Genomic DNA, 113,429 nt, shown 5'->3' with positions numbered 1-113,429 from the left:
CGACGGAACAGAAGATCAGGAGCCCGGCGCAGGCCGGGACTCGCACCGAAAGGAACACACCATGAAGAGAAAGCTCACGGGCCTCGCCGCTGCGGCCATGGCTTCGACTCTGCTGCTCACCTCCTGCGCACAGGGCGCGCAGGGCGGCGAGGAGGTCGACGGCGAGGGCAAGACGATCACCATGTGGGTGATCGGCGGAGACACCCCCGACACGCTGCGCGACTACCTCGCGGAGGAGTTCGCGGAGCAGACCGGCGCGACGCTCAAGATCGAGGAGCAGGGCTGGGGCGACGTCGTGACCAAGCTGACGACGGCGCTGCCCGACGAGAACAACACCCCCGACGTGACGGAGATCGGCAACACGCAGTCGCCCACCTTCACCAACGTCGGCGCGTTCCTCGACATCAGCGACATGTACGACGAGCTGGGCGGCGATGACCTGCTCCAGTCGTTCGTCGAGGCGGGAGCCGTCGAGAGCAAGAACTACACGCTGCCCTACTACTTCGGCTCGCGCTACGTGTTCTACCGCAAGGACGTCTGGGAGGCGGCCGGCGCTCAGTTGCCGACCACCCTCGAGGAGTTCAACGCGGCGGTCACGAAGATCGCCGAGACGAACCCGAAGGGCATCGACAACTTCTCCGGCTTCTACTTGGGCGGCCAGGACTGGCGCGACGGGATCTCGTGGATCTTCGCGAACGGTGGCGAGATCGCCGAGTTCCAGGACGGCGAGTGGGTCGCGACCCTCGACTCCCCCGAGTCGCTCGCGGGGCTGGAGCAGCTGCAGCAGATCTACCGCACCGCCTCCCACGCGCCGAACGACGCGAAGGACGCGAACCAGTACCAGTTCCTGAACGACTCGGATCAGGTGAAGGACGAGGCGGGCAACGTCACCGAGGATCTCTCGCTGGCGGCTGGCACCATCATGGCCCCGGGCTGGGCCCACTGGTCGATCGGAGACCTCGTCGAGGGAGAGGACGGCGAGCCCGCGCGCGAGTGGAACGACGACGTCTTCGGCACCTTCGTGCTGCCCGGCGTCGACGGCGAGCCAGCCCCGGTCTTCGCCGGCGGATCCAACATCGGCATCTCCGCGAAGTCGAAGGAGCCGGAGCTCGCCAAGGAGCTGCTGCGCATCATCTACTCGGAGGAGTACCAGACGATGCTCGGCGAGAACGGCCTGGGCCCGGCGAACCAGAACTACACCGATTCGCTCGGCGACGACCAGTTCGCGCAGGCGCTCGTGGAGTCGGCGTCGAACTCGAAGCTGACTCCCGCCGCTCCGGGCTGGGCCTCGGTCGAGGCCAAGAACATCATGGAGGAGTTCTTCGCCCAGATCCGCGACGCCGACGACCTCGAGCAGCTGGCGAAGGACACGAACGCCAAGCTCGATCCGCTGCTGAACCAGAAGTAGGCCTGAGGGGGCGGCCCGGCCGCCCCCTCAGCCGACCGCCCGCTCCCCGAACGGCACCCCTCCGCCCCGACGAAACGAGACACCGTGGCCCGCACCGCTCCGAGCGAGCTCACTGCCCCGAGACGGCGCTTCCGCATCACTCCGTACGCGCTGCTGCTGCCCGCGACGCTGATCGTGCTGCTCGCGCTCGGCTACCCGATCTTCTGGCAGCTGATCACGTCGATGCAGTCGTTCGGGCTGGCCCAGCAGTTCGGCCAGCCGCCCGAGTTCGTGTGGTTCGCGAACTACGTCGAGCTCTTCACCTCGCCCACCACCTGGCTGGTGGTCGCCCGCTCGGTGGCGTTCTGCCTGGTGACGGCCGCGGTGACGATGGCGGTCGGCATCGGGATCGCGCTGCTGATGCAGGCGACTCCGCCGGCGATCCGGATCACCATGCAGATCTCGCTGCTGCTCGCCTGGGCGACTCCCGTGGTGGCGGCGATGACGATCTGGAACTGGATCTTCGACTGGCGGCGCGGCCTCGTCAACTGGATGCTGAGCGGCGTCGGCCTGCCGATGCAGGGGCACAACTGGCTGCAGCACCCGCTGTCGTTCTTCGCGGTGGCGCTGATCGTCGTCGTCTGGATGAGCGTGCCGTTCGTGGCGTTCTCGGTCTACGCGGGCCTCACGCAGGTGCCGGGCGAGGTGCTCGAGGCGGCGCAGATGGACGGCGCGAGCCCGTGGCAGCGTCTGCGCCTCATCATCCTGCCGGTGGTGAAGCCGGTGCTCGGGATCGTGATGCTGCTGCAGATCATCTGGGATCTGCGCGTGTTCACCCAGATCAAGCTGCTGCAGGATCGCGGCTCGATCGCGAGCCAGACCGACGTGCTCGGCACGTACATCTACCAGCTCGGCGTCGGCTCGAGCGACTTCGCGATGGCGAGCGCCATGTCGATCTTCGTGCTGCTGCTCACCATCGCCCTGAGCTGGGCCTACGTGCGCAACCTACTCAAGGAGGATGAGGTGCGATGACCGCTCCCTCGATTCCCGCGGCCACCGGTGGCGCCCCGGCGCCCCGCACGGCCCCCGCGACCGAGCAGATGACGGCCCCGATCGGCGTCGTCCGCCGCCGCGGCCGCAGCATCGGCAGACGGCCGGTCAGGATCCTGCTCGGCGCCCTCGGCATCGTCGTGGCGCTCGCCTGGGTCTTCCCGGTCTACTGGATGCTGAACTCATCGCTGCTGCCGAACGTCACGCTCGAGCGCACGACGCCGACGCTGCTGCCCTTCGGCGGATCCCTCAGGAACTTCGCCTCGGTGTTCGCCGACGGCTCCTTCTTCCGCGCCCTCGGCATGAGCGTCGCGGTGGCGGGCATCGCGGTCGTGTGCTGTCTGCTGTTCGCCTTCCTCGCGGCGCTCGCGCTCAGCCGCTTCCGCTTCCGGGGCCGTCGCAGCTTCGTGCTCGCGGTGCTGTTCATCCAGATGCTGCCGGCGGAGGGCATGTTCATCGCGCAGTACAAGCTGATGGGTTCGCTGAACCTGCTGAACTCGGTGGTCGGCGTGAGCATCATCTACATCGCCGCGGTAGTGCCGTTCACGATCTGGATGCTGCGCGGCTTCGTCGCCGGCGTGCCGGCCGACCTCGAGGAGGCGGCGATGGTCGACGGGCTCAGCCGCACGCAGGCGTTCCTCAGGATCACGCTGCCGCTGCTGGCGCCCGGCCTCGTGGCGAGCGGGGTGTACGCCTTCCTGCAGGCCTGGAACGAGTTCACGGTCGCGCTCGTGATCCTGCAGGATTCGGGATCCCAGACCCTGCCCCTGTGGCTGCGGGGCTTCATCCAGCAGTCGGCCTCGCGCTCGATCGACTGGGGCGAGGTGATGGCGGCCTCGACGCTCGTCGCGGTGCCGGTCATCGTGTTCTTCATGTTCGTGCAGGGGCGCATGACGAGCGGGCTCGTGAGCGGGGCGGTGAAGGGGTGAACGCGACGCAGAGGGTTCCGCGCGCCGACGCACCGGGTGAGCCCGAGCGCCTGCATCTCGACATCCGCGCGACCCTGATGCCGGGCTTCACGGGGCACACGGTGCCCGCCTGGATCGAGGGAGCGCTCGGCGAGGGCCTCATCTCGGTGTGCGTGTACGGCGACAACGTGCGCGACGCCCGGCAGCTGCGAGAGCTCGGCGAGGCGCTGCGTCGCACCCGCTCCGACGCCCTGATCGCGATCGACGAGGAGGGCGGCGAGGTCACCCGGCTGCACTACCGCTCGGGAGCGCCGTATCCGGGGGCGGCCGTGCTGGGTCGCATCGACGACGAGGCGTACACGGAGCGGGTCGGCGCCGCCGTCGCGCGAGACGTGCTGGCGTCCGGTTTCAATCTGGTGCTCGGCCCCGATGCGGATGTGAACTCCAACCCGGCGAACCCGGTGATCGGCACGAGAAGCTTCGGCGCGGATCCCGATCTCGCGGCCCGTCACGTGGCGGCGTGGGTGCGCGGCGCGCAGGCCGCGGGTGTCGCGGCCTGCCCCAAGCACTTCCCCGGTCACGGCGACACGGCGCAGGATTCGCATCTGGCGCTGCCCGCCGTCGACGCGCCGTCCGAGCTGATCGAGCGGCGCGACCTGCCACCCTTCCGCGCCGCCGTGGAGGCCGGTGCGCGAGCCGTCATGACCTCGCACATCCTGCTGCCGCAGATCGACGCGGAAGCGCCGGCGACCTTCAGCCCGGCGATCCTGCAGGGAATGCTGCGCGGTGGGCTCGGCTTCTCGGGCGCGATCGTCACCGACGCGCTCGACATGGCGGGGGCGAGCGGAGAGAGCGGCATCCCGGAGGCCGCCGTGCGCGCACTCGCGGCGGGCTGCGATCTGCTGTGCATCGGCATCGGCACGACCCCCGGGCAGCTGCGAGAGATCGAGGATCGCATCGCGGCGGCGGTGTCGGAGGGGAGGCTGCCGGAGACGCGCGTGCGCGAGGCCGCAGCGCGGGTGCGGGAGCTCGCGGCCGCGCTGGCGGGTGCTGCTGCGGCCAACGCGGCTCTGGCGGGCGATGCTCCTGCCGGCGCTGCTCAGCCGGGCCCGGCTGCCGCGAGCACTGCTCCCGTGCCCTCGGCCCCCTGGGGCGGCACCGAGGAGCTCGCCAGGATCGTCGCGAGTTTCGACGGCGTCGAGCCTGCCCGGCGATGGCTGGGCGAGCACCCTCGAGCGGCCGTGCTGCGCGTGGAGGCGGAGGCGAACATGGCCGTCGGAGCGGTGCCGTGGGGGCCGTTCGCCGCGGCAGTGCACGCGAAGACCGGCGAGAGCGGAGCGGCCGCGCGGTTCCTCGCGCGCCCCGGCACCTCGACGGACGAGGTCTCGCCGATGCCGTGGACGCTCGGCCTGCCTGCAGATGCCTCCTCCAGGGGTGTGATCGTGATCGGCCGCGATCTGCATCGGCACGAGTTCGCCCACGACGGCATCGAGAGTCTGCACGACGAGGGCGTGCCGACGCTCGTCGTAGAGATGGGCTGGCCCGACGCCGAAAGGGGCCTCGCGGACGTCGCGACGCACGGCGCCTCGCGCCTCGTCGGGGAGGCGCTGCTCGCGCTGATCGAGGGGCCGGGGCTGTGATCGCGGACCTCGTGGCCGGGCCGCGTTCCGAGGAACCGCTCGGACGGGGGCTCGAGGGGCGCATCGGCATCGACATCGGCGGCACCAAGACGGAGGCCGTGGCCCTCGACGCGGAGGGGCGCATCGAGTCGAGCGTCACGGTGCCGACGGTGCGCGGCGCGGACGCCGTCGTGGCGACGTCCGAGACCGTGGTGGCGGCGCTCGCTGAGCGCACCGGGCGCCGCATCGGCGAGTTCGTCTCGGTGGGCGTCGGCATACCGGGCCAGGTCGACCGCGAGGGCGGGCTGGTGAGTCACGCCGTGAACCTCGGTGTGACGTCGCTGGCGCTCGGCCCCGCGCTCGCCGAGCGCACCGGGCTGCCGGTGTCGATCGACAACGACGTGACGGCGGCTGCGCTCGGCGCCGCCCACCTCATGGGCCTGACCGGCACGATGGCCTACCTGAACCTGGGTACCGGTCTGGCCGCGGGCATCGTCGTCGACGGTCGGCCATGGCGCGGCGCGCGCGGGGTGGCCGGCGAGATCGGGCATCTGCCGGTGGACCCGCTGGGGCGACCGTGCCCCTGCGGGCAGCGCGGGTGCCTCGAGACGGTGGCGAGCGGATCGGCGCTGCGGAGCAGTTGGCCGGCCGGCGGGGATCACCCGGGGCGACGGATCCTCGCGGCGATCGCCGAGGGCGACGACGAGGCGAGGGCGGCGTTCGAGCACCTGGTCGCGGGCGCTGCCGCGTGCGTGCGGCTCCTGGCGCTGTCGGTGGATCCCGAGACGGTGGTGGTCGGCGGTGGGCTGCGCCTGCTGGGTGCGCCGCTGGAGGACGGCCTCAGGTCGAAGCTCGACGGCTGGGCTGCCGGATCGCCGTTCCTGGCCGCACTCGGGCTGAGCGAGCGGGTGCGGATGCTCGCGGCGGACTCGCCGGCCGCCGCCGTGGGTGCCGCCTTCGCCGGCGAGCGGTGAGGGATCCCGGCGGCACCCCTTACCACATACCCCCTCGGGGTGTATCATTATCGCATGACAGACACGCAGCTCCACGTCGAGGATCTCGCCGCACCATCTGCGCACGCGCACGGCTACATCGACCACAAGGACGACCTGCTCAAGCGTCTGCGCCGGGCCGAGGGGCAGGTGCGCGGCGTGCAGCGCATGGTGGAGCAGGACGAGTACTGCATCGACATCCTCACCCAGGTATCGGCGGCGACGAAGGCGCTCGAGCGTGTGGCGCTCGCCCTGCTCGACGACCACCTCAGCCACTGCGTGGCGCAGGCCGCCCGCGACGGCGGCGAGGTGGCGGAGACGAAGCTGAAGGAGGCATCGGACGCGATCGCCCGCCTCGTGCGGTGACGCGAGGCGCTGAGGCGAGGCGTGCGGAGTTGTCCTGATCCTCCGGGCCTCCGCCACCCGATGCGACGATTCCTGCACCCGAGGCGACGTTTTCCGCAGAAGACAAGGGAAGCGAATTCACTACCCCGGTTCCATGCAAGAATATCCTCGGAGATCAACACGCACAGCGAACTGACAGGTCGCGGCGAGACAACTATGGGGGACGGGGGCACTTTTCGTGTGTCGACACCGGCATGAGCGCCCCCACGACCGGATGTGTCTCCCCTTGAGGGCGGTGCCATGGCTGTGAGTGCGCCCGCTTGGGAGCGACGCTATGCCCGAAAGCTGATAGCCACGGACATCGTCGTCGTCGTCGCCTCCGTGGTTGCCTCACAGGTCATGCGATCCGGGCTCGCCACGGAGGAACTGGAGTTCTCTCCCACTGCTGAGAGCAACATCCAGATCAGCTACACGATCCTGTCCGGAGTGCTCATACTCGGCTGGCTGGCTGCTCTCAGCCTCTTCGACACTCGCCATCCGAAGGTATTCGGGAGCGGCCCGGACGAGTACAAGCGCATCATCAACGCCACCTTCGCGACATTCGGGGTCATGGCGATCCTCGCGTTCGCACTCAAGTCGCCGATCGGCAGAGGTTACCTGCTCTTCGCACTTCCCGCAGGCCTCCTGGCCCTTATCGTCGTGAGATGGGCCTGGCGTAAACGTCTGCACCGACGGCGACAGCGTGGATTCAACTCCTATCGCACGCTCGTCATGGGCGAGCGCGTAAAGGTTCAGCACGTGACCGGGCAGATTCTGCGCAGCCGCTACGCCGGCTTTGACCTCGTAGGGGCGGTGACTGAGCACGGTTCCTCACAGGATCTCGCGCAAGGCGTCAAAGTGCTCAGCGACTACGACGGGCTTATCGACTGCATCGACGAACATCAGGTCGACACGCTGATCGTCACCGCCGCAGACACCATCACGCCTGAGCAGCTGAAGCACATCGGCTGGGAACTGGAGTCGCGCGGCATCGACCTCATCGTTGCGGCGTCGCTCACCGACATTGCCGGCCCGCGTATTCATATGCGTCCCGTGGCCGACCTGCCTCTCATTCATGTGGAGTACCCGGCCTTCACCGGCCGCAAGTACTTCGCCAAACGCATGTTCGATCTCATCGGGTCGGCTCTGCTGATTCTGCTGCTCTCCCCCGTCATGTTCGCCGTGGGCATCGCCGTGAAGACCACCAGCAGCGGGCCCGTCTTCTACAGCCAGGAGCGCGTGGGTCTGCGCGGACAACGCTTCCACATGTTCAAGTTCCGTTCGATGGTGCAAAACGCGGATGACCAGCTGCAGTCACTGCTCGATCGACAAGGAACAGCGGACAAGCCGCTGCACAAGATCAACAACGACCCTCGGATCACGCCCGTTGGCAGGTTCATCCGGCGCTACTCGCTCGACGAGCTGCCCCAGTTGTTCAACGTGTTCCTCGGAACCATGAGCCTGGTGGGCCCGCGCCCTCAGAGAGACGCCGAGGTCGATCTCTACAAGCGATACGACCATCGACGTCTCTTCGTGAAACCAGGGATCACCGGCCTGTGGCAGGTGAGCGGGCGCAGCAATCTCGAGTGGGAGGATGCGATCCGACTCGACCTCTACTATGTCGAGAACTGGTCGATGACCGGAGACCTGATCCTCCTCCTCCGGACCGCTCGGGCAGTGATCACCTCCGATGGTGCACACTGATGCCTGCCCCTCTGGATGTGAACAGACGCTGGTAAATTATCTTGAATACACGCCCAGTCAGTGGCTACTCGTTAGCCGTCCTCCATCGAATGAGCAGAAGTTGACGTTGAGCCGCAATCCCCATGACACACACACTGGTTGAGTTCGGCATAGCCGGGCTTTCGTTGATCTCATTCTTCAAGCTCCTACCCCAGCTCACCGCTCTGGTTCGAGATGTGCACAGCCGTTGGCTCTCCCTTGCATTGCTGACGCTCATCGCCGGTGGGATGCTCGGGGACACGAGGGCCCTCACCGATGTGCCCGCCTTCAAGCTGCTCTACGCGGGACTTTTCCTTGCGCTGATCTTCGTCTCGTTGACCGCTCCCCCCTTGAGAAGCAGCACGACAGCCTCCCTGCTCCCCCTGTTCCTCATCCTCGTCTTCTGGGCATGGCTCTTCGCCGTGAACACCGTGCAGAACGCCTCCTCCAGCAGCATGGGGGAGCTGCTCATCAGGCTCGCGCCCGGAGCACTATGGATAGCCCTACTCGCGGTCTGGCGCCGCTCCCCGATCAGCCGTGAGATGCTTGCAGTGGTCGCAGCGTTCGCCCTGACGATTCCGGGCCTCATGCTTCCCTTCATCGGCGAGGCATGGCGGCCCTGCGACGACTTCAAATGTGGAGCTTTCGGAGGCATGCTGACCGGGGCCTACACCTCCGAGAACTATCTGTCTCAACAGGTCGCTCTGGTACTGGTGCTGTACCTGTCGACCTTCGGCATGAAGAATTCTCTGCACTTCTTGGCATTGACCGCGGCATGGCTCCTCGCCACCGAGTCACGCACCGCACAGTATGCTCTGATCGCAGGCCTGGCAGTGGTGATACTTGCTGCCATCGGGAAGAAGCTCTTCAAGTTCCCCCGCCGCAAAGGCCCCTCGCTTCTCGCTCAGACGACTCTCTTCTTCACACCTCTGCTGTTCATCTCCACGGCATCGTACTTTGCTCTCACAGCTTCCCCGGAGGATTTCAGCAACCGTGGAAGCGTCTGGATCAGCGCAATCCGTGTACTCCGAGAAGAGCCGCTGATAGGACAAGGCATCGATCGTTGGAGTTACTTCCAGCAGCTCGGCCTTCTCCCCAGTCACTTCCCTCACAGCCTGTATGTCTTCATCGCATTCTCCGGCGGCATCGTGGGTCTTGTCCTGTTGTTCTTCTGGCTCAGCCAATCACTCATCGTCACCGCCAAGCAGTCGGGAGGTCTCTCCACTCCTCTCGTCCTCGGTATCGTGATCATGACGCTGGGTTTGCTCGAAGTGGTGTGGAACCCCATCGCCGTGGACGGCACCAGCTGGATCCCGCTGATGATCATGTCCGTCAGCCGCCCAGCTCCTTACGAGAACACCCTCGATACGGACACCAGTCGCAACCTAGCCGAGCTCCAAAAATGACCAGTTCCTCACCGTCTTTCCGCAGCCACCCCGGGGTCACCGTGGTGATCCCGACAGTTGGGCGTCCGGAGCTCGCACGCGCGCTCGACTCCGTACGACGTCAGGACTATCAAGGGCAGATAGAGGTCATCGTCGTGGCGGACAGGCCAGAGGGCACAGTAGACGAGGAGCTGTTGGAGGGCGCAGACGTAGTCTTGTACACCGGCGGCGGTAAACGAGCCGGCGCTGCGCGCAATTTAGGAATTGCGCATTCGACTCACCCCTATGTCGCGCTTCTCGACGACGATGACGAGTGGTTGTCCTGGAAGCTCTCGGCTCAGATGCCTGAGTTCGCGGCAACGGGGGCTGAGGTCATCGGCACTCAAGCCGTGTACCGAAACGCCAACACTGGAACGGCGAGCCCCCCGGTCCCGACACGGGTGAAGCAAGCGACACAGACATACGCCGAGTATCTGTTCCGCAAACGAAGCGCTACAGTCGGTCGGCCTGTGATCTTCGGGATCACACTGATCGTCTCCACCGAGTTGGCACGGCGAGTGAAATGGGACGAGACGCTTTCGAGGCACCAGGACTGGGATTGGGTCGACAGGATGGAGCGGCAGGGCGCTACGGTCCTCCAGCTCCCTCAGGCTTCGGCCATCGTGTGGACCGGCTCCGAAGGCTCCATCTCCTCTGCACCCGACTGGCGCGCCTCACTTGCGTGGGCTGAGTCGCGCAGAGGGGCTTGGGCGCCCGAAGTGCTTGTCGATTTCCTAGCCGGACAGGTCCTTCGATACGCGCTTCAGGCTCGGTCTCCCTCCGGGGTCCTCAGGTCTCTCGCCGCCATGGCTCGAGCCCGACGGTTCCCGTCGATCCAATGCCTCACCCTGGGCTTCGTCGGGATCGTTCCGAGAGCATTCATCAACAAACGCATGACCAAGCAACGCTGAAGAGCCGAGGACACCCCGCTTCGAGAAGCCGCGGAGACCCCCGGTAGACGCATCAGATCTCGCGTCTCAACATCGTCGGAACCGAACGGCTAGGACCAATATGAGCCACCGCCCCATCATGATCTTTCACGTTCCATTCGAACTGAACCCACAAGCGGGTAGCGCCAGCGGTATCCGTCCGGTCAAGATGCGGCGCGCTTTCGAGGAGATCGGCTTCGACGTGGTCGAGATCTCCGGTACTCACTCCGCGCGACGAAAACTGATCACAGAGACCAAGCGCAGGATCGGGAATGGTCTGAATGTCGGGTTTGTCTATTCAGAGGCCATGACAGCCCCTACAGGCTTCGGAGAACCGCTGACTTTGGCGACCAGTTTCACTCGAGATGTGAGGTTCTTGCAGTTCTGCCGCGAAGCGGGGATTCCGGTGGGCCTCTTCTATCGGGATATCTACTGGCAGTTCCAGAGCGGTCCTGCCGGCCCATTATCCTTGCTGAAAAGAAGGATTCGTCGTTCACGGTATGTCGCGGACCTGCGCGCTTACGAGACCGCTGTCGACAAACTCTACTTGCCCTCAATGCGAATGGCTGGCTACCTCCCCCGAGCAAATCAACGGCAGGCCGCGCCGCTTCCCCCCGGTTCCGACCAGGTCGACACGCCCTTCCCTTCCACCGGGTTATCGATCTTCTACGTGGGCGGCACAGGCGGCTACTACCGCATGGAGGAGACCGTCAGGGGTGTGGAGGCGGCTCCCGGAGCACGACTCACGATATGTACCCGGGAAAGCGAATGGCGAGAAGACGCTCCGCTCTACAAGGAGGTTCTGGGCGACTCCACAACTGTCGTACACAGATCGGGATCCGAACTCGAGGGTCTCTACGCCGACGCCCATCTCGGTGCGCTTCTCATGGAACCGGCGGAGTACCGCGAGTTCGCAGCTCCTATGAAACTCTACGAGTACCTGGGCCACGGAAAGCCCATTATCGCGACGAAGGGGAGCCTCGCCGGAGATTTCGTCGAGCAGAACGACATCGGCTGGGCCATCCCTTATGACGCGGGCGCGCTGACGGCGCTGTTAGAGAGGCTGACAGCGGAACCGTCCTTGTTGCAGGCCAAGCACCGTCGATGTGAGATCGTGGGCAAGGAGCATACTTGGGAAGCCCGTGCGGGCCAGGTGGCCGAGGAACTGCTGCAACCGGTCGACGAGGAACGCCGGCTCGGGCGTAACACGTAAGCGGACAACCGAAGCACGGGTGTAAGGATTGATGTGAGAAAACACGGCGCCGGACGAGGAATCGTCTATCTGATGACCGGCACTGTGGGCGGACAGTTCATTACCCTGGCCGGCCTGCCAGTCCTGTCACGACTGTACTCTCCTGACGAGTTCGGCCACTACTCCTTCATTGTCGCCTTGGCGGGCGTCGCCATCTCAGTCGCGACCTTCAGGCTGGACGCGGCCGCCATGCTTCCGACGTCCACCCATCAGGTTCGCGCCCTTGTCTGGCTTTCACTCTCCTCCGCCCTTCTTGTCTCCGTCCTCTTCGCGATCAGCTTGCACGTCTTCTCAGAGCTGGAGATGTTCGGCCTGCACGAGTATCCCTTCCTCGCAGTATGGGTCGGAGCCTTCACGTTATCGGGCGCCCTCTTCGGCTTGTTCAGCCAGCTTTCCTTACGCAAGAGACAGTACGGTCTCGTAGCGAGGCGCTCCTTTCTACGCGCCTCAGTCTCTACAGCTTCACAGGCCGCAATGGGCGTCGGCCCCAGCAGGATCTCGGGAGGTCTCCTCTTCGGCGGCCTGATCGGTCAACTCGTGGGTATCGCGAGTATGGTCCGTTCCACACGCGACCTCTCGGCGTTCCCGGATCTGCGTCAGCTCCGCCCCGCTTTGCGACGGTACTGGAGGTTCCCGGCTGTATTCGCCCCCTCCGCACTGCTCAACACTCTCGGGTTGCAGGCTCCACTCATCTTCGTGACCGCGTACTTCGGCGTCGCGGCAGGAGGCCAGCTCGGAATAGCAGAGAGGGCCGTTGCCATCCCCGTCACTCTCGTGGGCACGACTGTGGGACAGGTGATCGAAGCCGAGGTCGCGAAACACACGCGCGAAGGAGGCGGGGGCCTGAGATCGACCTATCTGAGGTTCAGCCTCCTCCTCTCCCTAGCCGGCATAGCTGTAGCAGCAGGGGGATCGGCTCTGGGCGGGGTTCTTGTACCGTGGGCCTTCGGATCGGATTGGGATCTCGCCGGGGTCATGGTTCAGATCATCGCTGTCAACGCTGGGGTGCGCCTGCTCGTCAGCCCCCTCAGTAAATTCCTGGTCGTGCTGCAGCAGTCGCTCGCCGTGACCCTGCTGGACATCCTCCGCGTCTGCGCAATGGGTGCGGCGATCTGGGCCACCGTCTCATACGAGCATGATCTCACAACCGCTCTGTGGCTCATCTACTCGGCCCTGACGTTCACATATATCGTCACCTGGTTATACGGATTCTGGATCGTAGGTAAAAAATGAGAATTGTGGTGGTCACTCCCTGGTTCCCGAGTCTCCTGAAGCCCGCAGCGGGTATCTTCGTCAAACGCGACGTCGACCTGCTGCAAACGAATCACGAGGTCACGGTCCTGCACCTCGCGGAGCACGGAGATCTGGGCGCCGATGAGCCTTTGAGGATGCCACTTGATTCCGGTGCGACGTTGATCAGGCAACGGTTCGATCCTATGAATCCGGTCTCCCTGCTGAAGGCAGTCTCTTCAGTACGAGAGCTGCTTCAGGAGGCAGACGCGGTGCACTCTATGGCTATGCACGCACTCATGCCGGTCCGCCTCGCACGTCCCCGTGTACCCTGGGTGCATACCGAGCACTGGTCGGCTCTGATCCGACGCTCCCTTCCCATAAAGAAGCGCATCGGGCTCGCACTGTATCGTTCCTCACTATCCCGGCCGGACGCCGTGGTAGCGGTCGGGGAGACCCTTGCGAATGCGGCCGAGCGCTATACGGGCGCTCGGGTCGAAGTTATCCCGAATCATGTACCGCTCGGTACTCACGGCCATCTCCCACAGGTGCCGGAGGCGCGAGGGGAAGCGCCTCTGAGACTCGTCGCCGTCGGAAGCATGCTCCACCACAAGGGGCCGTTAGAGTCCATCGACACCCTGAACGAGCTGCGTCGGCTCGGAGTCGCAGCCACCTTGACCTGGATAGGTACGGGACCGTTGGAACATGAGATGCGGCATAAAGCAGAACAGCTGGGTCTACGCGAAGCACTCGTACTTCCTGGGCATGTCGCCCCGGAAGAGATCCCCGAAGCACTTCGCCAAGCGCACGTATTCATTCTCCCGACGAGTTTCGAGACATTCGGCGTTGCGATAGCCGAGGCCCTAGGCCAGGGGCTCCCGGTCGTCACCGCAGGCTATGGAGGACATCTTGATTTCACGCCTCCCGAGGCCTCCCGCATCGTGACCCAGCGCACTGGGGCTGCTCTTGCCTCAGCCGTCGTCTCACTCATCTCAGATGAGAATCGTTGGTCCCCCGAGCAGATACTCGAGTACGCCTTGGAACGGTTCTCAGATCACCAACGCGAGCTGGCATACTCCTCGGTGTATCGCCGCATTACCTGAGCCCTTCACGGAGAACCGTCGCTCAACGGCGTCCTACGGACGCCCCCTCACTTCTTCCGCGCACGAATCCACTTCACCGCTTCGACAAGTCGCGTGAACCAGGCTTTCCAGAAGGCGAGGACGCCAGGCGGAGTCTCGGGTCTCAGTGCGCGCAATTGGCCAGGCCTCAGGGCGGATGCGTCAAGGAAGACGTCCATTTTGGCCCGCAGCGGCGCCTCCTTGAAACGCCACCACCAGCCCTCGACCGAACGCCCTTGTTGGCGCAGCTGCATCTGCCACTCCTTCAATTCCGGGCTCGGCGTCACCTGCTCAGGCTTTACTCCGAGACGCTGCAGAAACGGAGCCGCAGTGTGCACTGCGCTGAGCAGACTCGCCTTGCTGTGAAGCACGGCACCCGCTTCTGCGCCCCATTTGGCCTCGCACCGCGCGGCGAGGGCGTCCAATCGCTCCTCACGGTTGGGGATGCCCGAACTCCTGATATCGTGCAATGCCAGCATCAGCGCACTGACCTCAGCGCCGGTCGTATGCACTGGTGTGCTCTGGATGAAGCCCCTCTCCTTCTCCTCCCACAGCAGGTCGAAGATATGGCCCCTCTCCGCCAAGAAACCCGGCCAGAATCGATGCAGATCGATCATGTTCGGCCAGTACGAGTGAAGCAGCGTATCCGAGTGCTTCTCATGGGCGACGCGCAACTCCGCCGCGTCCTTTCGATACCATCCGTCTGCGCCGAGAACGTCACGCACTCGATCAAAATCGTTCGGGTGCACCAAGAGATCTATGTCCAAGGATGTCTTGGGAGGACGCAGCCCTTGCTTCGCAAGGACCTGACCTTTGATGAAGAGGACACGCAATCCATGTTCGTTCAGTCGCCGCTGAGCGAGCTCCCCTACCAGCGTGTATGCCACGTCGAAATCGACAGCCTCAGCCCGCTCCATAGGCCCAGATTACGCTACACCACGTAGATCTTTGGTCGGGCGGCAGATAGCTCGCGACTCCTCCCTCGCTCCAGTGTTCAGATGATGGCTCCTACTGACATCTGTGCCGCCATCCATCGCAGAGACTCCAGGAGCTCACGTTCTACTCGTTCCTGAGCTTCGCTATCGACGCACGCCTTGCTTTGAGCGACTTGCCCAAGGCACGATTAGGAGTATGAGCACCGTCGAGATCACCTCAGCCAACAGCGCAGCCGCGCATGCAGAGACCGCCGAGGAAATCAGCGTGAACGAGAGCGAGGCCGTGAACGGTTCACCCCAGCACTTCACCCTCTTCGCGGTCTTCCGGGTGAGCTCGAGCCATCCGATCGTGCTCGACGGCCGCGACGTGCCGGGCGTCGTGCGGGAGTTCGAGGACGTCATCGGCCTGATCGGCAATGAGAACGTCACCCTGCGCGGCTGCTACGACATCAGCGGCATGCGCGCCGACGCCGACCTCATGCTCTGGCTTCACGGCTCTGCAGCCGAGGACCTCCAGTGGGCGCTACGAGAGCTGCGTCGCACCGCGCTGCTCCGCCCGCTGATCCGCGTCTGGGGCGCCGTCGGCGTGCATCGCGAAGCCGAGTTCAACCGGGCCCATCAGCCCGGCTTCGTTCGCGGGGTTCCCGCCAAGCAGTGGCTTGCCGTGTACCCCTTCGTGCGGTCGAACGACTGGTACCTGCTCGATCCGGCCGAGCGCAGCCGCATGCTCGCCGACCATGGGCGCACCGGTGCCGCGTTCTCGGGAGTGGTCGCCAACACGGTCGCCGCATTCGCACTGGGCGACTACGAGTGGTTGTTGCCCATGGAGGCCGACGACCTCACCGAGCTGGTCGACATGATGCGCGCCCTGCGCGGCGTCGACGCCCGTCGGCACGTGCGCGAGGAGACGCCTTTCTACACGGGTCGCCGCATCGAGCCGGCGGAGATCATCGAGGTGCTGCAGTAACTCCGCCGAGGGTGGCGTCAGAGCGGCCCCGGAAGCAGATGGTCGCATCACCAGCCGCCACGAGCTAGCGCTCCCGCAGCACCCCGGCCTCGACGAGGCCCGCACCTGCGGCCCGAATGGCCTCGCGCAGGGTTCCGCTCGGCGGATCACCCAGCTCTGCCCGTATGCGCGCTTCGAGATCGTCCCAACCCTCGCCCGCGCAGATCCCGCGCCAGAGCACCGGCCCGACCCCGGCGAGCACCTGCACCCTTCGGTCGGCGGTGAGCACGGCGGTTCCCTCGGCGCACTCGATGGCGTCGACGACGCCCGTCACCGCATAGGGGGCCGCACCGCACTCGGCGTCGAGCGGAAGCACCTGTTCCCAGGCCTCGCACGCACCGCTCTCGAACAGGTGCTCCGCAACCCCTGCGATGCGCTCGGGTGATCCCACCCGGAGTCGTCGCAGCCCGCCGGTCGCATCGGCGATCTCGGCGATGCGACGCAGGGGATCCGACAGTTCGACCAGGTAGCTGGTCTGCTGCACCAGTTCGACCAGGCCCTCGGCGAGCGGCAGCGGTTCGACGCTCGACTCCTCGGTTCCCGCCGCCGCCCGCTCGAGCAGTACGAGGCCCGCGATGCGCAGCTCGGTCTTCGGCAGCGGCGCCAACCCCAATGCCGAGGGCGGGATCTGCAGCTTGTCCGCGTGCCCCTCGGTGATCACGGACAACGGCTTCCGGTAGGGGAACACGCGATCGTCGGGGGTGATGGTGATCGTCTCGTCGCTGACGTAGCCGTACGTCTGCGCCAGCTGACGAACGGTCGTCGTCTTCCCCCGCCCCGAGGGCCCGATGATCGCCACGACCGCCCCCTCGGCGTTTGCGATCCCGGCGGCGTGGAACATCAGGTGCCGGCCGCGGTGGTGCTCCAGCGCGGCCAGCGTGACCCGCGAGCTCAGCAGAGATCCCGTGCGTTCGAGATGGGCACGGCTCAAGCTCCCGAGGTCGACGACCGGGATCGCCTGCCCCGGATCGGCCGGATCGGCCGAGCTCGGCACAGCCGTGCCGCCCTCCGCCCGCGACACCGCACGGAAGCCCGCATCGCTCCAGGGCGCGATCACCTCGGCGAGAAGCGCCTCGGCCCCGTCCTCGGCATGCGCGGTCACGCGCACCGGAGTGCCGAACGCCTGCACGGTCGCCGTGAGCAGCTCGTTCGGGACCGGGTTCATGTCTTCTATCTTGGCAGAGCAAGAGCGGGGCCCGGCGAACCCGGACCCCGCTCTCACCCCGTGGCGCGGAGCGCTCAGATGAAGCTCCACGTACCGGAGCCCGTGAGGCTCGTCGTGCCGTCAATCGTCCCGGGGATATCGAGGGTGTGCTGCCAGCTCACCTGACCGGTGTCGGCGAGCACGGTGAGCGTCCAGCTGCCATCGGGGTTCTCGAACCCCGAGACGCCCACCATGTTGCGCACGCTGATCGTGGCGCCCTCCGGGCTCGGCGTCAGCGTGATGGTCGTGCCCGCAGGCAGATAGCCGGGAACGAGCTCTCCGTTCTCCACGAGCCGCCCCTGGGCGTTGGCCCCGTTCCAGATGCCGGCGGGCGCACCGCTGTCGCCGCCGAGGTACACGTATGTGGCCTCCTCGGTGGGCTCACCGGTGGCTGCGACCGCGGGTACGGCGACCGCGGTGGCGATCACCGGGGCGGCCCAGGCGGCGGCCTTGACGACGGAGCGGCGCTTGATGCCGTCGGGGGTGTTCTGCGTATTCTCGTTCATGTTCGCGCAGAGGTCCTTTCCTCTTGGAGTTCTGCAGCGCTTTGCGCGCCCCTCCATATCACCCCGGCGAAAAGCCGACGCACAGCAGATAGCGAGGATCGGTCGCGTTCGGTATTGGAGATGTCGCGTTGAGTAGCGACCGGCCTGCCCCGGGCCGCTTCACGACGTCAACAGCGCACGGCCGAGGGCGAGGGCATTCCGGTCGCCGACATCGCGCGTGCCAGGCTGGATCCTCCGCTGAAGCCGACGAACTGTGCGATCTGACCGACGCTCAATCCGTCGTAGTCCGGATCCCCGAGCATCCTCCGCGCCTGCTCGACCCGCACTCGTCGCAGTTCCTGCCGGATGGTGGTGCCGTTCTTGCGGAACTCCCGCTCGAGTTGCCGCAGCGAGATGTTCACTTCCTCGGCGACGGCCGCGGCGGTCAACTCGGGATCCGAGTGCTGCGCCTCGATCACCGACATGGCGAGTGGAAACGTCGACTGCGTCTGCGCGCTCGGCATGTGCTCGGGCCGATAGGAGTCGACGAGCAGCCCCTGCAACATCTCCTGCAGAAGCCGCTCGACGTAGTAGCTCGTGAACCCGGAAACGCTACCCACGGCTTCGCTGAGCGCGCGCGCCGCGAACGCAGCCACGGGCAGCAGCAGCATCGATGTCTGGGAGACCGGCTGGATCCCGCTGTGAGGCCAGACACCCCGCGCCTCGCCGACCACCTCGGACGGGACCGCGATGGTCAGCAGCTCGCATCCGGTCTCGCTGCGCAACTCGATCGGCGTGCTCGACAGCAGGAAGACCGCGTCGCCCGCCGTCAGAGCACGGCGGTTTCCATTGCTCTCGATCAGCAGCTCTCCCTGCCGGACGACATGCAGTCGCAGTTGCTCCTGCGAGCGGGAATCGAGGCGATGAGGCGACCCGAGAAGCACGCGATGCCCGGCCGGCAGAAGGCGGAGTTGAATCTCCGACACGCCGAATACCGCGCTCTGCGACTTCGCCTGACGCATTCTCGTTCCCTTCCGCGCACTTCCCCGGCGCCCAGCGCCTCGGACCACCGCTCGAGCGCTCCGCCTCGGTGCAGGTCGAGATGCTGCGCGATCGCAGGAGTCGCCGAGATCATTCTTCGACCGCCGACGCCACTCGCTTCGCCACACCTGCAACTTTCACCCCCTTTTTCACCCTCCGAGGCATCCCTGGAAGCGCTCCGGGCGGAAGCTCCGACTGCCGAAGTCCTCCCGCTCAACGGATACACTCGAGAGCGCGGCACCGACGCAGGTGCGCGCAGTCGCCGGTGAAGGAGTACCCGTATGACCGAGGAGCGCCGCTCCCCCGTACGACGTGCGCTGTCCCACCCCCTGACTCACCTGATCGCGGCCACGCTGATCCTCGCCCTCACGCAGGCCTTCGTCGTGAAGCTCTTCCGCGTGCCCTCGGGTTCCATGGAGCAGACGCTCGAGATCGGGGATCGGATCTTCGTCAATCGTCTCGCCTACGGCGCACCCGTGGTGCACGGCACCCCCGACAACGGCGACATCGTCGTCTTTCACACGCAGGATGACCTGTGGCCGCGATCCTCTGATACCTCCAACGGGAGTTCCGCGCTCGACGGCCTCAAGCACGCAGCTCGATGGGCGCTCGGCGACGTGCTCGGCTTCGGCCCCGGAACGCGGCACATGATCGTGAAGCGCGTGATCGGCACGCCCGGCCAGACGGTGGAGTGCTGCGACGCCGAAGGGCGCCTCATGATCGACGGTGTTCCCCTGGACGAGCCCTACGTCTTCGAGGATCTGCCCTTCGTCGCGCGCGAGCTCGACTGCGAGACGGAGCAGCGATCGAGCCGCTGCTTCCCGCCGATCGAGGTTCCCGCGGACAGGTTGCTGGTGCTCGGCGATCATCGCGGTGCGAGCTCGGACGCGGTGTCGCACTGCCGCGCCGGCACGGAGCCGACGGGCGCGGAGTGCGTACGCTGGGTGCGTACCGAGGACGTGATCGGCGAAGTGCTGGTTCGGGTGTGGCCCCTCGGCAGCCTGGGCGGTGTCGAATGAGCGCCGTGGGATCGGGCCGGCTCTTCTCGCTCGACGCGGCGCGCGGGTTCGCCGTCTTCGCGATGGTGATCGCGCACACGTCGCCGTTCATACGGCCGGCGCCGAAAGCGGTCGAGCTCGTCGAGGACGCCCTCAACGACGTCGCGGCGCCGCTCTTCGCCCTGATCATCGGCGTGACCGTGGCCGTCACGGGGCCGGCGCCCTCGACTGCCGACCCATCGGCGCGACGACGCTATCAGCTGCAGACCGCCGTCAAGGCCGCGGCGCTCATCGGGATCGGGATCCTGCTCGAACTCGCCCCGTCGGGCGTGAACATCGTGCTGCAGACGCTGGGCGTGACGATGCTGCTCGCGATCCCGCTCCTCTTCGCCCGGGTGCGCACGCTGCTCGTCTGGGCCGCTGCGCTGATGGTGGTGGGCCCGGGCATCGTCACCGGCCTGCGCGTGCTCGCCGAGTCGCGCCCCGAGCTCGTCTTCCCCCGGACGCCGCTCACGGTGCTGCTCGACCTGCTCGCGCTCAACCCGGGGTATCAGGTGCTCGCGTTCCTTCCCCTGCTGTTGGCCGGCATCGCGATCGGTCGCACGGTGCTGAGCGATCGCCGTCCGATGACAGTGCTGCTCGCGGTCTCGTTCGCCGCACTTCTCCCGATGCAGCTGTGGAAGTCGCTCGACCTCGCCGGAACCGGTCTTCGGGGCGGGTACGTGGAGGTGTGGCGCGAGGCCCCGCTGGCACTGTGCGCCTTCGCGCTCATCGTTCTGCTCACCGACCTCGCGTCGGATCGGGTCGCCGCGATGCGGCGCGTGTTCGCGCCCTTCTCCGTGCAGGGGCGGCTCGCCCTCAGCGTGTACGCCTTCCACGTGCTGGTGCTGATGTGGCTCTTCGCGGTGCGCGCGACCGCCTCCCCGGAGACGCTGCCCTGGTTCGCGCCCCCGCGAGGGTGGCTGCTCCAGATCGGGCTCGTTACCGCCTGCTGGATGTTCTCCGCCGCGTGGTGGCGGTGGCTCGGCGTCGGCCCCATCGAGCGCGTCATCGGTGCGCTCTCGGGCCGGCACCCCTGGAGCTCGGTCTGGGCGACATCGCGGCGGACACATATCAGTCGCCGTGAGCGCACAGGAGCACCCGTATAGGTCTCTTCTCTGCTACTTCCCGGCCTCGAGAACTCCCCGAACAAGAGCTTCGATCTCTTCGAGACCATACGCAACCGGGGATGCGACCACCGGCTGCTGGAGACCGCCCAAGACGACAGCAGCCGGCCCTCCTTGAACTCCCAGAGCGCGCATAGCGGCTTTTGAAGCATAGCGCGCGTACGGGGCTGCATCGGGAAATCGATGTCTCACGACATCGGGCCGCGAGGAAGTCAGAACACGAATCCTTGCAGGTGCGAGCTGTTCTTGCCACTGGGGCACGCGCGCAGCTGTTTTCACACAGCTGCTGCACTCGGCGGAGAGAAAGAGGAGCAGCACAGGGGCTCCGCGCCCGAGCCTCCTCAAACCTACCGGTATGCCCGTATCACTGACGACTTCGACATCAGGAATGGGATCCCCAATAGACGCACCGCCCGTCATCATGTCAATCGAACCAGGAACGACTTCGTTCTCAGATCCCCCAATGCCCGGCTTCTGGTGGCGTGACCTCTGTCCACCGCGGGCTTTCCACAGCGCCAACAGCAGCAAGAGGATTGCCACAGCTGCCCAGGAAAGAGCCACTCCCAGCACGAACGCGAGATCGGCCACGGCCAGGGTAGAGAACAACGAGCCATGTCCGGCTGCGCCCACGGCGACAGTCAGAGCCAAGGCGGTGAGTATCGAATTCCGCAGAATAGACCAACCGGTAACTCGGTCGCTGGCGGAGAGCGGTCCAAAACAGCCGCAGTCGACTTCTTCGTGCCGACTCAGCACGCCCGCGAGGAAAAGCGTGAATACGAACAGAGTCCCGACCGCCAGCCAAGCCGTCACGGCGCGAACCACGCCGGAGGCGAACAGGAATCCAGCAGCGAGCAGCAGTTCCCAGACGGGCAGTGCAGCCGCGAGAGGACGCCGACGTAACACCGCAGGTACCCGTAGCGCTGCCATCGCAGCGAGTGTGGAGGCGCTCCGCCCCAGCTTCATCGCGCCGGACAAGACGAGTGCGAACGCAACAAGCCCCGTCGACGACGCGATGGCGAAGTCGACGGGGCTTGTTGACACAGAGCTAGACTCTAGCGGTTCACACCGGAGCGGTGCCGCAGAGCTGCACGCGGAGGTTCAGGCCGTCGAGAACGGTAAGGCCGCCCGTGAGGCCGAGAATCGCACGGATCAGACCGCGGGTGACCGAGTTGACCGGGCCCGGGAGCACGGTCTCGAGCACCGCACCCAGGTCGAGCGTGCCGAGGTCGACGCTGGCACCAGCGAGAGTGTTGATCTGCCCGAAGTCGGGTGCCTCGTTGCCGGGGTTCGACGGAGCGTCGTTGCCGAGAAGCGACAGAGAGGTCTGCGTGATGACATCGGCATCGAGCAGCAGAGACTGCAGTTCAACAACGGCAGCGGCAGTCGAGATCGGAGCGGTGGTGGTGAGCACGAAGCCCTCCGGGTTGACGCTCGCCACGAAGAGCGCCTGCACCGAGAGCAGGTCCTGGAGCAGTGAGAGGTCGATGAGCGCCGACGGGCTAGTGGCGAGCAGGAACTCGGTTCCCGCCGGAATGGTTCCCTCGTCGGCAGAGATCTCGAAACGCCTCGTCGCACCCTCGTTGAAGCCCAGCAGCCCAAGAGCAGCCTTCACGAGGTCCGTAAGAATGCTGAGGTCGAGGGGCAGGCCAACGAGGCTCACATTGCTCAGCAGACTTTCGAGCGAGGCGATATCGTACTGGCCGTCGCAGACCGCAGTGACGCGGACATCGGTGCCCGGCTCCAGCGTCGCCGAGACGGCGGGAACAGCCACAGCGGTGGCGAGAACGGGCATCGACCATGCAGCGCCCTTGACGATGGTGCGGCGCGAAAGGCCCTGACCCTTGATCTCTTCAGTCATTTCACTTCTCTCTGTATTCGGAACACACAGGCGAACAGGGCGGAACACCCGCCCGTCGTGCACGAGAGAGCAATTGAGGACCCCCGTGGACAGTTCTCACGCAATGGTCGAACTGTCCACGAGAGGCGCCGTCTCCCCTCGGCTGATACCCAACGTAGAGAAAACGGTCGCAATTGTTGAGGGGCGGATCGCAAATCGTCGCCTTATGGGCGAAGCCTGCGCGAAATGTGCGAAGAGGAATGCGCGGAATAACCGTCCTGCGCGATATGTGCCAAATGTGCGCGAATTGATCTCAATTCAAAAAGCGAGAAAGCGCGGACCACGCGAGAACCGTGCGCGGAACTCGGAGACCCTCGCGCGTCACTGCGCGACGACGGCAGCGGCTCCCCCGCGGCACCTGCGGAGCTCGCGCGGCCCGGATCCGTAGAGCTCAGTCAGCGCGCGCCGCATGCTCATCGTCGTACCGAAGCCCGACCGCTCCGCCAGCTGCTCGATCCCCAGAACGTCGTACCGGCTGTCCATGAGCAGAGACCGTGCCAGCCGCGCGCGCTGACGCCGGATCTCGGCGGCGACCGAGGTGCCCGCGTCGGAGAAGACCACCTGCAGCTGCCGCAGCGAGGACTGGACGGCATGCGCGACCCGCGCCGGGTTCAACTCGGGATCGCTGCACTGCTGCGCGATCACCGCCATCGCCCGGTCGCGCAGCACCGCCTTGGGGCTGCCCTGCGACCAGCCTCCGCCCATCCGATCCAGCAGTAGGGCGCCGCCCATCTCGAGCACGAGCTGCTCGACGGCGTAGCTCTCGATCGATGACGCCCGCTGCGCCGACTCCAGCACCGTGGAGACGAACTCCTGCATGGAGCAGTCGAGCAACGAGCGTTTCGCGAAGGTTCCGATCGACGAGGGGAGCTCGGGAACGAACGCCTCCATCGCCTCTCGCGGCACCCGTGCGGCGACGAAGCTCCACTCGCCCGTCAGCCGCAGGTGCCTGCTGATCCCGTTCGGCGCCACCACCAGGGTGGCTTCGAGCGGCACCCAGACGCCCTCGTTCCGGTACGCGAAATCACCGCCGCCGATGAAGATGAAGTCGATGAGGGGAACCTCGCCGGCCTCGGGCTCCAGCATGATCTCCAGCGGCTGGCCGCTCACCGACAGCAGCGAGAGCCCGCCGAATGACCGCTCCTTGGCCCGCACCTGGACTCTGCCGTTGAGCCCGCGGGCACCCGCCGCTATGAAGTCGCTAGGCCCGTACTCACGGGTCCCTACGTCACTGGCCATGTGTCTCCCCAACCCACGACGTGAGAAAGATATTCGTGTCCTTGACATTAGCGTGTCCGACGGATGCAGCGCAGCCGCTCGCGCAGAGGTAGCATCGTATGGATTGTCCTGCCTACTTGATGCCAGAGGGAGACCCCGCGCGTGGAGCTGACCGACTACTGGAAGATCCTGCGTGCGCACTGGATCTCGCTCATCGTCATCACGCTCGTCGGCGGCCTGCTCGGCTTCGGCTGGGCCTTTCTGCAGCCGAAGGTCTACACGGCGGATGCCAGCGGTCTCGTCTCGGCAGGGGTGAGCAGCGATCTCGGATCGGCGATGGCCGGTGAGAACTATGCGAAGTCCCGCGTGAAGTCCTACCTCGATCTCGCGAAGTCGCGCTCGGTCGCCGAAGACGTCATCCAGTCCCTGGGGCTCGACGCGGACCCCGACGACCTCGTCGGTCAGATCGAGGTGGCGAACCCGCTCGACACCGCCACGCTCAGGGTCTCCGCGAGCGCGGGATCGCCTGAGGCGGCACGGGATCTCGCAGAGGCCTGGGTCGGCGCAGTGGGCGAGCAGGTCGCGGAGATCGAGAACGCCAACGCGGATCCCGCGCTCGGCCAGCAGTCGATCGTCGCCTTCCGCTCGCTCGACGCCGCGCAGATGCCCGAGGCGCCCTCCTCCCCCAACACCAAGCTCGCCGTCGCGATCGGCCTCATCGTCGGCCTGGCGCTCGCCGTGGGCTACGCGCTGCTGCGCAACATCTTCGATCGGCGCATCCACTCGATCGCCGAGGTCGAGCGCGAGACCGGGCAGGCCGTCGTCGGCACGATCCCGCTGCACAGCGGTTTCGACCAGGACACCCGCATGATCACGAGCACCGGCGGCAACGACCAGGGGCAGAAGAGCAACGAGGAGTACGCCGTCGCAGAGGCGTTGCGCGAGCTGCGCACGAACCTGCAGTTCATGAACATCGACAACCCGCCGCGCTCGATCGTCATCACGAGCGCGCTGCCGGGCGAGGGCAAGTCGACCATCACCGCGAACCTCGCGAACACCATCGCGGCCATGGGTCGCCGCGTCGTCGTGATCGACGGCGACCTGCGCCGCCCCATGGTGGCGAAGACCTTCGGGCTGCTGCCCGGCGTGGGCCTCACCGACGTGCTCATCGGCAACGCGCAGCTCAGCGACGTGCTGCAGCCCTGGGGCAACACCGGCAAGCTCTACGTGCTGGGCGCCGGCAAGATCCCGCCGAACCCCAGCGAGCTGCTCGGCTCGAACGCCCTGCACGACGTCATCGAGGAGCTCTCGCATCACGCGATCGTGCTCATCGACGCGCCCCCGCTGCTGCCCGTCACCGACGCGGCGATCCTCACCGCTCGCACCGATGGTGCGCTCATCGTCAGCCGCGCGCGCCGCACCACTTACGACGCCCTCAAGGCGGCCCTCAACAACCTCGAGCGGGTCAAGGGGCACGCGCTCGGCATCATCCTCAACGGCGTGCCCAGCAAGGGCGCCAAGGCCGATGGCTACGGCTACCGCTACCGGGCCTACTACGGGCGGACCGAGAAGCAGGAGCAGGCCCCGGTCGTGCAGCAGGACGACGCCGACGAGTTCGCCGCCCTCATCGCGGGCACGTCGGCCCCCGCAGACACCACGGCGGCTCCGCGGCCTGCGGCGCCTGCACAGCCTGCAGCGCCGGCCCAGCCCGCTTCCCCGGCGCCGGCTGCGACGGCGACGCGTCAGGCGCCCGCAGCCCCTCCCACTCCGACCGCGGCACGACCTGCGGCGGATGCGCCGCCCGCCGCGGGCCCCGGTCAGGGGTCGGCGCCCGCAGCCGATGAGGGACCGCGCCGGCGCAGGCGCGCGCAGACCCGATGAGTCGTCGCAGCAGACGCAGTGTTCCGCCGGTCGCCGTACTCACGGTCTGCACCGGCAACATCTGCCGGTCTCCGCTGGCGGAGCAGATGCTGCGGATGCGCCTGCGCGACGACCCCAGGTTCGAGATCGGGAGCGCCGGCCTGCACGCCGTCGTCGGCGCACCGATGGATCCCGACGCCGCGACCCAGCTGCGGGCACACGGAGGGGATCCGGCCGGCCTCATCGGCGAGCAGCTCGCCGATGAGCACGCGGACGCCGCCGATCTGATCCTCACCATGACGCGCGGACAGCGCGACGAGGTCGTGCGGCGGCATCCGAGAGCCGCGCGACGCACGTTCACCCTCGCCGAGTTCGCGGCGCTCGCCGGCTCGGGTGACATCGATCGCGCAGCGGATCCTCGCGCCGTCATCGACCAGGCGGGCCGGTCCAGGTCCACCGTGCGGCTCACGGAAGACCAGGACGTTCCCGACCCGATCGACGCGACGGCCGAGGTGCACGCCGTCGTCGCCTCGCAGATCGTCGGTCTCGTCGACACCATCGTGCGGACGCTGCGATGAGCGACGCGCGCTGGGCCGTGCCCGACGACGTGATCTGGGTGGACGCAGAGGGCGCCACCTTCGTGCTCGACACCCGAGTGCGAGATCCCCGCCCCCAGCGGCTCGACGGAGGCGGGATCCTGATCTGGGACCTCCTCACCGCTCGACCGCGCACGATCGATGAGCTCGTCGACGAGATCGCGGCGGCCACGGGAGCGCCCGAGTCCGAGATCCGCGGCGGAACCGCGCCCTTTCTCGAGCGGATGGCCCACCTGGGCTACGTCGAGCGGCGGTAACGCCGGCGGTGCTCGGTGCGCCGTCCTCGCGATTCACATGCCGCGGCCGCTCCGCACCCGCTCCGCCGCGATCCGGCCCATCCCCGCCAGTCGCCGGCGCTCCCGTTCCTCCCGCCTCCAGGCCTGCACCAGCGCGATCAGCAGCACTCCGCAGAGCGTGCCCAGCGTGTTCGCGATCACGTCGAGCACCGAGGTCACGCGACCGGGAATGAAGAGCTGGATCGTCTCGATCGCCGTCGACACCGCGGCGCCCAGCACCACCGTCCCCACGAGCCCCCAGGGGCGAAGCCAGCCGAGGGCGGGCGGCACGAGCAGGCCGAAAGGCACGAACAGCACGATGTTCGCCCCGAACTCGATCACTCGGGCGGCGAGCCCGACGGGGACGCCGAAACGACCGGCGAAGTCGGCGAGCACCCAGACGAGATCGAGGGCCTGATGGTCCTCGGGCGGCAGGAACACGATGAGCACCAGCAGCACGGCGTTCACCGCGAGCAGCAGGAGGGCGACCGCCCTGCCCAGTCCCGCTCGATTCCGCATCACCCCAGTATGCCCGTCGGCTCCTGAGCGGATTCGGATGATACGGTGCACGAAGGGTGGCAGGGGATCCGGTTCGCTCGCTCCTTGCATCCGCTTCCCCACGTTCTCCCCGGCTCGTCTGCGCTACGCTGAGCTGGAAAGAGCGTCGGGCGACGCTCGTTGCGGTAGCCGGCGCCGAACTCCCCGTTCCTCGCGCCGGCGCACACTTCAAGGAGACGACACCCGATGGCCGATTCGCGTTCCGCTCTGGACCAGCTCTTCGACGAGGCGCCCTCCGGGACCTCGGGCGGCAGCGGGTCGGGCGGAGGCTCCGGTCGGAGAGGCGAGGGCCGAGGGGGCGACGGCCGGCGGGGCGAGCCGCGCAAGCGCCGCGGGCTGCGCAACACCGTCATCGTGCTCGTCTCGCTCATCGCGCTGCTCGGGATCGCGGCGGGCGTCGCCTACCTGCTGATCGCGAACACCTACAACGAGGTGAAGCGGGTCAGCATCGAGCAGGATCCCTCGCTCGAGCGCCCCGCAGAGACCGTCGTCGATGACGGCGCGAAGGCGCCGATCAACATCCTGCTGCTGGGCTCCGACTCGCGAGAGGCCACCGATCGGAACGCCTCCGTCGAGGATCTCACGGGTTTCCGCAGCGACGCGATCATGGTGGCGCAGATCTCTCCCGACCGCCAGCACGCGACCATCATGTCGATCATGCGCGACAACTGGGTGCCGATCCAGGGCGTGGGCGAGGCGAAGATCAACGCCGCGTTCTCCTACGGCGGCCTGCCCCTCGCCGTGAACACGGTCGAGAACTACATCGGCGCGCGCATTGACCACGTGGCGGTCATCGACTTCGAGTCGTTCAAGGGCCTCACCGACGCGGTCGGCGGGGTCACGGTGAACAACACGGTGCCCTTCACGGCGCAGAACGGCGGCGGGGGCTTCACCTTCGAGGGCGGCGAGATCACCCTCGACGGCGAGCACGCGCTCTCCTTCGTGCGCGAGCGCTACGCGTTCAGCGACGGCGACTACCAGCGGGCCCGCAACCAGCAGGCCTACATGAAGGGGCTGCTGCAGAAGACCATCAGCTCCGAGACCATGAGCGATCCCTCGCGCATGGTGTCCATGTTCCAGTCGCTCAAGCCCTACCTGATCCTCGACGAGGGTCTCGACCTGAACCGCTTCGTCAACCTCGGGCTCGAGTCGCGCAAGCTGCGCTCCGACGACATCGCCTTCTTCACGAGCCCCACCCTCGGCACCGGAACCTCCGCCGACGGGCAGTCGATCGTGATCCCGGACGAGGCGGGCATGGAAGCGATCCGCACAGCTTTCCACGACGGCACGATCCACGAGCTCGCGCCCACCCTCGCCGCGGGGTAGGGCGTCGCCCGGGAGACGCCCACGCCCTCGTGGCCGCAACCCAGCTGTTCAGAGAGGAACACCGATGATCGAGATCGACTCGGGCGCGGACGTCGCGCTCCCCGCCTACGATCGCACCGGCGTGACGGTCGGGATCGCGCACTTCGGCGTCGGCAACTTCCACCGAGCCCACCAGGCGCTCTTCATCGACCGCTGCCTGCACCGGCCCGGGCAGCAGGACTGGGGGATCTTCGGGATCGGAGCCGGAGACTCCCCCGCCTCCCGCATCAAGGCCGACGCCTTCGAGCGGCAGGGCGGGCTCTACACGCTCACCGAGTTCGCGCCCGACGGCGGCCACTCCTCCCGCGTGATCGGCTCCATCCTCGAGTACGCCCACGCGCCCGCGGACTACGACCGCGTCGTGCGCGCGCTCGGCGACCCGCGGCTCAGGATCGTCACGCTCACCATCACGGAGGGCGGCTACCTCGTCGACCCGGCCACCGGCCGCGTGCCCGAGGACCACCCCGCGGTGCTCGCCGACGCGCAGGGAGACCGGCCGACCGTGTTCGGTCTGCTCGCCCGGGCCCTCGCCGGGCGGCGCGGCGCCGGCATCGCGCCGTTCACGGTGGTCTCCTGCGACAACCTGCGGCACAACGGCGACGTGGCGCGGGCGGCCCTCACCGGGGTGGCAGCGGCGATCGATCCGGAGCTGGCGCGCTGGATCGGGGAGCACGTCGCGTTTCCCAACTCGATGGTCGACCGCATCGTGCCCGCCGTCGGCGACGCCGAGCGCCAGCGCCTGAACGAGCTCACCGGCGTCGATGACGCGATGCCGGTCATGGCGGAGTCCTACCTGCAGTGGGTGCTCGAGGACGACTTCCCCGCCGGGCGGCCCGAGCTCGAGGCCGTCGGCGTCGAGTTCGTGGAGGACATCACGACGCACGAGACGATGAAGGGGCGGATCCTCAACGCCTCGCACGTGCTGCTCTCCTTCCCCTCGTTGCTCGCCGGATACCGCCACGTGCACGAAGCCCTCGCCGATCCGCTGCTGCGCGGCTTCGCCGAGCGGTTCCTCCTCGACGACGTCATCCCCGTGCTCGACGCTCCCGCCGGCGTCTCGCTGCCCGACTACGCCGCGTCTGTGCTCGAGCGCTTCGCGAACCCCGCCGTCGGCGATCAGTGGGTGCGGATCGCCACGGACGGCGCGACGAAGATCGGCGTCTTCCACACCGCGACCCTCGAGGCGCTGCTGCGGGCAGACGGCGACACGCGTCGCCAGGCGCTCATGATCGCCTGCTACGAGCGGTTCCTCGGCGGAGTCGACGAGCGGGGCGTCTCGTTCGAGGTGGGCGAGCCGACCCTGTCGGACGCCGATCGCGATCGGCTGCGCGATGCGGACGGGCTCGGGATCCTGCGCATCGCGCCGCTGGCTCCGCTCGGACTCGACCGCGATGCGGCGTTCGCCGCCGACTACGCGCGGGCCCGCGATGAGCTCGCCGCGCGGGGCGTGCTCGGCGCGATCGAGGCGCTCGGCCTCGCCTGAGCGCCGGACGGCGTCCGTCGGCGCCGCGACCGATCGCGGCGGGCGCCGAACCCGCGCCTCAGAGGCCCGAGTAGGCGTGCAGGCCCTTGAAGAACACGTTGACGATCGTGAAGTTGAAGATGACCGCGGTGTAGGCGATGATCGACAGCCAGGCGGAGCGGATGCCGCGCCAGCCGCGCGTGGCGCGGGCGTGGATGAAGCCCGCGTAGAGCACCCAGATGACGAAGGTCCAGACCTCCTTGGTATCCCAGCCCCAGTAGCGGCTCCAGGCGCGCTCGGCCCAGATGGCGCCGGCGATGAGGGTGAAGGTCCAGAACGCGAAGCCGATGATCGCCATGCGATAGGCCAGATCCTCCAGCCGCACCGCGTCGGGCATGCTGCGCAGCCAGGGCATGCCGGCCTGGCCGCCGTCCTTCAGCTGGTTCTCGCGCCGCGTCTGCAGCAGCTGCAGCACCGAGAGCCCGAACGACAGCGTGAGGAATGCGACCGCGAGCACGGCCACGAGGATGTGGATCACGAGCCAGTACGAGTCGAGCGCGGGCTGCAGCGGCACGATCTCGACGTAGAAGTTGATCTTGGTGACGCCGAGGAACAGCACCGAGAGGCCCGTGATGAGGGCGCCGAGGAAGCGCAGATCGACGAAGACCTGCACGACGAGGAAGACGAGCACGATCGCGCAGGTGGCGGTCAGCGCGAACTCGTACATGTTGGCCCACGGCACGCGCTCGGCGCCGATGCCGCGCAGGATCGTGGCGCCCATGTGCAGCAGGAAGCCGAGCACGGTCAGCGAGAAGCCGACGCGCAGCGATCGGGAGCGCGAGCGCGCAGGCGCGGCGTCGACCGCCGACGCCCCACCGCGCGCTCCGCCGATCGCGCTTCCGCTCGGGATCCGGCCGGGGGCCGGATCGGCGGCGGGGGCGGGCGCCAGAGTCGCGGTGGCGGTCGCTCCGCCGCTCGCGCCCTCCGCGGACGCGGAACGCACGGTCGCGGCCCGCGTCGCGCCGATGCTCCCGGCGGCCTCGTTGAGGGCGGCGGCCCGGTCACCGCTGCGGTTGGCCAGATCGACCACGTAGAACACGAACGCGATCGAATAGACGATCATCGCCGAGTAGAGGGCAATCGTTGAGTATTCTTCCAGCGCCACGATCCCTCAGCTTAATCGCTCCCCGTCCTATTCGGCTGGGAGCGCGGCGCGTACCTGCCCGAGTAGAAACGCCTCGGCTCGTCAGTTGTGTACCCGAAATCGCGATTTCGGTTACACAACTGACGAGCTGAGGAGGTCGGCGTGCAGAAGAGGCGCCTACACCCGCTCGCGGTGGCGATCCCGCAGTTCGGTCACCGCGCGCTCGAGCGCTGGGTCGTCGCCGCGGGCGAGCGCGGCGTACTGCAGCACCACGCCGTCGTCGGCGGGCACGGCCTTCACCCACATGCGCCGGCGCGGCACGAACAGCGACCAGAGCAGGCCGCCGAGCGCCGCGAGCGCGAACACGAGCACCCACACCTGGGTGGGGTCGCGCATCACGTCGAACGACGCGTAGCGGGGGGCCGCCGAGAAGGTGATCGTGCCGAGCCCGTCCGGCAGCTCGGCGGTCTCGCCCGGCCTCAGCTCGATCGAGTCGACGTCGACGGCGCGCCCCGTCAGCTGCTCCATCTTCGACGTGTCGAGGGCGTAGACGGACTGGGGGACGCCGTCGTCGATCCCGAGATCGCCCGCGAACACGTCGAGCGTGAGCACCGGGTTCTCGAGATCGGGGTACACCGAGGTGTACGCGCCGGTGTCGAGGTCGGCCTTCGTGGGGTAGAAGAAGCCGCGCAGGCCGAGCTGCACGTCGGCGCCCGAGTCGTCCACGATCCCATGCGGCACCTTCACGACGCCGAGCGAGGTCATGTTGAGGTTGTCCTGCGGGATGAAGGGCATCGACTCCTCGTAGACGACCGTGCCCTCGGAGTTCGCGATGGTGAGCGTCGGGGCGTAGCCGTTCGCGATGAGGTAGATCGGCGATCCGTGCACGCGCAGCGGGTCGTTCACGCGGATCACCTCCTGCGAGGTGCCGTCGTCGCCGGGGCCCATGAGCGTCATGTTCGCGACGTACTCCTTGACGAGCCCGATCGCGTCGACGTTGCCGTCGTCGGGGGTGTTGTACGAGACGTCGAGCGAGTCGAGCCGCAGGCCGAACGACTCGAGGCTCGCGTCGTCGAAGGATCGCCCGGAGTTCACGGTGTCGTAGTCGATCAGCTGGTTGATGAGGGTGTCGCCCTCGACGAGCACCTTCTGCCCGTTGAACTTCACGGCGCCCCCGATCCCGACGCTCACCAGCACGCCGAGCAGCGCGACGTGGAAGATGAGGTTGCCGGTCTCGCGCAGGTAGCCGCGCTCCGCCGACACCGAGATCTCGGTCGTCCCGCGGCGCGTGACCCGCTGGATCTCGGTGCGGTACCGCTGGCGCCTCAGCAGCGCGGCGGCCTCCGACACCGCGCGCTCCGCGAACTCCTCGCGCTCCTCCGACGTGGCCGAGGGGTTCGAGATCCGCAGCTCCTGGTACCCGGCCATGCGGGCGAGGCGCGCCGGCGTCTTCGGGGGCGTGCCCCGCCACGCCTTCCAGTGGTGGGCGATGCGCGGCAGCACGCAGCCGATCAGCGAGATGAACAGCAGCAGGTAGATCGCCGAGAACCACACCGATCCGTAGACGTCGAACGCCTGGATCGGGAACGCGTCGAGGATCGGGAACAGCTCGGGGTGATCCTGCTCGTACTGCACGACGCCGTTCGGGTCGGCGCCGCGCTGCGGCAGCAGGGAGCCCGGGATCGCCGCCACCGCGAGCAGCAGCAGCAGGATCAGGGCCACGCGCATGCTCGTGAGCTGCCGCCAGAACCAGCGCAGCCAGCCCTTCAGGCCGAGCTCGGGCGACTCGGCGACCACCCGGCCGCCGGCCCCGCTTCCGTCGTCGTAATCAGAGGGGCGTGACATATCCGCCGATCACCGCCTGCAGTGCGTACATCATCCGGCTCCAGAGTCCGGTCACCATGAGGAGACCGATGAGGATCAGCAGCCCGCCGCCGATCAGGTTCACGGCACGTATATGCCGTTTGAAGAATGTCATGGTCTGCGTCATCCAGCCGAAGCCGAACGCGGCCAGCACGAAGGGGATGCCGAGCCCCAGGCAGTAGAAGATCGCCAGGATCACGGCGCGGGAGACGGAGCCCTGCTGCAGGCTGAGCCCCATGATCACGGTGAGCGTGGGGCCGAGGCAGGGGGTCCACCCGATCGCGAAGACCGCTCCGAGCACGGGAGCGCCGGCGATCCCGAGCCGCGGCTTGACGCGCAGCTTCCTCGTGGTCTGCATCCTCCCGAGGAACCCCATGAACACGAGCCCCATGAGGATCACGACGACGCCCATCACCCGGGTGATGACGCCCTCCCACTCGAGCAGCCACACCCCGACGGTGCCGGCGGCGGCGAGGAACGCGACCAGCACGGCGCTGAATCCGCCGACGAAGAGCAGCGAGCCGAGGATCAGGCGCCTGCGCGCGGGCGTCTCCCCCGGCGTCGACTCGGCGGCCGAGCCGACGTAGGCGAGGTAGCCGGGCACGAGCGGCAGTACGCAGGGCGAGAGGAAGGAGAGCAGCCCCGCCGCGAGAGCGATCGCCGACGCGACGAGCAGTTGCCCGTCGGCGACGAGGTGCTGCACGTCCACGTCTAGTTCTCGCCCGCGGTCTCTTCGAGGGTCTCGGTGATCAGGGTGCGCAGCTGGGAGGCGTCGGCCAGCTGGCCGAGCACGCGGTGCGCGACCCGCCCCTCGGCGTCGAGCACGAGCGTCGTCGGCACCGCGTTCAGCGGCACCTGCCCCGCGAAGGCGCGCTGCACGGCGCGATCGCCGGCGTTGTCCATGATCGAGGGGTACTCCACCCCGAACTGCTCGGCGAACTGCACCGCCTGGGCCGACTGGTCGCGGGTGTTGACGCCGACGAACTGCACGCCCTCGGGCGAGAACTCGTCGTACGCCGCCACGAGGTCGGGGGCCTCGGCGCGGCAGGGGGCGCAGCCCGCGTACCAGAAGTTGACGACCGTGACGCTGCCCGCCGTGTCCTCGGAGCTCAGCCGCCCGCCGTGCTCCGTCTCGCCCGAGAACTCGACGGGCTCGGTGCGCTCCGAGGGCGGGATGCTGATCGAGGATCCGTCGCCGGCCACGTAGCCCTTGTCGCTGCCCTCCTCCCACTGCTGGGAGAGGTTGTCGTTGCCGCCGCTGCAGCCGGTGAGCACGAGCGCCGCGATGAGCGGAACGGCGAGCGCCCCCGTGATCCGGGACCGGCGCGCCCTGTCGGTCGCTCCCACTACACGGCCCCCACGTCGACCGCGCCCTCGACGAGCCCCGAGGCGGGCGTGCGGTAGTCGACCTCGAACCAGCGCTCGCCGCGCTTCTCGAAGCTGGTGATGCTCGACAGCTCGCACCGCCGTTTCGCCGGGTTGTGGAAGAGCGGCCTGCCCGCGATATCGAGGTGCGCGATCCAGATCGGCGACTGGTGGCTGACCATCACGATGTCGCCTCCGCGCACCTGCTCCCACGCCTCGTTCATCGCCCGGCGCATGCGCCCGGCGATCTGCCGGTAGGGCTCGCCCCAGCTGGGGACGAGGGGGTTCCAGAGCCGGTACCAGTAGCGGGGGTTCCTGAACGCGGAGTCGCCCCCTGAGTTCACCTTGCCCTCGAAGAAGTTGGCGGGCTCGATGATCCGCTCCTCGGTGCCGATCTCGAGGCCGAGAGCGCTGGCGATGGGCCGCGCGGACTGCTGCGCCCGCTCGAGCGGCGAGGCGAGCAGCCGGGCGACGATCCGATCGCTGCCGGCCAGCTCGAGCGCCGCGGCCTCGGCCATCTGGTGCCCGCGCTCGGAGAGGCGGTAGCCGGGGAGGCGGCCGTACAGCACCCTGTCGGGGTTGTGCACCTCGCCGTGGCGCACCAGATGCAGGAGTTTATCGCTCACGCCACCATTCTACGTTCGCGCCCGGAGCGGACTCTGGGAGTTGACGGTTCAAGCAGATCGACCGCCGGCGGCGGGACGGCTCAGCCGGCGGGGAGCTCGATGCCCATCGCCCCGAGCGCCCGCATCGCCGAGTCGACCTCGCCGAACTCCTTCTCCTCGAAGTCGATCCGCGAGCGGAAGAAGGGCAGCACGCGGTCGCCCTCGATCTCGTAGGAGACGACGCCGAGCTGGTTCATCCCGGGCCCCGTGACGCGCGCCATCTCGGCGCTGCGGTGCACGAACGCCGTCGGAGGGGCGGAGACGGCGACGGCGCTCGGCCGCGACGGCGCCGCGGTGAGCGCGTAGTGGTGCAGGTGGCCCGACCCGAAGCCCCGCGCGTCGATCCGCGAGAGGATCGCCTCCAGGCGGGGAAGGACGGCGGCGTCGAGCGAGACCTTCGGCGTCTGGTACTCCGGCGCGTGCGCCCAGACGGGCTTGTGGCTGAAGATCAGCGTCGGCCGGCCCCCGAGCCGCTCCGGCAGCGACTCGAGCCACGCCCACTGGTCCTCCTCCTCGGGCAGCCCCGAGCCGAAGAGCTCGCTGTTGAAGCCGACGACCGTCCACTCGCCCACCTCGTCGACGAAGCGGTCCTCGCCGAAGTGCGCGCGGAAGGCGGCGACGCGCTCGCTCGTGACGGATTTGCCCCCGAACGGATCGGCGCCGGGCTCGCCGATGTCGTGGTTGCCCGGCAGCACGCGCAGCGGCGCCTCGATCCGGGAGAGGATCGCCTTCGCGGCGACCCGGTCGTCGTCCTCGTCGGGGTCGAGGATCGTGACGTCGCCGGTGTGCACCACGAGGTCGGGCTCGAGCTCGCTCACGAGCTCGATCGCCTTCTCGGCGTTCTCGTTGGTCGTGCCGCCCAGCTGCGAGATGTGGGTGTCGGAGATCTGGATGATGCGCATGATGTGATCCTTGTCGATGTCGCGGCCGATGTCACCGGCCGAGCGGGTGCGGCGGAGCGCCGGGTGGTTCGTCATTTGATCCCGGAGCGCACGAAGGCGTCGACCACGTAGCGCTGCAGGAAGATGTAGATGAGGAAGATGGGCAGGCAGGCGAGCGCGCTCGCGGCCATGACGGCGCCCCAGTTGTTGCCCTCGGCGCCCAGGAACCCGCGGATGCCGACCTGGATGAGCGCCCCCGACTGCTGCATGATCAGCGACGGCCACAGGTACTCGTTCCACGCGCTGATGAACAGCATGATGCCGAGCGCCGCGAGCGCGGGCCTGAGGTTCGGCACGACGACCTCCCACAGCGTGCGCCAGGATCCGCGCCCGTCCATGTCGGCGGCCTCCAGCAGCTCGCGCGGGAAGGAGTCGAGGTGCTGCTTCAGCAGCATGACGGCGAAGGCGGCGGCCAGCTGCGGCACCATCACGCCGAGCACGGTGTTCAGCAGCCCCAGCTTCGCGACGAGCAGGTAGTTCGGGATCATCGTGACCTGGAAGGGCACGAGCCAGGAGCCCACGAACAGCAGGAACAGGATCTTCTGCCCGCGGAACGACCACCGGGCGAAGCCGTACGCCGCGAGGATCGCGATGAGCAGCTGCCCGATCGCGAGGCCGAGCGCCATGGCGAACGTGTTGCCGAGCATCCCGAGGATCGGGATCGTCTCCCAGACGTAGGCGAAGTTCTCGATGCTGAACGGGCCCGGGACCGGGTTGGTCGAGAGCATCTGGTCCGCGGGCCGGAACGCGGTGACGAACATCCAGTAGATCGGGAAGATCGAGATCACCGCGAGCACCGTGAGGATGAGGAAGGCCGGGATCAGACCGAGGCGGCGGCTCCGGCGGGCCCGGGCGAGGGTCTGGGCGCTCCGGGCGTCCGCCGCGATCGGCGCCTCGGGGGCGGTCGACGCGACCAGGCCGGAGTGCTGCGGGGCGACGAGGGTGAAGGTCATGGCGGGTCCTTAGTTGTCGTGGAAGCTCAGGCGCTCGGACAGCTCGACGAAGACGAGCGCGACCAGACCGAAGGCGATGAAGAACAGCGTGCCCGCGGCGGCCGAGACGCCCGCGTCGAAGTTGCGGAAGGCGAACTCGTAGAGCAGGTGGTAGATGTTCGTCGAGCTGCCGCTCGGGCCGCCCTGCGTCACGAGGTCGATGATCGGGAACGTCCACTGCGCCGAGAGCAGGATCGTCATGAGCGAGAGGAACACGAGCGACGGCGAGAGCAGCGGCAGCGTGATCCGCCACGTGACCTGCCGTTCGCTCGCCCCGTCCACGCCGGCCGCGTGCGCGTAGTCCGGGCTGATGCCCGAGAGCCCCGCGGCGACGACCAGCACGCCGAAGCCGAGCATCTGCCAGCCCACGATCACGATGACGGCGATCATCGAGGAGCCGGGCTCGCGGAGCACGTTCCCCATCTCGACGCCGAAGAGCGTGCGCGCGACCACGGGGATCGTGCCGCCCTCCGGGGCGAAGAGCCAGCGCCAGATCGCGCTGGTCGCGACCGGGGTGACGAGGAAGGGCACGAAGATCAGCGCCTGGTAGATCGTCTTCGCCCGCCCGGCGACGCGGCGGGAGATCAGCGCGAAGACCACGGGCAGCGCGACCGAGAGCACGAGGAACGCGAGGATGTAGAGCACCGTGTTCCACAGCGCCTGATGCAGCTCGGGAAGGGTGAGCACGGTCGCGTAGTTCTCGAAGCCCACGGGGGTCTTCGGCTGGGTCGGGATCAGGTTCCAGTCGACGAAGGAGAGCTCGACCGTCTGCACGAGCGGCGCGTACGTCCAGACGACGAGCAGCGCCACCGCGGGCAGTACGTAGAGGTAGGGGGCCAGCGTGAAGCGCCTCGGGCCGCGAGCCTCTCGGACCCGGGCGGCATGGGCCCGCCCCGCGCCGGGTCGGCGAGCACGGGCCCGCCCGGCACCGGGCTCTCCGCCGGCCCGTCCGTCACCGGGGCGTCGGGTGATCGTGGGCTCGGATGCATCTGCTCCGGTGTCGGCTGCGGCCTGCGGGGCCGCCGGCGGGAGTACCTCCGTGAACATCAGGCCGGCACCGGCTCTGCGGTCTTGGCCATCTCGGAGCCGACCTCCTCGAGGGACAGCCCGGTCCACGAGCGCAGCTGCTCGGCGGTGACCTCGTACACGGTCGAGAACTCTCCGATCGGCACGACCGTGTGCATCACGCGGTCGCCGTAGAGGTGCACGAGGTTGAAGCCCTGCGCGCCGTCCCGCCCGCGCATGCTGCCCGGCTTCACGTTGAGATCCTGCGTGTAGCAGGTGGCAGACGCGACCGACACCGGCACGCCCCCGATCTCGCTGAAGGTGTTGAAGTGCAGGTGGCCGCCGAGCACGGCGCGCACGTCGGTGCCGCGGATCGCCTCGGCGAACCGATCCTGGCCCCGCAGCTCCACGAACGAGAAGGCGGGCAGCAGCGAGGGCACGGGCGGGTGGTGCAGCGCGATGAGGGTGCCGTGCGGGGCGGGTGTCGCGAGCACGTCGGCGAGCCAGGCGTACTGCTCCTCGCTGATCTCGCCGTGGTGCTCGCCCGGCACCGTCGAGTCGAGCGCGATGATGCGCAGGCCGTTGACGTCGTGGACCAGGTCGACGCTCTGCTCGCCGGCGTCCGAGTCGAGGAGCTCCCTGCGGAAGGGCGTGCGGGTGTCGTGGTTGCCCATCACCCAGATCACCTGCGCGCCGATGGCCGCGGCCGCGGGCTCGACGATCGCGCGGAGGCGCTGATAGGCATCGGCGTCTCCCGTGTCGGCGAGGTCTCCGGTGAAGACGATCGCCTCGGGTCGCGCCTGGGTCTCGGCGAAGTCCTCGAAGAGGCGCTTCAGGTTGGCGTCGCTGTCGACCCTGCCGTGCAGCAGGTCTCCGCCGCCGACGAAGTGGGTGTCGCTGATGTGCAGGATGAAGTGCTCGGGCGCGGGGTGCTGTGCGTCGGTCATGGAGTGATCCTTTCGAGAGGACGAGAACAGAGAGGCCAGGGAGGACGGTGGAGACGAGAGGTGAAGGGGAGGAGCGGGGCCCGGCCGGGCCCCGCTCGGGGTGCTCAGGCGACGAGACGCGTCCGGAGGCGCGCCAGCGCGTCGTCGTCGAAGCCGGCGGCGATCAGCATCCGCTCGGCGCTTCCGTAGCGGTCGTCGATCACGTCGAGGGCCTCGTCGAGCGCCTCCGCGGGACTGGCCGCGATGAGCTCGCGCACGGCGTCGTCGATCGGGCCGGGGAAACGCTCGGCCGCGGCCGCGATCATGCGCTCCACCCAGGCCCCCGCGAGGTTCGCGGCGCTCGCCGCGTAGTCGGCGAGCACATCGTCGCGGGAGACGCCCACGGAGGCGAGCGCGACGGCCACGACCATGCCGGTGCGGTCCTTGCCGGCGGTGCAGTGCACGAGCACGCCGCCCTCCGGGGCGTCGGCGATGAGCCGCACGGCGCCCGAGAGCGCGTGCACCCGGTCCGTCGCGATCGTGCGATAGACCTCGCGCAGGGTCGGCGCCGGCCCGGTCGTCGGGATCGCCGCCCCCTCGAAGATGGGGTGGTGGATCGTCTCGACCGCGCCGGCGGCGAGCGCGCTCGGCGCCTGGAGCCGCTCTCGGCCGTCCCGCAGGTCGATCACCCGGGCGATGCCCTGGGCGCCGAACTGCTCGACGCCCAGGGGGCTGAGCAAGTGCAGGGCGTCGGAGCGGAACAGGCTGCCCGTCCGGATCGCGCCGCCGGCCGCGGCGTACCCCCCGGGGCTGCGGAAGTTGTAGGTGCCCTCGACGGGGATCGGCGCTCCGATCCGGGGCGCTGCGCCGGACGCGGCGACCGCGAGGGATCCCGCGCCGGATGCCGTGGCGGCCGCGGGCGCGGCGCCCGCGGCGACCGGCGCGGATGCGGGAGAGAACGTCAGGGAGGATGCGATGGGGTTCACGGCCGGCCTCAGTCGATCAGCGCCTGGGCGCGGTCGGCGGCCTCGCTCATCGTCTCCTCGGCGGGCTTGCCGTAGTAGACGACCTCCTCGGCCGCGGTCGTGAAGAGATCCGAGACCTGCGTGTAGCTGTTCCCGGGGAAGGATCGCCAGGCCTCCAGGCGGTCGAGCTGGTCGAGGTTCGGCTGCACCGTCGGGATGCTCTGCGCCCACTCGTGCAGCGCGCCGCCCTCGTCGGTCAGGCCCGTGCGCAGCGGCAGGTATCCGATCTGGCTCGTGATGAGCTCGAAGGCGCGGTCGCTCGTGAGGAAGGAGACGAGCTCCCACGCGGCGCGCTGCTTCGCCTCGTCGTCGCTCAGGATGTAGAGCGCCGAACCGGAGTTCACCGGCACCGACTGATCCTGCCCCTCGAACGCGGGCAGTCCGACGCCGCCGAGCTCCCAACCGCCGGCCTCGGCGGCCTCCAGCAGCATGCCCTGCACCGCGGCGCTGTTGAGCAGGAAGGCGGTGTCGCCCTTCGCGAGCCCCTCGAGCTGAGCGGCGGAGTCGGCGTTGCGCAGCACGCCGGCCTCGTACATCTCCGCCATGCGCTCGGCGGCGCCGGCGGCCTCGGGGGAGCCGAACTCGATCGTCGTACGATCCTCGGAGATCACGCTGCCGCCGTTCGAGTTGACGAGGGCCTGCAGGCACCACTCGCCGCTCGCGTAGAAGCAGGCGACGTCGACGGACGGCTTCCCGGTCATCGCGGTGACCTTCGCGCCGGCCTCCTGCACCTCGTCCCAGGTCGAGAGGTCGGCGTCGGCGGGCACGCCCGCCTCCTCCAGCAGGGTCTTGTTGACGAACAGCATCGGGGTCGAGAAGACGTAGGGCATGCCGTAGGTCTTCTCGTTCCAGTCGCCGAGCGTCTTAGCGCGCGGGTGGTACGGGTTCTCGCCGCCGAAGTGCTCCTCCACCGCCTCGTCGCCGACCAGGTCGTTCATGGCCTTCGCGCCGAGCTGCGACGCGGCGAAGTCGAGCGAGTTGAAGCCCAGCTGCACGACGTCGGGCGGGTCGCCGGCGAGCAGCTGGGTCTGCACGCTGCTCACGACGTCGTCGACGGTGCCGCCCTGCGGGGGCTGGGCCTTCACGGTGATGTTCGGGTGCTCGGCGTGGAACTCCTCGAGCAGCTGGTTCACGGTGTCGGTCCAGGGGCCGGCCTGCGTCAGGTTGTAGCTCTCGAAGACGATCTCGACCTGCTGGTCGGCCTCGAGCTCGGGGACGACGGAGGCCGCCGACTCGGGGGCGGCCCCCGAGGAGCAGGCGGCGAGGGCGGTGGCCGCGACCAGGGCGGCAGCGGCGGCGACGGTGCGTCGGAGTCGCATGGGATGGATCCTTTCAGGATGCGAGGGGTGAGTGTCGAAGCGGACGGGGTCTCGGGGTGGGGTTCTCGGGGTCTCGGAGTGGGTCAGGCCGACTGGAGCTCGACGCCGAGCACCGCCGGAGCCGGGAGGGGATCCGGCCGCCACTCGAGGCGACGGCCGCTCTCGCGGTCGAAGAGGTGCACGCGCGAGGCCGGGGCCGTGAGCACGACGAGGTCGCCCGCCGCCCACACCGACTCCCGCTCGCACGCCACGGTCACGCGACCCTCGTCGACGCGGCAGTGCACGAGCTGCTCGCGACCGAGGTTCTCGACGAGCTCGACGGCGCCGCGCATGGCGACGCCGGCCGTCGGCACCGCTTCCGGGGCCCCGCCGGCGTAGACGGAAAGGTGCTCGGGCCGCACGCCGATGACGATCTCCCGCTCGGGCGTGGCCCCCTCCCACAGCACGGCCTCCAGGCCCGGCGCGAGCACGGTGATCTTGCCGTCGCCGGTCTGCAGCGTGGCGTTCACGAGGTTCATCGCGGGCGAGCCGAGGAACCCGGCGGCGAAGACCGAGCTCGGGGTGTCGTAGAGCTCCTCCGGGGTGCCGTACTGCTCGAGCCGGCCCTCGTTGAGCAAGGCGATCTTCGTCGCCATCGTCATCGCCTCGACCTGGTCGTGAGTCACGTAGACGAAGGTCGCGCCGAGTTCCCGGTGCAGCGCCGCGAGCTCCTGTCGCGTGGCGGTGCGCAGCTTGGCGTCGAGGTTCGACAGCGGCTCGTCCATGAGGAACGCCCGGGGCTCCCTCACCAGGGCGCGGGCCACGGCGACGCGCTGCCGCTGCCCGCCCGAGAGCTCCTTGGGCTTGCGGTCCAGCAGGTGGGCGATGTCGACGGCCTCGGCGGCGACCCGCACGCGCTCGTCGATCTCGCTCCTCGCCATCTTGCGCACCCTGAGGGGGAACGCCAGGTTCTTCGCAACGCTGAGGTGCGGGTAGAGGGCGTAGCTCTGGAAGACCATCGCCAGATCCCGCTTGCGCGCGGGGAGCGCCGTGATGTCCTCCCCGTCGACCTCGATGCTGCCCGAGGTGGGTTCGAGCAGGCCGGCGATCATCCTCAGCAGCGTCGTCTTGCCGCAGCCGGAGGGGCCCAGCAGCACGAGGAAGTCGCCGTCCTCCACGTCGAGGGAGATCCGGTCCGTCGCGGTGACGTCGCCGAACGCCCGGGTGATCTGGTTGAGTACGAGCCGAGCCATCGGCCACCTCCCGTGGAATCGGGTTTCCTGAATCTCGGTTCTCAGGAAACGATTGATTCCAGAGTGGGCGCCGCAGGTGAACCCTCCGCGACGCTCAGGCGAACACGCGGAACCGGGATCGCGAATTCGAGGTGCACCGGGTGAACGGCGGGCCCGTTCGGGGTCGGGGCGCGGTTGGGCCGGTGCCGTGTCCGGCTCCCAGGGTGTTCATCGGTCACCGAAGTGCGCGGTCGCGCGGGATCCGGATCCCTCGACCATGGTGCGCACCTCGTCGAGCACCTCGGCACGGGCCCGTTCCGACCCGGGCAGCACCCCGAGCGACGCGGCGTGCAGCGCGGAGAGCAGCAGCATCTGCACGATGTTCCCGATCACGGTGCTGTCGTTCCAGCTGTGGAAATCGGCGCCGGCGACGAGGGCGTGGGTCGCGACGCCCGCGAGGTCGGATCTCGCGTAGCTCGTGATGGCGACCACGGTGGCGCCGTTCTCCGCCGCCAGTCGGGCGGCCCGCAGCGTGAAGTGGTTCATGCCGCTGTCGCTCACCGCGAGGCAGACGTCGCCCGGCCGCAGCAGCTTCGCCGCGATGTGCTGGGTGACGATGTCGACCGGGTTCTCGCACACCTTGCCGCTGCTGAGGAAGTGCAGCGCCACCGACTGGGCGGCCGCGAGCGACGCGCCGTTGCCGACGACGAGCAGTCGCGCGCAGCCGCGGATCGCCGCCGCCGCCGCATCGAACTCGGAGAAGTCGAGCGCGCCGAGCGCGCCGTGGATGCCGGCCATCGCACGGTCGAAGACCTGGGCGACCGGGTGGGAGGAGGGCTCCCCTGCCGCGACGCTCAGGGCGTCGTCCGGTACGGCCGACCCCGATCCCGATCCCGCCGACGAGCCCGCCCGTCCGGTCGATCCCGCGCTGCCCGCCCATCCCGCGGGATCGACGATGCCGCGTCCGGCACCGGATCCCGCGAACGACCGCGCGCCCTGATCCCGGATCAGGAGCTCGCGGAGCCGCTGGAACCCGCCGAACCCCATCCGCTGGCACGCGCGCACCACCGTGGCGGGCGAGACCTCGGCCCGCCGGGCGAGATCGGCGACCGACATGTCGACCACCGAGGCGGTGTCGTCGATGCAGACCTGCACCACCCGGCGCTCGCTCGGCACCAGCGAGGGAGCGAGAGACAGCAGGAGGGAGCGGGTACCGCCGAGCGGAGGGGATGCCACCGAGTTCATACCCCGTTGGTAGCAGGCCCCGATGACCGGCGGGTAGCCGGCGGGTGTCGGCTCGGCAGCACCGCCTCGCGCCATCGGGCCGGAAGCGCCCCCGCATCGACCGCGCCCGGCGTCCGCTCGTGCCGCGGGGCGGGCCTCACGCCGCGGAGGCGGGCGCGATCCCCGAGAAGCTCGATCCCGCGAAGACCAGGGGCCGCTCGGGGCGGTGCAGCGCACCGAAGCCGAGCACGTCGGCGATGACGACGCGATGGTCGCCGCCGTCGAGCACCTCCCGGATGGCGCACTCGAACCAGGCGCTGCCGCCGCGGACGATCGGGTGCCCCAGGCGGGGCGAAGGCGTCGTCCGGATCCCCGCGAACTTGTCGGCCGCCCCGGATCGCGCGAGCTGCCTCGCGATCGGGCCCTGGTGCTCCGCGAGCACGGTCGCGGCGAAGGATCCGCCCGCCGAGATCCTCGGCCACGTCGTCGATCCCCGACCGACCGAGAGCAGCACGCGCGGCGGGTCGATCGAGAGCGAGACGAAGGACTGCACCGCGAGGCCGACCGGCTCCCCCGACGCGTCGGCCGCCGTGATCGCGACGACCCCCGAGGGGAAGCGTCCGAGCACGCTGCGCGCCGCGGCGGGATCGTCGACGCCGACCTCGGGGACCCCCGCCAGCGGGTAGGCGTAGGCGAAGAGCTCGAGCACGCGCTCGCCGCCGATCCACAGCCCGTCGCGCTCCGGCACCCGCGTGAAGCCGAGCGCGTCGTAGAGTCGGTGCGCGCCGCTCATGTGCGGTCTCGTCTTGAGCACGACGGCGCCGAACCCCTCCGCCTCGGCGTGCGCCACGACATGCCGCATGAGCGCCGCCGCGACGCCGCGACGCCGGGCGAGGGGGGACACCCCGAGCAGACGCAGATCGAGTTCGCCGTCGACGGCGTCCTCGTGCAGCGACGGCCCTCCGCGCCTGCGGGTCGTCGCACTGCCGAGCAGCCTGCCGCCGGCGTCGACCGCGACCCACACGTCGTGCGCCTCGGCGCGCCTCCTCGCGCTGCGCATCGGGTCGGGGCCCTCGTCGGAGTCGCCGTAGTCGTGGGCGTACGCGGCGGCGATCAGGCGATCCACCTCGGCGTACTCCTCCGGCCGCGCCAGCCTGACGAGGTATCCGGCGTGTGCCGTCTCGGTGCTCGTCTTCGCGTTCGTCGCCTCGGTACTCGTCTTCGCATTCGCCGTGAGTGTCTCGGTCGCCACGTTCCCGTCCGCCTCTCCTGTCATGTCTGCCCCGCGCTACGCCGCTGCGCGCTCGGTCCGTCTGTGCGCCGGCTCCCACCCGAGTGCGGGCCCGATGCTGGTGGCGAGCTGGTGCAGGATCTGCTTCCAGTCGTCGAGCTCGAACTCGAACGGCAGCTCGAAGAGGTAGTCGTCCGCGGCCTGGAAGGCGATGTCGTTCGAGATGAACTCGACGATCTCGTCGAGGGACCCGAGGACGTCGCGCGCGATGATGGTGTTCTTGCCGTGCACCTTCTTCGTGCGGGGCGTGCGGGCGTCGGCGTACTCCCGGTACTTGCGCACCTGCTCGGGCGTCGCCCCGTCGGTCGGCACGATCACCCGGGCGACGGTCGCCCGCGCGTCATCGCCCTCCGGGTGCTGGGCGCGGAAGGCATCGATCTGAGCCCGCTGCACCTCCGAGAACTCGGTCAGCCCGTTCTCCGCCGAGCTGATGTTGCTGACGAGCCAGTTGAAGCCCGCCCGGCCGGCCCACTCGGCCGACCTCAGCGATCCGCCCCCGTACCAGAGCCGCTCCGAGAGGCCCGGGCTGTGCGGCTCGACCCGCTCGGAGTCGAAGTCTCCGCCGATGCCGTTGTACTCGGGCACCTCGCGCACCCGATCCCCCGCGAGCAGGCTGCGCAGGCGCTCGATGCGGCCGTAGCCGTAGTCCTCGTCGCGCCAGCCCGTGTCGTGCACGAGGTCGTTGACCTCGTCGGGGTATCCCGGCGGGTGCACGCTCAGACCGGGCAGCACACGGCCGCCCGAGAGCGCGTCTGCGGTTCCGAGATCCTCCGCCAACCGGAACGGGTTCTCGAACCCCACCGGGATCACGGCGCTGCCGAGCCCGATCCGATCGGTGCGCTGCGCTGCCGCGGCGAAGAACGAGGCCGGCGAGGGCAGCCCGTACTGCAGGTGGCGGGTGCGCACCCAGCCGCTGTCGAGGCCGAGCTCCTCGGCGTATGCGAACAGCTCGAGGCCCTCGTTCAGCCCCTTGGCGGGGTTCTCCCGGTCGAAGGGCACGAGATGGATGAAGCCGAGGTGGCGCAGAGGGCGCGGCGCGGTGCTGGTCATGGTTTCTCCTGGTGGGTGCACGGCGCCGTCCGAGTGCGCCTCGGCCAGGATAGGAACACACAACGCATCACTTCAATTGATGTGTCACATTATTACTCGTTATGACCCGTGGCGGTGCTCCCCGCCGTCCGAGGCACCGCAGGGCGAGAGCCGGTGCCGGGGGCGCACTTCGGCTTCCTCGTGCAGAGCCTCCTTCGCGCAGAGCCCGGGATCTCGCGAGCGCTTCGCAGCACGGAGGGGATCGCGGCGCCAGCTAGACTGTCCGGGTGACTGAGCGTGTATTGATCAAGGATCTGGCCGCCCGCGAAGACGGCCCCGTGCGTGTTTCCGGCTGGGTCGAGAAGGTGCGCGACCAGCGCTACGTGCAGTTCGTCGTGCTGCGCGACGAGTCGGGTGCGGTGCAGCTCGTCAACGGCGGCGTGCTGCGCGAGGCGGATCCGGAGAACCCGCGCTCCGACATCCTGCTCGCCCGCACCACCACCATCGCGGAGCTCTCGCACGGCAGCTTCATCACCGTGACCGGCGAGCTGCAGCACAACGAGCGCGTGAAGCTCGGCGGCGTCGAGATCCAGATCGACACGATCGACGTGGTCACCCAGGCACTGCCCGAGACGCCCATCGCCAAGGATTCGAGCATCGATCACCGCCTCGACTGGCGCTTCCTCGATCTGCGCCGACCCGAGCAGAACCTCGTCTTCCGCATCCAGACCACGTTCCTGCACGCGCTCCGTCAGGTCTGGATCGACCGGGACTTCATCGAGGTGCAGACGCCGAAGCTCATGGCCAGCGCCTCCGAGTCGCGCGCCGAGCTGTTCGAGGTCGACTACTTCGAGGGCAAGGCCTACCTCGCGCAGAGCCCCCAGTTCTTCAAGCAGATGGCGCAGGCCGCGGGCTTCGGCGGCATCTTCGAGGTCGGCCCGGCGTTCCGCGCGGATCCCTCGTTCACCTCGCGCCACGCGACCGAGTTCACCTCGGTCGACGCCGAGCTGAGCTGGATCGACTCGCACGAGGACGTGATGGAGCTGCACGAGGAGCTCATCGTCGCCGGCCTCACCGCGGTCAAGGAGAAGCACGGCGAGCAGATCCAGAAGCTGTTCGGAATCGAGATCGAGGTGCCCGAGCGCCCGTTCCCGCGCATCCCCCTCGCCGAGGCGAAGGAGATCGTGAAGGCCGAGGGCTACGAGGTGCCCCGCGCCGACGACGACATGGACCCCGAGGGCGAGCGCCGCATCGCGGCCCACGTCAAGAAGAAGTACGGCCACGACTTCGTGTTCCTCACCGACTACGCCTCGTCGATCCGCCCGTTCTACCACATGCGCCACGAGGGCGACGAGTCGCTCACGAAGAGCTACGACCTCATCTACAACGGCACCGAGATCTCGACCGGTGCTCAGCGCGAGCACCGCATCGACGTGCTCGAGGCGCAGGCCCGCGAGAAGGGCATGGATCCCGCCGAGCTCGGCTTCTACCTCGACTTCTTCCGCTACGGCGTCCCGCCTCACGGCGGCTTCGGCATGGGCCTCGCCCGCGTGCTGATGCTGATGCTGCAGCAGTCGTCGATCCGCGAGGTCACCTACCTGTTCCGCGGCCCCACGCGCCTGCTCCCGTAGTCCGGGATCCGCAGACCGCTCGAAGACGGCTCCGCTCCTCCCCCGGAGAGCGGAGCCGCCTCGTATGCGCGATGACTCGATGCGGGCCGGCCTACCGCGACCGGCGGCGGGCGACGATGACGGTGTCCTCGAGCTCGGCCCGCTCCCCGTCTGGGCCCGTCGCCTCGCGCGAGCGCACCTCCGCGACCTCGACCTCCCAGGCATCCGGATCGAGCTCGAGCGAGGCCAGCTCGGCCGAGGGCGACGGGAACAGCGAACGGTGCGCCGCGTGAGCCCTCGCCCAGGGCGGCGGCGCCGCGTGCGAGACGACGACGAGGCGGCCTCCGGGGGCGACGCGAGCGGCGGCGGATCGCAGGATCTCCTCCCGTGGCAGCTCGACGGGCGACTGCAGAAAGCTCGCCGTCACCAGGTCGAACTCGCCCGGCTCATCCCACTCGGCCAGATCGGCGGCCACGAAGCGGGCGCGTCCCTCCGGGATCCCCCGGGCCTTCGCCGCGTCGCGCGCCCGGTCGACCGCCGTGGCCGAGAGGTCGATCCCGGTCGCGACCCATCCGTGCTCGGCCAGCCAGATCGCGTCTCCACCCTCGCCGCACCCGAGGTCGAGGGACCGACCGGGCGCCCACGTCTCGGCGAGATCCGCGAGCGCGCGATTCACCTTCCCCGACCAGATCCGCTCGGACTCACCGTAGCGGCGTTCCCAGAACTCCGCCGGATCCTCGGCGGCGGGATCCGGCTCCGGATCGCCAGACCGACCGGCGGCATCAGTCGCACCCGCGAGCGCCGTCTCGAAGTCCTCCTCCACGAGGGCGGCGTTCACGGCAGCGCCCGCGAAGCTGCCGGCGCCCACCACCATCGGCACGCTCGCGGGCGGGTTGACGACGTTTCCCGCGGCCCAGATCCGAGGGTGGCTGGTGCGACCGAACAGGTCGACGGCGATGACGCTGCCCATCGGCCCGTCGGCGCGCTCGAGGCCGAGCCCGTCGAGGAACGCGTCCTGCGGCACCATCCGTCCCATCGAGAAGACCGCGTCGACCTCGATCTCCCGCCCCGAGGCGGTGCGGACGACGATGCTGCGACCCCTGCCTTCGCCCGCGCCCTCCCCGACCGTCGAACCCGGATCGCCGGACGCCGAGGCCCGCTCCGCGGTGTCGGCGACCTCGACGGCCGGGGCGTCGGCGATTCCGACGACCGGGTCGTCCTCGAGGGCGATCCCGCGCGCACGCAGCGCCCCGCGATCGCCCTCGGCGAGGTCGCCGAGCCCCGCGGTGAAGACCGTCAGCCGGTCGCTCCACTGCCGCACGAGCCTCGCCTGATGCATGCCGAGCGGAGAGGTCGGGATCACGGCGAGTCGCAGCCCGCGCACCTCCCAGCCGTGGCAGTAGGGACAGTGCAGCACCCGGTCGCCCCACCGCTCGGCGAGGCCCGGGATCTCGGGGAGCGCGTCCGCGACACCCGTGGCGACGACGAGTGCGCGGGCGAGCAGCTCGCGCCCGTCGTCGAGCCTCACGACGAGCCGGGCGCCCGCGGCTGCCGGCCCCGCGGCGGTCTCGTCCTCCCCTCCGCTCGCCTCGCGCACCTCGGCGATGACGCCGTCCGCGAACTCCACTCCGTAGGCCTCCGCCTCGGCGCGCCCGCGCTCCGCCAGCTCCGAGGGGGGCGCCCCGTCGAAGCCGAGCACGTTGTGCATGTGCGCCGCGAACCGGTTGCGCGGCGAGCCCGCATCGACCACCAGCACCCGCCGCAGCGCGCGCCCGAGGGACTGCGCAGCACTCAGACCGGCGGGCCCGCCGCCGATCACGATCGCATCGAATAGTTCTTCTCGCATGCCACCAGTCTCGAAAGAACGTGCGATAATTGCAATCGGATTTGCCGAATATGCAACAACGAGGGATGGGGAGGAGCTCGTGCAGGAACTCGAGCAGGTCGGGCCGCGCTTGCGCGCCGCGAGGCAGGCGCGGGGGTGGACCCTCGAAGATCTCGCCGCCCGCGCCAACATGTCGGTCAGCACGCTGTCGCGTCTCGAATCCGGCAAGCGCCAGGCGAGCCTCGAGCTGCTCCTCCCGCTCACCCGCCGGCTCGGCATCCGGGTCGACGATCTGCTCGAGGAGCAGGATCGGGATCCGCGCGTGCGCCGCCACGAGGTGCAGCGCGACGGGATGACCATCGCACCGCTCACCCTCGAGGAGTCGAGCGTTCGGGCCTACCGGATCACCTACCATCCGGGCTCCCCCGAGCACGAGCCGAAGACCCACGACGGCCACGAGTGGCTCTACGTGCTCAGCGGGCGACTGCATCTGCATCTCGGCGGTGAGGATCTGGTGCTGAAGCGCGGCGAGGCCGCCGAGTTCGACACGCGGACGCCGCACACGATGCGCGCCGAGGGATCGCGGCCGGCTCAGATCATCAGCATCTTCAGCGCGACGGGCGAGCGCATGCACCTCTACGGGGCCGAGAGCGAGTAGCCGCTCAGGATCGGCGCGAGCAGGCGAGCGGTCGCCAGAAGACGCCGATCGTCTCCCCGCGCCCCCTCGAGCGAGATGCCTGCGGCGGATGAATCGCCGTCCCGATTCCCTCGAGCGCCCGGAAGCGTCACGACGGGTTGCCCGGAGACAGACCCAGGGTTGACGTTACGGGTGCCGACCTCGAAGATATCCTCATCCGTCCCGAGCGCCGAGGTCCGATCCTCTCCGACCATGGGCGCAGTGATCGGAACGGTGGGATACAGCAGTCCAGCGATACCATGCGTTGCGAACAGCGCATCGTACCGAGCCTGCAGGGCAACCCGCATCGCGAGCGCTTCCGCGTACTGATCGGAGCGCGCTTGTGCCCGCCCCGACTCGCGCAGCGCTTCGCGGACGTCATCGCGCGCGACCCGTTCCACAAGCTCTGCGAATGGCAGTGGGCGCGGCAGCCCCGCCAGATATGCGCCGAGGCACCGAGCCATCTCGAAGAACTCGATCTCGTGCCCACAACGCCGCTCGAGCTGGTGCACCTCCTCGGTGTCGACCCGCACGAGCTCGACGGCACCCGCTCCGCGAAGGCGCTCGAGACTCTCCTCCCAGCTGTCGCGCACCGGATCGGCGAGGCGGGCCGTGAACGTCGTACCGGGCTCGGGAATGCCGATCCGGATCGGCCCGACGGGTGCGGTCGCCCTGCCGGTCGTGGGCGCGTCGACCACTGCGCTGTCTACCGCGGCGAGAATCTCGACCGATTCCCCGATAACGCCGACAGTATCCCGGCTCCGCGACAGGGGGACGACGCCGCCTACCGGCCATCTGCCGGTCGTCGGCCGCAGGCCGAAGACACCGCACCACGCCGCCGGGATCGAGATGGAGCCGCCCGTGTCGGTTCCGAGCGCGAACGGAACGATGCCCGCGGCCACCGCTGCGCCTGAGCCACCCGAGGAACCCCCGGGAGAGCGGGCGGGCTCGAGTGGGTTTCTCGACGCCGGGAAGGCACCGGCGCTCGTCGTGATTCCGAGCGCGAGCTCGTGCGTATTCGTCTTACCGATGAGCCGCGCGCCAGCGACCGCGAGTCGAGTCAGCACCGGGTTGTCGCGCTCCCGCGTGGTCCCCAGGAGAGCCGGCGTGTTGGCGCTCGTCGGGAACTCCCGTGTGTCGATGTTGTCCTTCGCCGCAAAGGGGAGGCCCCCGAGCGGCCGTCCATCTGGGGGCTCGGGGGCGATCTCCTTCGACAACGCGACGAAGCTGCCGTGGTCGTCGGCATGAGCCCGCTCCAGCGCCTCGCGGGTGCTCCATCCGTCCACAGTCATGCTCCGTCCCGTCGCCCCGTCCGTCATGCCACGGCGGCCGGCATCTTCCCCCGTTCGACGGCGCGCTGGAGGAAGAAGTACACCGGACAGATCACCACGAGGCCGATGATCCAGGAGACGTCGACGCCGCCCAGCGCCTCGCCCACGGGACCGGTGTAGAGCGCAGTCACCATGAACGGGATCTGGATGATCGCACCTAGGACGTAGCAGATGATCGCGACCCAGTTGAAGCGGCCGTACATGCCTCCGTCCTGGCGGAAGAAGTCCTCGACCCGATAGTCTCCGTGCTTCACGAGGTAGTAGTCGACGAGATTGATCGCTGTCCAGGGCACGAGCACGTACAGCAGCAGCGCCAGGAAGTTGGAGTAGTACACCAGGAAGTTGTCGGCGCCGACGAGCGCGAGCGCGAGAGACAGCGCGAAGATGATGATCGCGGTCACCGCGCGCGTCCCGGCGCGTGGCTTCCATGCGGGGTAGAAGGTCTGCACCACGGTGAGCGTCGAGAGCACGCCGCAGTAGAGGTTCATGGAGTTCGTGGCGGCGACGCCGAGCGAGAAGATGCCGACGATGACGATGGTGAGCGGCTGCAGCAGCGTCCCCATCCCGCCGACCACGTCGTCGGGGTTCATGTTCCCTGCGATCAGCTTCGCACCGACGAGTGCGCCGAGGAACATCGGCAGAGAGGCCCCGAGCACGCAACCCCAGTACGACGACCAGAAGGCCTGTTTCGACCCCGTGCCCTTGGGGAGATAGCGCGAGTAGTCCGAGACGTACGGGGCGTAGGCGATCTGCCACAGTGCGGCCACCGATACGGTGCCCATGAAGCCGCTCCAGTTGAAGCCGCCGACGGCTCCGGCGTCACCGCCCTGCGAATTGACGATCAGCAGGATGAAGGCCACGACGAGCGCGAGGCCCGAGACGACGCTGAGGATCTTCGTGTAGGCGTGGATCAGTCGATAGCCGTAGATCGTGGCGATGACGCTCACGATGCCGATGATCACGATGCCCGCGCTGACCGACAGCCCTGGGACGATGGTGGCGAGGGCCTGACCGCCGAGCACGAGATTGGCTGCGAAGAAGCCGATGTACATCAGCACCGTCACGATGACCACGAGCAGGGCGCCGTACGAGCCGAACTGGCCCCGGGTCTGCACCATCTGGGGTACGCCCAGTTGCGGACCCTGGGCTGAGTGCAGCGCCATGAAGACGGCGCCTGCCAGCTGGCCGATGGCGATCGCGAGAACACCGCTCCAGAAGTCGAGGCCGAAGATGGTCGTGGCCAGTGCGCCGGTCACGATGGTCAGCACCATGATGTTGGAGCCGAACCAGATGGTGAATAGGTCGCGAGCCTTGCCGTGGCGCTCGTCGAGCGGGATCGGCTGGATCGTCTTGTCCTCGATCGTCGGGACCTGCTGTTGCGTCGTTGCACTCATGGGATCTTCTTTCGAGAAGGGGCGGGCGCTGCTACTTGGTGAGGAAGCCGCCGTCGATGGGGAGGGAGACGCCGGTGATGAACCCCGCGTCGTCGGAGAGCAGGAAGGCGATGCCCGCGGCGATCTCCTCCGGCTGGGCGAGCCGGCCGAACGGGATCGGTGCCGCGAGCTCGGCCTTCGCCGTCTCGAGCTCGGCGCCTTCGACGCCGAGAAGGCCTGCGATGAGCGGGGTGTCGCAGTCGGAGGGGAGCACGGCGTTGACACGCACCCGGTCCGCCGCGTGCTGCACCGCCATCTGACGGGTCAGGTTGATGACTGCGCCCTTCGAGGCCGCGTAGCCGCACTCGTCCGGATTGGCGACCATGCCGAACACCGAGGCGATGTTGACGATGGATCCGCCGCCGGCGGCGATGATCCGGGGGATCGCGTACTTCCCGGTGAGGAAGATGCTCTTCACGTTGATGGCCATCGTCTTGTCCCAGGCCGTCTCACTGCACTCCACGACCCCGCCCTCGCCGAGGGCGACACCGGCGCAGTTCACCACGAAGTGGACCGCTCCGAACTCCGTCGCGAGCTTCTCCACGCCCGACTCGACCTGCTCGGCCGAGGTGACGTCTGCGACGATCGTCGCAGCTGCGCCGCCTGTGGCGCGGATCTCATCCACCACCGCCTGCGCGGCTTCCTCACGGAGGTCGACGACGCCGACTCTGGCGCCCTCACGGGCAAGGCGCAGGGACACCTGCCGCCCGATCCCGGAACCGCCACCGGTGACGAATGCGACTTTCTCTGCCAGACCGTTCATGTTCGCTTTCGCGTCCTCTCTTGTTGCGTTGCACCTCACCGGTTCTCCGGCGGGTGCTCGGTCTCGCGTCGGAACGCGAGCGATGGGAATACGGATAATGACTGGGCGTGTCCTGAGGATCGGATCGGTTTCGACATCTGATCAGGGACCCGAGGGCTCCTCCGCCCGAGAACGGAAGAACACCCCGTGCAGCTGTGCCCGATCAGCCCCACTGCATCCAGGTGGTCTTGTAGTCGGTGTAGTTCTCGAGTGCGTGCACCGAGAGGTCGCGCCCGAACCCCGACTGCTTGAAGCCGCCGAACGGCGTCGTGAAGCCGAGCGCGTCGACGGTGTTCACGGAAACCGTGCCGGCGACGAGCCGCTCCGAGACGCGGTGGGCGCGGGCGAGCGACCCCGTCCACAGCGACGCCGCAAGACCGTAGGGCGTCTCGTTCGCTCGTGTGATCGCCTCCTCCTCGGTGTCGAAGGGCGTCACGACCGCGACGGGGCCGAATATCTCGCGGGTGTGCACCTCGTGGTCGGAGGGCACGTCGGCCACGATGGTCGGCTCGATGAACGCCTTCGAACCGTTGATCTCGGGGCGGGCCCCGCCCGCGACGATCGTGCCGTCGCGACGCGCGTTCTCGATGGCGGCCCAGACGGTGTCGGCGTGAGCCTCAGAGACGAGGGAGCCCGTCCCCACCGCGGGATCGAGCGGGTCGCCCGGAGCGTAGGCTCGGGCTGCCGCGGACAGGAGTTGCAGGAACTCATCGTAGACCGATCGCTCGACGAAGATGCGCGAATTCGCGGAGCAGACCTCCCCCTGGTTGTAGAAGCTGCCGAAGGCGGCCTTCTCAGCGGCCAGCCGCAGGTCGTCGCAGTCCGCGAAGACCAGGTTGGAGCTCTTGCCCCCTGCCTCGAGTGCGAGGCGCTTCATGTTCGACTGCCCCGCATACTGCTGCAACTGCTTCGCCACCTCGGTCGATCCTGTGAACGCGAGCATGTCGACATCCTCGTGCAGTGCGAGCGCTCTGCCGACCACCGATCCGCGGCCGGGTACGACGTTCAGGACGCCCGCGGGGATACCCGCCTCGATTGCGAGCTCGGCGAGCAGCAGCGCGGAGTGCGATGCTTCGACCGGTGGCTTCACGACCACGGCGTTGCCCGCGGCGAGCGCCGGAGCGAGCTTCCATGTGGCGATCTCGAGCGGATAGTTCCAGGCGACGATGACCCCCACGACGCCAAGCGCCTCACGGGTGACGAGCGCAGTCGAGCCGGGCGGCGTCACGGGGATCAGATCCTCCGTCTTCTCGATGGCCTCGCCGTAGAAACGGTAGAGCGCGGCGGACCCCGGCGCGTCGATCGTCGACGACTCGCGGATCGGCTTGCCCATGTCGAGGGTGTCGTAGAGCGCGAACTCCTCAGCGCGGGCCTCGATGAGACGGGCGAGCTCGAGCAGTCGCTCGCGTCGGAAGCCGGCGCCCGAACGCGACCACACCCCGGACTCGTAGGCGGCGCGCGCCGCCGCGACGGCCGCGTCGACATCGGCCTCGACGCAATCGTGGATGTGCGAGATGATCTCGCCGGTGGCAGGGTTCCGTTTCTCGATGGTCCGGCCGGAACTCGCGTCCGCTCGCACACCGCCGATCACCGGACGGCCGTCGAAGTCGAGTGCCGCCGCTGCGGCCTGCCACTCCTCGTAGCTGCGGGTCATGTGGTTCTCCTTACGTTTCTGCTTGTTCGAGCGCCAGGTCCTCGCGGCTTCCGGCGTCAGGACGCCGACCGGACCAGCGCAACGTCGAGCGCGGTCCACGCGAGCCCCGTCGCGCCGTCGCGCAGGGCCTGCTCCGCCCGATCGCCGACGCAGGCCGCCGCGAACTCGGGCTGATGGTTGCTGGCGTCTCCGCCGACGCCGATGTAGGGATGGATGGCGTTCACGACCTGGGAGACATTGCCCATGTCGGTCGAGGCTCGGTTCATGGTCGCGGCGATCGGATCGACGTCGAAATCGCGGCCGAGCGCGATGGCGTTGGCCCGGTACAGATCGAGCGCTTCCTCATCGGTCCGCATCTCGGCATAGCGCTGGCTCTCCGGTGTCACGGTCAGCCTCGCACCGGTCGCCAGCTCGCCCGCTTCGAAGCATTTGAGTACGCGCTGCTCGAGCTCAAGCAGCTGCGCCATACTCTCGGCGCGCACATACCAGCGCCCCTCGGTGCGCTCGGGTATCGCATTCGGGGCCTCGCCGCCGAGAGTCTGCACGCCGTGCACACGCACACCTGCCGGCAGCTGCTGACGAAGCAGCGCGATCGCGAGCTGCGCGACGAGGAATGCGTCGTTTGCGTTGGTTCCGCGCTCGGGGTAGGCCGCCGCATGCGCGGCCCTGCCGTCATACCGAACGTGCCAGTGCGCCACCGCGAACGGACGCGCCTCAGCCACATCGACGGGAGCCGGGTGCGCCATGAGAGCGAAGTCGAGTTCACGGAACGCCCCGCGCTCGAGCAGCTCGATCTTGCCGCCGCCGCCCTCCTCCGCCGGGGTGCCGATCACCTCGACGCCGATCCCCAGATCCCCGGCAACCTCGGCCAGGCCGATCGCACCACCCACGGACATCGCCGAGATGAGATTGTGGCCGCACGCATGGCCCAGTCCGGGCAGCGCATCGTACTCGGCGAGGAAGCCCGCCGTGAACCGCGGGTGCGCGGCCCCGCCGGTCGCGCGAAACGCGGTGTCGAGTCCGAGATAGGGGTGCTCGACCGCGAAACCATGTTCCGCGAGCACTCCGGCGACCGCCGCCGAGGAGCGGTGCTCCTGCCAACCGGTCTCGGGATCCTCATGCAGACGGTTCGAGAGCGCGACCAGCGCGTCGTCCACCGCCGCCAGGCGTGACGAGATCCGTTGCTTGCGCGCCTCATTCATCGCCGGGGACCCCGTACGAGGGCGCAACCGCAGGGTTGATGCCGCGGTGGATGTAGTCGTCCCGCTGCGGCAACCACTCCTCGAGCACGCGTCCCAGCTCTCCGATGGGATCATCGTCGACCCAGTCGACCCTCAGGTCGGTGACGCGCCAGCCAGCCTCTCCGACGACCGAGATGCCCGCGGAGTGCACCGGTCCCTCCTCACCGCCGGCAGCCAGCGCGGCCCGCAGGGCCGCATACAGCCGTTCCTCGATGCGGCCGCTCGTCGTCAGTGCGGTGTCGACGAGGGCGTCGAGCACGTCGAGGCTCGCGAGCATGTTCCCACCCGCGACCGCGTTCTCACGGGTCTCCGCCCCGAATGTGCCGAGCGCACGTGCTCCCGAGAAGGCCGCGGAGCCTCCGGCGCTGTCGAGCACGAGCAGCTGGCGGTACTCGATCGTCTCGGGATCGGCTCCGGCGATGACGGCGTCGAGCGCCTCCTGCGCGGCGTCGCCCGCGCGCAGACGGTCGATGAGCTGCGCGCCGAGGCGGGGATCGGTGACGTTCTGCGAGTTGGCGGCCCCGATGCCGTCGGCCAGGTTCAGGCAGCGCGCCGCGACCGCGGGCGATGAGGAGGAGATCGCCGAGCCGAACTCACCGCTTTCCGGATCGCGGAGGATGAGCGAGAAGGTCATCACGCACCCCGCTCGCTGATGACCGCGGTCGCATCGATCTCGACGAGCCATTCCGGCCGTGCGAGAGCCTGCACGACGATGCCCGTGGAGACGGGGAAGACTCCCTTCAGCCATGCGCCCATGGTGCGGTAGACGTCTTCGCGGTAACGGGGATCGATGATGTACACCGTGACCTTGACGATGTCCTCGAGCCTGCTCCCCGCTTCCTCGAGGAGCATCTTGATGTTCGACATCGCCTGCTCCGTCTGCGCCACGACGTCGCCGATGCCGACCGATTCGCGCGTCTCGAGATCCTGTCCGATCTGGCCGCGGAGGTAGACGACGCCGTTCGCCACAACGGCCTGGCACAGGTCGTTGTCGAGGTTCTGCTCCGGGTAGGTGTCCTTCGTGTTGAACATCCTCAGTCGCCGATGCGTCGGTTCCGTCACGGTGTCCTCCTCTTCGAGTGCGCGATGCACGAATGGCCCTTCTGCTCCATTGTTCGCAGAATGCGTCTCATCCGTAAAATAGGCATAATTTAGTCAGTCGATCGGATAAGAAGATGGACGATCGTCGCTCCGATGCACTCAGGAGGCCCCGTTGGCGCAGCGCTTTCCGATCACCCTGACGCAGCTCGGATACTTCGCCGAGTGCGCGAAGACTCTCAACATGACCGTGGCGAGCCAGGAGCTGCATGTCGCGCAATCGGCGGTCTCGACCGCGATCTCCCACCTGGAACGCTCCCTCGGAACCACACTCTTCATCCGCCAGCATTCGAAGGGACTCATCTTGACTCCCGCCGGCGAGGGATTGCTCCGCGATACCCAGCTGCTCTTCGGGTTCTTGGGAGACATGATCGAGAACATCCGAGCCGATCAGCAGGAGCTCCGGGGCTCGATCACGGTCGCCTGCTTCAACACGCTCTCCCCCTTCCTGCTGCCGAAGCTGCTGAGCAGGCTGCACGTCCAGCATCCCGAGCTGAACGTCGAGATCCTCGAGGGCGACTACGAGGAGAACCTCGCGGCCCTGAGGGGAGGTCGGGCGGAGCTCTCCATCGGTTACGACCTGACGTCTCCCGAGGGTATCGCCCGCGAGTCGGTCGGCCGCGCGCGCCCCTACGTGCTGCTCTCCACGCACCATCCGCTCGCCGAACAGGACGAGCTCTCCCTCATCGAGCTCGCCGCCGAGCCGTTCGTACTGCTCGACCTCCCCGACAGCCGGGACTACTTCCTCGGTATTCTCGCGAGCGCCGGTATCGTCACGCACCCGCGCTATCGCGCGTCCGGCTACGAAACCGTGCGCTCGATGGTCTCGGCCGGCCTCGGCTTCTCCCTCCTCAATCAACGCCCGCACACCCGAGAGACCTACAGCGGGAACGAGGCGGTCGCCGTCGAGATCGCGGACGACGTGCAGGAACTCGGTGTCGTCGTCTCCTCGCTCGCTCAGATCGACCGCTCGGCTCGGGCAGAGGCGGTGGTCGCGACGGTGCGCGAGATCCTCTCCGAGCCGCACCCGGGCTGACACCGGTCCGCCGTGCCTTCGCCTCCGAGCCCGGGTCGGCTCAGAAGCAGCGCACTCAGATGCAATCGACTGATACTCAAACGACTTTCCATCTTGAGAACAGATGGAATGGACCGCGAAAGTGTATTGGCGCCCCCGCACGGGAGTGCGGTTTGCTGGTGGAACCCGGGCGGCGCGGAGCCGCATCCGAGACGCCACTCGGGTGGACCGTCCCGCGCATCCGGGCGGATCACGACCAGCGAGCGGAGAAGATATGTCGAGCGAAGAAGCCGAGGTCACCGAGGTCCTTGTCGTCGGCGCGGGCCAGGCGGGAATCGCGATGAGCGAGCACCTCACCAGGAGGGGGATCCCCCACATCGTGCTCGAGCGCAGCCGCATCGCCGAGCGCTGGCGCTCCGAGCGCTGGGACTCGCTGGTCGCGAATGGGCCGGCCTGGCACGACCGCTTCCCCGGGCTCGAGTTCGACGACGTGGACCCCGATGCCTTCGCCTCCAAGGATCGCGTCGCACGGTATTTCGAGGACTACGCCGCGATGATCGAGGCGCCGATCCGGTGCGGCGTCGAGGTGACTTCCGTGCATCGGAGCACCGGCTCGCCCGGCTTCTCGGTCGAGACCACCGCGGGCCCCTTCTCAGCTCGCTACGTCGTCGCGGCCACCGGTGCCTTCCAGACCCCCTCTTTCCCGAGGATCGTTCCCGAGAGCGCGCCCATCGAGCAGATCCACTCCAGCCGATACCGCAACCCTCGACAGCTCCCCCCCGGCGGTGTGCTCGTCGTCGGAGCCGGGTCCTCCGGAGTGCAGATCGCGGACGAGCTGAAGCAGTCGGGGCGCGACGTCTACCTGGCGGTAGGCGCGCACGACCGCCCTCCGCAGCGCTACCGGGGCCGCAGCTTCGTGTGGTGGCTCGGCACACTCGGCCTCTGGGAGCGATCGACCCCGCCGGAGGGAGCCGAGCACACCACCATCGCCGTCAGCGGCGCAGGCGGCGGCCGCACCATCGACTTCCGCGACCTCGCGAACGACGGCATCGTGCTCGTCGGCCGCGCGGAATCCTACGAAGACGGAGTGCTGACCTTCGGCGGCGACCTCGAGCGCGACGTGCGCCGCGGCGATGAGAACTATCTCTCGGTGCTCGAGCAGGCCGACGCGTACATCGCCCGCACCGGCATCGACCTGCCCGAGGAGCCCGAGGCGCACGTGCTCGGCCCGCTCCCCGCATCGGTGACCGACCCGCTGCGCTCGCTGAACCTCGCGGAGGCCGGCATCACCTCCATCGTGTGGGCCACGGGCTTCCGCGCCGACTACGGCTGGCTGCCCCCCGAGGCGACCGACGAGCGGGGCCTGCCGAAGCACGAACGGGGCGTCTCCGCCGAGCCGGGCGTCTACTACCTCGGACTGCCCTGGCAGTCGCGTCGCGGTTCAAGCTTCATCTGGGGGGTCTGGCACGACGCGCAGTACCTCGCGGATCAGATCGACATCCAGCGCGGTTACCTCACCTACGAGGGCAACGCCGAACCGGCGGGCGGGCTGCCCTCCCGCAGCACCTCCCTCGCGGGCGCACCGGCACCCGGTCCCTCTCTCCTGCATCGAGACCGCGGTATCGACGCGCGCGCGAGGACCCGCGCCTCCTGAGCGACGCGACATCCGGCCGATCGCGGCGCTCACCCCTCGAAGGACTTCGCCCACTCCCGCACCCGGCGGGCGCTCTCCTCCTCCGAGAGATCCTCGACGCGGGTCATGATCGACCATCGCACGCCGAACGGATCCCGGACGCTCGCGTAGCGGTCCCCCGACACGAAATCGGTCGCCGGCTCCCGCACCGTCGCCCCGGCGGCGACGGCGCGCTCCACGACCGCGTCGACGTCCGAGCAGTAGAGCGCCAGCGAGTAGCAGTCGTCCTCGCCCTCGGGTGCGGCGACGAGGTGGTAATCGGGCATCGGCTCGCCGAGCTGCAGGTGCCCGTCGCCGAAGTCGAGATCTGCGTGGGCGACCACGCCGCCCATCTCGGTCACGTCGACCACCCGGGCGCCGAAGACGTCGCGGTAGAACTCGACGGCCTCCTTCGCCCGGGGCAGCGCGAGGAAGGGTGTGAGGCTGGTGGATCCGTGGGGGATCCCGCGATCGGTGTGGGCGCCGTCAGCGGCGCGTGACTCGTGTGCGTTCATACCGGCAGAATAGGACCGGGGCGGGGCTCCGGGCTTGCAGATTCGCGCCAGCCCGCGCCCACCGCTTTCCGGGATCGGGGGACGACATGCACGAGGAGCGACGCGGCATCCTCTACCCCGGGCGGCTTCCGGAGTTCCACCGCATCCCCGCGCCTCCGGGGCTCGCCCACGCCGTGCGCTGGTTCTGGATCCCCGTGTGGGATCTCCCCGACGGGGAGGAGTCGCGCCAGACCGTGCTCCCCTTCCCCGCCTGCAACCTCGTCGTGGAACCGGGCGGGATCACGGCGGTGGGACCACCGACGCGCTGCTCCGAGCGGATCCTCGTCGGTCGCGGGTGGGCCGTCGGCGCGCTGCTGCGCCCGGCAGCCGTCCCGCCGCTGATCCCGTGCCCCGCCGAACTGCGGGATACCGCCGCATCGATCGACGATCGTGCCCTGCACGCCGCCGTGGCCGGGGCGATGGACGATCCCTCGGCCCCGTCTCCTGCGCGTCGCGAGAGCGCCGTCGCGGCGCTGGGGGCCTGGATCCAGAGCCGCGTCCCGTCCCCGGAGGACGGATCCGACGCCGCGCTCGCCAATCGTCTCGCCGACCTCCTCGCCGACCCGACCGTGCTGCGGGTGGACCAGCTGGCCGAGCGCGCCCACCTGTCCGTCCGCAGCGCGCAGCGCCTCGCCGAGCGGTTCTTCGGGCTCTCGCCGCACGCGATGATCAGGCGCCGTCGGCTGCAGGAGGCGGCCGAGCGGCTGCGCGAGGATCCCCGGGCGACGATCGCGGCGCTCGCGGCGGAGCTCGGCTACTCAGACCACCCGCACTTCACGACCGATTTCAAGGCCGTGCTCGGCGTGACCCCGAGCGCGTACCGGGCTCTCGCCTCGCCGGGCTCTGCCGGGTAGGGACACGGGCTCCCCGAGAGGACCGAGAGGACCGAGAGGATGCAGCAGGCCGCACTCCTCGGCGCCGGATCCTCACGAGGAGATGCTCCAGAACAGGATCAGGATCAGGGTGACGAGAAAACCGGAGCAGTAGTTCAGCCAGATGAATCTGCGCCAGGCCCCGTTCGTACGAGCGGACTCGGCATCCGAGATCCGCACGTAGGGGGCGCAGTTCGCGAGGTACGGCACGGCGAGACCGGCCGCCAGCGGCCCGGGCCACGGGGTGAGGAGCATCAGAGCTCCCGCTGTGAGCCACAGCGCGAGCGCGATCCGCACAGTGCGGGCCGCCCCGAGCGCCGTCGCGATCGAGCCGATTCCCGCCTCGCGATCCGGAACGATGTCCTGCACCGCGCCGAACGCGTGCGCCGCGACTCCCCAGACGAAGAACGCCGCCAGCAGCAGCACCAGCGCGGTGTCGACGTCGGCGCCCGCCAGAGCGAGGCCCACGATGGCGGGCGTCACGAAGTGGGCGCTCGAGGTGATGGAGTCCAGCACCGGCTGCTCCTTGAAGCGGAGCCCCGGAGCGGAGTATGCGACGAGCGCGAAGGAGCTGACGGCGAGGGCGAGAGCGGACGCCGGGGTCCCAGCCGCGAGCAGCAGCGCCAGGAACGGAAGATTCGCGCCGAAGGCGAGCCAGAGCATGGGCCGGTGGAGCGCGGGCGGCAGCAGCGCGCCCTCGATGCCGCCCTTGCGGGGGTTCTTGACGTCGGAGGCGTAGTCGAAGACGTCGTTGACGCCGTACAGCGCGAGGTTGTAGGGAACGAGGTAGTAGATCGTGCCGACGACCAGGAGCCAGTCGACCTCCCGGGTCGTCAGCAGCGTCGCGGCGGCGAACGGGAACGCCGTGTTCACCCAGCTCACCGGCCGCGAGGCGACCCAGGCGTGACGCAGCAGCGCCGCCGCGGAGCCCGTTCCGGAGCGGCTGAGCAGCACCCACAGGGGAGGCAACGCGAGCACCGCCGCGAGCGGGTAGGCGAAGTCCTCGACGGGGGCGAGGCCCACCCGGAGGCCCGAGATGAGCCCCTCCTCGTAGGTGAACAGACCCGCGGCGATCATGAGGCTGTCGAAGAGGGCGGTGAGCACGAGCAGCGCGACCCCGGCCCCGGCGATGGCGCCCCAGGAGAGGGCGCTCCCGGCACACCGCGCGAGCACCGCGCCCCCGATCACGGCGACGGCGAGGAACGCTGTGGAGAGCAGCGCGTAGGTCACCGCAACCTCCTCCGCGTCCGATTCCGCCTCCGGCGCTGGAGCAGGCGCGCGAGGCCCGTGTACAGCACCATGGTGCAGAGCACGAGGAAGACGAGGAAGACCGGCTCCTCCAGCGGGAGCTCGGGGGCGAGGACGACGCCGGACGCGATCCCGGCTCCTCCCCGCAGGAAGATCCCGCCGGCGATCCCCGCGGCGTCCCAGAGCAGCAGGAACGCCGTTCCCGCCAGCGTCACCATCGACGCAGCCGCGGCATCCCTCCAGAAGAACAGGCGGAACCGACGGTCGATGAGCAGCATGCACGCGATTCCGAGCAGCAGGAACGCCAGGTAGACGAGTGGGATCATCCGCGGACCTCGGTCGAAGCAGCGGCGGGACGCGGTGCGGTCGGGCCGGCGGAGTGATCCTGTCGGATCCTCTTGAGTACCAGCTCCGCGCTGATCAGGCACATCGGCACCCCGACGCCCGGCGCCGTCGTCGCGCCGGCGTAGTAGAGGCCCGCCACCCGCTTGGACGCGTTCTGCGGGCGGAACATGGCGCTCTGCCGCAGGATGTGCGAGGGGCCCAGCATGCCGCCCCTCCACGAGTGGTACTGACTCGCGAAATCGGCCGGTCCGATGGTGCGACGTACCACGATCCGGCGACGGAGATCGGGGATGCCGGCCCACTCCTGGATCTGCCGGATCGCCGCGTCGGCGGCCCGCTCGACGCGGGGGTCCCCGGAGCCGTCGGCGCCTCCGGAGCCGATGGCGACGTCGGCGGGCACCGGGATCAGCACGAAGAGGTTCTCGTGCCCGGCGGGCGCCACCGAGTCGTCGGTGGCGCTCGGGCGGCAGACGTAGATCGAGGCCGGGTCGGGCACGTGGCCGTCCTCGCCGAAGATCGCCCGGAAGTTGGCGCCCCAATCCCGCGTGAAGAAGAGCGAGTGGTGCTCGAGTTGCGGCAGCTCGCCCTCGACGCCGAGCAGCACGACGATCGCTCCGGGCCCGCTCTCCCGCCGTTCCCACCAGGCCTCGGGGTAGCTCCGGGCGCCGGCGGGCAGCAGTACCGTCTCGGTGTGGTGGAGATCCGCGCCCGAGACCACGAGGTTCGCGTGCTCGACGTGCTGAGCGCCCGCGGCATCGGACCATCGGACGCCGCTGACGCTGACGCCCTCCCGAGCTCGGCGCGTCAGGATGTCGGTGACGCGGGCCTCCGTGACGATCTCGGCCCCGGCATCGCGCGCCAACGCCTCGAGACGCTCCACCACCCGGTGGAAGCCGCCCATCGGATACCGGACGCCCTCGTCGAGGTCGAGCGCGCTCATCAGGTGGTACATCGCGGGGGCGCGATGCGGGTCGGTGCCGAGAAAGACCGCGGGATAGCCCAGCACCTGCCGCAGCAGCGGGTCGGAGAACCGTCGGGCGGCGAACCCGGCGAGCGAGGTGCCCAGCAGCGTGAGGAGCCGGGGCGCAGCCCGCACGACCTCGGGAGTCGCCAGCGATCCCCATCGGGTGAAGGCGTTGTAGAGGAAGTAGCGCTCCGCCATCTCCGAGGCCCGGTTCGCCGACCTGAGGTAGCGGCGCAGCGCTGCTCCGCTCCCCGGCTCCCGGAGCTCGAAGGCTTCGATGACGCGCTCTCGCCCGCGAGGGATCGTCATCGCTTGCTCGGGTCCGTCCCCCGGCTCTCCGAACACCCGGTAGCCGGGATCCAGGGTGCGCAGATCCAGCTGCTCCTCGGTGCTGGTGCCGAGCAGGTCGAAGAAGTGGTCGAACACCCGGGGCATGAGATACCAGGACGGACCGGTGTCGAAGCGGAACCCCTCGATCTCGAGGCTGCCGGCGCGCCCGCCCACCTGCGGGTGCTGCTCCAGCACCCGCACGCGATGCCCTTCGCGCGCCAGGAGCGCGGCCGTGGCGAGCCCGGCGATGCCTCCTCCGATCACGATGGTGCGTGTCATCCGATATCCGCCTTCCGGGAGGGCAGCGACGCCGGCGACGCCAGCATCGAGCGCACGGCGAGCCAGGCCTTGACCGGATTCGAGACCCGGACCCGGCCGCGGCGCAGAGCCGGGGCCGGAGTTCTCGCGATCCGCTCCGTGAGCCGTTCGAAGAGGCGGAGCGCGCATCCCACGGCGCCGCGAGCGTCTCGCGGCAGCAGGGGAAGAACGGCTTCGGCATCGGCGAGCTGCCCGCGGATCGTGTCGACCCACCGCTGCTGCAGCTGCGGAGTCATCTCGACCTCGCCTCCCAGGTAGGCGCGCCCCAGCCGCTCGGTGTCGTCCCCGATGTCGCGGAGGAAGTTGACGTTCTGGAAGGCGGCCCCGAGCTGCCTCGCCCCGTGCTCGAGGCGCCGGACGGTCTCCGGCCCGACTGCCTCATCGCGCATGAAGACGCGCAGGCACATGATCCCGACGACCTCCGCCGAGCCGTGCACGTAGGCGGCGTGCTCATCCGGACCGAATGCTCGCGTTCGGGTGAGGGCCTGCTCCGGCCGCGCTCCCCGGGCATCCGGGTCGGGCGGCAGGTCCATGCGCATCGACGCGAAGAACGGGCGGGTGAGGGCCGCGTCGATCGCGGCGCCTCCGGCCGTGCGGGCGAAGGCGTGCACGATCGGGTTGGCGCTGTACCCGGTGCGCATGGCCAGTTCGGTCTCGACCTCGAGGTCGTCGAGCTCGCGGCGCTGCTCAGCGGGCCCGAGGCCCGCCTCCGCGGCGACGCCGTCGACGAGTTCGTCGGCGACTCGGACCAGCGCGTAGATGTTGCGGATGTGCCTGCGATGCCTCCGACCCAGGAGCCTGGTGGCGAGCCCGAACGAGGTCGAGTACGCCGCGATGATCCTGGCCGACGCGGATTCGGCCGCGGCCGTGTAGTGATCGAGCGGCTCGAGCCGGCGAGTCCGGAGCATCACCCGCGCCTCCCGTCGAGCGCCTCGACGACGCCCAGGAGGAACCGCATGAGCGCGCGCGGGATCGCGGGCTCCTCCTGGCAGACGATCCCCACCGCCGCCCGGATCCGCTCGTCGACCATGGAGCGGATGGCCCGCTCGGCGCCGCACTCCCGCAGCAGCGACCGCAGGGCTCGTCCGTCCTCATCGCCGAAATCGCCCGCGCCGAGCTTGGGGTCGATGCGCGACCAGGCGCTGGTCGTGCGCGCATAGGCGATGATCGCCGTCTCCTTGCCCTCGCGAAAGTCCGAGAAGGGATCCTTGCCGTGCTCCCGGCTGTCGCCGAAGGCGCAGAGCAGATCGTCCTGCAGTTGGAAGGCGACCCCGAGGTGCCGCGCGATCGCCCCCAGCTCTTCCTCGAGCCGGGCGTCCGCTCCGGCGAGGATCGCCGCGGCTCTGAGCGGCAGCTCGAAGGTGTAGGTCGCCGTCTTCAACCGGCTCATCTCGAGCACCTCGTCCAGGTCGGATGCGATGACCCCGTCGCTCAGTCCGATGTCGTGCTGCTCGCCCGCCACCGACTCGGTGATGGTGCGATCGAGCAGATCGAGGAGCCGGACGCGCATCGCCTCGGGAACCGCCTCCCTGGCGAAGACCTGGTGCACGGCGGCGAGCATGAGGTCGCCCAGCAGGATCGCGTTGCTTCGGGCCCAGTGGAGCCGACGGCCCTCGGACCTCCGCGCCTCGGAAGCAGCGGGAGACTCCGCACCTGTTCCACCGAGGAGCCTCCCGATCGCATTCGGGGCCCCGCGCCGAATGAGGTCCTCGTCGATCACGTCGTCGTGGAGCAGGAAGGAGAAGTGGAGGAGTTCGACGGCTGCGGAGATGCGGAGAGCCGAGCGACGCCGGCTCGCCTCGGCCGCGGGTCCCGCGGCGAGTGCATCGAACGCGCCGATCAGCAGCCGGGGCCTGAGGAGCTTGCCGCCGAGCAGGCACTCCGATGCGATGTCCCAGAGATGGGCGAAGCGGGGTCCGTGGGCCCGCGCTCTCGGCTCCCGCGCTCCGAGCAGCAGCCGCACCTGCTCCTCGATCTCCTCGACCGCATCGCCGACCGCGCGACGTTCCCGCACGGCCTCGATCACCCGTCGCTCCCTGCGGCGAACGCCCCCGCCGTGAACAGCCTCGGCAGCTGCGCTCGGAGCCAGGGGCTGAAGGCGAACGGAACGCTCTCGACCGATCGGAGCAGCGCTTCGGGATCGACCCACACCCACTCGACGACCTCGGCGGCGTCAGGTGCGACCGGACCGCTCGCACGCGCCGTGAACACGGGGCAGACCTCGTTCTCGACGACCCCGCCGGCGTCCACCGCGCGGTACCTGAAGTCGGGGAGACGCTCCTCCACCGCGCCCACGACGGTGCGGAGCTCTTCGCGGCCGCGTCGACGCACGGCCTGTTCGAGCGTCTCGCCCGGTGCCGGATGTCCGCAGAAGCTGTTGGTCCACACGCCGGGCCAGGTCGGCTTCGAGAGCGCTCGACGGGTGACGAGCAGCCTCCCGTCCTGATCGGTGAGGTAGCACGAGAAGGCGAGATGCAGAGGCGTCGCGTCGGTGTGCACCGAGATCTTCGGACTGGTTCCGACGGGGGAGCCGCCCTCGTCCAGGAGCACCACGAGTTCCGGGTCTTCCACGCCACCTCCTTCGCTACAAGATAACTTTCAATATAGCATATTATTTCTCATAACATATATTAACTAAGCAGATACTTTATTCTCGATACGGAGAAAGAATCGTAGGATTGTGCCATGGAGAATCGTGCGGCCGACGAGACCGGCGACCCGATCTCCGAGAACCTCTACCGGGTCGGACTCACAGCCGGCAGCAGCGATCTCCTCGACGCCTCCGGGGTATCCGAGGAGGCCATCGACGAGATCGCCGAACTCATGAACGCCCTCGCCCGTCTGCGCGAAGCCGAGTCGCGGCTCTCCGAGGCCTCGCGCAAGTACATGCGACTGAGCGAGCAGGACATGCGCGCCCTGCACTACCTCATCGTCGCGAAGCGGCAGGGGGAGATCGTGACCCCGGGCATGCTCGCGACGCACCTCCGCATCTCGGCGGCTTCCACGACGAAGCTCTTGAACCGGCTCGAGCGCGATCATCACATCGTCCGCCACGTGCACCCCCGCGACAGGCGGGCGTTCATGATCGAGATCACCCCCGAGACGGAGGCGTCGGCGAAGCAGACGGTCGGCCGCCAGCAGGCCAGGCGGTTCTACGCCGCCGCGCGGCTGACGAGCAGCGAGCGCGCCGCCGTGACCCGGTTCCTCACGGACATGACGAACGAGATATCGCTCAGGGGCGCCGACTGGGCGGACGACCCGTCGGCACCGCGGGCGGCACCGCCGGAGGAGTGACCGTTCGGGCGCCGCAGCCGCCGCATCGCCTAGATCGTGAAGTCGTTGCCCGCGCGCGCCACCGCGTGCCGCTTGATCACGGCGGCCGCGGCGACGTGCTCGGGGTGCACGGCGTAGGCGGCGAGGCCGTCGGCATCGGCGAACGTCGAGACGAGCGTCACGTCCCAGTTCTCGTCGTGGTTGATCTCGTTGCGGTGAACGCTCAGCGAGCGCACGCTCGGCACCGTCTCGGCGAGCGGCGCGAGGGCCGCGATGATCTCGGCGGCCTGTGCGTCGCGGTCGGAGACGGTCTCGCCGCTGAGCTTCCAGGTGACGATGTGGTGCAGGGTCATGTTCTCTCTTCTCTCAGCCCTCGCGGCGGAACTGCAGGAGCGGTCTCTTCGCGGCCTTCTCGAGCGCCCGGGAGAGCTTCCCGGCGTCGACTCTCCAGATGGCGTGACGGCGCCCGTTCACGAGCACGACCGGGATGTCCTCCGAGTGCCGCCTCGCGAGCGCGGGATCGTCGAGGATGCTGAGCTCCTCGACCTCGGTCCGGATGCCGCGCTGCTCGGCCTCGACGCGCACCGCGGCCACCACCTCGCGGGCGGCGTCGCAGAGGTGGCATCCGGGTCTGCCGATCAGGGTGAGGCTCACGGTGGGCACATCTACAGATCCTAGCCTCCGAGCGACCGCCGCCGTCGGTCCGGATCGGGTACGAAAAAGGCGCCGAGCCGAAACCCGACGCCCGCGTCGCGAGAGCCCGCGACTACTTCTTGTTGCGACGCTGGTGGCGCGTCTTGCGAAGCAGCTTGCGGTGCTTCTTCTTGGACATACGCTTGCGGCGCTTCTTGATGACTGAACCCACAGTTACCTCACAACGTCTCGGGGAAGGCCGCACATTGGCCCACAAAACACTTATCTTACCGCCACTCGTGCGCCGGCGCGAACTCGAGTACCCTGCGCACCGCCGACGGCTGCGTCCCCGACGACCTCACCCGCGAAGCCGGAAGCGCGCGACGAGCTCCTTGACGCGATGCTCCGCGCGCGCGGCCGCCCGGCCGATGCGCTCCGCCGCAGCCGCCGCCTCCTCGGGCAGCACCTCCCCGTCGTCCGTCGCGGTGCGGCCGACATCGTCGGGCCCGGCGTCCGGATCGGGCAGCCGCTCGCCCGTGTCGGAGAGGTACTCGACCGTGACCTCGGTCTCGACGCCCGCGGTGAGGAAGGGGATCACGAAATCCTCCACCATCTCGAGCGGCTCGGGGTCGAGGGAGTAGAAGCGGTGCTGCCCCTCCTCCCGCACCGTGACCAGTTCGGCGTCGCGCAGCACCTTGAGGTGCTTCGAGACGGTGGGCTGGCTGATCTCCAGCTGCGTGACGATCTCGGACACGCTCGCCTCGGCCTCCCGCGTGTGGCGCTCGAGCAGAACCCGCAGGATATCGCGCCGTGTGGCATCCGCGATGACTCCGAAAATGTCTGGCATACCCAACAGGGTAGCCCGCGGTGTGTGTAGCATGACAACCGCGGGTGCCGGCTTCGGTCAGTGGGCACCCGTTGTGTTCTCGGGAAGAAGGAGACGTGGGGGCAGACACCGCGACGGGGAGGGTCTCCGCACCGCTGGCGAGGAAGGGCTGGATGCACTCGGTGTTCCAGTCGTCCCCGGCACGGGTGGCCCTGCTCATCTTCACCGGGTTGATCCTCATCTGGACCGCGCTGCTCTCGCTGCCGATCGCGAGCGCCGACCGCTCCGTCACGCCGCTCGCCGACGCGTTCTTCACGGCGGTCTCCGCGATCTGCGTCACCGGCCTCTCGACGGTCGACATGAGCACGCACTGGTCGCTGTTCGGCGACATCGTCATCCTCGTGGGGTTCCAGGCGGGCGGCATCGGCGTGCTGACCCTCGCGAGCATCCTCGGGCTCACCGTGACGAGGCGTCTCGGACTGCGGCAGCGCCTGCTCGCCGCCAGCGACACCAACCCGATGCGCGCGAGCCGCGGCGTCAGCGAGAGCCAGGCGGTCGGCCTCGGCGACATCGGCGGCCTGCTGCGCGCGGTCGCCGTCAGCCTGCTCGTCATCGAGTTCGCGCTCACCGTGCTCATCACGCCGCGGCTCATGGTCGCGGGCTACGATCTGCCGCACTCGCTGTGGTACGGCTTCTACCTCGGCGCCTCGGCCTTCACCAACACCGGGTTCGTCCCCATTCCCGACGGCCTCGCACCCTTCGCCACCGACCCGTACATGCTCGGGGTGCTCGCCGTCGGAGTCTTCCTCGGCAGCATCGGCTTCCCCGTCATCTTCGCCCTGTACCGCTACGTCTCCAACGGGTGGAAGCCCCACCGGAAGAAGATGGGCCTGCACAAGAAGATCGGCCTGCACGCGAAGCTCACCCTCACCACGACGATCATCTTCGTGATCTTCGGCTGGCTCGCCATCGCCGGCCTCGAGTGGGACAACGCCGCCACCCTCGGATCGCAGAACGTCTGGGACACCCTGCTGAGCTCGGGCTACACCTCCGTCATGACGAGATCCGGCGGGCTCGGGATCATGGACCCGCTCGACATGAACGGCTCGACGCTGCTCGTCATCGACATGCTCATGTTCGTGGGCGGAGGATCCGCGTCGACCGCCGGCGGCATCAAGGTGACCACCATCGCGGTGCTCTTCCTCGCCGCGTACGCCGAGGCGCGCGGCTACCAGGACATGCAGGCCTTCGGCCGCCGGATCCCGGTCGAGGTGCTGCGCGTGGCGGTCTCGATCCTGATCTGGGGCGCCACGATCGTGCTCGCCGCCTCGGTCGCCATCATGCACATGACCGGGGAGCCCCTGCACATCGTGCTCTTCGAGGTCATCTCCGCGTTCGGCACCTGCGGCCTCTCCAACGGCCTCTCCGGCGAACTGCCCGACGCGGGTAAGTACGTGCTCGCCGCCACGATGTGGGCGGGGCGCGTCGGCACGGTGACGCTCGCCGCCGCGGTCGCGGCCACCAGCCGCTCCCGCATGTTCCGATTCCCCGAAGAAAGGCCGATCGTTGGTTGATATTCGCAGTGACGCCCCCGTACTCGTGATCGGGCTCGGGCGCTTCGGCGCCGCCACCGCCGGGCAGCTCGACCGGCAGGATCGCGAGGTGCTCGTCGTCGACACCGATCCCCTGCTCGTGCAGAAGTGGTCCGATCGGGTGACGCACGCCGTGCAGGCGGACGCGCGCTCCATGGAGGCCCTCGAGCAGATCGGCGCCGCCGAGTTCCAGATCGCCGTCGTCGCCGTCGGCTCGTCGATCGAGGCCAGCGTGCTCGTCGCGGCGAACCTCGTCGACCTGGGCGTGCCCCAGATCTGGGCGAAGGCCATCTCCGCCTCGCACGGCAAGATCCTCGAGCGCATCGGCGTGAACCACGTCATCTACCCCGAGCGAGAGGCCGGCGAGCGCGTCGCGCACCTGCTCTCGGGCAGCATGCTCGACTTCATCCAGTTCGACGACAACTACGTGATCGTGAAGATGTACCCGCCGCGCTCCATCCGCGGCCTCGCGCTCAAGGAGAGCGGCGTGCGATCCCGCTACCGCATCACCGTGGTCGGCGTGAAGACGCCGGGGCAGCCGTTCACGCACGCGACGCAGGACACCGTGATCTCGCCGCACGACCTCATCATCGTGTCGGGCACGGCCGAGAACGTGGAGCGCTTCGCCACGATCGCGTAGGGCCGGCGTCGCGCCGGGTGCGCGTCACGGGCGCCCGGCCGGCTCCGCTACTCGGCCGCGAGCTCCTCCGAGCGGCGGATGTTGGCGGCGAGCGCCCGGTCGAACAGCTCGCCCCAGCCGCCCGTCTGCAGCACCTCGACGGCGCGCTCCGTCGTGCCCTTCGGGCTCGTCACGTTGCGGCGCAGCTGGGCGGGATCCTCCTCGCTGCGCGCCATGAGCTCGGCGGCGCCGGCAACGGTCCCCTCGACCAGCAGCTTCGCCTCGGCGGCGTCGAAGCCGAGGCGCCTCGCGGCGGCGGTGAACTCCTCGGCGAAGAGGAACAGGTAGGCCGGGCCCGATCCGGAGACGGCGGCGCGCGCGTTGATGCGCCCCTCCTCCCGCACGAGCACGGCGCCGAGGGTCTCGACGCGCCGGCGGACGACGTCGACGTCGTCCGCCGAGGCCGTGCTTCCGCCCGCCACCCCGGTGACCCCGCGCCCGAGGTGCGAGGGCGTGTTCGGCATCGCCCGCACCGCGGCGACGTCGCTCGGCAGCAGGGCCTCCATGCTGCCGGTCGTGACGCCCGCGGCGACGCTCACGACGACCGCGCCCGGTTCGAGGTCGTCGGCGATCTCGCGCAGCACGTCGAGGATCATCCACGGCTTCACCGCGAGGATCACCACGCGCGCACCGCGCACCGCGATCCGGTTCGCCCCCGGCTCGGTCTCCGAGGCGCGGGCGACCACGTCGTCGGCGTCGGCGAAGGGCGCCGCGCTCGCGGCGGAGCGCGTGGTGATGGAGATGGGACCGTCGACCGAGACGCCCGGGGAGCGCAGCCCCGCGAGGATCGCGCCGCCCATGGAGCCGACGCCGATCATCGCGGTGCGGGGCAAGGACGCAGCGGCTCCTCGCGGGTCGTGGGGGGCGTTCGAATCGCGTGCTTCTATGCTGTCGGTCACAGCTCCCCATCCTAGGATGGTGCCGTTACCAACAACAGCGCTGGGCAAGAAATCGGAGGGTTCCCGACATGAGTGCTTCAGGCGGCGGCAAGGCTATCGTGGCGGCGTTCCTCGCCAACCTCGGTATCGCGATCACGAAGTTCGTCGCGTGGTTCTTCTCGGGGTCGTCGTCGATGCTCGCGGAGGGCGTCCACTCGCTCGCCGACTCGGGCAACCAGCTCCTCCTCCTGCTCGGGGGCAAGCGCGCGAAGCAGCGCGCCGACAAGGAGCACCCCTTCGGCTACGGTCGGGTGCGGTACGTCTACGCCTTCGTCGTCGCCATCGTGCTGTTCTCGATCGGCGGCGTCTTCTCGGTGTACGAGGGCATCTCGAAGATCCAGAATCCGCACCCGCTCGAGGTCTGGTGGCTGCCGCTGCTGGTGCTCGGCATCGCGATCGTGCTCGAGGGATTCTCGCTGCGTACCGCGATCGTCGAGAGCCGCCCGCACAAGGGCGACGGCAGTTGGATCTCCTTCATCCGCCGCTCCAAGGCTCCCGAGCTGCCCGTGGTGCTGCTGGAGGATCTCGCCGCGATCACCGGCCTGCTGCTCGCGTTCTTCGGCGTCGGGCTCACGGTGCTGACCGGCGACGGTCTGTTCGACGGCATCGCGACGATCTGCATCGGCGTGCTGCTGATCGGCGTCGCCGTGATCATCGGCGTCGAGGTCAAGAGCCTCCTGGTGGGCGAGGGCGCCAACGAAGACGACGTGGCGAGGATCGAGGCCGCGATCCTGGACAGCAGCGATATCGAGCGCATCATCCACATGAAGACCCTCTACCTCGGCCCCGACGAGTTCATGGTCGGCGCGAAGATCGCCCTCGCCGCCGAGCGCACCATGAACGAGGTCTCCGTGATCGTGAACCTCGCCGAGCGCCGGGTGCGCGAAGCGGTGCCCGCGGCGCGGGTCATCTACCTCGAGCCCGACGTCTATCTCGACCCGAACGCGAAGACCCCGACCACGAGCTCGATCGTCACGCTCTCCTACGACTGAGCGGCGCCCCTCGGCGGGGCGGCACGGGCGCTCACCGTCGCTCATCGGCGCTCACCGCCTCCGGAGGGTCCGCAGGAGCATCTGCGCCAGGATGCCGGCGAGCAGCAGCGAGAACGCGATGTTCGACCAGAGCGGCGGCAGGTGCGCCGCGATCACCGAGCCGAGCGGTGAGAGGATGCTCGCCGAGACGCCCAGGACGAGCGCTGCGCGCAGATCCACGTTCCGTCTGCGAGCGTTGCCGATCGTTCCCGACAGCGACCCGGGGACGAGCATGATGAGTGAGGTGCCCTTCGCGACCAGGTCGCTCGCGCCGAAGAAGAACATGAGGATCGGCACCACGACGACCCCGCCGCCCACGCCGAGGAGGCCGGAGAGCACGCCGGTGACGAGGCCGGTGAGCACGAGCATCGAGATCGTGAGCGCGTCGAGCTCGATCGTGGCGTCGCGCTGAGGGATCGCGAACCAGAGCCCCACGACCACGGCCGCGAGGAAGACCATGAACATCCAGCGGAGGAGAGCGGTGGGGGCCCGGGAGAGCAGATAGCTGCCGAGCTGAGCGCCGACCACCGCGCCTCCGGCGAGGGCGAGGGCCGCGATCCAGTCGACGTTGCCCTGCACGGCGTACCCGGCACCCCCGATGGCCGCGGCGGGCAGGATCGCGGCCACCGAGGTTCCCGCGGCGACGCGCTGCTCGTAGCGGAGCAGCGCGACGAGCGCCGGGACGAGGACGACTCCCCCGCCGATGCCGAACACCCCCGAGAGCAGCCCCGTGACCGCGCCCAGCAGGGCGAGCGGGAGCAGGCCGGGCCTGACGGCGCCGCTCACGGGCGGGAACGGGATTCGGCGAGCGCCTCGGGGTGGGGCGAGATGTAGATCTTCTCCCGTCCCTCCCGCTGAGCCGCGAACGCCTGCTCGTACGCCTCGAGGGGGAAGACGCGCGCGGGGATGCGCTCGAGAGGCAGCCGTTCGAGCAGCGCCACCGACCTGCCGTGCGTGTAGGGGTTGATGACCGAGCCCACGATCGTCAGCTCCCGCTCGAACACGTCCCGCGGCGAGAGCGCGAAGCGGTCTTCGCGGTCCGCGACCCCGAAGATGAGGAGCGTGCCGCCCTTCTTCGCGACGCCGAGCAGATCACGGGCGATGCTTCCGCGGCCGACGGCGTCGACGACGTATCGGAAGCCCTCGCCGTCGGCGAGCCCGGCGACGGCCTCGCCGTGGAGCTCGTCGGGATGGAATGCGGCGTCGGCGCCCATGTCGAGGGCGAGCCGGCGCCGCTCCTCCGAGGGTTCGAGCACCACGATCGGCGCGAGCCCGTGGCTGCGCGCCAGGGCCACCAGCATCGCGCCGGCGGGCCCGCACCCCGCGACGAGGATCGACTCCCCCGATACGGGCGAGAGGCGGTCCATCGCGTGGAGGCAGCAGGCGAGCGGCTCGGCCATCGCGCCGATGAGGGGATCGATGCCGTCCGGGACCCGGTACAGCACGCGTCTGGGCACCACCATGTCGGTCGTCATCCCTCCGTCGAGTCGCACGCCGTAGCCGCGCTTCTCGACGCAGAGATGCTCCTTGCCGATGCGGCAGAAGGAGCATTCCGCGCAGTACCGGTGCGGCTCGAGCGCGACGAGATCGCCGACGCTCAGCGGAGACCGCTCCTCGGAGCCGAGTTCGGTGACGACGCCGCAGACCTCGTGCCCGAGGACGATGCCGTCCTCGGAGGGGAACTGCCCCGCCAGGATGTGCGCGTCGGTTCCGCAGAGCCCGACCGCGAGCACCCGCACTCGAGCCTCGTGGGGCTCCAGCTCCGGGACGGGCTCCTCGCCCAGCGCGAGCCCGTCAGCCCGCCGATGCCTGAGGGAGAGGCGGGTCCCCCGCTTCCTGTTCCGGTCCTTCAAGGATCCTCCTGAGTCTGACGATGTGTGCCCGGGCCACCCGCTCGGCGGCGTCCGGATCCTGCTGCACGAGCGCTTCCAGGATCGCTCGGTGCTCGGCGGTCGCCCTGCCGACTCCCCCGCTGAGGTTCGTGGATCGCATGGCGACGATGACCTGTCCCTGGATCTCCTCGAGCATCCTCGACAGCACCGGGCTCCCCGCGAGATCCCGCACCCGCCGGTGGAACCGCGCGTCGAGGTCGATGTGGCGGGCGAAGTCGCCGGGATCGATCGCCTCGTGCTCGTCGAGGATGAGCGACAGCTCGGAGACCGCCTCCGGCGTCGTCCGCGCCGCCGCGAGGCGCGCGGCCATCCCCTCGAGCGCCTCTCGGGCGTGGTAGAGGCTCACGAGCGAGGCCCGGGAGGGGATGAACACGGTCGCGCCCCGGTTGAACTCCTCGATCGCGAGTCCCTCCCGCACGAGCTGCAGCACCGCGTCGCGCACGGGGCTCCGGCTGACGTTGAGCTGCTTCGCGATGGCGGGGACCGTGAGTCGCGCCCCCGACGAGAGCTCGCCGGTGAGGATCCTGGCGCGCAGCTCCTCGTAGACGCTCGTCCCGACTCGCACGGGAGGTTCCCAATCCACGCTCATGCATCCCTCCTAGCTCTGCGCGTCGACGAACGCCTCCGCGAACTCAGTGTAGGTTCGGGCGATCGCTGCGCAGGCAGCAGTCCGGACGTCATCGTCTGCGGGGTCGGCGACGAGCTGCTGCACCGACTTCCACCAGATACTACGCCCGATGGCGAATCCCGAGTATCCCGCCTCGGCAGCGATCGCGAGCCACCGGCGGACCGTCTCCTCATCGGCGCCGGCCCCGAGGATGATGCACTCTCCGCCGTGCTGCCGGGCGAGCTCGACGGTCCGGCGCGAGGACTCCAAGTCGCCCTGGTGCTCGAGCTTCCAGAGGTCCACGCCGACCTCCTCGAGGATCTCCCGCATGGCCTGACGCGTGAGCTCCGGGCGGAGCTCGTGGTCGAAGCGCTCCTCGTCGCCGTCGACCTCCGCGAGCTGCTCCGCGGTCGGGGGGACGAGGAGCTCGAAGAGGAACCGGGTCCCGGCCTGCCGGGAGACGTGCGACGCCTCCGCGAGACGGCTGCGCTGCAGGGCGCGCTCCTCCGGGTCGTCCGCGGGGTTGTAGCGCACGAGCACCTTCGAGAACTCCGGCGCGTAGTGCCGGAGGTACCCGCCGAGATCCTTCGGCTCCGTCTCGTACACGCGCAGGCCCGCGCGCTCGATGGGGAGCGCGAGGCGGACTCCGCGAGCCTTGGCCCGCTCCGGTACCCCGGGGCCGAGTTCGGGATCCACGAGGATCGCACCGCCGCGCGGCACGGATTCGGCGACGGCCCGCAGGAGCCCGTCGAGCACCAGGTGCTTGGCCTCGGTCGTCAGGCTGCGTTCGTCGGGGGACGCCTCCCCGGCGTGGCCGAAGAGCGCGTTCAGCAGCCAGGGGCGCTGGTCGACGGCGAGAATGAACAGGTTGTCGGTGGTCATGAGCTCTCCTCGGAGGTGATGTAGGGCTTCACGTATTCCCCGTCGAGGAAACGCTGGAAGGTGTCGGGCAGGTCGGACAGGGCCGTGGCCGACATGATCGTGTCGCGGAGCAGGGCTCCGTGGCTCCGCAGCAGATCCCAGTTCTGCGGGACCTCGGAGATCGGGAAGTAGAACGAGCGCACCGTGAAGCAGTCGGTGCGGCGCCAGCGCGGCGTCGCGGGCATCGTGTACGGCTCGTTCGACTCCCCGAGCGCGAGGATCGCGCCCCCGGGCTCGACGAGGTTCTGCGCAAGATCGCGCGCGGGCTTCGCACCGCTCACCTCGGCGACGACCTGATACCGGTTGATCGACTCGAGATCCTCGGCCCGCGTCGCGCCGAGGCGCTCCGCGAGCGCGAGCCTGCTCTCGATCGGATCCCAGGCGTGCACCTCGGGGATCCCCATCGCCAGCGCGACGGCGACGACGCCCAGGCCGAGCGGGCCGCAGCCCACCACGAGTAGCGCCTGGATGCCCTCCGGCTGCGTGAGCGCCCCCAGTCGGAGCGCGTGCGCCGCGGTGCCGAAGGTGTCGAGCGCGAGCACCGCGACGTCCGCCGGGATGTCGTCCGGCACCGGCAGCACGCACTGCCGGGGCACGTCCATGTAGTCGGCGAAGCCGCCGTCGAACTGCCAGCCCATCAGGCCCTCGAGCCGGTAGCAGCGGTTGTTCTGGTTCGCGCGGCAGGCCTTGCACTCCCCGCAGCTCACGGGGATGTAGACGACGACCCTGCCGCCCTCGGGGTGCTCGTCCGAGCGCGATTCGACGATCGTGCCGACCACCTCGTGCCCGGGGACGACGTCGCTGCCGCTCTCGAGCAGGCGCTTGTCGGAGCCGCAGAGCGCGCAGACGTCGACGCGCAGCCTGACCCATCCCTCGCGCAGGTGCCCCATGGGCGCCTCCGCGAACGAGATCCGGCCCTGCCCCTCGAACCGTGCGCTCCGATTCACGATCGTGTCCGTCACTTGACCGCCCCTCCCGTGAGGCCCCGGACGAGCCACCGCTGGGCGACGATCGTCAGGATGATGGCGGGCAGGGAGATGAGCGTGCTCGCGGCCATCAGCCCGCCGTAGTCGCTCGAGCCCTGCCCGATGAAGTTGAACGCGATGACCGGGAGCGGCATCGTGTTGGAGTTCGCGAGGGCGAGGGCGAACAGGAAGTAGTTCCACGAGAAGATGAAGCTCAGCGTGATCGCCACCGAGATGCCGGGCGTCACGAGCGGGAGCACCACCTGCATGAACCGGCGACCCGGGCTGCACCCGTCGATCATCGCCGCCTCCTCGAGGCTCTTCGGGATCTCCTCGAAGAAGGGCACCAGCAGCCAGATGCACAGCGGCAGGGTGATGATGAGGTGGGCCGCGATGAGCAGCGCGAAGTTCAGGAAGTCGTTCGAGGGGGCGCCGATGTTGATCGACATCACGAACAGCGGCACGACGAACAGCACGCCGGGCGCCATGCGCGCGAGCAGCGTCAGGAAGCCCACCGAGGGCAGGTCCCTCCGCACGATCACGTAGGCCGCCGGCACGCCGAGCAGCAGCGCGAGCACCGTCGATCCGCCGGCGATGATGAAGCTGTTGCGGACGTAGTAGATGAAGTCGAAGCGCTCGAACAGCGTCGTGAAGTTCTCGAACGTCAGCGGAGTGAAGACGTTGAAGATGCTTCCGGTGATGTCGACGTTCTGGCGGAAGGCCGACCAGAGCATGAAGAGCACCGGAACGAAGAAGATGAGCGCGGCGATGACGTACCCGAGGTACGTCAGGGCGTATGAGCGCCGCCGCTGCGCAGCTCTACTCGGCATTGGGAACTCGCTTTCGGACGATGGTGAAGATGGCCGCGATGAGGATCACCAGGACGAGCAGGCTCAGCTGCAGCGCAGCGGCGTAGCTCGGATCCTGATCGATGAACGCGGCTCGGTACCCGTAGACGTTGAGGGTGTTCGTCGCGTTCACGGGCCCGCCCTGGGTCATGATGTAGACGGTGTCGAAGAATCTCACCAGGTCGACGGTGCGCAGGAGCATCGCGACCAGGAGGACCGAGCGGAGGAGCGGCAGCCCCACGTAGAGCGCCTGCTTGATCGGGCCGGCCCCGTCGATCGCGGCGGCCTCGAACGGGTCGGTGGGAAGCGACCGGATGCCCGCCGAGATGATGAGCGCCATGAAGGGCGTCCACTGCCAGATGTCGACGATCGCGATCGACCAGGGCGCCATCTCGCGGCTTCCGAGCCAGACGACCGGATCGAGCCCGATGGCCTCGAGGATCTGGTTCGCGGCCCCCAGAGCCGGGTCGAAGATGAGCAGCCACACCAGGGCGACGGCGACCGAGGCGGTGATCGCGGGGATGAGGAGCATGCCCTGGAAGATCGCGCGCCCCGGCACGTCGCGGCTGAGGAGGTACCCGAGCGCGAGCCCCAGCACCGTCTCGACGAAGAGGCAGAGGACGAAGAGGAAGATCGTGACCCGCAGGGAGTTCCAGAACTCGGGGTTCTGGAACATCGCCGCGAAGTTCTCGAAGCCCACGAAGCCCTGGTTGTTGCCCGCGATGTCCTGCTGCGTCAGGGAGAGCCAGACCGTGTAGAGCACCGGGAACAGCACCAGGAGGGCCGTCACGATGAGCGCCGGGACGAGGAACGGGAACGTGCCCCGGGCGACGGGGTCGATGTTTCTCCCCCGTCGCCCGCGTCCCGACGTGTCGGCAAGCGCGATGGCGCGCGTCGTCGAATCGGACATGGTCGCGCCTCTGCTACTGCTGATCGAGCAGATCGTTCAGGCCGTCCTGGATCTCGGCTGCGGCCTCCTCGGCCGTCGCCTCTCCGAGGATCGCCTTGCCGATCGCGTTGCCGATGACCTCGCGCATCGCCGGGGCCTTGGTGCCCACCGGGCCGACCTCGGTGTGGCCGTTCGCCTGGATGTCGGCCACGGCCTCGAGCCACTGCTGCTGCGCGGGCGTGCTGAGGCTCTCGAGGTAGCTCGGGTCGCTCGCCACCGAATCCCGCGGCGGGGCGATGTCGGCCTCGGTCAGCTGCAGCTGCACCTCGGGCGAGGTCGCCCACTGCATGAACTCCCAGGCGGCATCCTTGTTCTTCGAGAACGGCGACATCGCGAGGCCCCACGAGAGGGCCGTGGGGGCCGCCTCGACGGATCCGGCGGGCATCTTGGCGACGCCCACGTGATCGACCACCGTGCTGTTGTCGGGGTCGATGAGCGAGTTCAGCTCGTTGCTCGACTCCAGCGACATCGCCACCTGGCCCTGCGCGAAGAGGTTCGACGACTCGGTGAAGCTGTAGTTGATTACCCCGTCGGGCCCGTACTCGCGGGCGAGCGTCGCGTACTCGTCGATCGCCTTGACGGCTCCGGGGTCGTCGAAGTTCGCGGTGCCGTCGGGCTTCGTCCACTCGACGCCCTCGCCGTGCAGGAAGGGGCCGAAGTCGAACGCGACGGCCGCTGCCGCTCCCCGCAGCGTGATCGGGGTGATCTCGCCGGCCGCCTCGATCTTCTCCGCGGCCTCGATCACCTCCTCGATGGTCGTGGGAACCTCGATGCCGAGATCCTCGAACACGTCGGTCCGGTAGAAGAGCACCGGGCCCTCGATGTTCAGGGGCACGGCGATGGTCTCCTCGTCGACGCTCTGCATCCCGGCGATGGCCGAGGGCGAGAAGTCGTCGGCCGCGTACTCGCTCGGCGCACCGTCGAGGTACTCGTCGAGCGGCTCGTAGTAGCCGGCGTTCGAGAACTGCGGCCCCTCGCGCGACGGGAGCGTCATGTACACGTCGGTCGCATCGCTCTTCGACTGCAGATTCAGCAGGATCCGGTCGCGGGCCTGCTGCTCGGCGAAGGTCTGCACGTTCACCTTGATGCCGGTCTCCTCCTCGAAGTCCGCGACCAGCGGCTCGATGCCCCGCTGCCACGGGTGGTTCGACAGCACGACGTTGACGGTGCCCGACTCGGCCCCGCCCCCGGATCCTCCGCCCGGCGAGCCGCACGCCGTCAGCGCCAGCAGACCCGCCAGCGCCGCGGCCACGCCGCCCGCACCGGCCTTCCGAGATGTTCTCATCATCGTTCCTCCTTGATCGATTTCTGCGTTGTAGTGAATTGGCGGCGCGGAGCCTCAGACGAGTTCGACGAGCGGCGTCAGCCACTCCTGGAACCCGTCGAGGGATCGTGGATCCGATCGCCTCCACCGCTCGGGGACGTGGCGGACGCGGCCAGCGACCTCCCGGAGCGGCACCGCCCGCGGCGCGCCCTCCGACGTGAGCGAAGCCATGACCCCGCTGGGCCCGGCCGGGTCTCCCAGCCAGCGCGCCGCGATGCGCCCCAGCTCCTCCGCCTCGCGCTGATCCCGCTCGCTCACCAGCGCCGAGCTGCAGCGCTGGGCCGTGCCGATCACCTCGCCCCGGGCCGTCACCCCCAGGCGCTCGCTCACCTCTCGGGCGAGCACCCGGGAGACGCCGCCCTGGATGAGCCGGGTGTGGTTCTGAGATTTCACCGGCGAGTCCGTGAGCTCGGGGGCCACGCCCTCGCTCACGACGACGAACGCCCGCCCGCGCTCCGAGAGGCGCGCGGAGACGTCGGCGATGAACGCGTCGAGCGAGAAGGCGCGCTCGGGGATGAGCACGAGGTCGGCGGCGTACCGCGGGTCGTGCAGGTGGTAGCTCGCAGCGAGACCGAGCCAGCCCGTGTCCCGCCCCATGGTCTCCACGATCCTGACCTTCTCGATCCCGGCCATCGCGACGTGGTCGCGGACCATGTCGGTGACGGTGCTGGCGAGATACCGCGCCGCCGATGCGAAGCCGGGAGAGTGGTCGATCCCCTCGAGATCGTTGTCGATCGTCTTCGGGATCCCGACCACGCGCAGACCGTATCCGCGGAGCGACGCCCGCTCGTCGATCGCGTGCAGGAACGCCATCGTCCCGTTGCCGCCGATGAGCGAGAGGCCCGTCGCGCCGTGCTCGGCGAGGCGATCGACGATGCGGTCGAGGTCGGCGGAGGCGATCGCCCGGCGCCCGCTTCCGAGATACGACCCCGCGGCGTCGAGATCGCCGTCGTGCGGGAGCTCCGGCACGAGCGTTCCCGTGACGAGCGCATCCGGGCCGCCGTGCCCCAGCAGCACGCGCCGCTCACGCGCTCCCGTGAGGAACCCGCGGACGCTGCGGTTCACGACCGCGGTAGGAGCCCCGGTCTGGGCGAGGACGAGCGCCATCTCACACCGCCATCGCCGTCATCCGGAAGTGCTGGTGCGCTTCGAGGCCCAGTCGCCCTCCCTCGTAGCCCAGCCCGGAGAGCCCGACGCCGCCGAAGGGACCGCCGGGGTAGTTCGGGGTGCCGGTGTTGATGCCGACGATCCCCGCCCGGAAGCGCGCGGCGACGGCGCCGGCGCGCTCCTCGTCGCCGCCGCACACGTAGCTCGCGAGGCCGTAGCCGGAACTGCGCTGCAGCGCAATGGCGTCCTCGACGTCGTCATAGGCCACGACCCCGGCTGCGGGGCCGAACACCTCGTGCGCGACGAGGTCCGATCCCGCAGGGGCTCCGAAGACGAACTGGGGAGCGGCGTAGTGCCCGCCGGCCGGCACCTCGCGCTCGTCGAGGAGCCGTTCGCCCCCTGCCGCCACGGCGGCCTCGACGAGCGCCGAGACGCGCGGGCCGTCCCCGGCCGGGGCCAGCGGACCGAGGCCCGTTCCCGCCTCGCGCGGATCGCCGACGACGAGGCCCTCCACCGCCTCCCGCAGTGCGTCCCTGAAATCCGACTCCAACCGCTTCGGCACGAGCACGTTGTTGGCCGCGATGCAGGACTGGCCGTTGTTCCTGAACTTCGCGATCATCAGCGTGTCGACGGTCCGGGCGACATCGGCGTCGTCGAGCACCACCAGCGAGCCGTTCCCGCCGAGTTCCATCACGGCGGGCAGGAAGCGCCCGGCGATCTGCTCGTTGAGGATCCGTCCGACCCGGGTCGAGCCCGTGAAGGACACGCAGTCCGCGCGCTCGAGCCAGGGATCCACGACATCCGCTGGCGCGCCCAGCACCGTGTTCACCACTCCGGAGGGCACGAATCTCTCGACGATCTCGATCAGGCGCAGCGACGAGAGCGCACCGATCTCGGACGAGCGGAAGACCACGGTGCAGCCGGCGGCGAGCGCGGCGGCGATCTTCCGCGCCGGAATCGACACGGGGAAGTTCCACGGAGTGAGCGCCGCGACGACGCCCATCGCGACCGGGGCGACACGATGCGAGATCCCGGGCACGGCCGAGAACTGCTCGGCCTCCTGCTCGAGCACGAGGCGTGCGAACGTCTCGAAGTACAGGGCCGAGAAGTTGAGCTCGCCCTGCGCCTCGCCGAGCCGCTTGCCGGTCTCGGTGCTGAGCAACCAGGCCCAGCCGTCCGCCGCCCCCGATTCGGCCTCGGCGCGCAGCTCCCGCGCGATGCCGCGGAGCGCGACGGCGCGCTCCTCCGCGGAGGTCGCCGACCATGACGGGAAGGCCCGCTCGGCGCTGTCGAGCGCCGCCGCCGCGTCCTCCGACGTGCCCCGCACCACCTCTCCGACGGCCGCGCCGTCGATGGGGCTCGTGACGGTCCTGATCGTGCGGTTCCCCGCCTGTTCGTGGGCGGTGCCGTCGATGCGGACGCCGGACATGCGCGTGGTCATGCTGTCTCCTTGATGTCTACGAGATGGGGGGCGAGTGGCTCGAGATCGATGTGCAGGCCGATACCGGGACCGTCGGGAACGGTGACGAAGCCGTCGGGGCCGAGGAGGTGGTCGACGGGCTCGCGGACCGGGTTCTGCCGGATGTCCCACTCGAGCCACGGCGTCGTGGGGTTCGCGGCCGCGAGCTGCAGGGATACCGCCGTCGAGTAGGCGCCGTTGTACTGGTGCGGCGCGACGAGCGCCGACGAGCCCCTCGCGGCCGCCACGACGCCCAGGTAGTCGCTCACGCCCCCGACCTTGCCGACGTCCGGCTGCAGCACCGTCACGCCCTCGGCGGAGAGGTAGGGCAGGAAGGAGTCGGCGCCGTAGAGGTTCTCCCCCGTGGCGACGGGGATCCCCGTGCGCGCGGCGAACTCCTCGAGGTCGCGCGGAGCGTCGCCCCGGATCGGCTCCTCCATCCAGCCGAGGTCGAACTCCTCGAGACGCTTCGCCATGCGCACCGCCTCCTCGAGATCCCACCCCTGGTTGGCGTCCGCCAGCAGGGTGTAGTCGTCTCCGAGCACCCGTCTCGCCGTGCGGAGGTTCTCGCGGTCCCGCTCCTCGCCGAACCCCAGCTTCACCTTCGCCGCACGCAGGCCGAGGGCGAGGCAGCGCTCGGCGCTCTCCGCGACGTCGTCCGGGCCGAGACTCGATCCGTAGGCCGGGATGCGACCGCGCGGCGAGTCGGCGATGAGCGCGGCGAGCGGCACGCCGCGCGCCTCGGCCGCGCGCAGCCAGAGGATCTGGTCGATCGCGCTGATCGTCTGGAAGACCGGGCCGATGGCGCCGGCCTGCCGCCCCACGGGGGTCAGCGCCGACAGCAGCAGCTCGCGGACCTCGGCCGTGTCGGAGAACGTCCTGCCGACGAGCAGCGGCGCGACGCCCTCGAGCACCGTGGCGACGCGCTCGCGCCAGCCCCACACCGGGAAGTTGACCCAGGACTCGGCGAGGCCGGTCGACCCGTCTGCGAACGACAGCTCCACCAGGAACATGACGCGGTGCGAGAGGGGGGCGAACGACATCGCCACCCCCTGCGAGATGGGTGCGCGGTACACCCGGCACCTCACCGCGGCGATGCGGGATGCCGGGAACGCGACGCTCGGCAGCGACGCCGAATTTTGATTGTTTTCAAACATTGCATGCAGTTTGACACGACAGGCGGGATCGGGTCAAGGAGCATTCCGATTCAGCGGGGGAGCACGAACTCGACGCCCTGGGCCTCGATGACGGCGGCGAGTCCGGCCTCCCACGGCGCGTCGGTGACGATCGTCGAGATCCGCCGCAGGTCGCACACGCGCACCGCTCCGCTGGCCTGCGCCTTCGACGAGTCGACGACGAGCACGACCTCCTCCGAGGCGTCGATGAGCGCGCGCTTCGTCGCGAGCTCGACCGAGCCGTGCACGTAGATGCCGTCGCCGTCGACCGCGCTGGCCCCGAGCAGCAGGACGTCGATGCGCAGATCCCGCAGGGCCGCGATGGAGTCGGGCCCCACCATCGCCTGGTTCTCGTGCAGCAGATCGCCCCCGACGCCGATCACCCTCGACTCGGGCCGCTCCAGCATGCTCGCCAGCACGGGGATCGAGTGCGTCACGATGCACCCGGTGAACTCCGCGGCGATCTCGAGCACGCACGCGTGGGTCGTGGTTCCCGCGTCGACCCCGAGCACGCTCTTGAGTGGAACGATCCGCTTCGCCGCCTCGGCGACGCGCTGCTTCGCCGCGGGGTTGCTCTGCCGCCGCCCGGCGAAGTCGATCGGCCCCTGCCGCCCGGCGACCAGCCGCGCGCCGCCGTGCACGAGCTCCAGCTCCCCCTCGTCGGCCAGCCGCCTGAGGTCGCGGCGGATGGTCATGTCGGTCACCGCGAACTCATCGCTCAGCCCCCTGACCGACACGTGCCCCACGCGGTAGAGACGTTCGAGTATCAGGATTCTCCGCCGTTCGGCGCCGCCGTGACGGAGCGATTCAGATTCCCGATCCACGTCTTGCATCCTATCCGCCCGATGGGTAGAGTTCGACGCAGAATGTTCGATTTCTAACAAATACTCAGGGAGCTCCGTGTCCGATCTTTCCGCACTCACCCGCCCCTCCGGCGGATACGCCATGCTCGCCGTCGACCAGCGCGAGGCGCTCCGCGACATGATGGCCACCGCACGGGGCACCGCCATCGCCGATGCGGACCTCACCGACTTCAAGGTGCGGGCCGCGCAGATCCTCACCCCCTTCGCCTCGGCGGTGCTCGTCGACCAGGAGTTCGGCTGGGACGCGATCGTCGATCAGGGCGCGATCGCCCCGGGCTGCGCCGCCATTGCGGCAGCCGACCGATTCACTCCCGGCAACGGGGAGTTCGTGCGCACCGCCGAGTTCGACACGACGCTCGACTACGCGCGGATGAAGGAGCAGGGGGCGAAGGCGCTCAAGCTCCTGGTGCTCTGGCGAGAGGACCGGGATCCGCAGGAGCGCATCGACGAGGTCCGATCCTTCGTCGAGACGTGCCGCTCGCTCGACCTCGTCTCGATCATCGAACCGGTCTCGCGCGGGCGGTGGGACGGGGCGCCCTGCGACACCGAGGCGGGCGTGCTCGCCGCAGCCCGGGAGCTCGGCGGCCTCGGCGCCGATGTCTACAAGGCGGAGGTCCCCTTCAAGGGACGGGCGACGGACTCCGAGATCTCCGAGGCCTCGCGGGCGCTGACCGACAGCATCGACGGCCCGTGGGTCGTGCTCTCCTCGGGCGTCGACGCCGAACGGTTCCCCGAGGCCGTGCGCATCGCCTGCACCGCCGGCGCCTCGGGCTTCCTCGCGGGGCGGGCGGTCTGGGCCTCCGTGCTCGGCGCCGCATCGATCGAGCAGGAGCTCAAGGACGTCTCGGTCGCACGCCTCCAGCGCCTCGCCCGGGTGGTCGACGACGCCGTCTCGGCCTGATCCCGGGCCATGACCTGGCTGTTCGCCCTGCTGTTCGTCACGGTCGGGGCGGCGCTGCAACGCGTGACGGGGCTCGGATTCACCCTGGTGTCCGGGCCCCTGCTCGTCCTCGTCCTCGACCCTTTCAACGGCATCGCGCTCGCCAACATCCTCTCGGCGGTGATCGCGGCGCTGGTGCTCGCCCGGACGTTCAGGAACGCCGATTGGCGAGCCGTCGGCACACTCCTCGCGGGGATCGCCGTCGGGCTTCCCCTGGGCGCTCTCGTGGTGCACTCCCTCCCGCCCGAGATCCTGCTCATCGTCGTCGGCTCGCTGACCGGCCTGGCCGTGCTGCTCGCGCTTCTCCGGCGCTCGACGCGCATCTTCGCAGGACGGCTGGGCACGATCTCCGCCGGCGCGCTCTCGGGCTTCAGCAACGTGACCGCCGGCGTGGGAGGGCCCGCGCTCGCCCTCTACGGGGTCGCCGCCGCCATGCCGATGCAGGTGTTCATCCCGACGGTGCAGGCGGTCGGCCTCGCGACCAACCTCCTCTCCGTCGCCGCCAAGCCCCAGATGGCCGTCCCGCTCCCGCTCCTCCTCGGCTCCCTCGGGTGCATCGCGGCCGGCCTCGCGATCGGTTCCCTGCTCCAGGGGCGCATCCCGGCGCGGAGAGCGCAGGTGCTCGCGCTGGCTCTGGCGCTGCTCGGATCCGCTGCCGCCACGGCCCGCGGCGTCATCGCGCTGCTCGCCTGAGCGGCGCCGGCCCCGCCCGGCGACTCAGCGCCGGTCCTCGAAGAAGTCCCGCAGCAGCGCGGCGCACTCGTCGGCCCGCACTCCGCCGACGACCTCCGGCACCGGGTGCGGGAGCCGCCCGTCGCGCAGCAGGTCGTAGACGCTGCCCGCCGCGCCCGCCTTCTCGTCCCAGGCGCCGAACACGACCCGGGGCACGCGCGCGGCGAGGATCACCCCCGCGCACATCGCGCACGGCTCGAGCGTGACGACGAGCGTGCAGCCGTCGAGGAAGCGGTCGCCCAGCGCCTCGGCGGCCCCGCGGATCGCGACGACCTCGGCGTGGGCCGTCGGATCCGGCCGGGCCTCGCGCTCATTGCGACCCGCGCCGATCACCTCGCCCGTAGGCCCCAGCACCACCGCGCCCACCGGGATCTCCCCCGCATCCGCCGCGCGGCACGCCTCGGCGAGCGCGAGCCCCATCGCGCGGAGCTCCTCCGGCGCGGGCGGGATCGTGGGCTGGGTCGTCGTCACGGCAATAGACTAGTGACCATGCGAGTCTTCGTTGCGGATCACCCCCTGATCACCCACAAGCTGACGGTTCTGCGCGACGCGAAGACCTCGCAGCCGACGTTCCGGCTGCTCATCGAGGAGCTCATGACGCTTCTCGCCTACGAGGCGACCCGCGAGGTCCGCGTCGAGGCGGTCGAGATCGAGACCCCCGTCACGAGGACCACGGGCGTGCGGCTCAGCGAGCCCCTGCCGCTGATCGTCCCGATCCTGCGGGCGGGCCTCGGCATGCTCGAGGGCATGGTCAAGCTCGTGCCGACCGCCGAGGTCGGCTTCCTCGGCATGGTGCGCGACGAGCAGACCCTGCAGCCCACGACCTACGCCGAGCGGCTGCCCGACTCGCTCGCCGGGCGCCAGTGCTTCGTGCTGGATCCGATGCTCGCGACCGGCGGCTCGCTCGCGGCGGCCATCGAGTTCCTCTTCGATCGCGGCGCCGACGACATCACCGCGATCTGCGTGCTCGGCACCCCCGAGGGCGTCGAGGCGATCCGCGCCGCCGCGGGAGATCGGAACGTCACCCTCGTGCTCGGCGCTCTCGACGAGGGCCTGAACGACCAGGCCTACATCGTGCCGGGGCTCGGGGACGCGGGCGACCGCCTCTACGGCACGGCCGACTGAGCCGCCGAATTCCGGCTTGACACACGACGAAATCTTCTATTAACTGTCCCTCATGAGTGACATCCATCGTACCCAGTCCGCCTTCGAGGTGAACTTTGGGCAGACCGGCATGATGATGGCCGGCAACGATGTCATGCGCTGTCGAATGTGCGCGTAGCGAGCACCCGAACCAGGTAGTCCGCACCCTCCCGGCGCTTCAGGCAGAGTCCCTTCTGCGCGCCGGTGCCACCCGCCGCTCCCGGCGGACAGGCTCCCCGAACGGTCGATTCGGACCGTTCGCCTCACGCACCCGCGGCCCGAGCCGCACCCGCCGCCTCTGCGCGCGGCGAACCAGCACAAGGACAGCATCATCATGACCACCACCGCCTTCCCCCGCACCGAGAACCCCGCCGCGAGCACCGACGCCCTGCGCGCCGCCCGCCCCGACCTCGCCGCCGAGCTCCCGCAGCAGAGCGCCCCCGAGCGTCGCGTGCCCGAGGGCACCGAGGTTCGCGGCTTCGCCCTCTACGTGGGGCTCGCCGACGACAAGATCGCCGAGGGCGACCCGAAGCTCGGCGAGATCGTGGCCCAGATCAAGGATCTGGTCGCGCAGCTCGCCCCCGCCTCCGAGACCTACGCCGCCGTGGCCCTCGCCCCCGAGGGCGCGGGCGGCCGCGACGTCGACGTGGTGCGGCTCGCGCTTGGCGATCCCGCGGCCCACGCGCGCCAGAGGCAGGACACGACTCCCGATCAGGACCGCGCGAAGAGCGGCGTGACGATCGACCTCTCCCGCAAGCGCGTGCTGCTCGACAACGTCTCCGCGGCGCTGACCTTCCGCGAGTTCGAGCTGCTGCAGTACCTCGTGCTGCGCGAGGGCCGCACCGTGAGCCGCGAGGAGCTGCTCACCTCGCTGTGGAGCGGGTCCACCGAGGGCGAGGCGCCGAACGAGCGCACGATCGACGTGCACGTGCGCCGCCTGCGCGTGAAGCTCGCCCAGTACCAGGACATCGTGCGCACGGTGCGCGGCACGGGCTACCGCTTCGACCGCCACGCCGACGTCGCGATCCTGCACTCGCAGACCCCGAGCCCCGATCTCTTCTAGGCCTCCGCTCCCCGCCTGCGGGGCGCGGGCCCTCCGTTCGGACCGCTCCCCTGTATAGACTCGCTGCGGAGAAGCGGTCGCACCGCTTCCCCACCTGCCCCTGGCTGGGGTAATTTGGGCTCAACAGACGCGAAGGAGACTCTCATGAGCACGCTGCCCCCTGATGCCAACGGCGACGGTCAGCACCCCGGACAGGTGCCTCCCGGCGCCGGCGGATACGAGGCCCCTCCGGCGGGCGCCTACCAGCAGTCCGCCCCCGGCTACCAGCAGCCGGCCCCGGGTTACCAGGCGCCCCAGCCGCAGTACCCGGCGGCCGACCCCGTGAGCAACATCACCCTGAACTACTGGCTCTCGGTGTTCTTCACGTGGATCCCGGCGCTGATCTTCTTCCTCATCGAGAAGGAGAAGGGCAACGGGCTGGCGACGGCGTTCCACCGCGAGAACCTCAACTTCTCGCTCGTACGCACCGGCCTCTACATCGTGCTGCTGATCCTCACGCCGATCCCCGTCCTCGGATGGATCCTCGGCCTCCTCGGCGGTATCGCGGCCATCGTGCTGTTCGTCTTCCACATCATCGCAGCGGCGAAGGCCCCCGCGGCCTACCGGGCGGGTCGGGGGCCGGAGTTCATCCTCAACATCCCCTTCATCAAGTAGCGCCGCCGCTCACCGAGTAGCGCCACCGCGAAACGGGGTCTGAGCAGTTGCTCAGGCCCCGTTCTCGCTGTCGGCTCTTCGCTATCCGCTCTCGCCCCGGCGGTACCGGCCGTCCTCTCGGTCCCCGGCGTCCTGCCTGGCGCGCCTGCGTGCCCGACGCTCCCGCCACCAGGTCCAGAAACGGGCGAGCACCATCCGCAGCCAGCTCGTGACCCGCCTGGCCCAGTGGAACTCGGACCCCAGGATCGTGAGTCCGAGGAACACGATCAGCCAGCCCGGGCCGGGCAGGGGCACCAGGATGAGCCCCAGCACCACGACGAGCAGCCCGAGCACCGTGATGATGATCCGGTACACGGTGTTCAGCCAGGGGCGGCGCCGGATCATCCTCCGCCAGCGGGCCATGAAGCGCCCGATGGGGCGACCGATGCGGTTCGCCCGCGCCAGGTCGTCGGCGGAGGGATCTGTCATGCTCCGATCGTAGACAGCGCGCCTGACTGTTCCCTCGCGGCGTGCGACCTTCGTCGGTGCGCCTCTCTTGCCCGCTCCACCGCCCCTGCGGTGTATGTGCCTTCCGAGGATTCGAATCCCCGATCTCGGTTCCTCCGACGGCAGATCCACCGCTGGGGGACGCGAGGAGCCTGCGGAAGGGGGCGGGAAGGCGAGTAGCCCGCTGAGCGGAGGGGGATCGCCCTAGACTTGAGGCCATGACTTCTCGATGGCGCGCCGTCGCGCAGGCGACCGGTCTCACCGCCCCCGATGGATCCACCCGCCCCACGATCTTCGCCGAGATGTCGGCGCTCGCGGCGCGATACGAGGCCGCGAACCTCGGCCAGGGGTTCCCCGACGCCGACGGGCCCGAGTGGATCAGGGAGCTCGCCGTCGAGGCGATCCGGGGCGGCGCCAACCAGTACCCGCCCGGGCGCGGGATCCTGCCCCTTCGCACAGCGATCGCGGAGCATCAGCGCAGCCGCTACGGCATCGACCTCGACCCGGAGACCGAGGTGCTCGTCACGGCGGGCGCCACCGAGGCGCTCGCGGCGAGCATCCTCGCGCTCGCCGGGCCCGGCGATGAGGTGGTCACACTCGAGCCCTTCTACGACTCGCACGCCGCGTGCATCGCGATGGCCGGCGCCGAGCACGTCACCGTGCCGCTCGCGCCGACCGCCGACGGGTTCCGGCTCGATCCCGAGGCCCTGCGGGCGGCCGTCGGCCCCCGCACGCGCCTCATCCTGGTGAACACCCCGCACAACCCGACGGGTACGGTGCTCTCCGCCGAGGAGCTGCGGCTCATCGCCGAGGCGGCGGTCGAGGTCGACGCCGTGGTCGTCACCGACGAGGTGTACGAGCACCTCACCTTCGACGGCCTGAGCCACACGCCCCTCGCCACGCTGCCGGGCATGGCCGAGCGCACGCTCACGATCTCCTCGGCGGGCAAGACCTTCTCGCTGACCGGCTGGAAGATCGGTTGGGTCTCGGGCCCCGCCGCGCTCATCGAGGCGGTGATCGCGATCAAGCAGTTCCTCACCTACTCCGGGGGCGCGCCGTTCCAGCCCGCCGTCGCCCGCGCGCTCACCGAGGGGCGGGCCGACGTCGACGAGCTGCGGGACTCCCTCGCACGGCGCCGCGATCTGCTCGTGGCCGGTCTGCGCGAGGCGGGGTTCGAGGTGAACGTGCCGGGGGGCACGTACTTCGTGTGCGCCGATGCGACGCCGTTCCTCACGTCCGAGATGCCGGACGGCGCCGCCTTCGCCCGCGCTCTGCCCGAGCTCGCGGGCGTCGCCTGCGTCCCACTCTCGGCGTTCTGCGCCGAGGGTTCCGCGACGGCCCGGGCGCTCGCGCCCTGGGTGCGGTTCACCTTCGTCAAGGACGAGGCGACGCTCCGCACCGCCGTCGAGCGACTGCACGCGCTGCGCACCTCCTGACTCGAGCGCCTCGCGGCGGGGTCTCTCCGTGTACGGGGCCGCTCCGCCCGGACCCCGTACACGGAGAAGAGCCGGGCCCCGCATCGCGGGACCCGGCTCTTTCGGCGGAGATAGGGGGATTTGAACCCCCGGTCGAGTTGTAGCCCGACCCTTCATTAGCAGTGAAGTCCGTTCGGCCGCTCCGGCATATCTCCGTAGAACATCCTACGCGACGATACTCGGCTCACGAAATCGGTGCCGAGTTCTCCGACGACTATCAGACTAGAAGACCGTCCTGCCCGCGGAGCACGTCTGGTTCGCCGCGCTCTGGCCAGTGACGCCAGGCGGCAGCTGCACCGGGCCGTCGCTCGCCCCCTCGGTCGGAGGCGTCTCGCCCTCGGTCGGGGGCGCCTCCCCCTCGGTCGGAGGGGTCTCGCCCTCGGTGGGCGGCGTCTCACCCTCGGTCGGCGGGGCCGCCGGATCCTGCCCCTCGGCCTGCACGCCCTCGCCCGTCGCGGTGACCTCGAAGGCCTGTCCGCTCGCGATGATCTCCATCAGGAGGTCGCCCGCCTCGCTGTCGGGGGTGAGCCGGCCGGCCTGGTAGGGGTGCGTCTGCGTGGGGTACTGCACGAAGTTGATGCGCTCGAGGTCGATGTCCTTCACCGTGCTGGCCACCCGCTGCATGAACGATACGTCCGCCATGTTGCTCGAGAGGGTCATGTTCTCGACGCCGGCCTTCGCGAGCGAGTACACCTTCGCCGGGTTGCCGAGCGTGTCCGCGCTCCTCAGCTGGCGCACCATGCTCGACATGAACACCTGCTGGTTGCTGATGCGGCTCGTGTCGCCGCCGTTGCCGACGCCGTAGCGGGTGCGCAGGAACTGCAGCGCATCGCCCCCGACGAGGGTGTTGTCGCCGGCGGGCAGCGACAGGCCGGTCATCGGATCCTCGATCGGCTGGGTGAGGCACACGTCGACGCCGCCGATCGCATTGGACATGGCGATGACGCCGTCGAACGTGATGAGGCCCGCATACGGGATATCGAGGCCCGTGAGCTCCTGCAGGGTGCGCGCCACGCAAGGCAGGCCGCCCTCGCTGAGGGTGGAGTTGAGCTGCTGCTCGCTCATCGCCGGGAAGTAGTCGGGTTCCCCGTTCGGGCCGGGGCAGCTCGGGATCGGCAGCATGAGGTCGCGGGGGAAGCTGATGACGGTCGCGTTCTGATGGTCCGCGGAGACGTGCAGCAGCAGGTTCACGTCGTTGAGCTCGCCGGTCTCGCCGTCGTCGAGGCTCTGACCCTCGCGCGAGTCCGAGCCCACGAGGAGGATCGTGAGCGGCCCGTCCACGGCCTCCGAGCCGGCGCCGACCGCATCGGGGGTGTCGGGGTTCAGGTCGACGGTCTTCACGTCGGACCACAGCCCCCACGCCGCGTACGCGACCACGGAGGCGCCGCTGAGCGCCATGACGAGCACGGCCGTGAGCAGCACGCGGCCGGCGTTCAACCAGCCGCTCGAGCGGCGAAGCCTGCCGTGGCGAGCGCTCGCCATGCGGTCCACCTCTTCGCTGTGTCTACGCGCCATTCCGTCCCCGTTCACGTGGCGGGCCCGAGGTCGGGCCCACGAATACCTGAACGAATGTACCCGAAGCCGCTGGAAGCGCCCTTGGAGCGGTGCCGCGCACGATCGCAGACGACCCGACGACACCTGCATGCCCGGCCAGAAACAGGATCTGACCGGGCATTCGTGGCGGAGGGTAGGGGATTTGAACCCCTGAGACGGGGTTACCGCCTGCTTGTTTTCAAGACAAGTTCCTTCGGCCGCTCGGACAACCCTCCGCAGACGAGCCTACAACACGGCTTTACCGGACGCGGCCCGGAGAGGCACGGAGTATCCCCGCTCGGGGAGCGAGTTCCAGAGGCCGGTTTCGGGCACGCTCCCCCGAGGAGCCGGAGCGCGCACCCGGCGTGACCGACGCCGGTTACAGGAGCCCGGCGAAGCGGTCCCGCAGCGCGGCGAGCAGGCCGATCTCCTCGACGGTGCCGGTGACGCGGGAGGCGACCGCCTTCACCTCGGCCGTCGCCTGCCCCATCGCGACCGCGTCGCCGTGCCGGGCCACCCACCGCAGCATGTCGATGTCGTTCTGCCCGTCGCCCGCCGCGAAGACCCTGGAGCGGTCGATCCCGAGCCGGGCCGCGACCACCTCGAGCGCGCTCGCCTTGTTCACGCCCTCGGGGGCGATGTCGAGCCACGCTGTCCACCCGACTGCGTACGCCACGTTCACGAGCCCCATCGACTCGACCACCTGGAGGAAGTCCTCGAGGTGATGGTCGGGCGAGACCACCACGACGCGGGTCGCCTGGACGCCGAGCAGCTCGTCGAACGAGACCTGTCGCTGCGCCGCGGGCAGCGTGCCCGCCGGGATCGGCTCGGTGTAGAGGAAGGTGCCGTCCGTCACCTCGACGGCGAAGCGGGCCGTGACGAGGTGCGATCGGATGCGCTGCAGCACGTCGGTCGCGTCGAACGCCTCGACGTACTCGCGGCGGTAGGAGCGCTCGGCGAGGGGATCGCGTCTCAGCGTCACCGCGCCGTTGGAGCAGATCACCCACTCCGGTCGGATCCGCAGCTGCTCGACCACGGGGAGCGTGGCGTCGACCGAGCGCCCGGTCGAGACGACGACCTCGTGGCCGGCCTCGTGCAGGGCGCGGATCGCGGCTCCGAGCTCGGGTTCGAAGGTGCTGTCGTGGAACAGCACCGTGCCGTCGAGGTCGAGGGCGACGATGTGCCGATCCGCCTGCGCGACTCGCGTGGCCGCCATGCTCACGCCCTGCCGAGCGGCTCGAGCACCTCGAGGCCGCCGAGGTAGGGGCGCAGCGCCTCGGGCACCGTCACGCTGCCGTCGGCGCGCTGGTGCGTCTCGAGGATCGCCACGATCCAGCGCGTGGTCGCGAGTGTGCCGTTGAGCGTCGCGACGGGGGCCGTCTTGCCGCTCTCGGTGCGGAAGCGGGTCGCCAGCCGGCGCGCCTGGTACGTGGTGCAGTTCGACGTCGAGGTCAGCTCGCGGTACGTGCCCTGCGTCGGCACCCAGGCCTCGATGTCGAACTTGCGCGCGGCGCTCGAGCCGAGATCGCCCGCCGCGACGTCGATCACGCGGTAGCCGAGACCGAGCGACTGCAGCATCTCCTCCTGCCACGCGACCAGGCGGTCGTGCTCCGCCTCCGCCTCAGCGGGATCGGCGTAGACGAACATCTCGAGCTTGTTGAACTGATGCACGCGCAGGATTCCGCGGGTGTCCTTGCCGTGAGAGCCGGCCTCGCGCCGGTAGCAGGTCGACCAGCCGGCGTAGCGCAGCGGACCCTCCGCCAGGTCGAGGATCTCGTCGGCGTGGTAGCCGGCGAGGGCGACCTCGCTCGTGCCGGTCAGGAAGAGGTCGTCCTCGGGCAGGTGGTAGACCTCGCTCGCATGGTCGCCGAGGAAGCCCGTTCCCCGCATCACCTCGGGGCGCACCAGCGTGGGCGTGATGAGCGGGGTGAAGCCGTTCGCGAGCGCCCGGTCGAGGGCCATGTTCATGAGCGCGAGCTCGAGCCGCGCCCCGACGCCGCGCAGGAAGTAGAACCGGGCGCCCGAGACCTTGGCGCCGCGCTCCATGTCGATCGCGCCGAGCAGCTCGCCGAGCTCGAGGTGGTCGCGCGGCTCGAAGTCGAAGCCCGGGATCTCGCCGACCTCGCGCAGCGTGACGAAGTTCTCCTCCCCGCCCGCGGGCACCCCGTCGATGACGATGTTCTCGACCCGCATCGCGATCTCTCCGAAGAGCGCCTCGGCCTCCTTGGCGCGGGCCTCGGCGTCCTTCACGCGGGCGGCGAGCGCCTGCGCCTGCGAGATGAGCGCCGGCTTCTCCTCCTTCGAGGCGGCCTTCACCTGCTTGCCGAACTGGTTCTGCTCGGCGCGCAGGCTCTCGAACTCGGCGAGCGCGGCTCGGCGCGCCTCGTCGGCGGCGAGCGCCTGATCCACCACCGCCTCGTCGTTGCCTCGTGCGCGCTGCGAACGCTTGACGGCCTCGGGGTCGGTGCGGAGCAGAACGGGATCTATCACACCGGCAAGTCTAGCCGCGACGCCCCTTCGGGTCGCCAGGGCGCCACCGATGCGAGCGGTACCCTGGTGCTCATGGTCGATACCGTCGCACGCCCGCAGCCAGGCGCGGCCGTCGTGTATCAGCCCTTCAAGACGGATCTGCCCGCTCTGCGGGCGGCGGTGCGCCGGGAGGAGGCCGGGGCGGGCTGGGCTCCGACCCGCTGGTACGAGACCGCTGAGCACGATGCCGGCGTCGCGGCGACGGAGCAGGCGATCGCCGACGGTGCGAGCGTGGTGCTCGCCTCGGGCGGCGACGGCACGGTGCGCGCGGTCGCGGAGGCGCTGCGCGGCACCGGGATCCCGCTCGCGGTCGTGCCGCAGGGCACGGGCAATCTGCTCGCCCGCAACCTCGGCATCCCGCTCACCGGCATGGGCGAGATCGTCCGCGCAGCCTTCCGCGGGCACAACCGCCCCATCGACCTCGGCGTCGTGCGCATCGTGCGGCAGGACGACTCCGAGGACGAGCACGTCTTCCTCGTACTGGCGGGGATGGGGCTCGACGCCCGCACCATCATGGCGACCCGGGCGACCCTCAAGAAGCGGCTCGGCTGGCTGGCGTACGTCGACGCCGGCCTGCGCACGATCGTCAAGGACGCTCCGCTGCGCATCCACTACTCCGTCGACGGCTCCGAGCCGAGGGCCCTCACGGTGTACACGGTGATGATCGGCAACTGCGGGCTCATGCCGGGCGGCGTGCTGCTGATCCCCGACGCCGCCGTCGACGACGGGCAGCTCGACGTGGTGGCGCTCCGGCCGCTCGGCGCGTTCTCCTGGCTGCGCATCTGGAACAAGATCGGCTGGGAGAACGGGGTGCTGCGCAAGACGAAGACGGGTCGCAAGATCATCGACCTCGCCAACGACACCCGCAACGTCACCTACGTGCGCGCCACCCGCTATGCGCTGTCGGTTCCCGAGCCCGAGCCGGTGCAGCTCGACGGGGACGACTTCGGTCTCGCGCTCGCGGTGAACGGGAAGGTCGACCCCGGCGCGCTCCTCGTGCGGACCCTTCCGCATTGGCGCGGCCGGTAGCCGGACGCGGAGCGTTCGGATACCAGCCGCGCTGGCGCTACCGCGCCAGACCCACGGAGCGAAGCGAGGGGTGGCGGCCCCGATATGTGAACGCGGAGCGTTCACCGGGGCCGCGGTGCCGCTTCGCGGCAGCCCACGGAGCGAAGCGAGGGGTGGCGGCCGGTAGCCGGACGCGGAGCGTTCACCGGGCGTCAGGCGTCGCCGTCGGGGGTCCCCTCGATCACGCCGCGCAGCCAGTCGCGGGCGTCCCGGAAGGTCTCGTCGTCGTGCACCCTGCGCGTGGTCGCGGCGACGCGGTCCGCCCGGGGATAGGAGCCCAGGAAGACGACGCGCGGGCTGTATCGCTTCACCCCGAGCAGCGCGTCGGCGACGCGCTCGTCCATGACGTGCCCCTCGGCGTCGATGACGAAGCGGTACCGCCCCATCCGATCCCCGATCGGGCGCGAGGCGAGCAGCGTGAGGTTCACCCCGCGGGCCGCGAACTGCTCGAGCAGTTCGAGCAGGGCGCCGGATCGATCCTCGGGCAGCTCGACGATGAGGCTCGTCTTGTCGGCGCCCGTGGGCGGCGCCACGGGCGCCGTGCGGCCGACCAGCACGAAGCGCGTCACGGCGTCGGGGTTCTCGGCGATGCCCTCCGCGAGCACCTCGACGTCGTAGTGCTCCTCGATGCCGGGCGGAGCGATGGCCGCGTCGACGCTCGAGTCGGCCGCCACGAGGTCGACCGCGGCCTGCACGTTCGAGGTCGCCGGCAGGTGGCGGTGGCGCGGGATCTGATCGTCGAGCCAGGCGCGGCACTGGCCGTAGGCGACCGGATGCGCCGCGACCACGCCCACGTCCTCGAGCTTCGTGCCGGGGCGCGCCACCAGCACGAAGCGCACCGGCACCAGGTACTCGCCGATGATGCGCAGACCCGAGATCGTCGCGAGCGCGTCCTGCGCGACCGTGACGCCGCCGTCGATCGAGTTCTCGATCGCGATCATGGCGGCGTCGCTGCAGCCCGTGATCACGTCGTCGAGGGCCTCGCCGAGGTTCGCGACGGGGCACCACTCCTGGCCCGCGGCCTCGGGCACCTGCTTCAGCGCCGCCTCGGTGAACGTGCCGGCCGGGCCCAGGTAGGAGTAGCGGCGGCGTGCGTCGTGCGAGGCGTCTGACATGGGATCAAGCGTACCGCTCGCGGGGCCGCCCGCCCCGCCGCACGGGGCCTCGTTGCGGGGCGAAGGGCGCGAGAGACTCCGGCCCCCGCGCCTGGCTCGCGCCGGTGCGGAACGCCGGCGCGAGCCGGTCAGCCGAGCACGCGGGCGACGAGCGCCCGCGCCGCCGCCTGCACCTCGGCGAGGTGCTCGGGCCCGCGGAACGACTCCGAGTAGATCTTCATGACGTCTTCGGTGCCGGAGGGGCGCGCCGCGAACCATGCGTGGTCGGTCTGCACCTTGAGCCCGCCGATCGGCGCATCGTTGCCGGGCGCCGAGGTGAGGATTCCGGTGATCGGGTCGCCGGCCAGCTCGGTGTCGGTGACATCGTCGGGCGAGAGCGCTCCCAGGCGGGCCTTCTGATCGGGGGTGGCGGCCGCGTCGACGCGCGCGTACGCCGGCTCGCCGAAGCGATCGACCAGCTCGCGGTACCGCTCGGACGGCGACTGCCCCGTGACGGCCTGGATCTCGGCCGCGAGGAGGGCGAGCAGGATCCCGTCCTTGTCCGTGCTCCACGCGGAGCCGTCGAAGCGCTGGAACGAGGCGCCCGCGCTCTCCTCGCCGCCGAACACGACGTCGCCCGAGGAGAGACCCGGCACGAACCACTTGAAGCCGACCGGCACCTCGAGCAGCCGGCGCCCGTGCGAGGCGACCACGCGGTCGATCAGCCCCGAGGAGACGAGCGTCTTGCCGATCCCGGCCTCCACCGGCCAGTCGGGGCGGTGCGACAGCAGGTAGTCGATCGCGACGGCGAGGTAGTGGTTCGGGTTCATCAGGCCGCCGTCGGCGGTCACGATGCCGTGCCGGTCGGCGTCGGCGTCGTTGCCCGTGACGATCGGGAAGTCGTCGCGGTACGCGTCGACGGTGGCCATGACGGACGCCGAGGAGGGATCCATGCGGATCTTGCCGTCCCAGTCGAGGTGCATGAACGCCCACTGCGGGTCGACACCGGGGCCGAGCACCGTGATGTCGAGGTCGTAGCGATCGCGGATCGCAGCCCAGTAGGCGACGCTCGCGCCGCCCAGCGGGTGGGCCCCCAGACGGATCCCCGCCTTGCGGATGGCGGCGATGTCGATCACGTTCTCGAGATCCTCGACGTAGTTGCCGAGGAAGTCGTAGCGGCCGACAGGGGTGCCACCGATGCCGTCCTCGGTGGCGCGCGGGATCGCCGAGACTCCGCTCTTGAGCAGCTCGTTGGCGCGTTCCGCGATCCACCCGGTCGCGTCGGAGTCCGCGGGCCCGCCGTGCGGAGGGTTGTACTTGAATCCCCCGTCCTTCGGCGGGTTGTGGCTCGGGGTGACCACGATGCCGTCGGCGCGATCGGGATCGTCGGCCGCCCGCCCGCGGTTGTGGGTGAGGATCGCGTGGCTCACGGCCGGGGTCGGCACGTAGACCTCGTCGCCGCTGCCCGAGCGGGCGAGCACCCGGACGCCCGCCGCCGACAGCACCTCGCGCGCCGTGTGCTCGGCCGGGGCCGAGAGGGGGTGCGTGTCGGCGCCGATGAACAGGGGACCCGCGATGCCCTGGGCCGCGCGATACTCGGCGATCGCCGCGCTGATCGCGACGATGTGCGCCTCGTTGAACGAGCCGTTCAGCGAGGAGCCGCGATGCCCCGAGGTGCCGAAGACGACCCGCTGCGCGGGATCCGCCGGGTCGGGCGCGACCTCGGCGTACGCGGTGAGCAGTTCGTCGACGTCGACGAGATCCTCGGGTTGGGCCAGTCGGCCTGCGCGCTCGTGCATATCCATAGTGTGCCAGTGACCACCGACTTCTGCACCCGCCACACTCGCGAGAGCCGCGCACCTCGTTTCCCGGATCCGGCGGAAGCACGCCCACACAGCGGGAGCACTGGCTGCGGAGCAAGGCGCAAACCGCGAACAACCTTCCCGGGAACCCGCGCAGGGGCTACAGTTGCGCCATGGATTTCCGGCAGCTGGAGTATTTCGAAGCAGTGGTAAAAGCCGGATCGGTGTCTCAGGCGGCGAAAGCGCTGAACATGACCCAACCTCCGCTCAGCTCCGCCATCTCCCGTCTTGAGCAGGAGGTAGGAGTGCAGTTGCTCGTGCGTTCGCCCCATGGCGTGCGCCCCACCAGCGCCGGAAGATACCTGCTTTCGCAGGGCGGGATGATGCTCGCCGCGCGGAACCGCGTCGAGCGAGTGCTGAAGCTCATGGGTACGGGCCTCCTGGGGGAGCTGCGCATCGGCGCCGAACCCATGGTGATCCACGAAGTGATCGCCGACGTGCTCTCGAGCTTCGCGGCGCTGGCTCCTGACGTGCGAGTCGCACTGACCGATACCAACCCTCGAGCCGTCCTTGAGGGGCTCGGCACCGGCGAGTTTGATATCGGCTGCATTCCGTGGGCGCCAGAGGACATCGCGACTCCCATCCGGGAGCGATTCGACTGGCTGCCACTCAGGAAGATCGACCTGCGGTTGGCCGTGCCGGCTGCAAGAGCCGCGGAGCGGCACCCAGAAGGCCGGGACTGGGGCCGCTGGATCCTGCCCCACCGAGTGCCCGGCATGCCGGGCATGCTCGAAGCAGTGGAGTCGGAACTCGCCGGCACACCGTCGTTCGATTCGATCCTGGTCTCGAATCCGCAGACCGCCATCCCCCTCGTCGCTGCCGGCATAGGGGTGTCTCCGAGCACCGAGAGGATCTGCGCGCACGACCCGAGGGTGGGGGCGGCTCCTCCTCCGCGCTGGCTCAAGCCGATGCAGGTCACACTTGCACTCCGCAAAGGCACCGAGCGGACGCCCCTCATCACCCGTTGGCTCGACCTTGCCACGTCGATGGCGGGTTCGGACCGCGCCACTAAGAGGCTGGTGAGGGCGACCGCTCCCAGTTGACGGATCGTGCGGCGGCACCGGGCGTATGCTGCACCATTGTCTAGCGTATACCCGGGAGCCTTCACGACGCTCCCCGATAAAACTCCTGTTCATTAGGTCTTTTAAGCGCTCTCACCTCGAACTCCTCCCGGCTCCTGATGCGTGCGAGCGCCCTGTGAGAGCACCGTTTCGCATGCCCCCCGTTGACACTTCGTATACCCCTCGCACAAGATCTTCCCCAGATGCACCGCCCGAGGCGCGCAGTCAGGATCGCGACCGGGTATCGGCGTCTTTCTGAGCCTGCGGCGACCTTCCGCCGAAGGCCGTAGTTTGCGATTTCCAATGTCGGAGAGGACAGCGATCGACGATGACGCAAGAGCATGATTTCGGTGGCGTTGAACAAGCCCACCGGCCGTTCACGGGCCAGGAGTATCTCGACAGTCTGAATGACGGCCGTGAGGTGTGGATCTACGGCGAGCGCGTCGAGAACATCGCCAAGCACCCGGCATTCCGCAACTCGGCCCGCATGATCGCCAGAATGTACGACGCGATGCACGACCCGGCTCGCAAGGACGTGCTGACGACCCCCACCGAGTGGGGCGGCTACACGCACCCCTTCTACCGCGCCGCAACGACGGTCGAGGAGCAGGTGAAGTCGCGCGACGCGATCGCCGAGTGGCAGAAGATCGCCTGGGGCTGGATGGGCCGCTCCCCCGACTACAAGGGCTGCTTCCTCGGCACGCTCGGCGCGAACGCCGAGTTCTACCGCGGCTTCGAGGAGAACGCGCGCAACTGGTACCGCAAGGCCCAGGAGAAGACCTACTACATCAACCACGCCATCATGAATCCGCCGGTCGATCGAGCCTCCGGCGAGGATGCCGGCAAGGACGTCTTCATCCGGGTGACCCGCGAGACAGAAGAGGGCATCTACGTCTCGGGTGCGAAGGTCGTCGCGACGGGATCGGCGCTCACCCACTACACCTTCATCGGTCACGTCGGCCAGGTCGCCATCCAGGACCCGGCGTACTCGCCGGTGTTCATCATGCCGACGAACTCTCCTGGAGTGAAGCTGCTCTGTCGTGTCTCGAACGAGTACCGCGCCGGTGTGCTCGGCAGCCCCTTTGATTACCCGCTCTCGAGCCGCCTGGACGAGAACGATGCGATCCTCGTGCTCGACGACGTGTTCGTGCCCTGGGAGAACGTATTCATCCACAACGACCTCGAGCAGGCGAACCGCTACAACGTGCACTCGGGCTACCTCGAACGCGCCTCGCTGCACGGATGCACCCGCTTCGCCGTCAAGATGGACTTCCTCGTCGGTCTGCTCTCCCGTGCGCTCGATGTCACCGGTGCCGGCGGCTTCCACGGCGTGAAGTCACAGCTCGGGGAAGTCATCGCCTGGCGCAACACCTTCTGGGCGCTCTCGGATGCCATGGCCAAGAGCGAGGTGCCGTGGAAGAACGGCATGATCCAGCCCGACTCGCACTTCGCAGGTGCCTATCGAGTCATGAACCAGCTGGCCATGCCGAAGATCAAGAACATCATCGAGCAGATCGTAGCGAGCGGCCTCATCTATCTGAACTCGCACGCGATCGACTTCGACACCCCTGAGATCAAGGGATACCTCGACACCTACCTGCGCGGCACCGGCGGCATCACCGCCGAGGAGCGCGTGAAGGTCATGAAGATGCTCTGGGATTCGATCGGCACCGAGTTCGGTGCTCGCCACGAGCTCTACGAGATCAACTACATCGGCAGCAACGACGTCACGCGCCAGACCAATCTCTTCGGCGCGATGAACACCGGCACCCTCGAGTACTGCCGCGGCTTCGCGCAGTCGGCGATGGACGAGTACGACCGCGACGGCTGGACCGTGCCTGATCTCGTGAACCCCGACGACATCAGCATTCTCTCGAGAGCCTGATCCGACCGGCCTCGCCACGAGCGAGACCGACATCCCGGTGGCTGCACCGGAACCCGGGGCGGAGAGATCCTCCCCGCCCCGCACCAACAACTGTTTTCAAGGAGGAGAACATGGCAACCGCAGTGGACCTCGCCCAGGTCACCTACATGGCGCCCGACCTCGATGCCATGGAGGGTTTTCTCACAGCCTTCGGCATGACGAAGGCCGAGGGCAGCGACGCTGAGACGCTGTACATGCGCGGCACCGGCCCGCAGCGCCACATCCACGTGACGCGTAAGGCCGAGAAGCAGCGCTTCATCGGAGCTTCGTTCGAGATGGCTGCATTGGCCGACCTCGAGGAGCTCGCCACTTTCGAGGGATCGGGCCCGGTCCAGGAGAGCACCGAGCCCGGTGGCGGCTACGAGGTCATCATGCACACCCCCGACGGCATCGAGATCAAGGCGATCTGGGGTCGCGAGAAGGCCGAACCGATCTTCGATCGCGAGCCGAACCTCTTCAACAACATCCGCGACAAGAATCGCGTATACGATCCGGTGCGTGCGCCCGTCGCACCTGCCACCATCGCGCGGCTCGGCCACTTCGTGCTCCACGTCAGGGATCACGATGAGACGATGGCCTGGTTCAAGGCGCGCTTCAACTGGCTCGATTCCGACTACTTCCTGCCCCCGGGCCAGGACGGTCCGATCGTCGGCACCTTCGTACGCCTCGACCTCGGCAAGCAACTCGTCGACCATCACTTCGCCCTGATCCTGCAGTCCGACTGGGTAGGGGTGCACCACTCCGCGTTCGAGGTCATCGATCTCGACGCGGTCATGGCCTCGCACGACTACCTGGTCGAGCAGGGCTACGCTTCCGACGTGGGCGTCGGCCGTCACCTGCTCGGCAGTCAGGTCTTCGACTACTGGAAAGATCCGTTCGGGTTCCGCATCGAGCACTACACCGATGGCGATGTGGTCGACGCCGACTTCAAGCCGGGTAAGTTCAACGGAACCGCCAGCGAGACGACGCAGTGGGGCAACCGCCCGCCACTGGAGTTCTTCCAATGAGCGCCAAGACCGCAGCCGAGTCACGGGACGGGGTCTGCTTCTCGCTCGATGCTGAGACCCGTGTGAAGCTCGAGCGCGTCGGGTCGGCGAATGTAGCGAACGTGCTGCTCGGCCACGGTTTCCGGAACATCATGATGCCGGGGCTGAAGCCGTTGAATGGCTCGCAACGGCAACTCGTCGGGCCGGCGTACACGCTGCGCTTCATCCCCGCCAGAGAAGACATCGATTCGATGGGCGACTACTCCCGCGACGACAACCTGCACCGCATCGCGATCGAGCAGTGCCCGAGCGGCGCCGTGCTCGTCGTCGACGCGTTCGGCTGTCTCGGAGGCGCGTCCATGGGCGACATGATGGCTGCCCGCCTCGTGCATCGCGGCGTCGCCGGCGCCGTGACCGACGGCGGCTTCCGCGATATCGACGCGATCGCGCAGACCGGACTCCCCTGCTATCAGCGGGAAGCCGCGCCCGCGGCGACACCGATCCGCATGCATCCCATCGCTCTCAACGAACCCATCGGCTGTGCGGGCGTGGCCGTCTACCCCGGAGACGTGCTCGTCGGTGACGGCGACGGCGTTGCCGTGATCCCCCGCGAGCTCGTCACGGAAGTCGCGGAGGCGGCACTCGCCGCGGTCGAGTACGAGCAGTTCGCGGCCCGCGAGATCGCCCGGGGCAGGTCGATCCTCGGCCTCTTCCCTGCCACTCCCGAGAGCCGCGTCGAATACGACGAATGGGTCGCCGCCGGGCGCCCCGAGCAACACTGACCCAGAACCCCAGGAGCACAACCATGAACATCTCCCCCGAAAGCCTCGAGAAGCTCGTACACGAGACCGACCTCGTCGAGGACGAATGGATCGACTACCCCGAGTACGGTTTCCGCCAGTACTTCCTCTTCAAGAACCCCGAGACCGGCGCTTCGATCGCTCTGCTCGACTACGAGCAGGGCGGGCGGATCCCGACCAAGCACACCCACGCCTCGAACCAGTTCATGTACTGCGTGAGCGGGGATTACGAGTACGTCGATTCCGGCCTGCGCCTCAGGCCCGGCTCGTTCTACATGAACCCGAAGGACCATCCCCATGGCCCGACCATCGCCCACGAGAAGAGCGTGCTAGTCGAGATCTACGACGGCCCGCACTACTACGAGAAGCCCGAGTATCACACCGATGAGACCATCGGCGATTTCCTCGCCAAGGACTGATGGCCGACTCGGCAGCGGTCTCGCGACCCGCTCCGACGGCCGGCCTCCCACCCACCAACCGAAAGAGACGCACATGTCCACCACCACACTCTTCGATGCCGACGAGGCGCTGGCCGCCGCGGGCATCGAGGACATCAATTCCGGCGCCTACTCCTCTTCGGCCGGCTGGGCTCCGACCGAAGGTCGCGAGCTGATCGACGCCGTCTGCCCCGCCGACGGCGAGGTCTACGCCAGGGTCGCATCGGCGACCGCCGACGACTACGAACGGATCATCGTGGAAGCCGAGGAGGCGCAGCGCCGCTGGCGCATGGTGCCGGCGCCTCGTCGCGGCGAGTTCGTGCGCCGCATCGGCGAAGCCGTCGAAGACAACATGGACGCACTCGCCGCCATCGTGGCAATCGATACGGGCAAGTCGATCATGGAGGCCAAGGGCGAGCTGCGCGAGACCGTCGACATGGCGATGCTCGCAGCTGGTCAGTCGCGCATGATGTACGGCTTCTCGCAGCAGTCGCAACGGGTCGAGCACCGCATGTACGATCAGTGGCTGCCGATCGGGGTCGTCGGCATCATCAGCGCCTACAACTTCCCCGCCGCCGTCTGGGCGCAGAATGGGTTCCTCTCCGCGATCACCGGCAACACCGTCATCTGGAAGCCGAGCCCCAAAGTGCCCCTCACCGCGCTCGCGATCCAGCGCGTCGTGAACCGAGTCGCCGAGGAGATGGGCCACCAGGGCGTCTTCTCGCTCTTCATTCCCGGTGACAACGCCGTGGGCGAACTGATGGTGCGCGACACCCGTGTCGCGATGATCTCGTTCACCGGCTCCACCGGTGTCGGCAAGCTCGTCGCCGACATCGTGAGCAGCACGCTCGGTCGCCGATACCAGCTCGAGTGCTCGGGCAATAACGGCTGCATCGTCGACGAGACCGCCGATCTCGCCCTCGCGGCGAAGGCGATCGCGTTCGGCGCGGTCGGGACGACAGGCCAGCGCTGCACCAGCACCCGTCGCGTCATCGCGCACTCGAGCATCGCCGACGAACTGGTCGAACTCATGGGCCGGGCATTCGCTCAGGTGAGGATCGGCGACCCGCGCGACCCAGGCACGCTCGTTGGCCCGCTCATCGACGACGGCGCCGTCGCCGACTACCGTGTGGTGATCGATCGGGCCGTCGCCGACGGCGCCACCCTCGCCTACGGCGGGCAGACGATCGATCGTCCGGGCAGCTACGTGGAGGCGGCGATCCTCACCGGAGTGCGGCCCGACTCGCACGCGGCGCAGGAGGAGACCTTCGTGCCGATCGTCTCCGTGCTCACCTACGAGACGCTCGACGAGGCGATCCGGATCCACAACGACGTCGCCCAGGGCCTCGCCTCGGGAATGCACAGCACCAACATGATGAACATCGAGGCCTTCCTCTCGGCTCGCGGCAGCGACTGCGGCATCGTGCGCATCAACATGGGGACCACGGGCGCCGATGTCGGCGCAGCTTTCGGCGGGGAGAAGGAGACCGGCGGCGGTCGCACCGCGGGCTCTGACGCTTGGAAGGGCTTCGCGCGCCGCCAGAGCGTGTGCATCAACTGGAGCGGGACGAGCGCCTGGGACGACAGGATCTCGCTCTGAGCCAGATGGACCGCTCCACCCACATCACGACAGACAAGGAATAGCAAGCAATGCAGAAAACACGCGTCACCACCGAACAGGTGCCCGAGCCCGCACCGGGCACCTGGTCGAACTGCCTCGCCATCGGCGAGCTGATCTTCGTCTCGGGCATGACCGCCCGGGGAAAGGACCGCGAGACCGTGCTCGGAGACAACGAGTACGAGCAGGCGAAGGTTGTCTTCGAGAAGATCAAGCACCTCGTCGAAGCCTCCGGCGCGGCGATGGACGACATCGTCAAGATGACGATCTTCGTTACGAACATCGCCAACAACCTCCAGGTATGGGAAGCCCGCAAGGAGTTCTTCTCCGGCGACTTCCCCGCCTGCACGCTCGTCGAGGTCTCGAACCTCGCGAAGCCCGAGATCCTGCTCGAGATCGAGGCGATCGCGATCGCCGGCTCCTCTCGCGGAGAGTAGCACCCGGGCTGCTGCACGAATACATCGTGCAGCAGCCCCCTCATCCCCTCCCACGAGTCCGGCCGGTCCTCGAAGATGAGCGGCGATCCGGACCTTCAGAAATGAGCACTTCCCATGAATAGCAATGCTGACAGCGGCGTCAAGCAACAATCCAACCTCGCGCGTGCCGCGGAAGACCACTCTCTCCAGCGTGTCCCCGACGGCGAGCGGCAGAGCGGCTGGAAACTGGCGCTGAGCCCGATCTCGGTCGCCACCGCCCTCGTCCTCTTCGCCGTCGGCGGCTTCTCCATCATGCTCGCGGGCTTCAGCATCGGCATGGTCTCAGGCGTGGTCGTCGCGATCATCGGTGTCTTCCTCGGCAAGGCGCTGGGCACGATCGGTTTCCGCACCGGCGTCTCGAGCACCGTCACCTCGCGCATCTTCGGATTCGGCCAGAAGGGCTCGGTCCTCGGATCCGCGATCTTCGCCTTCATGATCCTCGGCTTCCTGGCGCTCGAGTCGGCGCTGCTCTACGAGGGCACGCTCGTCATGTTCTCGCTCGAGGACACCCTGATGACGAAGGTCTGCATCTACGGCGTCCTGACGCTCGCGTGGATCCTGCTCGCGATCTTCGGGTTGAAGCTCGCGCTCCGAGCGAGCGCGATCATGACCACCATCACTCTGCTCGTCACCGTCTGGCTCATCATTCAGATCTATGTGGTCCAGGGGACGAACCCGCTCGACTTCTTCACCTACGAGGGTATGGTCCCCGGAAACGGCTGGGCGAAGTTCCAAGCCGCATTCGGCGTCATGGGAGCCACCGCGGGCACGATCGCACTCGTGACGATGGACTTCTCGCGCTATGCGCGGTCCGACAAGGACGTGTCGATCCTCGCCGCAGCGGGTCCCATCACGCAGAACATCATCATGACGGTCCTCGGCGGCATGGTCACGGTGGGCGCCGTTCCGCAGGTCGTCGACTACCTCCTCGCCCGCAACGCGGGCATGAGCCCGGAGGAGGCCGGCGCGGTGGCCGGCGGCTATGTCATGGGCAACACCGGGGCCTTCTTCGTCATCTTCGCGGGCTGGCTCGGGTTCCTCACCATCTACGCGGCGCAGGCCAAGGCCCAGGCCATCAACGCGTACTCGGGGTCGCTCACTCTCGTGAACATCGTCGACGCGCTCACCGGCCGCCGGCCGGGCCGCCCGCTGATGGTCGTCGTCGGCAACGTCATCGCGCTCATCATGATCGCAGGCGGCATCCTCGGGAAGTTCACCGAGTGGCTCTCCTATCTCGGCGCCATGACGTTCTCGATGGCCGCCATCATGATCGTCGACTTCTACATCGTACGAAGGGGCAAGTACGACCCGAGCAGCGCGAAGGTCGAGAACTGGAACTGGGCCGGCCTCATCACGATGGCGATCGCCGCCTCCGTCGGCATCGCGCTCATGGTCACCGGGACCTTCTCGATCGGCTTCATCATCTCGCCGTTCGTCGTGCTCATCGTCTATCCCATCCTGCGCAAGCTCCTTCCCGAGGGCACGGCATCGTCGTACGCCGAGGCGAACGACGTCTTCGAGGAAGCGCGGTAAAGGTCGTACGACCTCAGGAACTCCGGGCCCGACGGACCCGCAGCAGAACAACCGAAAGGCAGTACCGTGTCCGATTTGATGTGGAACACTGAGATCTTCACCTCCGCCGAGCGGGCGAAGGCCGTTGCGACCGAACACGCAGTCCCGACCATGCAGTCGGACCAGCGCCTCCTCCGCAACACGCTCGGCAACTTCGCCACCGGCGTCGCGGTGGTCACCTACGAGTCGAAGGGCGAGTATCACGGCGTGACGGTGAACTCCTTCACCTCGGTGTCGATGGATCCGCCCCTCGTGCTCATCTCCCTGATGCGCTCGTCCCGTGCGCTCAACTACTTGATGGAGCGGCCGTTCGCCGTCAACATCCTCGGCAACGAACAGCTGGCCACGGCGCTCCAGTTCGCCGGCAAACCACAGGAGGGCCACGAGATCGAGTGGGTCACCGAAGAGCAGGCGCCGCGCATCAACGACTCGCTCGCCTTCTTCCAGTGCCAGCCCTGGGCCGGCCATGACGGCGGCGACCACGTGCTGCTGCTCGGCGAAGTGCAGTCGTTCGGCCAGCGCGATGAGAGCAAGCCCCTGCTGTTCTACCGCGGCCGCTGGAGCGAGCTCGCTGCAGCCGAGAACACCGCCTGAGCTTCGCGGCAGCCCGCTGACCCCATCGACACGGAACACACGAAACGGAAATCATCATGACCACGTCACCCGAACGGAGCGTCCGGATCGCGCAGCTGATCACCGCGATCGACGGTCTCCGCGACCTCGTCGAGCGCGAGGCCCCCGCTTCCGAGCGCCTGAACCGTCCCACCCCAGCCGTGCAGGCAGCGCTGAAGGACACCGGCGTGTTCGACATGCTGGTCGACGAGGATCGCGGCGGCTACGGAGCCCGGCCGACCGACATGCTCGAGATCATCGAGCACGTCTCCTACCTCGACCCGTCGCTCGGCTGGCTCGTACGCGTCATCACGAGCGAGACCGCGAATGCCACCGAGCATCTCCCCGCCGACGTGCGCGAGGAGCTCAGCGCCGCGAACGGGGAGTTCCTCGTCGCGGGGCAGTCCACGCAGCACGGCGGCAGCGCCGTGCGCGAAGAGGAGGGCTACCGCATCTCGGGAACCTGGAAGTACGCCCCCGGCCTCGCGATGGCCACGCACGTGGCGCTGTGCGTCGAGCTCGAAGGGTCGGATCAGATGCTCATCGCGATCGTCGCCCGCGAGCAGGTCTCGATCCTCGACGAATGGAACGCTCTGGGCCTCCGCGCCTCCGCGAGCTTCGACTACACGGCGAAAGACCTGCTGGTGCCGGAGCGCTTCGTCTTCCGACCCGAAGCCGACCAGCAGCACGCGACCGAATTCGGGTCGAAGCTCGGCCCCGCCCTGGTATCGGGCCTCAACCAGGGCGCGTGGGCGCAGGGAGTCGGCCGCCGGATGATCGACGAGCTGCGGGACCTCACCCGCGACCGGCTGGACACCGGTGATGAGGAGCTCGTGAGCGACGAATTCTACGCCGAGTTCGCCCGCCACTACTCGCATGTCAAGGGCACGATGGAGCTGCTCCGTTCGACGTGGCGAAACAACGAGGATACGCTGCTCGCAGACAGCCCGCTCTCGGACGAGCAGGAGACCATGACCCGTCTCGCCTCGTCACTCTCGACTCGGACCGTGCTCGAGATATCCCAGCTGATGCATCGCTTCGCCGGTGCGCACGTCATGCGCAACGGCACCATGCAGCGCCTCTTCCGGGATGCTCACGCAGGCACCCAGCATCGTGCCACGGGGCAGGTGGTCGCACAAAACTGCGGCCGCATGCTGGTGGGCGCGCTGCCCCAGGGTTCGCACTGGGGTTACTTCGACCTGGTGATCCCCGAATGAGAATCGCGACGATCGAGCACGGCGGCAGCACCACCGCCGTCAGAGTGGACGAGGGCCGACTGACGCCGATCGATGGTTACGCCGACGCCGGTGAACTGCTCGCAACGGGCCGATGGGAACAACTCGCGGCCGAGGCTTCCGGGCCCAGCATCACCGCATCGGACGCGGTCTTCCTGCCCCCGGTTCTCGAACCGGGCAAGATCCTCTGCATCGGCCTCAACTACCGCAAGCACATCCTCGAGATGGGCCGAGAACTACCGGAGTACCCGAGCGTCTTCGCGAAGTTCCCCGAGACCCTCACCGGGGCAGCAGCCGATGTCGAGTCGAATCCCCTCGATTCCGCTATGGATTGGGAGGGCGAACTCGCCTTCGTCATCGGCGATCGAGCCTACCGCGTCGACGAGACCGCGGCCGAGTCCTGCATCGCCGGTTACACCGTGGCGAACGACATCTCGATGCGGAGCTGGCAGAACCGTACTCCCGAGTGGTTGCAGGGGAAGATGTGGGCGCGCACAACGCCCGTCGGCCCCGTCCTCGTCACCCGTGACGAGTTCGACCTGAGTTCGGCCGTGCTGCGCACCACCGTCAATGGTGAGACGGTGCAGGAAGAGGAGCTCTCGGACCTGCTCTTCTCTCCAGCGCAGCTCATAGCCTATCTCTCGCAGATCCTCCCGCTGAACCCGGGCGACCTCGTGCTCACCGGTACGCCCGGCGGAGTGGGTCATGCACGGCGCCCCCAGATGTACCTCCATGAGGGCGACACTGTGGAGGTCGAGATCACCGGCCTCGGTGCGGTAAGGAACCGGATCACCGCTCCGGCCTGAGCAGCGGCGCTGTCTCATCCCCCGGGGCCGGATCCGTCTCGCATCTCGTAGTGAGGAACCGGTCCCGCCTGATACCGCTCGCGCGCAGTCCACGCCACTGTGGAGACCGCGGACCGCAACGCAACACTCCGTTCACATCGTCGGGATACCCTGGGATCCCGAGCCCACGAGCGGAAGACGGTGCGCGACATGAGCACGCAGGATCAGCAGGAGCCCCAGGATCCCCGGGCCGGCATCGAGTGCTGGCTCACCGACATGGACGGCGTGCTCGTCCACGAGAACCGCGCGATTCCCGGCGCCGCCGACCTGATCCGGCACTGGCGCGAGACCGAGCGGCCCTACCTGGTGCTCACCAACAACTCGATCTTCACGGCGCGCGACCTGAGCGCGCGCCTCGCCGCCTCCGGCCTCGACGTGCCCGAGGACCGCATCTGGACGAGCGCCCTCGCCACCGCCGCGTTCCTGAAGCAGCAGAAGCCCGGGGGCAGCGCGTTCGTGATCGGCGAGGCCGGGATCCTGACCGCCCTGCACGACGCCGGCTACGTGATGACCGAGAGCGACCCCGACTTCGTGGTCGTCGGCGAGACGCGCAACTACTCGTTCGAGGCGATCACGAAGGCGATCCGCCTGATCGACGCCGGCGCCCGGTTCATCTCGACGAACCCCGACGCCACCGGGCCGAGCTCGGAGGGGCCGCTGCCCGCGACCGGCGCGATCAACGCGCTCATCACGAAGGCGACCGGCAAGGAACCCTACATCGTGGGCAAGCCCAACCCCATGATGTTCCGCTCGGCCCTCAACCGCATCGGCGCCCACTCCGAGAACACGGCGATGATCGGCGATCGCATGGACACCGACGTGGTGGCCGGCATGGAGGCGGGCCTGCACACGATCCTCGTGATGACCGGGATCGCCGACGAGCGGGAGATCGAGCGCTTCCCGTTCCGCCCGGACGAGATCCTGGAATCGGTCGCGGAGCTGCTGCCCGCGGAGGCCTAGCCGCGTTTAGGACCCGTCCGGAGCTTGCGGAAGAGCATCTGCACGAGAATGAACACCAGATACAACGAGAACGCCACATTCCCCCAGAACGGATCGATCCACGCCGCCAACAGCGTCCCGAACGGCACGCACACGCACGCCGCGAGCCCCACGAACACCGCCGCACGCAG

110 protein-coding genes and 2 tRNA genes are annotated in these 113,429 nt (G+C 69.0%); 48 read left to right on the top strand and 64 right to left on the bottom strand.

What is annotated here, in order from left to right:
- Window positions 1-61: 61 nt before the first annotated feature.
- From JD276_RS10620 to JD276_RS10565, 12 genes are all read left to right on the top strand, one after another.
- Window positions 62-1,408: an extracellular solute-binding protein gene (locus JD276_RS10620; protein ID WP_200115620.1), complete on the top strand. Its 1,347-nt coding sequence runs from the start codon at window positions 62-64 to the stop codon at window positions 1,406-1,408.
- 84 nt (window positions 1,409-1,492) lie between these two features.
- A complete protein-coding gene (locus JD276_RS10615; RefSeq protein ID WP_307866537.1) occupies window positions 1,493-2,419 on the top strand; it encodes a carbohydrate ABC transporter permease in 927 nt (308 codons plus the stop codon).
- Between the two features lie 68 nt (window positions 2,420-2,487).
- Window positions 2,488-3,366: a carbohydrate ABC transporter permease gene (locus JD276_RS10610; protein WP_200115655.1), complete on the top strand. Its 879-nt coding sequence runs from the start codon at window positions 2,488-2,490 to the stop codon at window positions 3,364-3,366.
- Window positions 3,363-4,985 (top strand): glycoside hydrolase family 3 protein, encoded by a 1,623-nt coding sequence (locus JD276_RS10605; protein WP_307866536.1) that lies wholly within the window; start codon window positions 3,363-3,365, stop codon window positions 4,983-4,985. Before JD276_RS10610 ends, JD276_RS10605 begins: the two co-directional genes overlap by 4 nt.
- Window positions 4,982-5,938: an ROK family protein gene (locus JD276_RS10600; protein WP_307866535.1), complete on the top strand. Its 957-nt coding sequence runs from the start codon at window positions 4,982-4,984 to the stop codon at window positions 5,936-5,938. The genes JD276_RS10605 and JD276_RS10600 overlap by 4 nt, the downstream gene beginning before the upstream one ends.
- A 54-nt stretch (window positions 5,939-5,992) precedes the next feature.
- Entirely contained in the window at window positions 5,993-6,322 is a 330-nt protein-coding gene (locus JD276_RS10595; RefSeq protein WP_200115619.1) for a metal-sensitive transcriptional regulator, read from the top strand.
- Window positions 6,323-6,601: 279 nt separating this feature from the next.
- Complete coding sequence (locus JD276_RS10590; protein ID WP_200115618.1) at window positions 6,602-8,044, top strand: sugar transferase; 1,443 nt, start codon at window positions 6,602-6,604, stop codon at window positions 8,042-8,044.
- Window positions 8,045-8,166: 122 nt separating this feature from the next.
- A complete protein-coding gene (locus JD276_RS10585) occupies window positions 8,167-9,468 on the top strand; it encodes an O-antigen ligase family protein (protein WP_200115617.1) in 1,302 nt (433 codons plus the stop codon).
- A gap of 41 nt (window positions 9,469-9,509) precedes the next feature.
- Window positions 9,510-10,397, top strand: coding sequence for a glycosyltransferase family 2 protein (locus tag JD276_RS10580; RefSeq protein WP_200115616.1), 888 nt, complete (start codon window positions 9,510-9,512; stop codon window positions 10,395-10,397).
- 100 nt (window positions 10,398-10,497) lie between these two features.
- Complete coding sequence (locus JD276_RS10575) at window positions 10,498-11,628, top strand: glycosyltransferase family protein (protein ID WP_200115615.1); 1,131 nt, start codon at window positions 10,498-10,500, stop codon at window positions 11,626-11,628.
- Between the two features lie 33 nt (window positions 11,629-11,661).
- Window positions 11,662-12,900, top strand: coding sequence for a lipopolysaccharide biosynthesis protein (locus tag JD276_RS10570; protein WP_200115614.1), 1,239 nt, complete (start codon window positions 11,662-11,664; stop codon window positions 12,898-12,900).
- Window positions 12,901-12,905: 5 nt separating this feature from the next.
- Complete coding sequence (locus JD276_RS10565; RefSeq protein ID WP_200115613.1) at window positions 12,906-14,000, top strand: glycosyltransferase family 4 protein; 1,095 nt, start codon at window positions 12,906-12,908, stop codon at window positions 13,998-14,000.
- A gap of 47 nt (window positions 14,001-14,047) precedes the next feature.
- Here the strand turns inward: JD276_RS10565 and JD276_RS10560 are convergent, their stop codons facing one another.
- Window positions 14,048-14,935, bottom strand: a complete 888-nt coding sequence (locus JD276_RS10560; protein ID WP_200115612.1) for a nucleotidyltransferase family protein — start codon at window positions 14,933-14,935, stop codon at window positions 14,048-14,050.
- 214 nt (window positions 14,936-15,149) lie between these two features.
- Between JD276_RS10560 and hemQ the strand changes: the two genes are divergently transcribed.
- On the top strand, window positions 15,150-15,920 hold the full coding sequence (gene hemQ, locus JD276_RS10555; protein WP_200115611.1) for a hydrogen peroxide-dependent heme synthase: 771 nt from the start codon (window positions 15,150-15,152) through the stop codon (window positions 15,918-15,920).
- Window positions 15,921-15,984: 64 nt separating this feature from the next.
- On the opposite strand, the gene JD276_RS10550 is transcribed toward hemQ, so the two are convergent.
- The 3 genes from JD276_RS10550 to JD276_RS10540 form a co-directional block, all read right to left on the bottom strand.
- Window positions 15,985-17,124: a P-loop NTPase family protein gene (locus JD276_RS10550; RefSeq protein WP_200115610.1), complete on the bottom strand. Its 1,140-nt coding sequence runs from the start codon at window positions 17,122-17,124 to the stop codon at window positions 15,985-15,987.
- 74 nt (window positions 17,125-17,198) lie between these two features.
- Window positions 17,199-17,669: a hypothetical protein gene (locus JD276_RS15960; protein WP_233615592.1), complete on the bottom strand. Its 471-nt coding sequence runs from the start codon at window positions 17,667-17,669 to the stop codon at window positions 17,199-17,201.
- A 167-nt stretch (window positions 17,670-17,836) separates the two neighbouring features.
- Window positions 17,837-18,670 (bottom strand): AraC family transcriptional regulator, encoded by an 834-nt coding sequence (locus tag JD276_RS10540; RefSeq protein WP_200115609.1) that lies wholly within the window; start codon window positions 18,668-18,670, stop codon window positions 17,837-17,839.
- A gap of 300 nt (window positions 18,671-18,970) precedes the next feature.
- Between JD276_RS10540 and lepB the strand changes: the two genes are divergently transcribed.
- Window positions 18,971-19,708 (top strand): signal peptidase I, encoded by a 738-nt coding sequence (gene lepB, locus JD276_RS10535; protein ID WP_200115608.1) that lies wholly within the window; start codon window positions 18,971-18,973, stop codon window positions 19,706-19,708.
- Window positions 19,705-20,835, top strand: coding sequence for a DUF418 domain-containing protein (locus JD276_RS10530; RefSeq protein ID WP_200115607.1), 1,131 nt, complete (start codon window positions 19,705-19,707; stop codon window positions 20,833-20,835). Before lepB ends, JD276_RS10530 begins: the two co-directional genes overlap by 4 nt.
- A 12-nt stretch (window positions 20,836-20,847) precedes the next feature.
- On the opposite strand, the gene JD276_RS10525 is transcribed toward JD276_RS10530, so the two are convergent.
- From JD276_RS10525 to JD276_RS10515, 3 genes are all read right to left on the bottom strand, one after another.
- Complete coding sequence (locus JD276_RS10525; protein WP_200115606.1) at window positions 20,848-21,894, bottom strand: MauE/DoxX family redox-associated membrane protein; 1,047 nt, start codon at window positions 21,892-21,894, stop codon at window positions 20,848-20,850.
- Between the two features lie 19 nt (window positions 21,895-21,913).
- Window positions 21,914-22,711 carry a hypothetical protein gene (locus JD276_RS10520; RefSeq protein WP_200115605.1) on the bottom strand — a complete coding sequence of 266 codons (798 nt, stop codon included), beginning with the start codon at window positions 22,709-22,711 and terminating at the stop codon, window positions 21,914-21,916.
- 360 nt (window positions 22,712-23,071) lie between these two features.
- Window positions 23,072-23,989 (bottom strand): AraC family transcriptional regulator, encoded by a 918-nt coding sequence (locus tag JD276_RS10515; RefSeq protein WP_200115604.1) that lies wholly within the window; start codon window positions 23,987-23,989, stop codon window positions 23,072-23,074.
- A 141-nt stretch (window positions 23,990-24,130) separates the two neighbouring features.
- On the opposite strand from JD276_RS10515, the gene JD276_RS10510 reads away from it, so the two are divergent.
- The 3 genes from JD276_RS10510 to JD276_RS10500 are packed head-to-tail and all read left to right on the top strand — an operon-like array spanning window position 24,131 to window position 26,681.
- Complete coding sequence (locus tag JD276_RS10510) at window positions 24,131-25,849, top strand: tyrosine-protein kinase domain-containing protein (protein WP_200115603.1); 1,719 nt, start codon at window positions 24,131-24,133, stop codon at window positions 25,847-25,849.
- Window positions 25,846-26,406, top strand: a complete 561-nt coding sequence (locus JD276_RS10505; protein ID WP_200115602.1) for an arsenate reductase/protein-tyrosine-phosphatase family protein — start codon at window positions 25,846-25,848, stop codon at window positions 26,404-26,406. The genes JD276_RS10510 and JD276_RS10505 overlap by 4 nt, the downstream gene beginning before the upstream one ends.
- Window positions 26,403-26,681 carry a PqqD family protein gene (locus tag JD276_RS10500; RefSeq protein ID WP_200115601.1) on the top strand — a complete coding sequence of 93 codons (279 nt, stop codon included), beginning with the start codon at window positions 26,403-26,405 and terminating at the stop codon, window positions 26,679-26,681. Before JD276_RS10505 ends, JD276_RS10500 begins: the two co-directional genes overlap by 4 nt.
- Before the next feature lie 33 nt (window positions 26,682-26,714).
- Here JD276_RS10500 and JD276_RS10495 read toward each other — a convergent pair whose 3' ends face one another.
- A complete protein-coding gene (locus tag JD276_RS10495; RefSeq protein WP_200115600.1) occupies window positions 26,715-27,218 on the bottom strand; it encodes a VanZ family protein in 504 nt (167 codons plus the stop codon).
- Window positions 27,219-27,443: 225 nt separating this feature from the next.
- On the opposite strand from JD276_RS10495, the gene JD276_RS10490 reads away from it, so the two are divergent.
- Together JD276_RS10490 and JD276_RS10485 are read left to right on the top strand one after the other, a co-directional pair.
- On the top strand, window positions 27,444-28,583 hold the full coding sequence (locus JD276_RS10490; RefSeq protein WP_200115599.1) for an LCP family protein: 1,140 nt from the start codon (window positions 27,444-27,446) through the stop codon (window positions 28,581-28,583).
- 64 nt (window positions 28,584-28,647) lie between these two features.
- A complete protein-coding gene (locus tag JD276_RS10485; RefSeq protein WP_200115598.1) occupies window positions 28,648-30,105 on the top strand; it encodes a mannitol dehydrogenase family protein in 1,458 nt (485 codons plus the stop codon).
- Window positions 30,106-30,163: 58 nt separating this feature from the next.
- Here JD276_RS10485 and ccsB read toward each other — a convergent pair whose 3' ends face one another.
- From ccsB to JD276_RS10410, 15 genes are all read right to left on the bottom strand, one after another.
- A complete protein-coding gene (ccsB, locus tag JD276_RS10480) occupies window positions 30,164-31,207 on the bottom strand; it encodes a c-type cytochrome biogenesis protein CcsB (protein WP_200115652.1) in 1,044 nt (347 codons plus the stop codon).
- Between the two features lie 198 nt (window positions 31,208-31,405).
- On the bottom strand, window positions 31,406-33,073 hold the full coding sequence (gene resB / locus JD276_RS10475; RefSeq protein WP_200115597.1) for a cytochrome c biogenesis protein ResB: 1,668 nt from the start codon (window positions 33,071-33,073) through the stop codon (window positions 31,406-31,408).
- Window positions 33,057-33,800 carry a cytochrome c biogenesis CcdA family protein gene (locus JD276_RS10470; RefSeq protein ID WP_200115596.1) on the bottom strand — a complete coding sequence of 248 codons (744 nt, stop codon included), beginning with the start codon at window positions 33,798-33,800 and terminating at the stop codon, window positions 33,057-33,059. The genes resB and JD276_RS10470 overlap by 17 nt, the downstream gene beginning before the upstream one ends.
- Before the next feature lie 2 nt (window positions 33,801-33,802).
- On the bottom strand, window positions 33,803-34,438 hold the full coding sequence (locus tag JD276_RS10465) for a TlpA disulfide reductase family protein (RefSeq protein ID WP_200115595.1): 636 nt from the start codon (window positions 34,436-34,438) through the stop codon (window positions 33,803-33,805).
- A complete protein-coding gene (locus JD276_RS10460) occupies window positions 34,438-35,082 on the bottom strand; it encodes a histidine phosphatase family protein (RefSeq protein ID WP_200115594.1) in 645 nt (214 codons plus the stop codon). The genes JD276_RS10465 and JD276_RS10460 overlap by 1 nt, the downstream gene beginning before the upstream one ends.
- Window positions 35,083-35,162: 80 nt before the next feature.
- Complete coding sequence (locus JD276_RS10455; RefSeq protein ID WP_200115593.1) at window positions 35,163-36,098, bottom strand: metallophosphoesterase family protein; 936 nt, start codon at window positions 36,096-36,098, stop codon at window positions 35,163-35,165.
- A complete protein-coding gene (locus JD276_RS10450) occupies window positions 36,095-37,015 on the bottom strand; it encodes a carbohydrate ABC transporter permease (RefSeq protein ID WP_200115592.1) in 921 nt (306 codons plus the stop codon). Before JD276_RS10450 ends, JD276_RS10455 begins: the two co-directional genes overlap by 4 nt.
- 9 nt (window positions 37,016-37,024) lie before the next feature.
- Window positions 37,025-38,101, bottom strand: coding sequence for a carbohydrate ABC transporter permease (locus JD276_RS10445; protein ID WP_200115591.1), 1,077 nt, complete (start codon window positions 38,099-38,101; stop codon window positions 37,025-37,027).
- Window positions 38,101-39,006, bottom strand: coding sequence for a metallophosphoesterase (locus tag JD276_RS10440; RefSeq protein ID WP_200115590.1), 906 nt, complete (start codon window positions 39,004-39,006; stop codon window positions 38,101-38,103). Before JD276_RS10440 ends, JD276_RS10445 begins: the two co-directional genes overlap by 1 nt.
- A 104-nt stretch (window positions 39,007-39,110) precedes the next feature.
- Window positions 39,111-39,971, bottom strand: coding sequence for a tyrosine-protein phosphatase (locus JD276_RS10435; RefSeq protein ID WP_200115589.1), 861 nt, complete (start codon window positions 39,969-39,971; stop codon window positions 39,111-39,113).
- 8 nt (window positions 39,972-39,979) lie between these two features.
- Window positions 39,980-41,329 (bottom strand): ABC transporter substrate-binding protein, encoded by a 1,350-nt coding sequence (locus JD276_RS10430; protein WP_200115588.1) that lies wholly within the window; start codon window positions 41,327-41,329, stop codon window positions 39,980-39,982.
- Window positions 41,330-41,412: 83 nt separating this feature from the next.
- Window positions 41,413-42,561: an ABC transporter ATP-binding protein gene (locus JD276_RS10425; protein ID WP_200115587.1), complete on the bottom strand. Its 1,149-nt coding sequence runs from the start codon at window positions 42,559-42,561 to the stop codon at window positions 41,413-41,415.
- Window positions 42,562-42,768: 207 nt separating this feature from the next.
- Window positions 42,769-43,785, bottom strand: coding sequence for a MurR/RpiR family transcriptional regulator (locus JD276_RS10420; RefSeq protein ID WP_200115586.1), 1,017 nt, complete (start codon window positions 43,783-43,785; stop codon window positions 42,769-42,771).
- 136 nt (window positions 43,786-43,921) lie between these two features.
- The gene (locus tag JD276_RS10415; protein WP_200115585.1) at window positions 43,922-45,016 is read right to left on the bottom strand and encodes a GNAT family N-acetyltransferase; all 1,095 of its coding nucleotides are present in this window, start codon (window positions 45,014-45,016) and stop codon (window positions 43,922-43,924) included.
- Between the two features lie 36 nt (window positions 45,017-45,052).
- Window positions 45,053-46,105: an LLM class flavin-dependent oxidoreductase gene (locus JD276_RS10410; protein WP_200115584.1), complete on the bottom strand. Its 1,053-nt coding sequence runs from the start codon at window positions 46,103-46,105 to the stop codon at window positions 45,053-45,055.
- A gap of 266 nt (window positions 46,106-46,371) precedes the next feature.
- On the opposite strand from JD276_RS10410, the gene aspS reads away from it, so the two are divergent.
- Window positions 46,372-47,715: an aspartate--tRNA(Asn) ligase gene (aspS, locus tag JD276_RS10405; RefSeq protein ID WP_307866534.1), complete on the top strand. Its 1,344-nt coding sequence runs from the start codon at window positions 46,372-46,374 to the stop codon at window positions 47,713-47,715.
- 91 nt (window positions 47,716-47,806) lie between these two features.
- On the opposite strand, the gene JD276_RS10400 is transcribed toward aspS, so the two are convergent.
- Window positions 47,807-49,540 carry a bifunctional NAD(P)/FAD-dependent oxidoreductase/class I SAM-dependent methyltransferase gene (locus JD276_RS10400; protein ID WP_200115583.1) on the bottom strand — a complete coding sequence of 578 codons (1,734 nt, stop codon included), beginning with the start codon at window positions 49,538-49,540 and terminating at the stop codon, window positions 47,807-47,809.
- 79 nt (window positions 49,541-49,619) lie between these two features.
- Here JD276_RS10400 and JD276_RS10395 point away from each other — a divergent pair, with 79 nt between their 5' ends.
- Window positions 49,620-50,177, top strand: a complete 558-nt coding sequence (locus tag JD276_RS10395; RefSeq protein WP_307866533.1) for a helix-turn-helix domain-containing protein — start codon at window positions 49,620-49,622, stop codon at window positions 50,175-50,177.
- Here the strand turns inward: JD276_RS10395 and JD276_RS10390 are convergent.
- From JD276_RS10390 to JD276_RS10360, 7 genes are all read right to left on the bottom strand, one after another.
- Entirely contained in the window at window positions 50,156-51,487 is a 1,332-nt protein-coding gene (locus JD276_RS10390) for an amidase family protein (RefSeq protein ID WP_200115581.1), read from the bottom strand. The genes JD276_RS10395 and JD276_RS10390 overlap by 22 nt on opposite strands.
- Before the next feature lie 23 nt (window positions 51,488-51,510).
- Window positions 51,511-52,920, bottom strand: coding sequence for a purine-cytosine permease family protein (locus tag JD276_RS10385; protein WP_200115580.1), 1,410 nt, complete (start codon window positions 52,918-52,920; stop codon window positions 51,511-51,513).
- Window positions 52,921-52,951: 31 nt separating this feature from the next.
- A complete protein-coding gene (locus JD276_RS10380; protein ID WP_200115579.1) occupies window positions 52,952-53,722 on the bottom strand; it encodes an SDR family NAD(P)-dependent oxidoreductase in 771 nt (256 codons plus the stop codon).
- Between the two features lie 202 nt (window positions 53,723-53,924).
- Window positions 53,925-55,415, bottom strand: coding sequence for an aldehyde dehydrogenase family protein (locus JD276_RS10375; protein ID WP_200115578.1), 1,491 nt, complete (start codon window positions 55,413-55,415; stop codon window positions 53,925-53,927).
- 56 nt (window positions 55,416-55,471) lie between these two features.
- Window positions 55,472-56,617, bottom strand: a complete 1,146-nt coding sequence (locus JD276_RS10370; protein ID WP_200115577.1) for a M20 family metallopeptidase — start codon at window positions 56,615-56,617, stop codon at window positions 55,472-55,474.
- Window positions 56,610-57,290 (bottom strand): DUF1028 domain-containing protein, encoded by a 681-nt coding sequence (locus JD276_RS10365; RefSeq protein WP_200115576.1) that lies wholly within the window; start codon window positions 57,288-57,290, stop codon window positions 56,610-56,612. Before JD276_RS10365 ends, JD276_RS10370 begins: the two co-directional genes overlap by 8 nt.
- Window positions 57,290-57,718 (bottom strand): RidA family protein, encoded by a 429-nt coding sequence (locus JD276_RS10360; protein ID WP_307866532.1) that lies wholly within the window; start codon window positions 57,716-57,718, stop codon window positions 57,290-57,292. The genes JD276_RS10365 and JD276_RS10360 overlap by 1 nt, the downstream gene beginning before the upstream one ends.
- A gap of 151 nt (window positions 57,719-57,869) precedes the next feature.
- Between JD276_RS10360 and JD276_RS10355 the strand changes: the two genes are divergently transcribed.
- Together JD276_RS10355 and JD276_RS10350 are read left to right on the top strand one after the other, a co-directional pair.
- Window positions 57,870-58,790, top strand: coding sequence for a LysR substrate-binding domain-containing protein (locus JD276_RS10355; protein ID WP_200115575.1), 921 nt, complete (start codon window positions 57,870-57,872; stop codon window positions 58,788-58,790).
- Window positions 58,791-59,043: 253 nt separating this feature from the next.
- Complete coding sequence (locus tag JD276_RS10350; protein WP_200115574.1) at window positions 59,044-60,423, top strand: flavin-containing monooxygenase; 1,380 nt, start codon at window positions 59,044-59,046, stop codon at window positions 60,421-60,423.
- Window positions 60,424-60,452: 29 nt separating this feature from the next.
- Here JD276_RS10350 and JD276_RS10345 read toward each other — a convergent pair whose 3' ends face one another.
- A complete protein-coding gene (locus tag JD276_RS10345) occupies window positions 60,453-60,956 on the bottom strand; it encodes a VOC family protein (protein ID WP_200115573.1) in 504 nt (167 codons plus the stop codon).
- Between the two features lie 86 nt (window positions 60,957-61,042).
- On the opposite strand from JD276_RS10345, the gene JD276_RS10340 reads away from it, so the two are divergent.
- Complete coding sequence (locus tag JD276_RS10340) at window positions 61,043-61,849, top strand: AraC family transcriptional regulator (RefSeq protein WP_200115572.1); 807 nt, start codon at window positions 61,043-61,045, stop codon at window positions 61,847-61,849.
- Between the two features lie 72 nt (window positions 61,850-61,921).
- Here the strand turns inward: JD276_RS10340 and JD276_RS10335 are convergent, their stop codons facing one another.
- Genes JD276_RS10335 through idi form a run of 6 tightly spaced genes read right to left on the bottom strand, consistent with a single transcriptional unit; the run spans window position 61,922 to window position 67,643 of the window.
- Window positions 61,922-63,097: a prenyltransferase gene (locus JD276_RS10335; RefSeq protein WP_200115571.1), complete on the bottom strand. Its 1,176-nt coding sequence runs from the start codon at window positions 63,095-63,097 to the stop codon at window positions 61,922-61,924.
- Entirely contained in the window at window positions 63,094-63,438 is a 345-nt protein-coding gene (locus JD276_RS10330; protein ID WP_307866542.1) for a lycopene cyclase domain-containing protein, read from the bottom strand. The genes JD276_RS10335 and JD276_RS10330 overlap by 4 nt, the downstream gene beginning before the upstream one ends.
- Window positions 63,438-65,033 (bottom strand): phytoene desaturase family protein, encoded by a 1,596-nt coding sequence (crtI, locus tag JD276_RS10325; RefSeq protein WP_200115569.1) that lies wholly within the window; start codon window positions 65,031-65,033, stop codon window positions 63,438-63,440. Before crtI ends, JD276_RS10330 begins: the two co-directional genes overlap by 1 nt.
- Window positions 65,030-65,980: a phytoene/squalene synthase family protein gene (locus JD276_RS10320; protein ID WP_200115568.1), complete on the bottom strand. Its 951-nt coding sequence runs from the start codon at window positions 65,978-65,980 to the stop codon at window positions 65,030-65,032. The genes crtI and JD276_RS10320 overlap by 4 nt, the downstream gene beginning before the upstream one ends.
- On the bottom strand, window positions 65,980-67,098 hold the full coding sequence (locus JD276_RS10315; protein ID WP_200115567.1) for a polyprenyl synthetase family protein: 1,119 nt from the start codon (window positions 67,096-67,098) through the stop codon (window positions 65,980-65,982). The genes JD276_RS10320 and JD276_RS10315 overlap by 1 nt, the downstream gene beginning before the upstream one ends.
- A complete protein-coding gene (gene idi, locus JD276_RS10310; RefSeq protein WP_200115566.1) occupies window positions 67,095-67,643 on the bottom strand; it encodes an isopentenyl-diphosphate Delta-isomerase in 549 nt (182 codons plus the stop codon). The genes JD276_RS10315 and idi overlap by 4 nt, the downstream gene beginning before the upstream one ends.
- Window positions 67,644-67,757: 114 nt before the next feature.
- Between idi and JD276_RS10305 the strand changes: the two genes are divergently transcribed.
- Window positions 67,758-68,366, top strand: a complete 609-nt coding sequence (locus tag JD276_RS10305; RefSeq protein WP_200115565.1) for a MarR family winged helix-turn-helix transcriptional regulator — start codon at window positions 67,758-67,760, stop codon at window positions 68,364-68,366.
- 29 nt (window positions 68,367-68,395) lie between these two features.
- On the opposite strand, the gene JD276_RS10300 is transcribed toward JD276_RS10305, so the two are convergent.
- The 4 genes from JD276_RS10300 to JD276_RS10285 all read right to left on the bottom strand — a co-directional run bounded on the left by JD276_RS10300 (window position 68,396) and on the right by JD276_RS10285 (window position 69,825).
- A complete protein-coding gene (locus JD276_RS10300; RefSeq protein WP_200115564.1) occupies window positions 68,396-68,698 on the bottom strand; it encodes a Dabb family protein in 303 nt (100 codons plus the stop codon).
- A 13-nt stretch (window positions 68,699-68,711) separates the two neighbouring features.
- Window positions 68,712-69,008, bottom strand: coding sequence for a glutaredoxin family protein (locus tag JD276_RS10295; protein ID WP_200115563.1), 297 nt, complete (start codon window positions 69,006-69,008; stop codon window positions 68,712-68,714).
- Window positions 69,009-69,111: 103 nt separating this feature from the next.
- Window positions 69,112-69,210: a 30S ribosomal protein bS22 gene (locus JD276_RS10290; RefSeq protein WP_005504750.1), complete on the bottom strand. Its 99-nt coding sequence runs from the start codon at window positions 69,208-69,210 to the stop codon at window positions 69,112-69,114.
- A gap of 126 nt (window positions 69,211-69,336) precedes the next feature.
- Window positions 69,337-69,825: an ArsR/SmtB family transcription factor gene (locus tag JD276_RS10285; protein WP_200115562.1), complete on the bottom strand. Its 489-nt coding sequence runs from the start codon at window positions 69,823-69,825 to the stop codon at window positions 69,337-69,339.
- 161 nt (window positions 69,826-69,986) lie between these two features.
- Here JD276_RS10285 and JD276_RS10280 point away from each other — a divergent pair, with 161 nt between their 5' ends.
- Together JD276_RS10280 and JD276_RS10275 are read left to right on the top strand one after the other, a co-directional pair.
- Window positions 69,987-71,378 carry a TrkH family potassium uptake protein gene (locus JD276_RS10280; protein WP_200115649.1) on the top strand — a complete coding sequence of 464 codons (1,392 nt, stop codon included), beginning with the start codon at window positions 69,987-69,989 and terminating at the stop codon, window positions 71,376-71,378.
- Window positions 71,371-72,036, top strand: coding sequence for a potassium channel family protein (locus tag JD276_RS10275; RefSeq protein WP_200115561.1), 666 nt, complete (start codon window positions 71,371-71,373; stop codon window positions 72,034-72,036). The genes JD276_RS10280 and JD276_RS10275 overlap by 8 nt, the downstream gene beginning before the upstream one ends.
- 47 nt (window positions 72,037-72,083) lie before the next feature.
- Here JD276_RS10275 and proC read toward each other — a convergent pair whose 3' ends face one another.
- Window positions 72,084-72,893 (bottom strand): pyrroline-5-carboxylate reductase, encoded by an 810-nt coding sequence (proC, locus tag JD276_RS10270; RefSeq protein ID WP_200115648.1) that lies wholly within the window; start codon window positions 72,891-72,893, stop codon window positions 72,084-72,086.
- A gap of 149 nt (window positions 72,894-73,042) precedes the next feature.
- Here proC and JD276_RS10265 point away from each other — a divergent pair, with 149 nt between their 5' ends.
- Window positions 73,043-74,005 carry a cation diffusion facilitator family transporter gene (locus JD276_RS10265; RefSeq protein ID WP_200115560.1) on the top strand — a complete coding sequence of 321 codons (963 nt, stop codon included), beginning with the start codon at window positions 73,043-73,045 and terminating at the stop codon, window positions 74,003-74,005.
- 51 nt (window positions 74,006-74,056) lie between these two features.
- Here JD276_RS10265 and JD276_RS16340 read toward each other — a convergent pair whose 3' ends face one another.
- From JD276_RS16340 to JD276_RS10205, 12 genes are read right to left on the bottom strand one after another with little or no spacing between them, the layout of a single operon-like run.
- A complete protein-coding gene (locus JD276_RS16340; RefSeq protein ID WP_200115559.1) occupies window positions 74,057-74,830 on the bottom strand; it encodes a sulfite exporter TauE/SafE family protein in 774 nt (257 codons plus the stop codon).
- Entirely contained in the window at window positions 74,827-75,897 is a 1,071-nt protein-coding gene (locus JD276_RS10255) for an alcohol dehydrogenase catalytic domain-containing protein (protein ID WP_200115558.1), read from the bottom strand. Before JD276_RS10255 ends, JD276_RS16340 begins: the two co-directional genes overlap by 4 nt.
- Window positions 75,839-76,525: a GntR family transcriptional regulator gene (locus tag JD276_RS10250; RefSeq protein ID WP_200115557.1), complete on the bottom strand. Its 687-nt coding sequence runs from the start codon at window positions 76,523-76,525 to the stop codon at window positions 75,839-75,841. Before JD276_RS10250 ends, JD276_RS10255 begins: the two co-directional genes overlap by 59 nt.
- A 9-nt stretch (window positions 76,526-76,534) precedes the next feature.
- Window positions 76,535-77,425 carry a 2-deoxy-5-keto-D-gluconate 6-phosphate aldolase domain-containing protein gene (locus tag JD276_RS10245; RefSeq protein ID WP_200115556.1) on the bottom strand — a complete coding sequence of 297 codons (891 nt, stop codon included), beginning with the start codon at window positions 77,423-77,425 and terminating at the stop codon, window positions 76,535-76,537.
- On the bottom strand, window positions 77,422-78,426 hold the full coding sequence (locus tag JD276_RS10240) for an alcohol dehydrogenase catalytic domain-containing protein (protein ID WP_200115555.1): 1,005 nt from the start codon (window positions 78,424-78,426) through the stop codon (window positions 77,422-77,424). The genes JD276_RS10245 and JD276_RS10240 overlap by 4 nt, the downstream gene beginning before the upstream one ends.
- Complete coding sequence (locus JD276_RS10235; RefSeq protein ID WP_200115554.1) at window positions 78,423-79,259, bottom strand: carbohydrate ABC transporter permease; 837 nt, start codon at window positions 79,257-79,259, stop codon at window positions 78,423-78,425. Before JD276_RS10235 ends, JD276_RS10240 begins: the two co-directional genes overlap by 4 nt.
- Entirely contained in the window at window positions 79,249-80,187 is a 939-nt protein-coding gene (locus JD276_RS10230) for a carbohydrate ABC transporter permease (RefSeq protein WP_200115553.1), read from the bottom strand. Before JD276_RS10230 ends, JD276_RS10235 begins: the two co-directional genes overlap by 11 nt.
- A gap of 13 nt (window positions 80,188-80,200) precedes the next feature.
- Entirely contained in the window at window positions 80,201-81,514 is a 1,314-nt protein-coding gene (locus tag JD276_RS10225) for an ABC transporter substrate-binding protein (RefSeq protein ID WP_200115552.1), read from the bottom strand.
- A gap of 51 nt (window positions 81,515-81,565) precedes the next feature.
- Window positions 81,566-82,657, bottom strand: coding sequence for a 6-phosphofructokinase (locus tag JD276_RS10220; protein ID WP_200115551.1), 1,092 nt, complete (start codon window positions 82,655-82,657; stop codon window positions 81,566-81,568).
- A gap of 1 nt (window position 82,658) precedes the next feature.
- Entirely contained in the window at window positions 82,659-84,098 is a 1,440-nt protein-coding gene (locus tag JD276_RS10215) for an aldehyde dehydrogenase family protein (protein ID WP_200115550.1), read from the bottom strand.
- The gene (locus JD276_RS10210; protein WP_200115549.1) at window positions 84,095-85,273 is read right to left on the bottom strand and encodes a mandelate racemase/muconate lactonizing enzyme family protein; all 1,179 of its coding nucleotides are present in this window, start codon (window positions 85,271-85,273) and stop codon (window positions 84,095-84,097) included. The genes JD276_RS10215 and JD276_RS10210 overlap by 4 nt, the downstream gene beginning before the upstream one ends.
- A gap of 50 nt (window positions 85,274-85,323) precedes the next feature.
- Window positions 85,324-86,115 (bottom strand): DeoR/GlpR family DNA-binding transcription regulator, encoded by a 792-nt coding sequence (locus JD276_RS10205; RefSeq protein WP_200115548.1) that lies wholly within the window; start codon window positions 86,113-86,115, stop codon window positions 85,324-85,326.
- 76 nt (window positions 86,116-86,191) lie between these two features.
- Here JD276_RS10205 and JD276_RS10200 point away from each other — a divergent pair, with 76 nt between their 5' ends.
- Together JD276_RS10200 and JD276_RS10195 are read left to right on the top strand one after the other, a co-directional pair.
- Entirely contained in the window at window positions 86,192-87,055 is an 864-nt protein-coding gene (locus JD276_RS10200) for an aldolase (protein WP_307866531.1), read from the top strand.
- Between the two features lie 9 nt (window positions 87,056-87,064).
- Window positions 87,065-87,787, top strand: coding sequence for a sulfite exporter TauE/SafE family protein (locus tag JD276_RS10195; RefSeq protein ID WP_200115547.1), 723 nt, complete (start codon window positions 87,065-87,067; stop codon window positions 87,785-87,787).
- A 24-nt stretch (window positions 87,788-87,811) separates the two neighbouring features.
- Here JD276_RS10195 and JD276_RS10190 read toward each other — a convergent pair whose 3' ends face one another.
- Window positions 87,812-88,246 (bottom strand): nucleoside deaminase, encoded by a 435-nt coding sequence (locus tag JD276_RS10190; RefSeq protein ID WP_200115646.1) that lies wholly within the window; start codon window positions 88,244-88,246, stop codon window positions 87,812-87,814.
- A 69-nt stretch (window positions 88,247-88,315) separates the two neighbouring features.
- On the opposite strand from JD276_RS10190, the gene upp reads away from it, so the two are divergent.
- From upp to JD276_RS10175, 3 genes are all read left to right on the top strand, one after another.
- A complete protein-coding gene (gene upp / locus JD276_RS10185) occupies window positions 88,316-88,951 on the top strand; it encodes a uracil phosphoribosyltransferase (protein ID WP_200115546.1) in 636 nt (211 codons plus the stop codon).
- Window positions 88,952-89,303: 352 nt separating this feature from the next.
- Window positions 89,304-90,032 carry a winged helix-turn-helix domain-containing protein gene (locus JD276_RS10180; RefSeq protein ID WP_200115545.1) on the top strand — a complete coding sequence of 243 codons (729 nt, stop codon included), beginning with the start codon at window positions 89,304-89,306 and terminating at the stop codon, window positions 90,030-90,032.
- A gap of 144 nt (window positions 90,033-90,176) precedes the next feature.
- Complete coding sequence (locus JD276_RS10175) at window positions 90,177-90,686, top strand: magnetosome magnetite crystal formation protein family (protein ID WP_200115544.1); 510 nt, start codon at window positions 90,177-90,179, stop codon at window positions 90,684-90,686.
- 81 nt (window positions 90,687-90,767) lie between these two features.
- On the opposite strand, the gene JD276_RS10170 is transcribed toward JD276_RS10175, so the two are convergent.
- Window positions 90,768-91,154, bottom strand: coding sequence for a TIGR02611 family protein (locus JD276_RS10170; protein WP_233615589.1), 387 nt, complete (start codon window positions 91,152-91,154; stop codon window positions 90,768-90,770).
- A 236-nt stretch (window positions 91,155-91,390) separates the two neighbouring features.
- On the opposite strand from JD276_RS10170, the gene JD276_RS10165 reads away from it, so the two are divergent.
- Window positions 91,391-92,608 (top strand): pyridoxal phosphate-dependent aminotransferase, encoded by a 1,218-nt coding sequence (locus tag JD276_RS10165; RefSeq protein WP_200115543.1) that lies wholly within the window; start codon window positions 91,391-91,393, stop codon window positions 92,606-92,608.
- Window positions 92,609-92,713: 105 nt separating this feature from the next.
- Here the strand turns inward: JD276_RS10165 and JD276_RS10160 are convergent.
- The 5 genes from JD276_RS10160 to serS form a co-directional block, all read right to left on the bottom strand.
- A tRNA-Ser gene (locus JD276_RS10160) sits at window positions 92,714-92,802 on the bottom strand.
- Between the two features lie 67 nt (window positions 92,803-92,869).
- The gene (locus JD276_RS10155) at window positions 92,870-94,129 is read right to left on the bottom strand and encodes an LCP family protein (protein ID WP_233615588.1); all 1,260 of its coding nucleotides are present in this window, start codon (window positions 94,127-94,129) and stop codon (window positions 92,870-92,872) included.
- A gap of 196 nt (window positions 94,130-94,325) precedes the next feature.
- Window positions 94,326-94,416, bottom strand: a tRNA-Ser gene (locus tag JD276_RS10150).
- A 143-nt stretch (window positions 94,417-94,559) separates the two neighbouring features.
- Window positions 94,560-95,396: an HAD family hydrolase gene (locus JD276_RS10145; protein WP_200115541.1), complete on the bottom strand. Its 837-nt coding sequence runs from the start codon at window positions 95,394-95,396 to the stop codon at window positions 94,560-94,562.
- Between the two features lie 2 nt (window positions 95,397-95,398).
- Entirely contained in the window at window positions 95,399-96,670 is a 1,272-nt protein-coding gene (gene serS, locus JD276_RS10140) for a serine--tRNA ligase (protein ID WP_200115540.1), read from the bottom strand.
- 72 nt (window positions 96,671-96,742) lie between these two features.
- On the opposite strand from serS, the gene JD276_RS10135 reads away from it, so the two are divergent.
- Window positions 96,743-97,738, top strand: a complete 996-nt coding sequence (locus JD276_RS10135; protein WP_200115539.1) for a diacylglycerol/lipid kinase family protein — start codon at window positions 96,743-96,745, stop codon at window positions 97,736-97,738.
- A gap of 191 nt (window positions 97,739-97,929) precedes the next feature.
- Here JD276_RS10135 and pheA read toward each other — a convergent pair whose 3' ends face one another.
- Both pheA and pgm read right to left on the bottom strand, forming a co-directional pair.
- Window positions 97,930-98,892, bottom strand: a complete 963-nt coding sequence (pheA, locus tag JD276_RS10130) for a prephenate dehydratase (RefSeq protein ID WP_200115538.1) — start codon at window positions 98,890-98,892, stop codon at window positions 97,930-97,932.
- Window positions 98,893-99,020: 128 nt separating this feature from the next.
- Entirely contained in the window at window positions 99,021-100,670 is a 1,650-nt protein-coding gene (pgm, locus tag JD276_RS10125) for a phosphoglucomutase (alpha-D-glucose-1,6-bisphosphate-dependent) (protein WP_200115537.1), read from the bottom strand.
- A 176-nt stretch (window positions 100,671-100,846) separates the two neighbouring features.
- On the opposite strand from pgm, the gene JD276_RS10120 reads away from it, so the two are divergent.
- The 12 genes from JD276_RS10120 to JD276_RS10065 all read left to right on the top strand — a co-directional run bounded on the left by JD276_RS10120 (window position 100,847) and on the right by JD276_RS10065 (window position 113,259).
- Window positions 100,847-101,776, top strand: coding sequence for a LysR family transcriptional regulator (locus JD276_RS10120; protein ID WP_200115536.1), 930 nt, complete (start codon window positions 100,847-100,849; stop codon window positions 101,774-101,776).
- A gap of 346 nt (window positions 101,777-102,122) precedes the next feature.
- Window positions 102,123-103,679 (top strand): 4-hydroxyphenylacetate 3-hydroxylase N-terminal domain-containing protein, encoded by a 1,557-nt coding sequence (locus JD276_RS10115; RefSeq protein ID WP_200115535.1) that lies wholly within the window; start codon window positions 102,123-102,125, stop codon window positions 103,677-103,679.
- 110 nt (window positions 103,680-103,789) lie between these two features.
- Window positions 103,790-104,725: a VOC family protein gene (locus tag JD276_RS10110; protein ID WP_200115534.1), complete on the top strand. Its 936-nt coding sequence runs from the start codon at window positions 103,790-103,792 to the stop codon at window positions 104,723-104,725.
- Window positions 104,722-105,486 carry an RraA family protein gene (locus JD276_RS10105; protein ID WP_200115533.1) on the top strand — a complete coding sequence of 255 codons (765 nt, stop codon included), beginning with the start codon at window positions 104,722-104,724 and terminating at the stop codon, window positions 105,484-105,486. The genes JD276_RS10110 and JD276_RS10105 overlap by 4 nt, the downstream gene beginning before the upstream one ends.
- A gap of 23 nt (window positions 105,487-105,509) precedes the next feature.
- Complete coding sequence (locus tag JD276_RS10100; protein WP_200115532.1) at window positions 105,510-105,923, top strand: cupin domain-containing protein; 414 nt, start codon at window positions 105,510-105,512, stop codon at window positions 105,921-105,923.
- Between the two features lie 73 nt (window positions 105,924-105,996).
- Window positions 105,997-107,541, top strand: coding sequence for an aldehyde dehydrogenase family protein (locus tag JD276_RS10095; protein ID WP_200115531.1), 1,545 nt, complete (start codon window positions 105,997-105,999; stop codon window positions 107,539-107,541).
- 50 nt (window positions 107,542-107,591) lie between these two features.
- The gene (locus JD276_RS10090) at window positions 107,592-107,996 is read left to right on the top strand and encodes a RidA family protein (protein WP_200115530.1); all 405 of its coding nucleotides are present in this window, start codon (window positions 107,592-107,594) and stop codon (window positions 107,994-107,996) included.
- Window positions 107,997-108,110: 114 nt separating this feature from the next.
- The gene (locus JD276_RS10085; protein WP_200115529.1) at window positions 108,111-109,568 is read left to right on the top strand and encodes a purine-cytosine permease family protein; all 1,458 of its coding nucleotides are present in this window, start codon (window positions 108,111-108,113) and stop codon (window positions 109,566-109,568) included.
- A 78-nt stretch (window positions 109,569-109,646) separates the two neighbouring features.
- Window positions 109,647-110,201, top strand: coding sequence for a flavin reductase family protein (locus JD276_RS10080; protein WP_233615587.1), 555 nt, complete (start codon window positions 109,647-109,649; stop codon window positions 110,199-110,201).
- 56 nt (window positions 110,202-110,257) lie between these two features.
- Window positions 110,258-111,436: an acyl-CoA dehydrogenase family protein gene (locus JD276_RS10075; RefSeq protein WP_200115528.1), complete on the top strand. Its 1,179-nt coding sequence runs from the start codon at window positions 110,258-110,260 to the stop codon at window positions 111,434-111,436.
- Window positions 111,433-112,260: a fumarylacetoacetate hydrolase family protein gene (locus JD276_RS10070; RefSeq protein WP_200115527.1), complete on the top strand. Its 828-nt coding sequence runs from the start codon at window positions 111,433-111,435 to the stop codon at window positions 112,258-112,260. The genes JD276_RS10075 and JD276_RS10070 overlap by 4 nt, the downstream gene beginning before the upstream one ends.
- A 189-nt stretch (window positions 112,261-112,449) precedes the next feature.
- Window positions 112,450-113,259, top strand: coding sequence for an HAD-IIA family hydrolase (locus JD276_RS10065; protein ID WP_200115526.1), 810 nt, complete (start codon window positions 112,450-112,452; stop codon window positions 113,257-113,259).
- Window positions 113,260-113,429: the final 170 nt, after the last annotated feature.

It is taken from the genome of Leucobacter chromiisoli (genome assembly GCF_016522505.1).
Classification (GTDB): Bacteria; Actinomycetota; Actinomycetes; order Actinomycetales; family Microbacteriaceae; genus Leucobacter; species Leucobacter chromiisoli.
The sequence above is the reverse complement of the archived record's forward strand: the minus strand, read 5'-3'. Positions and strand labels throughout refer to the sequence as shown.

Coding starts and splice junctions, on each gene's coding strand:
- JD276_RS10375 (WP_200115578.1), bottom strand. CDS start 55,415: ATGACCCGCAGCTACGAGGAGTGGCAGGCCGCAGCGGCGGCACTCGAC.
- JD276_RS10285 (WP_200115562.1), bottom strand. CDS start 69,825: ATGCCAGACATTTTCGGAGTCATCGCGGATGCCACACGGCGCGATATC.
- upp (WP_200115546.1), top strand. CDS start 88,316: ATGCGAGTCTTCGTTGCGGATCACCCCCTGATCACCCACAAGCTGACG.
- JD276_RS10110 (WP_200115534.1), top strand. CDS start 103,790: ATGGCAACCGCAGTGGACCTCGCCCAGGTCACCTACATGGCGCCCGAC.
- proC (WP_200115648.1), bottom strand. CDS start 72,893: ATGATCGGCGTCGGCTCCATGGGCGGCGCGATCCTCGCGGGGCTGCGC.
- JD276_RS10425 (WP_200115587.1), bottom strand. CDS start 42,561: ATGGCTCGGCTCGTACTCAACCAGATCACCCGGGCGTTCGGCGACGTC.
- JD276_RS10490 (WP_200115599.1), top strand. CDS start 27,444: ATGGCCGATTCGCGTTCCGCTCTGGACCAGCTCTTCGACGAGGCGCCC.
- JD276_RS10320 (WP_200115568.1), bottom strand. CDS start 65,980: ATGCTCCGGACTCGCCGGCTCGAGCCGCTCGATCACTACACGGCCGCG.
- JD276_RS10215 (WP_200115550.1), bottom strand. CDS start 84,098: ATGACCACGCGCATGTCCGGCGTCCGCATCGACGGCACCGCCCACGAA.
- JD276_RS10385 (WP_200115580.1), bottom strand. CDS start 52,920: ATGAGTGCAACGACGCAACAGCAGGTCCCGACGATCGAGGACAAGACG.
- JD276_RS10540 (WP_200115609.1), bottom strand. CDS start 18,670: ATGCGTCAGGCGAAGTCGCAGAGCGCGGTATTCGGCGTGTCGGAGATT.
- JD276_RS10400 (WP_200115583.1), bottom strand. CDS start 49,540: ATGCGAGAAGAACTATTCGATGCGATCGTGATCGGCGGCGGGCCCGCC.
- JD276_RS10090 (WP_200115530.1), top strand. CDS start 107,592: ATGCAGAAAACACGCGTCACCACCGAACAGGTGCCCGAGCCCGCACCG.
- JD276_RS10245 (WP_200115556.1), bottom strand. CDS start 77,425: ATGACCACCGACAACCTGTTCATTCTCGCCGTCGACCAGCGCCCCTGG.
- JD276_RS10190 (WP_200115646.1), bottom strand. CDS start 88,246: ATGGGGCTCGCGCTCGCCGAGGCGTGCCGCGCGGCGGATGCGGGGGAG.
- JD276_RS10505 (WP_200115602.1), top strand. CDS start 25,846: ATGAGTCGTCGCAGCAGACGCAGTGTTCCGCCGGTCGCCGTACTCACG.
- JD276_RS10115 (WP_200115535.1), top strand. CDS start 102,123: ATGACGCAAGAGCATGATTTCGGTGGCGTTGAACAAGCCCACCGGCCG.
- JD276_RS10225 (WP_200115552.1), bottom strand. CDS start 81,514: ATGATGAGAACATCTCGGAAGGCCGGTGCGGGCGGCGTGGCCGCGGCG.
- JD276_RS10610 (WP_200115655.1), top strand. CDS start 2,488: ATGACGGCCCCGATCGGCGTCGTCCGCCGCCGCGGCCGCAGCATCGGC.
- JD276_RS10075 (WP_200115528.1), top strand. CDS start 110,258: ATGACCACGTCACCCGAACGGAGCGTCCGGATCGCGCAGCTGATCACC.
- hemQ (WP_200115611.1), top strand. CDS start 15,150: ATGAGCACCGTCGAGATCACCTCAGCCAACAGCGCAGCCGCGCATGCA.
- JD276_RS10485 (WP_200115598.1), top strand. CDS start 28,648: ATGATCGAGATCGACTCGGGCGCGGACGTCGCGCTCCCCGCCTACGAT.
- JD276_RS10180 (WP_200115545.1), top strand. CDS start 89,304: ATGACCACCACCGCCTTCCCCCGCACCGAGAACCCCGCCGCGAGCACC.
- JD276_RS10230 (WP_200115553.1), bottom strand. CDS start 80,187: ATGTCCGATTCGACGACGCGCGCCATCGCGCTTGCCGACACGTCGGGA.
- JD276_RS10370 (WP_200115577.1), bottom strand. CDS start 56,617: ATGAATGAGGCGCGCAAGCAACGGATCTCGTCACGCCTGGCGGCGGTG.
- JD276_RS10500 (WP_200115601.1), top strand. CDS start 26,403: ATGAGCGACGCGCGCTGGGCCGTGCCCGACGACGTGATCTGGGTGGAC.
- JD276_RS10175 (WP_200115544.1), top strand. CDS start 90,177: ATGAGCACGCTGCCCCCTGATGCCAACGGCGACGGTCAGCACCCCGGA.
- JD276_RS10235 (WP_200115554.1), bottom strand. CDS start 79,259: ATGCCGAGTAGAGCTGCGCAGCGGCGGCGCTCATACGCCCTGACGTAC.
- JD276_RS10430 (WP_200115588.1), bottom strand. CDS start 41,329: ATGCGACTCCGACGCACCGTCGCCGCCGCTGCCGCCCTGGTCGCGGCC.
- JD276_RS10210 (WP_200115549.1), bottom strand. CDS start 85,273: ATGTTTGAAAACAATCAAAATTCGGCGTCGCTGCCGAGCGTCGCGTTC.
- JD276_RS10590 (WP_200115618.1), top strand. CDS start 6,602: ATGGCTGTGAGTGCGCCCGCTTGGGAGCGACGCTATGCCCGAAAGCTG.
- JD276_RS10080 (WP_233615587.1), top strand. CDS start 109,647: ATGTGGAACACTGAGATCTTCACCTCCGCCGAGCGGGCGAAGGCCGTT.
- JD276_RS10410 (WP_200115584.1), bottom strand. CDS start 46,105: ATGACCAGCACCGCGCCGCGCCCTCTGCGCCACCTCGGCTTCATCCAT.
- JD276_RS10095 (WP_200115531.1), top strand. CDS start 105,997: ATGTCCACCACCACACTCTTCGATGCCGACGAGGCGCTGGCCGCCGCG.
- JD276_RS10390 (WP_200115581.1), bottom strand. CDS start 51,487: ATGACTGTGGACGGATGGAGCACCCGCGAGGCGCTGGAGCGGGCTCAT.
- JD276_RS10220 (WP_200115551.1), bottom strand. CDS start 82,657: ATGGCGCTCGTCCTCGCCCAGACCGGGGCTCCTACCGCGGTCGTGAAC.
- JD276_RS10345 (WP_200115573.1), bottom strand. CDS start 60,956: ATGAACGCACACGAGTCACGCGCCGCTGACGGCGCCCACACCGATCGC.
- lepB (WP_200115608.1), top strand. CDS start 18,971: ATGACCGAGGAGCGCCGCTCCCCCGTACGACGTGCGCTGTCCCACCCC.
- JD276_RS10515 (WP_200115604.1), bottom strand. CDS start 23,989: ATGGCCAGTGACGTAGGGACCCGTGAGTACGGGCCTAGCGACTTCATA.
- JD276_RS10530 (WP_200115607.1), top strand. CDS start 19,705: ATGAGCGCCGTGGGATCGGGCCGGCTCTTCTCGCTCGACGCGGCGCGC.
- JD276_RS10550 (WP_200115610.1), bottom strand. CDS start 17,124: ATGAACCCGGTCCCGAACGAGCTGCTCACGGCGACCGTGCAGGCGTTC.
- JD276_RS10170 (WP_233615589.1), bottom strand. CDS start 91,154: ATGACAGATCCCTCCGCCGACGACCTGGCGCGGGCGAACCGCATCGGT.
- JD276_RS15960 (WP_233615592.1), bottom strand. CDS start 17,669: ATGAACGAGAATACGCAGAACACCCCCGACGGCATCAAGCGCCGCTCC.
- JD276_RS10595 (WP_200115619.1), top strand. CDS start 5,993: ATGACAGACACGCAGCTCCACGTCGAGGATCTCGCCGCACCATCTGCG.
- JD276_RS10365 (WP_200115576.1), bottom strand. CDS start 57,290: ATGACCTTCTCGCTCATCCTCCGCGATCCGGAAAGCGGTGAGTTCGGC.
- JD276_RS10445 (WP_200115591.1), bottom strand. CDS start 38,101: ATGTTCACGGAGGTACTCCCGCCGGCGGCCCCGCAGGCCGCAGCCGAC.
- JD276_RS10620 (WP_200115620.1), top strand. CDS start 62: ATGAAGAGAAAGCTCACGGGCCTCGCCGCTGCGGCCATGGCTTCGACT.
- resB (WP_200115597.1), bottom strand. CDS start 33,073: ATGTCACGCCCCTCTGATTACGACGACGGAAGCGGGGCCGGCGGCCGG.
- JD276_RS10350 (WP_200115574.1), top strand. CDS start 59,044: ATGTCGAGCGAAGAAGCCGAGGTCACCGAGGTCCTTGTCGTCGGCGCG.
- pheA (WP_200115538.1), bottom strand. CDS start 98,892: ATGTCAGACGCCTCGCACGACGCACGCCGCCGCTACTCCTACCTGGGC.
- JD276_RS10120 (WP_200115536.1), top strand. CDS start 100,847: ATGGATTTCCGGCAGCTGGAGTATTTCGAAGCAGTGGTAAAAGCCGGA.
- JD276_RS10575 (WP_200115615.1), top strand. CDS start 10,498: ATGAGCCACCGCCCCATCATGATCTTTCACGTTCCATTCGAACTGAAC.
- JD276_RS10560 (WP_200115612.1), bottom strand. CDS start 14,935: ATGGAGCGGGCTGAGGCTGTCGATTTCGACGTGGCATACACGCTGGTA.
- JD276_RS10065 (WP_200115526.1), top strand. CDS start 112,450: ATGAGCACGCAGGATCAGCAGGAGCCCCAGGATCCCCGGGCCGGCATC.
- JD276_RS10585 (WP_200115617.1), top strand. CDS start 8,167: ATGACACACACACTGGTTGAGTTCGGCATAGCCGGGCTTTCGTTGATC.
- JD276_RS10380 (WP_200115579.1), bottom strand. CDS start 53,722: ATGAACGGTCTGGCAGAGAAAGTCGCATTCGTCACCGGTGGCGGTTCC.
- ccsB (WP_200115652.1), bottom strand. CDS start 31,207: ATGATCGTCTATTCGATCGCGTTCGTGTTCTACGTGGTCGATCTGGCC.
- JD276_RS10145 (WP_200115541.1), bottom strand. CDS start 95,396: ATGGCGGCCACGCGAGTCGCGCAGGCGGATCGGCACATCGTCGCCCTC.
- JD276_RS10495 (WP_200115600.1), bottom strand. CDS start 27,218: ATGCGGAATCGAGCGGGACTGGGCAGGGCGGTCGCCCTCCTGCTGCTC.
- JD276_RS10195 (WP_200115547.1), top strand. CDS start 87,065: ATGACCTGGCTGTTCGCCCTGCTGTTCGTCACGGTCGGGGCGGCGCTG.
- JD276_RS10455 (WP_200115593.1), bottom strand. CDS start 36,098: ATGACGAACCACCCGGCGCTCCGCCGCACCCGCTCGGCCGGTGACATC.
- JD276_RS10070 (WP_200115527.1), top strand. CDS start 111,433: ATGAGAATCGCGACGATCGAGCACGGCGGCAGCACCACCGCCGTCAGA.
- JD276_RS10340 (WP_200115572.1), top strand. CDS start 61,043: ATGCACGAGGAGCGACGCGGCATCCTCTACCCCGGGCGGCTTCCGGAG.
- pgm (WP_200115537.1), bottom strand. CDS start 100,670: ATGCACGAGCGCGCAGGCCGACTGGCCCAACCCGAGGATCTCGTCGAC.
- crtI (WP_200115569.1), bottom strand. CDS start 65,033: ATGACACGCACCATCGTGATCGGAGGAGGCATCGCCGGGCTCGCCACG.
- JD276_RS10520 (WP_200115605.1), bottom strand. CDS start 22,711: ATGACTGAAGAGATCAAGGGTCAGGGCCTTTCGCGCCGCACCATCGTC.
- JD276_RS10105 (WP_200115533.1), top strand. CDS start 104,722: ATGAGCGCCAAGACCGCAGCCGAGTCACGGGACGGGGTCTGCTTCTCG.
- JD276_RS10085 (WP_200115529.1), top strand. CDS start 108,111: ATGAATAGCAATGCTGACAGCGGCGTCAAGCAACAATCCAACCTCGCG.
- JD276_RS10165 (WP_200115543.1), top strand. CDS start 91,391: ATGACTTCTCGATGGCGCGCCGTCGCGCAGGCGACCGGTCTCACCGCC.
- JD276_RS10450 (WP_200115592.1), bottom strand. CDS start 37,015: ATGACCTTCACCCTCGTCGCCCCGCAGCACTCCGGCCTGGTCGCGTCG.
- JD276_RS10305 (WP_200115565.1), top strand. CDS start 67,758: ATGGAGAATCGTGCGGCCGACGAGACCGGCGACCCGATCTCCGAGAAC.
- JD276_RS10135 (WP_200115539.1), top strand. CDS start 96,743: ATGGTCGATACCGTCGCACGCCCGCAGCCAGGCGCGGCCGTCGTGTAT.
- JD276_RS10440 (WP_200115590.1), bottom strand. CDS start 39,006: ATGACCGACGCACAGCACCCCGCGCCCGAGCACTTCATCCTGCACATC.
- JD276_RS10300 (WP_200115564.1), bottom strand. CDS start 68,698: ATGACCCTGCACCACATCGTCACCTGGAAGCTCAGCGGCGAGACCGTC.
- JD276_RS10250 (WP_200115557.1), bottom strand. CDS start 76,525: ATGAGCGTGGATTGGGAACCTCCCGTGCGAGTCGGGACGAGCGTCTAC.
- JD276_RS10100 (WP_200115532.1), top strand. CDS start 105,510: ATGAACATCTCCCCCGAAAGCCTCGAGAAGCTCGTACACGAGACCGAC.
- JD276_RS10265 (WP_200115560.1), top strand. CDS start 73,043: ATGAGTGCTTCAGGCGGCGGCAAGGCTATCGTGGCGGCGTTCCTCGCC.
- JD276_RS10155 (WP_233615588.1), bottom strand. CDS start 94,129: ATGGCGAGCGCTCGCCACGGCAGGCTTCGCCGCTCGAGCGGCTGGTTG.
- JD276_RS10420 (WP_200115586.1), bottom strand. CDS start 43,785: ATGAACTCGGTGGCATCCCCTCCGCTCGGCGGTACCCGCTCCCTCCTG.